This window comes from Metabacillus schmidteae (genome assembly GCF_903166545.1).
GTDB classification, from domain to species: Bacteria; Bacillota; Bacilli; order Bacillales; family Bacillaceae; genus Metabacillus; species Metabacillus schmidteae.
Window position 1 is genome coordinate 576,715 of the sequence record NZ_CAESCH010000002.1, and the last position, 115,343, is coordinate 692,057.

At 36.3% G+C, this 115,343-nt stretch carries 110 protein-coding genes and 4 riboswitches (2 of these 114 only partly in view); of the genes, 84 read left to right on the forward strand and 26 right to left on the reverse strand.

All coding sequences use genetic code 11. The annotated features are described in order from the left end of the window. The 10 genes from HWV59_RS23605 to HWV59_RS23650 form a co-directional block, all read left to right on the forward strand. Positions 1-1,074: the 3' portion of an ABC transporter permease gene (locus HWV59_RS23605; RefSeq protein WP_175640495.1), read on the forward strand. It extends 531 nt beyond the left edge of the window; only the last 1,074 of its 1,605 coding nucleotides appear in the window; its start codon lies off the left edge, out of view; the stop codon is at positions 1,072-1,074. A gap of 343 nt (positions 1,075-1,417) precedes the next feature. Beyond that, complete coding sequence (locus tag HWV59_RS23610; RefSeq protein ID WP_175640496.1) at positions 1,418-3,244, forward strand: assimilatory sulfite reductase (NADPH) flavoprotein subunit; 1,827 nt, start codon at positions 1,418-1,420, stop codon at positions 3,242-3,244. A 30-nt stretch (positions 3,245-3,274) separates the two neighbouring features. Next, positions 3,275-4,993 carry an assimilatory sulfite reductase (NADPH) hemoprotein subunit gene (cysI, locus tag HWV59_RS23615; RefSeq protein ID WP_175640497.1) on the forward strand — a complete coding sequence of 573 codons (1,719 nt, stop codon included), beginning with the start codon at positions 3,275-3,277 and terminating at the stop codon, positions 4,991-4,993. A gap of 249 nt (positions 4,994-5,242) precedes the next feature. Beyond that, on the forward strand, positions 5,243-6,220 hold the full coding sequence (locus tag HWV59_RS23620; RefSeq protein ID WP_175640498.1) for a ring-cleaving dioxygenase: 978 nt from the start codon (positions 5,243-5,245) through the stop codon (positions 6,218-6,220). A gap of 92 nt (positions 6,221-6,312) precedes the next feature. Further along, positions 6,313-7,149, forward strand: a complete 837-nt coding sequence (locus tag HWV59_RS23625; protein ID WP_175640499.1) for an undecaprenyl-diphosphate phosphatase — start codon at positions 6,313-6,315, stop codon at positions 7,147-7,149. 128 nt (positions 7,150-7,277) lie between these two features. Then, entirely contained in the window at positions 7,278-8,486 is a 1,209-nt protein-coding gene (locus HWV59_RS23630) for an MFS transporter (RefSeq protein WP_175640500.1), read from the forward strand. A 65-nt stretch (positions 8,487-8,551) separates the two neighbouring features. Then, positions 8,552-9,946 (forward strand): aldehyde dehydrogenase, encoded by a 1,395-nt coding sequence (locus HWV59_RS23635; protein ID WP_175640501.1) that lies wholly within the window; start codon positions 8,552-8,554, stop codon positions 9,944-9,946. 556 nt (positions 9,947-10,502) lie between these two features. Further along, positions 10,503-11,126 carry a hypothetical protein gene (locus HWV59_RS23640; RefSeq protein WP_175640502.1) on the forward strand — a complete coding sequence of 208 codons (624 nt, stop codon included), beginning with the start codon at positions 10,503-10,505 and terminating at the stop codon, positions 11,124-11,126. Positions 11,127-11,247: 121 nt separating this feature from the next. Beyond that, on the forward strand, positions 11,248-11,661 hold the full coding sequence (locus tag HWV59_RS23645; RefSeq protein WP_175640503.1) for a hypothetical protein: 414 nt from the start codon (positions 11,248-11,250) through the stop codon (positions 11,659-11,661). A 36-nt stretch (positions 11,662-11,697) separates the two neighbouring features. Further along, positions 11,698-11,859: a Fur-regulated basic protein FbpA gene (locus tag HWV59_RS23650; RefSeq protein ID WP_175640504.1), complete on the forward strand. Its 162-nt coding sequence runs from the start codon at positions 11,698-11,700 to the stop codon at positions 11,857-11,859. Between the two features lie 97 nt (positions 11,860-11,956). On the opposite strand, the gene HWV59_RS23655 is transcribed toward HWV59_RS23650, so the two are convergent. From HWV59_RS23655 to HWV59_RS23675, 5 genes are read right to left on the reverse strand one after another with little or no spacing between them, the layout of a single operon-like run. Next, on the reverse strand, positions 11,957-13,042 hold the full coding sequence (locus HWV59_RS23655; RefSeq protein WP_175640505.1) for a GerAB/ArcD/ProY family transporter: 1,086 nt from the start codon (positions 13,040-13,042) through the stop codon (positions 11,957-11,959). A 6-nt stretch (positions 13,043-13,048) separates the two neighbouring features. Next, positions 13,049-14,158 carry a GerAB/ArcD/ProY family transporter gene (locus HWV59_RS23660; protein WP_102228521.1) on the reverse strand — a complete coding sequence of 370 codons (1,110 nt, stop codon included), beginning with the start codon at positions 14,156-14,158 and terminating at the stop codon, positions 13,049-13,051. A gap of 20 nt (positions 14,159-14,178) precedes the next feature. After that, on the reverse strand, positions 14,179-14,412 hold the full coding sequence (locus tag HWV59_RS23665) for a hypothetical protein (RefSeq protein WP_175640506.1): 234 nt from the start codon (positions 14,410-14,412) through the stop codon (positions 14,179-14,181). 6 nt (positions 14,413-14,418) lie between these two features. Then, entirely contained in the window at positions 14,419-15,603 is a 1,185-nt protein-coding gene (locus HWV59_RS23670) for a Ger(x)C family spore germination protein (protein WP_175640507.1), read from the reverse strand. Between the two features lie 11 nt (positions 15,604-15,614). Further along, on the reverse strand, positions 15,615-17,240 hold the full coding sequence (locus HWV59_RS23675) for a spore germination protein (RefSeq protein ID WP_407941653.1): 1,626 nt from the start codon (positions 17,238-17,240) through the stop codon (positions 15,615-15,617). A gap of 233 nt (positions 17,241-17,473) precedes the next feature. Here HWV59_RS23675 and HWV59_RS23680 point away from each other — a divergent pair, with 233 nt between their 5' ends. From HWV59_RS23680 to HWV59_RS23775, 20 genes are all read left to right on the forward strand, one after another. Further along, complete coding sequence (locus tag HWV59_RS23680; protein WP_175640508.1) at positions 17,474-18,016, forward strand: glycerol-3-phosphate responsive antiterminator; 543 nt, start codon at positions 17,474-17,476, stop codon at positions 18,014-18,016. A 38-nt stretch (positions 18,017-18,054) separates the two neighbouring features. Further along, positions 18,055-18,987, forward strand: coding sequence for an alpha/beta hydrolase (locus HWV59_RS23685; protein WP_175640509.1), 933 nt, complete (start codon positions 18,055-18,057; stop codon positions 18,985-18,987). Between the two features lie 319 nt (positions 18,988-19,306). Beyond that, entirely contained in the window at positions 19,307-19,759 is a 453-nt protein-coding gene (locus HWV59_RS23690) for a chemotaxis protein CheX (protein WP_175640510.1), read from the forward strand. Positions 19,760-19,986: 227 nt separating this feature from the next. Then, on the forward strand, positions 19,987-21,078 hold the full coding sequence (locus HWV59_RS23695; protein WP_175640511.1) for a hypothetical protein: 1,092 nt from the start codon (positions 19,987-19,989) through the stop codon (positions 21,076-21,078). Positions 21,079-21,142: 64 nt separating this feature from the next. Next, the gene (locus HWV59_RS23700; protein ID WP_175640512.1) at positions 21,143-21,766 is read left to right on the forward strand and encodes an SGNH/GDSL hydrolase family protein; all 624 of its coding nucleotides are present in this window, start codon (positions 21,143-21,145) and stop codon (positions 21,764-21,766) included. 1,007 nt (positions 21,767-22,773) lie between these two features. Next, positions 22,774-24,084, forward strand: a complete 1,311-nt coding sequence (locus HWV59_RS23705; protein ID WP_235991885.1) for a coiled-coil domain-containing protein — start codon at positions 22,774-22,776, stop codon at positions 24,082-24,084. A 380-nt stretch (positions 24,085-24,464) separates the two neighbouring features. Continuing rightward, the gene (locus tag HWV59_RS23710) at positions 24,465-25,655 is read left to right on the forward strand and encodes a GTP-binding protein (RefSeq protein WP_175640513.1); all 1,191 of its coding nucleotides are present in this window, start codon (positions 24,465-24,467) and stop codon (positions 25,653-25,655) included. A gap of 20 nt (positions 25,656-25,675) precedes the next feature. Further along, on the forward strand, positions 25,676-25,825 hold the full coding sequence (rpmG, locus tag HWV59_RS23715; protein WP_102228530.1) for a 50S ribosomal protein L33: 150 nt from the start codon (positions 25,676-25,678) through the stop codon (positions 25,823-25,825). 382 nt (positions 25,826-26,207) lie between these two features. Next, a riboswitch (cobalamin riboswitch) is annotated at positions 26,208-26,393 on the forward strand. A 135-nt stretch (positions 26,394-26,528) separates the two neighbouring features. Continuing rightward, positions 26,529-28,436 (forward strand): DUF4430 domain-containing protein, encoded by a 1,908-nt coding sequence (locus HWV59_RS23720; protein WP_175640514.1) that lies wholly within the window; start codon positions 26,529-26,531, stop codon positions 28,434-28,436. Positions 28,437-28,509: 73 nt separating this feature from the next. Then, on the forward strand, positions 28,510-29,394 hold the full coding sequence (locus HWV59_RS23725; protein ID WP_175640515.1) for a DUF4430 domain-containing protein: 885 nt from the start codon (positions 28,510-28,512) through the stop codon (positions 29,392-29,394). Positions 29,395-29,399: 5 nt separating this feature from the next. Further along, complete coding sequence (locus HWV59_RS23730) at positions 29,400-30,287, forward strand: energy-coupling factor transporter transmembrane component T (protein WP_175640516.1); 888 nt, start codon at positions 29,400-29,402, stop codon at positions 30,285-30,287. Next, positions 30,260-31,918, forward strand: coding sequence for an ABC transporter ATP-binding protein (locus tag HWV59_RS23735; protein WP_175640517.1), 1,659 nt, complete (start codon positions 30,260-30,262; stop codon positions 31,916-31,918). The genes HWV59_RS23730 and HWV59_RS23735 overlap by 28 nt, the downstream gene beginning before the upstream one ends. Positions 31,919-31,944: 26 nt before the next feature. Next, positions 31,945-32,571: an ECF transporter S component gene (locus HWV59_RS23740; protein WP_102228828.1), complete on the forward strand. Its 627-nt coding sequence runs from the start codon at positions 31,945-31,947 to the stop codon at positions 32,569-32,571. Positions 32,572-32,752: 181 nt separating this feature from the next. Then, positions 32,753-33,904 (forward strand): histidine kinase N-terminal domain-containing protein, encoded by a 1,152-nt coding sequence (locus HWV59_RS23745; RefSeq protein WP_102228535.1) that lies wholly within the window; start codon positions 32,753-32,755, stop codon positions 33,902-33,904. Positions 33,905-34,165: 261 nt separating this feature from the next. Next, positions 34,166-35,044, forward strand: coding sequence for a 6-phosphofructokinase (locus HWV59_RS23750; RefSeq protein ID WP_175640518.1), 879 nt, complete (start codon positions 34,166-34,168; stop codon positions 35,042-35,044). Further along, a complete protein-coding gene (gene tkt / locus HWV59_RS23755) occupies positions 35,044-37,056 on the forward strand; it encodes a transketolase (protein WP_175640519.1) in 2,013 nt (670 codons plus the stop codon). The genes HWV59_RS23750 and tkt overlap by 1 nt, the downstream gene beginning before the upstream one ends. Positions 37,057-37,133: 77 nt before the next feature. Then, positions 37,134-38,078, forward strand: a complete 945-nt coding sequence (locus tag HWV59_RS23760) for a sugar-binding transcriptional regulator (protein WP_102228538.1) — start codon at positions 37,134-37,136, stop codon at positions 38,076-38,078. A 50-nt stretch (positions 38,079-38,128) separates the two neighbouring features. After that, positions 38,129-38,653, forward strand: a complete 525-nt coding sequence (locus HWV59_RS23765; protein ID WP_102228539.1) for a type 1 glutamine amidotransferase domain-containing protein — start codon at positions 38,129-38,131, stop codon at positions 38,651-38,653. Between the two features lie 87 nt (positions 38,654-38,740). Next, positions 38,741-39,139, forward strand: coding sequence for a GNAT family N-acetyltransferase (locus HWV59_RS23770; protein WP_175640520.1), 399 nt, complete (start codon positions 38,741-38,743; stop codon positions 39,137-39,139). Positions 39,140-39,646: 507 nt separating this feature from the next. After that, positions 39,647-42,676 (forward strand): efflux RND transporter permease subunit, encoded by a 3,030-nt coding sequence (locus HWV59_RS23775; RefSeq protein WP_175640521.1) that lies wholly within the window; start codon positions 39,647-39,649, stop codon positions 42,674-42,676. A gap of 59 nt (positions 42,677-42,735) precedes the next feature. Here HWV59_RS23775 and HWV59_RS23780 read toward each other — a convergent pair whose 3' ends face one another. Next, positions 42,736-43,527 carry an SDR family oxidoreductase gene (locus HWV59_RS23780; protein ID WP_175640522.1) on the reverse strand — a complete coding sequence of 264 codons (792 nt, stop codon included), beginning with the start codon at positions 43,525-43,527 and terminating at the stop codon, positions 42,736-42,738. A 187-nt stretch (positions 43,528-43,714) separates the two neighbouring features. On the opposite strand from HWV59_RS23780, the gene HWV59_RS23785 reads away from it, so the two are divergent. Next, complete coding sequence (locus HWV59_RS23785; protein WP_175640523.1) at positions 43,715-45,142, forward strand: vWA domain-containing protein; 1,428 nt, start codon at positions 43,715-43,717, stop codon at positions 45,140-45,142. 163 nt (positions 45,143-45,305) lie between these two features. On the opposite strand, the gene HWV59_RS23790 is transcribed toward HWV59_RS23785, so the two are convergent. Together HWV59_RS23790 and HWV59_RS23795 are read right to left on the reverse strand one after the other, a co-directional pair. Then, positions 45,306-46,379 carry a sugar ABC transporter substrate-binding protein gene (locus tag HWV59_RS23790; RefSeq protein WP_407941654.1) on the reverse strand — a complete coding sequence of 358 codons (1,074 nt, stop codon included), beginning with the start codon at positions 46,377-46,379 and terminating at the stop codon, positions 45,306-45,308. A gap of 9 nt (positions 46,380-46,388) precedes the next feature. Continuing rightward, positions 46,389-48,098 carry a methyl-accepting chemotaxis protein gene (locus HWV59_RS23795; protein ID WP_235991887.1) on the reverse strand — a complete coding sequence of 570 codons (1,710 nt, stop codon included), beginning with the start codon at positions 48,096-48,098 and terminating at the stop codon, positions 46,389-46,391. A 296-nt stretch (positions 48,099-48,394) separates the two neighbouring features. On the opposite strand from HWV59_RS23795, the gene HWV59_RS23800 reads away from it, so the two are divergent. Further along, complete coding sequence (locus HWV59_RS23800; RefSeq protein ID WP_175640525.1) at positions 48,395-50,410, forward strand: methyl-accepting chemotaxis protein; 2,016 nt, start codon at positions 48,395-48,397, stop codon at positions 50,408-50,410. Between the two features lie 88 nt (positions 50,411-50,498). Continuing rightward, a complete protein-coding gene (locus HWV59_RS23805) occupies positions 50,499-50,642 on the forward strand; it encodes a YjcZ family sporulation protein (RefSeq protein ID WP_175640526.1) in 144 nt (47 codons plus the stop codon). Between the two features lie 49 nt (positions 50,643-50,691). Here the strand turns inward: HWV59_RS23805 and HWV59_RS23810 are convergent, their stop codons facing one another. Beyond that, entirely contained in the window at positions 50,692-50,919 is a 228-nt protein-coding gene (locus HWV59_RS23810; protein ID WP_102228547.1) for a hypothetical protein, read from the reverse strand. 148 nt (positions 50,920-51,067) lie between these two features. Here HWV59_RS23810 and HWV59_RS23815 point away from each other — a divergent pair, with 148 nt between their 5' ends. Continuing rightward, positions 51,068-51,358: a DUF3817 domain-containing protein gene (locus HWV59_RS23815; RefSeq protein WP_175640527.1), complete on the forward strand. Its 291-nt coding sequence runs from the start codon at positions 51,068-51,070 to the stop codon at positions 51,356-51,358. A 50-nt stretch (positions 51,359-51,408) separates the two neighbouring features. On the opposite strand, the gene HWV59_RS23820 is transcribed toward HWV59_RS23815, so the two are convergent. The 3 genes from HWV59_RS23820 to HWV59_RS23830 all read right to left on the reverse strand — a co-directional run bounded on the left by HWV59_RS23820 (position 51,409) and on the right by HWV59_RS23830 (position 54,154). Beyond that, positions 51,409-51,723: a hypothetical protein gene (locus tag HWV59_RS23820; RefSeq protein WP_175640528.1), complete on the reverse strand. Its 315-nt coding sequence runs from the start codon at positions 51,721-51,723 to the stop codon at positions 51,409-51,411. Positions 51,724-52,131: 408 nt separating this feature from the next. After that, a complete protein-coding gene (locus HWV59_RS23825; protein ID WP_175640529.1) occupies positions 52,132-53,490 on the reverse strand; it encodes a sensor histidine kinase in 1,359 nt (452 codons plus the stop codon). Next, on the reverse strand, positions 53,480-54,154 hold the full coding sequence (locus HWV59_RS23830; protein ID WP_102228553.1) for a response regulator transcription factor: 675 nt from the start codon (positions 54,152-54,154) through the stop codon (positions 53,480-53,482). Before HWV59_RS23830 ends, HWV59_RS23825 begins: the two co-directional genes overlap by 11 nt. 174 nt (positions 54,155-54,328) lie before the next feature. On the opposite strand from HWV59_RS23830, the gene HWV59_RS23835 reads away from it, so the two are divergent. From HWV59_RS23835 to fumC, 5 genes are all read left to right on the forward strand, one after another. Beyond that, complete coding sequence (locus HWV59_RS23835) at positions 54,329-55,111, forward strand: GNAT family N-acetyltransferase (protein WP_175640530.1); 783 nt, start codon at positions 54,329-54,331, stop codon at positions 55,109-55,111. 650 nt (positions 55,112-55,761) lie between these two features. Then, a complete protein-coding gene (locus HWV59_RS23840) occupies positions 55,762-57,657 on the forward strand; it encodes an endonuclease MutS2 (RefSeq protein WP_175640531.1) in 1,896 nt (631 codons plus the stop codon). A gap of 485 nt (positions 57,658-58,142) precedes the next feature. Beyond that, the gene (locus HWV59_RS23845) at positions 58,143-58,283 is read left to right on the forward strand and encodes a hypothetical protein (protein WP_175640130.1); all 141 of its coding nucleotides are present in this window, start codon (positions 58,143-58,145) and stop codon (positions 58,281-58,283) included. A gap of 296 nt (positions 58,284-58,579) precedes the next feature. Next, entirely contained in the window at positions 58,580-59,908 is a 1,329-nt protein-coding gene (locus HWV59_RS23850) for an FAD-dependent oxidoreductase (protein WP_175640532.1), read from the forward strand. Positions 59,909-60,669: 761 nt separating this feature from the next. Further along, positions 60,670-62,055 carry a class II fumarate hydratase gene (fumC, locus tag HWV59_RS23855; RefSeq protein WP_175640533.1) on the forward strand — a complete coding sequence of 462 codons (1,386 nt, stop codon included), beginning with the start codon at positions 60,670-60,672 and terminating at the stop codon, positions 62,053-62,055. Positions 62,056-62,082: 27 nt separating this feature from the next. Here fumC and HWV59_RS23860 read toward each other — a convergent pair whose 3' ends face one another. Both HWV59_RS23860 and HWV59_RS23865 read right to left on the reverse strand, forming a co-directional pair. Continuing rightward, positions 62,083-63,417 (reverse strand): sensor histidine kinase, encoded by a 1,335-nt coding sequence (locus HWV59_RS23860; protein WP_102228559.1) that lies wholly within the window; start codon positions 63,415-63,417, stop codon positions 62,083-62,085. After that, positions 63,414-64,088, reverse strand: a complete 675-nt coding sequence (locus HWV59_RS23865) for a response regulator transcription factor (protein ID WP_175640534.1) — start codon at positions 64,086-64,088, stop codon at positions 63,414-63,416. Before HWV59_RS23865 ends, HWV59_RS23860 begins: the two co-directional genes overlap by 4 nt. Before the next feature lie 286 nt (positions 64,089-64,374). On the opposite strand from HWV59_RS23865, the gene HWV59_RS23870 reads away from it, so the two are divergent. The 3 genes from HWV59_RS23870 (at position 64,375) to HWV59_RS23880 (ending at position 67,800) form a co-directional block, all read left to right on the forward strand. Further along, positions 64,375-65,619 (forward strand): S1C family serine protease, encoded by a 1,245-nt coding sequence (locus tag HWV59_RS23870; RefSeq protein ID WP_175640535.1) that lies wholly within the window; start codon positions 64,375-64,377, stop codon positions 65,617-65,619. Between the two features lie 254 nt (positions 65,620-65,873). Beyond that, positions 65,874-67,334, forward strand: a complete 1,461-nt coding sequence (locus HWV59_RS23875; protein WP_175640536.1) for a PAS domain S-box protein — start codon at positions 65,874-65,876, stop codon at positions 67,332-67,334. A gap of 25 nt (positions 67,335-67,359) precedes the next feature. Next, a complete protein-coding gene (locus HWV59_RS23880; RefSeq protein WP_102228563.1) occupies positions 67,360-67,800 on the forward strand; it encodes a GNAT family N-acetyltransferase in 441 nt (146 codons plus the stop codon). 64 nt (positions 67,801-67,864) lie between these two features. Here HWV59_RS23880 and HWV59_RS23885 read toward each other — a convergent pair whose 3' ends face one another. Then, positions 67,865-68,689 (reverse strand): manganese catalase family protein, encoded by an 825-nt coding sequence (locus HWV59_RS23885; RefSeq protein WP_175640537.1) that lies wholly within the window; start codon positions 68,687-68,689, stop codon positions 67,865-67,867. Between the two features lie 143 nt (positions 68,690-68,832). Here HWV59_RS23885 and HWV59_RS23890 point away from each other — a divergent pair, with 143 nt between their 5' ends. Continuing rightward, the gene (locus tag HWV59_RS23890; RefSeq protein WP_175640538.1) at positions 68,833-69,624 is read left to right on the forward strand and encodes a DUF2935 domain-containing protein; all 792 of its coding nucleotides are present in this window, start codon (positions 68,833-68,835) and stop codon (positions 69,622-69,624) included. Between the two features lie 54 nt (positions 69,625-69,678). On the opposite strand, the gene HWV59_RS23895 is transcribed toward HWV59_RS23890, so the two are convergent. The 3 genes from HWV59_RS23895 to HWV59_RS23905 are packed head-to-tail and all read right to left on the reverse strand — an operon-like array spanning position 69,679 to position 70,926. Further along, positions 69,679-69,996, reverse strand: a complete 318-nt coding sequence (locus HWV59_RS23895) for a DMT family transporter (RefSeq protein ID WP_102228566.1) — start codon at positions 69,994-69,996, stop codon at positions 69,679-69,681. Between the two features lies 1 nt (position 69,997). Then, positions 69,998-70,342 (reverse strand): DMT family transporter, encoded by a 345-nt coding sequence (locus HWV59_RS23900; RefSeq protein ID WP_175640539.1) that lies wholly within the window; start codon positions 70,340-70,342, stop codon positions 69,998-70,000. Between the two features lie 5 nt (positions 70,343-70,347). Beyond that, positions 70,348-70,926, reverse strand: a complete 579-nt coding sequence (locus HWV59_RS23905; protein ID WP_175640540.1) for a TetR/AcrR family transcriptional regulator — start codon at positions 70,924-70,926, stop codon at positions 70,348-70,350. A 184-nt stretch (positions 70,927-71,110) separates the two neighbouring features. Between HWV59_RS23905 and HWV59_RS23910 the strand changes: the two genes are divergently transcribed. From HWV59_RS23910 to HWV59_RS23925, 4 genes are all read left to right on the forward strand, one after another. After that, complete coding sequence (locus HWV59_RS23910) at positions 71,111-72,313, forward strand: D-alanyl-D-alanine carboxypeptidase family protein (RefSeq protein WP_175640541.1); 1,203 nt, start codon at positions 71,111-71,113, stop codon at positions 72,311-72,313. Positions 72,314-72,392: 79 nt separating this feature from the next. After that, positions 72,393-72,569: a twin-arginine translocase TatA/TatE family subunit gene (gene tatA, locus HWV59_RS23915; RefSeq protein WP_175640542.1), complete on the forward strand. Its 177-nt coding sequence runs from the start codon at positions 72,393-72,395 to the stop codon at positions 72,567-72,569. A gap of 282 nt (positions 72,570-72,851) precedes the next feature. Continuing rightward, a riboswitch (cyclic di-AMP (ydaO/yuaA leader) is annotated at positions 72,852-73,008 on the forward strand. Positions 73,009-73,143: 135 nt separating this feature from the next. Then, on the forward strand, positions 73,144-73,800 hold the full coding sequence (locus HWV59_RS23920; protein WP_175640543.1) for a potassium channel family protein: 657 nt from the start codon (positions 73,144-73,146) through the stop codon (positions 73,798-73,800). Between the two features lies 1 nt (position 73,801). Beyond that, on the forward strand, positions 73,802-75,121 hold the full coding sequence (locus HWV59_RS23925; RefSeq protein WP_175640544.1) for a TrkH family potassium uptake protein: 1,320 nt from the start codon (positions 73,802-73,804) through the stop codon (positions 75,119-75,121). A 116-nt stretch (positions 75,122-75,237) separates the two neighbouring features. On the opposite strand, the gene HWV59_RS23930 is transcribed toward HWV59_RS23925, so the two are convergent. Then, the gene (locus tag HWV59_RS23930) at positions 75,238-75,963 is read right to left on the reverse strand and encodes a ZIP family metal transporter (RefSeq protein ID WP_102228573.1); all 726 of its coding nucleotides are present in this window, start codon (positions 75,961-75,963) and stop codon (positions 75,238-75,240) included. Positions 75,964-76,095: 132 nt separating this feature from the next. Continuing rightward, on the reverse strand, positions 76,096-77,103 hold the full coding sequence (locus HWV59_RS23935; RefSeq protein WP_175640545.1) for an ABC transporter substrate-binding protein: 1,008 nt from the start codon (positions 77,101-77,103) through the stop codon (positions 76,096-76,098). A 152-nt stretch (positions 77,104-77,255) separates the two neighbouring features. Here HWV59_RS23935 and HWV59_RS23940 point away from each other — a divergent pair, with 152 nt between their 5' ends. The 6 genes from HWV59_RS23940 (at position 77,256) to HWV59_RS23965 (ending at position 82,287) form a co-directional block, all read left to right on the forward strand. Then, entirely contained in the window at positions 77,256-78,260 is a 1,005-nt protein-coding gene (locus tag HWV59_RS23940; protein ID WP_175640546.1) for a FecCD family ABC transporter permease, read from the forward strand. Beyond that, positions 78,257-79,312: a FecCD family ABC transporter permease gene (locus HWV59_RS23945; protein ID WP_175640547.1), complete on the forward strand. Its 1,056-nt coding sequence runs from the start codon at positions 78,257-78,259 to the stop codon at positions 79,310-79,312. Before HWV59_RS23940 ends, HWV59_RS23945 begins: the two co-directional genes overlap by 4 nt. Positions 79,313-79,342: 30 nt before the next feature. Further along, positions 79,343-80,161, forward strand: coding sequence for an ABC transporter ATP-binding protein (locus HWV59_RS23950; RefSeq protein ID WP_175640548.1), 819 nt, complete (start codon positions 79,343-79,345; stop codon positions 80,159-80,161). Continuing rightward, entirely contained in the window at positions 80,154-80,903 is a 750-nt protein-coding gene (locus HWV59_RS23955; protein WP_175640748.1) for an IucA/IucC family C-terminal-domain containing protein, read from the forward strand. Before HWV59_RS23950 ends, HWV59_RS23955 begins: the two co-directional genes overlap by 8 nt. Before the next feature lie 13 nt (positions 80,904-80,916). Beyond that, the gene (locus HWV59_RS23960; RefSeq protein WP_102228579.1) at positions 80,917-81,171 is read left to right on the forward strand and encodes a YusU family protein; all 255 of its coding nucleotides are present in this window, start codon (positions 80,917-80,919) and stop codon (positions 81,169-81,171) included. 198 nt (positions 81,172-81,369) lie between these two features. Continuing rightward, a complete protein-coding gene (locus HWV59_RS23965; RefSeq protein ID WP_175640549.1) occupies positions 81,370-82,287 on the forward strand; it encodes a proline dehydrogenase family protein in 918 nt (305 codons plus the stop codon). A 162-nt stretch (positions 82,288-82,449) separates the two neighbouring features. On the opposite strand, the gene HWV59_RS23970 is transcribed toward HWV59_RS23965, so the two are convergent. After that, positions 82,450-82,605, reverse strand: coding sequence for a YuzL family protein (locus tag HWV59_RS23970; protein ID WP_078431330.1), 156 nt, complete (start codon positions 82,603-82,605; stop codon positions 82,450-82,452). 187 nt (positions 82,606-82,792) lie between these two features. On the opposite strand from HWV59_RS23970, the gene HWV59_RS23975 reads away from it, so the two are divergent. The 26 genes from HWV59_RS23975 to HWV59_RS24100 all read left to right on the forward strand — a co-directional run bounded on the left by HWV59_RS23975 (position 82,793) and on the right by HWV59_RS24100 (position 108,064). After that, positions 82,793-85,177 carry a 3-hydroxyacyl-CoA dehydrogenase/enoyl-CoA hydratase family protein gene (locus tag HWV59_RS23975; RefSeq protein WP_175640550.1) on the forward strand — a complete coding sequence of 795 codons (2,385 nt, stop codon included), beginning with the start codon at positions 82,793-82,795 and terminating at the stop codon, positions 85,175-85,177. 18 nt (positions 85,178-85,195) lie between these two features. Continuing rightward, a complete protein-coding gene (locus HWV59_RS23980; RefSeq protein ID WP_175640551.1) occupies positions 85,196-86,371 on the forward strand; it encodes an acetyl-CoA C-acetyltransferase in 1,176 nt (391 codons plus the stop codon). A gap of 63 nt (positions 86,372-86,434) precedes the next feature. Beyond that, on the forward strand, positions 86,435-88,219 hold the full coding sequence (locus HWV59_RS23985; RefSeq protein ID WP_175640552.1) for an acyl-CoA dehydrogenase family protein: 1,785 nt from the start codon (positions 86,435-86,437) through the stop codon (positions 88,217-88,219). 151 nt (positions 88,220-88,370) lie between these two features. Continuing rightward, entirely contained in the window at positions 88,371-88,730 is a 360-nt protein-coding gene (locus HWV59_RS23990) for an arsenate reductase family protein (protein ID WP_102228584.1), read from the forward strand. 123 nt (positions 88,731-88,853) lie between these two features. Further along, a complete protein-coding gene (gcvH, locus tag HWV59_RS23995; RefSeq protein WP_102228585.1) occupies positions 88,854-89,237 on the forward strand; it encodes a glycine cleavage system protein GcvH in 384 nt (127 codons plus the stop codon). A gap of 58 nt (positions 89,238-89,295) precedes the next feature. Next, the gene (locus HWV59_RS24000; protein ID WP_175640553.1) at positions 89,296-89,532 is read left to right on the forward strand and encodes a YusG family protein; all 237 of its coding nucleotides are present in this window, start codon (positions 89,296-89,298) and stop codon (positions 89,530-89,532) included. A gap of 184 nt (positions 89,533-89,716) precedes the next feature. Next, the gene (locus HWV59_RS24005; protein WP_175640554.1) at positions 89,717-90,064 is read left to right on the forward strand and encodes a toprim domain-containing protein; all 348 of its coding nucleotides are present in this window, start codon (positions 89,717-89,719) and stop codon (positions 90,062-90,064) included. A 21-nt stretch (positions 90,065-90,085) separates the two neighbouring features. Continuing rightward, positions 90,086-90,415, forward strand: a complete 330-nt coding sequence (locus HWV59_RS24010; RefSeq protein WP_175640555.1) for a thioredoxin family protein — start codon at positions 90,086-90,088, stop codon at positions 90,413-90,415. 106 nt (positions 90,416-90,521) lie between these two features. Further along, the gene (locus HWV59_RS24015) at positions 90,522-90,839 is read left to right on the forward strand and encodes an SCP2 sterol-binding domain-containing protein (RefSeq protein WP_175640556.1); all 318 of its coding nucleotides are present in this window, start codon (positions 90,522-90,524) and stop codon (positions 90,837-90,839) included. A 257-nt stretch (positions 90,840-91,096) separates the two neighbouring features. Further along, positions 91,097-91,204, forward strand: a riboswitch (SAM riboswitch). A 237-nt stretch (positions 91,205-91,441) separates the two neighbouring features. Then, positions 91,442-92,467 (forward strand): methionine ABC transporter ATP-binding protein, encoded by a 1,026-nt coding sequence (locus HWV59_RS24020; RefSeq protein WP_175640557.1) that lies wholly within the window; start codon positions 91,442-91,444, stop codon positions 92,465-92,467. Continuing rightward, the gene (locus tag HWV59_RS24025) at positions 92,460-93,128 is read left to right on the forward strand and encodes a methionine ABC transporter permease (RefSeq protein ID WP_102228591.1); all 669 of its coding nucleotides are present in this window, start codon (positions 92,460-92,462) and stop codon (positions 93,126-93,128) included. Before HWV59_RS24020 ends, HWV59_RS24025 begins: the two co-directional genes overlap by 8 nt. A gap of 11 nt (positions 93,129-93,139) precedes the next feature. After that, positions 93,140-93,991 carry a MetQ/NlpA family ABC transporter substrate-binding protein gene (locus HWV59_RS24030; protein WP_175640558.1) on the forward strand — a complete coding sequence of 284 codons (852 nt, stop codon included), beginning with the start codon at positions 93,140-93,142 and terminating at the stop codon, positions 93,989-93,991. A gap of 133 nt (positions 93,992-94,124) precedes the next feature. Then, positions 94,125-94,496, forward strand: a complete 372-nt coding sequence (locus HWV59_RS24035; protein ID WP_102228593.1) for a carboxymuconolactone decarboxylase family protein — start codon at positions 94,125-94,127, stop codon at positions 94,494-94,496. 241 nt (positions 94,497-94,737) lie between these two features. Beyond that, positions 94,738-94,878, forward strand: a complete 141-nt coding sequence (locus HWV59_RS24040) for a hypothetical protein (RefSeq protein ID WP_175640559.1) — start codon at positions 94,738-94,740, stop codon at positions 94,876-94,878. 403 nt (positions 94,879-95,281) lie between these two features. Continuing rightward, positions 95,282-96,067, forward strand: a complete 786-nt coding sequence (gene sufC / locus HWV59_RS24045) for a Fe-S cluster assembly ATPase SufC (RefSeq protein WP_175640560.1) — start codon at positions 95,282-95,284, stop codon at positions 96,065-96,067. A gap of 14 nt (positions 96,068-96,081) precedes the next feature. Further along, positions 96,082-97,392, forward strand: coding sequence for a Fe-S cluster assembly protein SufD (gene sufD, locus HWV59_RS24050; protein ID WP_102228595.1), 1,311 nt, complete (start codon positions 96,082-96,084; stop codon positions 97,390-97,392). Next, positions 97,392-98,609, forward strand: a complete 1,218-nt coding sequence (locus HWV59_RS24055; protein ID WP_102228596.1) for a cysteine desulfurase — start codon at positions 97,392-97,394, stop codon at positions 98,607-98,609. The genes sufD and HWV59_RS24055 overlap by 1 nt, the downstream gene beginning before the upstream one ends. Beyond that, positions 98,602-99,039, forward strand: coding sequence for a Fe-S cluster assembly sulfur transfer protein SufU (gene sufU / locus HWV59_RS24060; protein ID WP_102228597.1), 438 nt, complete (start codon positions 98,602-98,604; stop codon positions 99,037-99,039). The genes HWV59_RS24055 and sufU overlap by 8 nt, the downstream gene beginning before the upstream one ends. 40 nt (positions 99,040-99,079) lie before the next feature. Further along, positions 99,080-100,477 (forward strand): Fe-S cluster assembly protein SufB, encoded by a 1,398-nt coding sequence (gene sufB / locus HWV59_RS24065; protein WP_102228598.1) that lies wholly within the window; start codon positions 99,080-99,082, stop codon positions 100,475-100,477. A gap of 114 nt (positions 100,478-100,591) precedes the next feature. Then, positions 100,592-101,455, forward strand: coding sequence for a DUF72 domain-containing protein (locus tag HWV59_RS24070; RefSeq protein ID WP_175640561.1), 864 nt, complete (start codon positions 100,592-100,594; stop codon positions 101,453-101,455). 54 nt (positions 101,456-101,509) lie between these two features. Continuing rightward, the gene (locus HWV59_RS24075) at positions 101,510-102,907 is read left to right on the forward strand and encodes a bifunctional metallophosphatase/5'-nucleotidase (protein WP_175640562.1); all 1,398 of its coding nucleotides are present in this window, start codon (positions 101,510-101,512) and stop codon (positions 102,905-102,907) included. Positions 102,908-102,978: 71 nt separating this feature from the next. Then, positions 102,979-103,281 carry a YunC family protein gene (locus tag HWV59_RS24080; RefSeq protein ID WP_102228601.1) on the forward strand — a complete coding sequence of 101 codons (303 nt, stop codon included), beginning with the start codon at positions 102,979-102,981 and terminating at the stop codon, positions 103,279-103,281. An 87-nt stretch (positions 103,282-103,368) separates the two neighbouring features. Beyond that, complete coding sequence (gene yunB, locus HWV59_RS24085) at positions 103,369-104,103, forward strand: sporulation protein YunB (RefSeq protein WP_102228602.1); 735 nt, start codon at positions 103,369-103,371, stop codon at positions 104,101-104,103. A 75-nt stretch (positions 104,104-104,178) separates the two neighbouring features. Next, positions 104,179-104,357, forward strand: a riboswitch (Lysine riboswitch). A gap of 118 nt (positions 104,358-104,475) precedes the next feature. After that, positions 104,476-106,041 (forward strand): Na+/H+ antiporter NhaC family protein, encoded by a 1,566-nt coding sequence (locus HWV59_RS24090; RefSeq protein ID WP_175640563.1) that lies wholly within the window; start codon positions 104,476-104,478, stop codon positions 106,039-106,041. Between the two features lie 404 nt (positions 106,042-106,445). Further along, entirely contained in the window at positions 106,446-107,963 is a 1,518-nt protein-coding gene (locus HWV59_RS24095) for a sodium-dependent transporter (protein WP_175640564.1), read from the forward strand. Beyond that, complete coding sequence (locus HWV59_RS24100) at positions 107,960-108,064, forward strand: methionine/alanine import family NSS transporter small subunit (protein WP_175640565.1); 105 nt, start codon at positions 107,960-107,962, stop codon at positions 108,062-108,064. Before HWV59_RS24095 ends, HWV59_RS24100 begins: the two co-directional genes overlap by 4 nt. A gap of 36 nt (positions 108,065-108,100) precedes the next feature. Here the strand turns inward: HWV59_RS24100 and HWV59_RS24105 are convergent, their stop codons facing one another. Continuing rightward, complete coding sequence (locus tag HWV59_RS24105; protein ID WP_235991905.1) at positions 108,101-109,045, reverse strand: M23 family metallopeptidase; 945 nt, start codon at positions 109,043-109,045, stop codon at positions 108,101-108,103. Positions 109,046-109,366: 321 nt separating this feature from the next. Here HWV59_RS24105 and lipA point away from each other — a divergent pair, with 321 nt between their 5' ends. Beyond that, positions 109,367-110,263, forward strand: a complete 897-nt coding sequence (gene lipA / locus HWV59_RS24110; protein ID WP_175640566.1) for a lipoyl synthase — start codon at positions 109,367-109,369, stop codon at positions 110,261-110,263. A 149-nt stretch (positions 110,264-110,412) separates the two neighbouring features. Here lipA and HWV59_RS24115 read toward each other — a convergent pair whose 3' ends face one another. Further along, positions 110,413-111,108 (reverse strand): YhcN/YlaJ family sporulation lipoprotein, encoded by a 696-nt coding sequence (locus HWV59_RS24115; RefSeq protein WP_407941656.1) that lies wholly within the window; start codon positions 111,106-111,108, stop codon positions 110,413-110,415. Between the two features lie 106 nt (positions 111,109-111,214). Here HWV59_RS24115 and HWV59_RS24120 point away from each other — a divergent pair, with 106 nt between their 5' ends. Beyond that, positions 111,215-111,490, forward strand: a complete 276-nt coding sequence (locus HWV59_RS24120; RefSeq protein ID WP_175640567.1) for a YutD family protein — start codon at positions 111,215-111,217, stop codon at positions 111,488-111,490. 15 nt (positions 111,491-111,505) lie between these two features. On the opposite strand, the gene HWV59_RS24125 is transcribed toward HWV59_RS24120, so the two are convergent. Further along, positions 111,506-111,793, reverse strand: a complete 288-nt coding sequence (locus HWV59_RS24125) for a cytosolic protein (RefSeq protein WP_175640568.1) — start codon at positions 111,791-111,793, stop codon at positions 111,506-111,508. Between the two features lie 54 nt (positions 111,794-111,847). After that, on the reverse strand, positions 111,848-112,114 hold the full coding sequence (locus HWV59_RS24130; protein WP_102228610.1) for a DUF3055 domain-containing protein: 267 nt from the start codon (positions 112,112-112,114) through the stop codon (positions 111,848-111,850). Between the two features lie 189 nt (positions 112,115-112,303). Between HWV59_RS24130 and HWV59_RS24135 the strand changes: the two genes are divergently transcribed. The 3 genes from HWV59_RS24135 to HWV59_RS24145 all read left to right on the forward strand — a co-directional run bounded on the left by HWV59_RS24135 (position 112,304) and on the right by HWV59_RS24145 (position 114,910). Beyond that, positions 112,304-113,611, forward strand: a complete 1,308-nt coding sequence (locus tag HWV59_RS24135; RefSeq protein ID WP_175640569.1) for an EAL domain-containing protein — start codon at positions 112,304-112,306, stop codon at positions 113,609-113,611. A 12-nt stretch (positions 113,612-113,623) separates the two neighbouring features. After that, positions 113,624-114,070 (forward strand): DUF86 domain-containing protein, encoded by a 447-nt coding sequence (locus HWV59_RS24140; protein WP_175640570.1) that lies wholly within the window; start codon positions 113,624-113,626, stop codon positions 114,068-114,070. 63 nt (positions 114,071-114,133) lie between these two features. Next, positions 114,134-114,910, forward strand: coding sequence for a TIGR01457 family HAD-type hydrolase (locus HWV59_RS24145; protein ID WP_175640571.1), 777 nt, complete (start codon positions 114,134-114,136; stop codon positions 114,908-114,910). A gap of 44 nt (positions 114,911-114,954) precedes the next feature. On the opposite strand, the gene HWV59_RS24150 is transcribed toward HWV59_RS24145, so the two are convergent. Then, positions 114,955-115,343, reverse strand: the 3' portion of a protein-coding gene (locus HWV59_RS24150; RefSeq protein ID WP_175640572.1) for a phosphatidylglycerophosphatase A family protein. The gene runs 112 nt beyond the window's last position; the window shows 389 of its 501 coding nt (coding positions 113-501); its start codon lies beyond the right edge, outside the window; it ends in the stop codon at positions 114,955-114,957.

Consider the following 115,343-nt stretch of genomic DNA (forward strand, 5'->3'; position numbering starts at 1 on the left):
TTTTTCAGCTCTGTCACAGCCCTTTTTGCTCAAGTGTCATCAAATGCTAGAGGGACAATTGGCTTTTCCTTTGCAGTGCTGGGAATCTCCTATTTATTACGGGCAATCGGTGATGTGAGTAATGAAACAATTTCCTGGTTTTCACCATTAGGCTGGGGATTGAAAACCGAAGTATATGTGAACAATTATTGGTGGCCGATTGGATTAACCATCTTTCTTTCTATTGTTCTTATAATTATTGCTTATTATTTAAATACAATTCGTGACTTGGACGCAGGGTTTATTTCATCAAGACCTGGACGAAAGCATGCAACACGATTTTTGCAAAGTCCGTTTGGGCTGGCACTTAGAATCCAACGTACATCTATCATCACATGGGCAATCGGAATGTTCATTTTAGGTGTATCATACGGATCAGTGTTTGGAGATTTAGAATCGTTTTTTTCAAATAATGAGATGATAAGTCAAATGCTATCTCCAGTTGAGGGCTTAACATTAACTGAACAATTTGTTTCCATGTTAATGTCTGTTATTTCAATGATCTGTACTGTACCCGCATTAATGATTCTCCTTAAACTTAAGGGTGAAGAAAAACGAAATCGGACAGAGAATTTACTGACTCGTGCTGTATCCCGGTTTAAACTACTGGGGGGATACTTACTTCTTTCCATTTTACTAGGATTTGTGATGGTATGTTTAGCGACACTTGGACTTTGGGCTGCAGCAGCAAGTGTCATGCAAGACCCTATTTCTTTTAGTCTCTTATTTAAAGCTGCGGCCGTTTATTTACCGGCGATATGGACGATGACAGGTTTAGCTGCATTGGTTATTGGTGTTATCCCTAAATTTTCCGGATTTGCTTGGTTGTATTTAGGATATTCCTTCTTCGTTGTTTATTTAGGAAAAATGCTTCAATTTCCGGAATGGATGGGGAATCTGTCACCATACGGTCATGTTCCACAGCTTCCTGTTGAGGAAATAAACTATGTTTCTCTTACTATATTAACTAGTATTGCTGTTGTTCTTATGTTCAGCGGGTTTATCGGATATAGAAGGCGGGACATAGAAGGGTAGGATTGGAGTCCTCTACTAGCATAGCAGGCGGCTAGTAGGGGCTTTTTGGATTGGCACGGTTTGTTTCGGTTTCGCCGATGTAATTTACTACTAATGCCTCCGAATTTCACCTTATGTAGGAGAAAATAAAGAGAGGAAATATAGATCTCGCTTTTAAAAATTAAGCAAAATATGACAAAAAACTTTTTAATTCTTCACACAATTAATTCCAACTTTATTGATAGGAATAATGAGTTGTGGTAAAATGAATTATATTTTTTACTTGTATGTGAGCAAAAAATGATGGAAACTAGGAATTATGAAATAATTTGTACAAGTATATTTCTTTGTGAGGTGGATTTTGTTGCAACTTCAGGTAATGAACAGTCCGTTTAATCAGGAGCAAGCAGAGCTCCTCAATCGTCTTCTGCCAACTTTGACAGAATCTCAAAAAGTCTGGTTGAGCGGATATCTAGCTGCTACTCAGTCTGGTTCTGCTGGTGTTCCTGCTGCTACTGAGGCACCTGTAGTAGAAGCAGTTGCTCAAGCTAACGTAAAGCCGGTATCAAAAGATATTACAATTCTTTATGGTTCACAAACAGGTAATGCCCAAAGCCTTGCTGAAAAGTCAGGCAAAACACTTGAAGAACGCGGATACAAAGTGACTGTATCATCGATGAGTGATTTCAAACCGAATAATTTGAAAAAGTTGGAGAATCTCCTTATTGTTGTGAGTACACATGGAGAGGGAGATCCGCCGGATAATGCTCTATCATTCCATGAGTTTCTACATGGAAAACGTGCTCCAAAGCTGGATGACCTTCGCTTCTCAGTGCTATCACTTGGTGATAGCTCATATGAATTTTTCTGTCAAACAGGAAAAGAATTTGATCAACGGTTGGAGGATCTTGGGGGAACTCGTTTATACCCGCGTATTGACTGTGATCTTGACTTTGATGAGCCTGCTGCAGAATGGATTGAAGGTGTGTATGCAGGATTAAGTGAAGCAGCCTCAACAGAAGCAGAATCTGCTCAAACTGTTGCTGCTACTCCAGCTGCTGTGGAATCAGCTTATTCTCGTACAAACCCATTTAAAGCAGAGGTCCTTGAAAACCTTAATTTAAATGGTCGTGGTTCAAATAAAGAAACACGTCATGTAGAGTTGTCTCTTGAAGGTTCCGGTCTAATTTATGAGCCAGGGGATAGTCTTGGCGTGTACCCTGAGAACGATCCTGAGCTTGTTGGATTAATTCTAGAAACAACAAAATGGGATGAAAATCAAAAGGTTACAGTGAATAAAGAGGAAGTATCACTGAAAGAAGCTTTAAGCAAAAAGCTTGAAATTACTGTTCTTACAAAGCCTCTTATTGAAAAAGCAGCACAGCTTTCTTCAAATGGGGATTTAAAAGCTCTTGTTGCTCCGGAGAAAATCAATGAATTAAAAGCATATATTGATGGTCGTGATTTATTAGATTTACTTCGTGACTTTGGACCATGGGATGTTTCGGCACAGGATTTTGTTGCGATATTACGTAAAATGCCGTCCCGTCTCTATTCTATTTCTAGCAGTCTATCAGCAAATCCGGAAGAAGTTCACTTAACCATTGGCGCAGTTCGTTATGAAACACATGGACGTAAACGCAATGGCGTTGCTTCAATTTTAACAGCAGAACGTCTTCAGCCTGGTGATACGTTACCAGTCTATGTTCAAAATAACCAAAACTTTAAACTTCCAGAAAATCCGGACACACCGATCATTATGGTAGGACCTGGTACAGGTGTAGCACCTTTCCGTTCCTTTATGCAAGAGCGTGAAGAAACTGGTGCAGAAGGTAAGTCCTGGATGTTCTTTGGAGATCAGCATTTTGTAACAGATTTCCTATATCAAACAGAATGGCAAAAATGGATAAAAGACGGTGTCTTAACAAAAATGGATGTTGCGTTCTCACGCGATACTGAAGAAAAAGTCTATGTACAACACCGGATGCTTGCACACAGCAAAGAATTATTTGAATGGCTTGAAGAAGGTGCTGTTGTTTACATCTGCGGTGATGAGAAGCATATGGCACATGATGTGCATAATACTCTTATCGATATTATTGAAAAAGAAGGCGGGTTAAGCCGTGAAAAAGCGGAAAGCTACCTTGCCGACATGCAGCAAACGAAACGCTATCAGCGTGATGTATATTGATCTTTGATTGAAAGGAGATTTTAAAAGAACATGGCGAACCAAATATTAAAAGCACCAGAAGGCGCTCCAAGTGATGTTGAACGTATTAAAGAAGAAAGTGACTACTTGCGCGGTACGCTAAAAGAATCCATGCTTGAGCGACTAAGCGCCGGGATCTCTGATGATGATAACCGCCTGATGAAGCACCACGGAAGCTATTTGCAGGATGATCGTGACCTTCGCAATGAACGTCAGAAGCAAAAATTAGAGCCAGCTTATCAATTTATGCTGCGTGTTCGATTACCTGGCGGTGTGGCAACACCTGACCAATGGCTAGTAATGGATGATCTTGCAAATAAATACGGAAATGGAACATTAAAGCTTACAACACGTATGACATTCCAACTGCACGGTATATTAAAGTGGGATATGAAGCCGACAATTCAAGGTATTCATGCCTCCATGATGGATACGATTGCTGCATGTGGGGACGTTAACCGTAATGTAATGTGTGTGGCAAATCCGTATCAATCTAACGTCCATGAAGAGGTGTACGAATGGTCTAAAAAACTAAGTGATGATTTACTACCACGTACAAGAGCTTATCACGAGATCTGGCTTGATGAAGAAAGAGTTGCAGGTACACCTGATACTGAAGAAGTTGAGCCAATGTATGGCCCGCTATATTTACCACGTAAATTTAAAATCGGGATTGCAGTACCACCGTCAAATGATGTAGATATTTTTTCTCAAGACTTAGGCTTCATCGCGATTGTTGAAAACGACAAGCTAGTTGGTTTTAACGTAGCGATTGGTGGTGGAATGGGTATGTCACATGGTGACAAAGCAACATATCCACAGCTTGCAAAAGTAATCGGCTTCTGTAAACCAGAACAAATTTACGATGTTGCTGAAAAAATCATTACGATTCAACGTGATTACGGAAATCGTTCTGCACGTAAAAATGCACGTTTCAAATATACTGTTGATCGTTTAGGATTAGAAAATGTAGTAGAAGAACTTCATAACCGTCTTGGCTGGAGCCTTGATGATGCTAAGCCATTCAACTTTGACCATAACGGAGACCGCTATGGCTGGGTAAAAGGTGTGAAAGGAAAATGGAACTTCACATTATTCGTTGAAGGCGGCCGTGTAACAGATTATGAAGACTACAAGCTGATGACAGGAATAAGAGAAATCGCAAAAGTTCACAAAGGCGACTTCCGATTAACAGCGAACCAAAACCTAATCATTGGAAATGTATCAACTCAAAAGAAGAAAAAAATTACCGAAATTATTGAAAAATACGGCTTAACTGATGGTAAGCATTATTCTGCATTACGTCGCAGTGCACTTGCATGTGTTGCGTTACCAACATGTGGTTTAGCGATGGCTGAAGCAGAACGCTACCTGCCAACACTAATTGATAAAATCGATGAAATCGTAGATCAAAACGGACTTAATGATAAAGAGATCACGATCCGTATGACAGGCTGTCCAAACGGATGTGCACGCCATGCATTAGGTGAAATCGGCTTTATTGGAAAAGCTCCTGGTAAATACAATATGTACTTAGGTGCTGCACATGACGGAACGCGTCTAAGCAAAATGTACCGTGAAAACATCGGAGAAGCAGAAATCCTGAAAGAGCTTGGAACAATTCTTCCACGCTATGCAAAAGAGCGCCAAGAAAACGAGCACTTCGGTGATTTCGTCATCCGTGCAGGTATTATTACAGCAACAACAGATGGTACTAATTTTCATGATTGATAACTGAGAGACAAGGAGAAATCCTTGTCTTTTGTTTTTAAGAAATGTCCGTTTTCATTCCTTCTATGCAAATTTATTTGCAGTAAAGAACTTTATTTTGTAAATAAAATTTTTGTCTAAGTTCCATGACTTGCAACGATGGTTATTTCATGATATATTATCTTTAAATCGAGATATTTTAATTAAGTGCATTGAAGAATAATAAGAATAACATATAAATGAAACAATAAAGCTTATGGAGGGAATAAGATGAACCATTTAAAAGGTATACACCATGTAACAGCGATTACGAGTAGTGCGGAAAAAAACTATGAATTTTTCACATATGTGCTGGGAATGCGTTTAGTGAAGAAAACAGTTAACCAGGATGATATTCAAACATACCATTTATTTTTTGCCGATGATGTAGGCAGTGCAGGTACAGACATGACATTTTTCGATTTCCCTGGAATTCCTAAAGGAGTTCATGGAACAAATGAAATTTCAAAAACATCTTTCCGAGTTCCAACAGATGCTTCACTGGATTATTGGATCAACCGTTTTGATCGCTTAGGGGTTAAGCACACAGGAATTAAAGAGCAATTTGGAAAGAAAACATTGTCATTTGTTGATTTTGATGATCAACACTATCAGTTAATTTCTGATGAGAAGAATAAAGGTGTTGCTTCAGGTACACCTTGGCAAAAGGGACCAATCCCATTAGAGCATGCCATTACAGGTTTGGGTCCAATTCATATAAGAATCTCAAATTTTGACCAATTAAAAGAAGTATTAGAAGAGGCTCTATTGTTTAAAGAAATTGCCCAAGAAGGATCCTTCCACTTATTCGAAGTAGGTGAAGGTGGGAATGGCGCACAGGTTATTGTCGAGCATAATGTCATGCTTCCACAAGGAATGCAAGGCTTTGGTACAGTTCACCACGTAGCCTTCCGTGTAGAGGATCGAAATGTGTTAGAAGAGTGGATTTCCAGAATGGAAAACATTGGGTTCCACACATCCGGCTATGTAAACAGACATTTCTTTGAATCATTATATGCAAGGGTAGCGCCTCACATTTTATTTGAATTTGCAACAGATGGTCCTGGATTTATGGGAGATGAGCCTTATGAAACATTAGGTGAAAAATTATCACTACCACCGTTTCTGGAACCAAAACGCGAGCAAATTGAAAAAATGGTTCGCCAGATTGACACAGTAAGAAGCACAAAAGAATTTGTAAAAGAATAATCTTAAGAAAAAATTAAGTTCCATCTCAGATGCTTTGAAGGTATACTTACATTTGTGGGTTTACCGAATAAAGAATGATAGGAGCTTAAAAGATGGATTTTATTACAATCTTAAAAGCTGTTATATTAGGCTTAGTAGAAGGATTAACAGAATTTGCACCCGTTTCTTCAACAGGTCATATGATTATTGTTGATGATATGTGGTTACAATCAGAAGAATTTTTAACAAAATATGTTGCAAATACATTTAAAATTGTCATTCAACTAGGATCTATTTTAGCAGTTGTCGTAGTATTTAAAGATCGATTTATTCAAATGCTTGGATTAAGCAGGTTAAGCAAAAATGCGCCAAAAACAACTACACAAAATCGTTTAAAGCTCACACAAGTGATTGTTGGGTTAATTCCTGCAGGTGTGTTGGGAGTTTTGTTTGAAGATTATATCGATGAGCATTTATTCTCCATTGAGACAGTGCTAATTGGATTAATTGTAGGTGCTGTCTTAATGATCGCAGCTGATATCTTCGGTCCAAAAGAACCGAAGATTGACACGGTTGACCAAATTACGTACAAGCAGGCACTCTCAGTTGGGCTTATTCAGTGTCTTTCATTATGGCCGGGTTTTTCACGTTCAGGCTCGACGATTTCGGGTGGTGTGTTATTAGGAATGAGCCACCGTGCAGCAGCTGATTTTACTTTTATCATGGCTGTTCCAATTATGGCGGGGGCAAGTTTTCTTTCCCTTCTTAAAAACTGGCAATATTTCACTCTAGATGCCATGCCTTTTTTTATTGCCGGATTTATTAGTGCTTTTGTTTTTGCGCTAATCTCGATTCGCTTTTTCCTAAAATTGATTAATAAAATTAAATTAATGCCATTTGCGATCTACCGTATTGTTCTCGTTATTGTGATTTGGGTCGTGTATTTCTAAACATGTTCATTTAAGAGAAGAAGATTAACGTAAAGTTGATTTTCTTCTCTTTTTTCATTTAAAAGATGCATAAAAGGAGATAAGATAAACTAAATACATAAATAAATCAATCTACTGGGGGCTATATTTTGACTAGTGATACAGGTGTTCAAAAGCTTTCATTCTATGATCATATGTTGTTTATTGTGATTACCTTTATTTATTGGTTTACACTTTATATTTATGTGCCAGTTTTTGTTTCATATCTGGACTATCTAGGTGGAACGTATACATTGGTGGGATTTATTGTCGGGAGCTATGGTATTATGCAGATTTTATTAAGATTGCCGGTAGGCGTTGTATCAGATCGCCTGCAAATTCGTAAGCCGTTTGTGATCATAGGTCTTGTGACAGGAGTGATTAGTTGCCTTGGTTTTGCCTTAACTGAAAGTATAGAATTTGCCCTTGTATCAAGGTTTATATCCGGCATTACGGCATCTATGTGGGTTGCATTTACTGTTTTATATGCGAGCTATTTTAAACAGGAAGATACAACAAGAGCGATGGGGAATGTACAGTTTATTACAGTTGCGTCCCAACTGGTAAGTATGGGCTTAAGTGGATACCTTGTAACACATTTTGGATGGAAATCACCCTTTTGGTTAGGGGGGCTGATTGGGCTTTTCGGGATTTTGTTAGCGTTTCAAATAAAAGAATCAAAAAAGAAAACAGAGATAAATAAGATTGAATTGAAAGAGATAAATGATGTATTGAAGGAGCCTGCCGTATTAAAGGCAGCAACCTTATCTGCAATTGCTCATGCCGTATTATTTATTACGATGTTTGGCTTTTTACCTAATTATGCACTTGAAATTGGTGCTTCTAAAGAGAATCTGATTTATTTGGTGTTTAGTTTTATGATCCCTCATGCCATTGCACCAATTATAACGGGTAGATACTTAGCTGGACGTTTTCAAAAGTGGTCGATATTAGTTGTAGGATTTTTAGGTACATTTCTATTTTCAGCCATTATTCCGTTTGTGAAAAGTCTGGAAGTACTTTTCCTGACACAGGCTTTAAATGGATTTGCCCAAGGAATGACCATTCCGTTGTTAATGGGAATGGCGATTCAAACTATTCCGAATAGAAAACGTGCCACTGCAATGGGATTGTTTCAGGCAGTGTATGCAATTGGTATCTTTTTAGGACCATTTATATCGGGATTATTTACTGAAAAAGGTACATTTTTCCCCGTATTTATGACTGCAGGTGCTGTAGGATTTATCGGCTTACTACTATCGTTAAAATGGGGGTTTCAAAAAGCATCTATTCAAAAAGGGCAAACAAAACCCATGTAGGAAAGGGGAATACTTTGACATTGTCATCTAAGGAGGGCTATAGTGGGCTCTAAGGAGGAATTGTCATGGTACAACAGAGCGAACATACTAGTGAATCTGTGACAGCTGCTGTACAGCTGCAAAAGAACTTTTTTAGGACAGGACAAACTAAGTCAATAGATTACCGAAAAAGAATGCTTCAAGCACTTGCCGATCAGGTTCGAAAAAATGAAAAAGAAATCTGTTATGCACTTAAGCTGGATTTAAATAAATCAGAAACAGAAGCATTTGTCACTGAAATTGGCTTTCTATTAGAAGAAATTAAATTTACGTTAAAGCATTTAGATAAATGGATGAAGCCTGAGAAGGTAAAAACAGTAAAAACACATATTGGTTCCAAAGGAATAAGAGTCGCTGAGCCATATGGTGTCACGCTTATTATCGCACCTTGGAATTATCCGTTTCAGCTTCAGCTTGCTCCTTTAATTGGAGCCATAGCAGCAGGAAATACAGCTATACTTAAGCCTTCGGAATTAACACCGCATACATCTGCTTTACTATCTCAGTTAATTCAAGATACCTTTGATCCAGCCTATGTTAGTGTGCTGGAAGGCGGAGTACAGACAACAAGCATTTTATTAGATCAACCATTCGATTATATCTTTTTTACTGGAAGTGTCCCTGTGGGGAAAATTGTGATGGAGGCTGCTGCAAAAAGATTAATCCCAATAACGTTAGAGCTGGGTGGGAAAAGTCCTTGTATCGTAGATAAAACAGCCAATATGGAGCTTGCTGCAAAGAGAATTGTGTTTGGAAAGCTAATAAATGCCGGTCAAACATGTATTGCTCCAGATTATCTTTTTCTCCATACAAAGATTAAAGAAACATTTATTGAAGAACTAAAAAAGGTCATTGTTGATTTTTATGGGGATAATGCAGTTGAAAATGAGGAGTTTACAAAAATTGTGAATGCTCGTCACTTTCATCGATTAAAGGAATACTTATCAGATGGAACGGTATTGTTCGGCGGCCAATCAGATGAAAACAAGCTGAAGATAAATCCAACTCTTATTATACCGCAAGATCTTTCATCACCTCTGATGACAGAAGAGATATTTGGACCAATACTTCCGATTTTGGAGTATGATCACATACAAGAAGTGATTGATTTTATTAATAGCCGACCAAAGCCGTTAGCATTGTACCTTTTTACAAATCGTGATGAAGTGGAAAAACAAGTCACAGAGTCGACTTCATTTGGCGGAGGATGTATTAACGATACACTTATGCATATTGCCACTCCATACCTGCCTTTTGGAGGAGTTGGAGAAAGCGGAATAGGAACCTATCACGGTGAAGCAAGCTTTCAAACATTTTCCCATTTTAAAAGTGTACTCAAACAAACCAATCGTTTTGATTTCAGCTTTCGGTACCCGAATGCTGAAAACGGCTTGAAAATGATGAAAAAATTGATGAAGTAATGTAAGGATCAGTTTTGTAACTGGTCTCAGCCTGTTGACAAACGCTCGCTTTCTTCGTTACTCACCTTGCTGCGGTGCTCATTACCACCCCCGGTAACTCCGCTCCTCACAAGGTTTCGTGCCTCGAAAGGCAAACGTTAGCAATCAGTCTGAAGGGCTAGCAATTCTACTTTGTCCACTCTGGGATCAGTTGGTGTAACTGGTCTTTTTTATGTCCATATTATTAAGGTGGGTTTTAAATAGCTTCTTGTTTATGATTACTATTTTAACTCTATAGTGGAATGGAGCGGAAGACACTCGACTCCTGCGGGAGGTAGAGGAAAGGCTGAGACCCCGCAGGCGAAGCCGAGGAGGCTCAGCTTCCTCCCCGCGGAAAGCGAGTGTCTGTAGCGCAATGGAACGAACTAATTTCAACCTATCCCTTCATTAAACAACAACAATGTATGCGAAAACGGTTTTTATTTACAACATGTAACCTTGACATTGAGAACACTTTTCAATTAGAATAATAGATAATGATAATCATTATCACTAAATGGAAGGAAGTGTTCTCTAAATGATGAATGAAAACAACCAAATAGTAGAGAAATATATGATACAAGATCATTTAGAGTCTTTTATTATGTGTCCGTATCAAGTTTACTATCCTCAACTCCTGCATGAAAAAGAGCGGATGTGGAGACAAAATATCCAATCAGTTATCAATACAATTGTTCATACATACTATCAGCTTCCATTACAAGATCAAACTAAGCTATCAGCTTTAAAGTTAATATACCAGCACTGGAACCATGTCAGGTTTGACTTTTTTTCGTCCGGGGAAGAGTATTATATGGTTTTAGCCAAGATAACAGATCATTTGCTTCAGTTTCTTTCAACAAAAAGTAAGCAACCGCCGGTTTTCTTATATGAAAAGCTATACACCTATGTAAAGGGAATAGAATCGCAGCTTTGCATTACAATTGAATTAGCGGAATGGTCGACCAAATCATTTTCAGTAAAAAAATTTCTTTTAGAAGCAGATCAGCATTTGATGGAAAGATATCACCATCTAGTCTCGGTGTTCTCTCATGAAGCTTTGGGCATCCTACCAGAAAAGGTTGAAATTGTTTCATTATTAGATGGAAGGAAGTCTATTTTTTATCCGATAGATCAAGATATTCCAAAAGGAGTACAATAACTTGACTATATAAAACATCTTGTTAGCGAATCTAATCAAGGATGTTATGAATGTCCTTTGACAAAACAATGTAAAGATATGGGTAACTATCAAAATAATCATTAAGAGAGGAGTTTTGACTTTGCATCATTATTTTATTGTAACCAAACAGTTTAAGCACTTTGTAGAGTGTTTTTGTCCGGATGGAGAGCATGAAGATATGTTGACAATTAAACGTGGAGAATTTATAGAGGTAACAAATGAGCGTACATACGTCCTTGATCAGGGATGGTATAACATGGTTATTCTTAATTCTGAAAAATCGTTTTATATGGCATTGGACGACATAGAAAAGTACTTCCTAAAAGGGTATATCCTTTCTTTAATGGACCTTGAACTAAACATTAACCATTTGAAATTTCAGGTGGATCAATCTCTTGGCCATGGAGATGAGGACTCCTTTTTAGAAGCGACAAATGGATTGAAAAAGTCCGAAGAGCTAAAAACAAAGTTAGAAGCACATGTAAATAAGATAACGGAAAACCAACTAATGTAGGGTTTTTCACAAGATGTGAAGGAAATGGGTGGGAATATGAAAAAAGAAGCCATTGTCTTTCAGAAGGACCACATTATTCAACAACTATTAAAGTTAAATTGTTTTAAGTCCTCAGATGATCGCCAATTATATGAATTAACATTGCATGAACTTAAAAGTGAATATAAACTAATAACGAAAAAGCATCATTCAATTTAAAAAAAGAACATGAATCTAGGGAGAAAGTCTCTTTTTCATGTTCTTTTGATTTATGTTTAAATTTAAAAATGAGGTCAGAATTGCACTCCACTTTTCCTTACTTCTTACTCTTCTTCCTAATAAATACAACAATACATAAAAGAAAAGGGATGCCCAGGGCAAAAATAGGATAGATATATGCAAGGGCAAAGTCACCTTGAGCCATATGAGTAATGTAACTATCTGCAAAAAATATTGAGGTGAAAAAAACAATTGCTCCAAATGGTAAAATTAATACATTCTTAGATACTTTAAATAAGGTTGCTCCGCCAATTACCGCTGCATACATAAAAATGGCGACTTTAAAAAAATCATTTACGAGTAACCAAATCATAAAAAGTGCATCAAGTCTTTGAATAATTTCAGCTACCTCAATTTTTTGTACCATTCTTAGAAAAGGAGATATGGATGTGCCTCTACTGTCAGCTCCTAATACTGCGATCGTTAAAAAATGAAAGAATGTTAAAGACAAACCACCTATAATATATCCCATAAAAGAAGCTTTCAATTGAAGCTTTGGTTTATTTAAATAAGCAAAAATCATCGTAAAACAAACGACTTCTCCAAAAGGTGCCATCCAAGTTTGTTTTAGTGCAGTACCAACAATCTTTTTCCAACCAGGCTCTAAAACAGGAAGTAAATTTTCATATTGAAAAATATCAGAAATAAAAATAAAGAAAATCATTAAAATGCCTGTTGAGACAATATAAACAATAAAGATTTCACCCGTTCTTAACAGGACTTCTATTCCTAAAAATAATCCATAGAGTATAGGAAGTAAAAACATAATCCCTATAACTGATACGGGCGTTCCGTGTAAAAAAAGTGGGGCTAAATCCATCGCATCTCGCACATCACGTGCTGCACCGTATAAAAAATATACAACATAGAGAATGCCGACTGCGGTTCCTAAGTACTTTCCTAAAATTTCCTTACTATATTCTGTTAATACAAGATTAGGATACATTTTGTATAAAAAATGATAAATCAAAAGCAAGGGAAGCCCCAAAACCATACCAAGTAAAATTGAAATCCAAGCAGCTTGGTCAGCATCAGCAGCTAATGGGAAAATTACGGTTGTACCCAAAATAAAAATGTACAAAATAACTACCAACTGAATTGCAGAAATCTTTGCCTTCTCCATAGGACCTTACCTTCCGCTTTCTTTGTTCATTTTGGTTTTTTTAACCTTAGTTGCAATTAAGAGACAGCATGGAATGAAAAAACAAATAGTTAAGGAATAAGGTGTCCATGTTTTAACTAGGAAATCCTTAAAGTACACTGTATCCGGATATAAGATGAGAGCGGAGGTAACCTGTAAAAAAGCTAATGGAGAAACCAGGATTTTATAGCTATTTAATTTAAACAATTGAGCTATGCCAAGAGTGATTCCGTAATAACAAATTGTCAGCTTAAAATACATAGAAAAAAACCAAATGATGGCAACAATGACTTCTAACCTTTCTATTACCGTTCCAAGACTTATTTGTTTCCCTAATATATAGGAAGGGTAAGCATGCCTTGTTGTAAAATCTGCTCCTAATACTAAGATAGTAAATATAATGAGGATTGACATAATAACTCCCCCAATAATTGTCCCTTTATAAAAGGCTTTCTTAGAGCCATGTTTGTCTGTTACAAATGGAGTAATCATCAAAAAAATGAACAATTCTAAGTAAGGGAGTCCTAAACTTCTGTAGGTAGCATTTGCAATAGCCTGAAATCCTTCACCAAAGATAGGTTGAATATTAGAAATTTCCACTTCAGGAATAAGAAATACAAATAATAATATAAGCATCAAAATCATCCAGGGGAAAAAGATGATCGCTGTTCGGCTGATGACCTCAATTCCTAATTTGACACCTATCATACTAATGATAATAAATGCAATCATGATCATCTGAATAGGTGTTTCAACGATGATTTGAGTTGTTAAGAAGTCTCCAATCTCCCGAAGTAAACCTGCAGAAATAATCAAAAAGTAAAACAAGAAGAGAAAGGAAACAGCACTTCCAACCCATTTTCCTAATATCTTTTCAGTTATTTCTACAAACGTCATTTTAGGGTAATTGGATGAAAGCTGATTATATAGAAAAATAAAGAATAGACCAATAAACAGGGAGAGAAAGGAGGCAATCCAAGCATCCTGTTTTGCATATGCGGCAAGTAAAGACGGCCCTATTAAAATGGAACTCCCTAGAGTAAAAATAATGACAATAATTTCAAATTCACCAGCATTAATCTTCCCTTTTTCAAGCATGTTTACCTACCACCTTACCTCTATGACAAAAAACGTTCGATCAATGAACTAACAGGACTATAAATATAATTTAGAAAATCTAAAGGAGTTGGAATTGTTATGTTAAGTACTAAAAGAATACTTAATGTTAATCCAATGATCACTATGAAACTATAGACGAAAATCACTCTATAGTTTTTACTTTTAAATAAAGGCTTAACTTCAATAAGCCAAACAATTATACCTATAAGAAGTATTCCAACAGTTGACCACATGTATGCTTACTCCTCTATCTTTTTCTGGAATGACTCAGTGATTGTCCCTAGTCTCCGAATATCTGCTTTGACATGAACTTGAACGTCTAAATTTGTGAAATGTTCATCCCAATTTTTCTCTAGTGTTTTCCAAGCCTTTGGATCGGCTCGATGAATGGCTTCTCCAAACCCGAAAATATCACTTTGGAATTCAGTTTGGACCTTTTGAATAGAGGTTTGTACTTTTTCTTTCACATTCTCACTATACCCTTTTTCTAATTTTTCGATATTTTCAGGTTTTGATAAATCGATATTACTTTCCACATCAGCGATATTTCCTTCAGGTGAAATAGAAATATCGATAACGGGTTTACCTTTTACCACTTTTCCCTTTACTTTGGTTTTAGAACGCAATGTTTCAATTGTTACTTTGCCACCTTCTGATTCAGTGGTTACCACTGTATTTTTAATATTATCTGTTATATAGTTAAATCCTTTGCTTTCATCCATATTTAACCAACCAATTAGTTTATCTTTCTTAAAAACAGCAAGATAATCAAGTCTTAGTCCTGTTTCGGGTGAAACATTATGTACATTTTCGATACTGCTTCCGACTTCTGCATTTCCATAATGATAAATACCGGTTAAAACAGGTTCTTTTCCTTTACTAACAACACTGTTAATTAATTCATCCAACTTAACTGTCTTTGCTGCTGCCCAAACATTCTCAGAGTTTTCTAGTGCGTTAAACAATTTATTTGCCGGTACCTTTTCAATTGCTGTTTGGATATTTAGGATATCTGCAGCAGTGGAACCTTTTGCAACAGTGATATAAAAGTCAGTTCTCATTTCATGATCTCTTGAAAGAAAATCGAGTGCTTTACCTATTCCGTCTCTAGCTAGTTCTTCTCCAAAAACAACCTCACGAAGATGTGCTAAATAAATACGTCTTGGAGTATCGGTTGTAAGCTTACGTAATGCTTCCATTACGGTTTCACCTGATTTAATAAATCTGACAACTTCCGTTCGACCAGAGCTTGTATTACCAGCAAGTTCTGACGGATTTAATACTTGAATCGAAACCGAATAACCATCTTCTGATTTATCTATACCTATGGCTGTAACAATAGCAAGTTCGTTTAAATCTTTTTTACTCCAGCAACCGGAAGTGAAAAGAAGCATGCAAATGATAATGAGTAACTTCTTGTACATTCATTAAACTCCTAACTAGTAGGTGGTTTCGGAGAAGGTGTATCCTCTCGATCCGTATCCGTTTGATTTATTAATCGTGGACGCGAAAATAATGCCCAATGTGGAAATCGTAAAAAATTATCTTTTTGATCATCTAATATAAATGGTGCATTCGGAGATAAATATGGAATCCCGAAAGACCTCAAACTGCTAAGATGAAGGACCATGGCAATTAAACCTAAAATAATGCCAAATAGCCCGAATGTTCCAGCAAGAATCATAAATCCAAAACGAAGTATACGCACAGCAATACCCATATTAAAGGTTGGAGAAACAAAGCTGCTCATTGCTGTTAAGGAAACAACAATAACCATTGTAGCGGTGACAATGCCAGCTTCAACAGCTGCCTGCCCAATAACAAGTGCTCCAACAATTGAGATTGCAGAACCAACAGCTCTAGGCATTCGCACTCCGGCTTCACGTAATATTTCAAATGTCATCTCCATAAGGATCGCCTCAACAATCGCAGGAAATGGTACTCCATCTCTCTGTGCTGCCAGACTTATGAGTAAAGGAGTAGGCAGCATTTCCTGATGAAAGGTTGTTACCGCAATATAAGCTGAAGGTGTAAGTAACGCAAGAAAAAAGGCAAGATATCGAAGTAATCGAATAAGTGTCGCAATGTCAGCTCTCTGATAATAATCCTCACTTGCTTGGAAAAAATTGATTAATAGAGCAGGAACAATTAAAACGAATGGAGTTCCGTCAACAATAATAGCTATTCTTCCTTCCAAGATGGCTGCTGCAACAGTATCAGGACGTTCTGTATTAAAGACTGTTGGAAAGGGAGTAAACGTACTATCTTGTATCAGTTCTTCTATATATCCACTCTCAAGGATGGCATCTATTTTAATCTTATCTAAACGGATATGAACTTCTTTTACACTCTTGTCGTTAGCCACACCTTTTAGATACATAATGGCCACATCTGTTTTTGTTTTTTTGCCAAGCTGTTTCGTCTCAAGCCAAAGATTTGGATCCTTAATCCGACGTCTTATTAATGCTGTATTCGTTCTTAATGTTTCAGAAAAACCATCCTTTGGGCCCCTAACAACTGTTTGAGAAGAGGGTTCCTGTACTCCGCGATCAACCCAGCCTCTAGAGCCGATTGCTAAGCATTTAGGGAATCCGTCAATTATTAAAATAGTATCGCCAGATAAAAAGTGGAAAAAAAGAGTTTCAAAATGAATGACTTCTTTGATTTCCCCGGTCGGAAGAGATTGACTCTTGATAAATTCAAACAAATCTGAATGAATAGGATGATCAACATCTGCACTTCTAATTTGAACCATAAGTGTGTCTAAAACAAAATCTTGAACAAATGTCTTGTCAGCTAAACCATCAGTAAAAATAACACCGATTTCCACTTGTCCACTTTGTCCAGCCTTAAAATGTCTAATAACAATATCAGAGCTGTTTCCAATTGTTTTCTTTATATACTCTAAGTTCCATTTAAGGTTGGGTGAGATAAATTCTACATTCTTTTGATCTTGAGATCTCGGATTTATCTCTTGGATGGCAGACAATCTTTCATCAAATCTTTTATTTTGTTTTTCTTTTATTAAATTAGATAATGGTTTAGGAATTCGAGTTCTCAAGAAAAACCTCCTAGCAAAAAAGGGTTCTAACAGGTATTGTTAACAAATTAGGTTGAATTATCCAAATGATTAAAAATAAAGTACCGGGAAAGAAATTTGTAGAAAAGGGTGACATTTTTATAGGAAGGATTTATGATGAAAAAAATATAATAAGAAAAACTCATCAGGACTTTGGGAAACAAGCAAAGTCATTCTAATAAAAAGGCAACATAAAGATAAAGTGAGGCGATCACATGCAAAAAATTTTACCGGCTTTCTCATCTATCAAACAATTCGAACGATTTCTGGTCAGTGACTATCAGATTGGTGTTTTTTTAGAAACGCATATTTCACAATTGGCCAATCTTCATAAGTTGGCAGATCAGCACAATAAAAAAATCATTTATCATGTGGACTTAATTCATGGATTGAAAAGTGATGACTTTGCGGCAGAGTACCTTTGTCAGGAGTATAGACCTTACGGGCTTATCTCCACAAAATCAAATGTCATTTTAAAGGCAAAGCAAAAAGGTGTGGTTGCCATTCAAAGGATGTTTCTAATCGATTCACATGCCCTGGAACGAAGCTATCGCTTAGTGGAGAAAACAAAACCGGATTTTATTGAAGTATTACCAGGTGCGATGCCGTGGATGATCAAAGAGGTAAAGGAACGTACACAGACAAAAATACTGGCAGGCGGGTTAATTCGGACTGCTGAAGAAGTAGAAAAAGCACTTGAAGCGGGAGCAGATGCAATTACAACATCAAAAAAAGAGCTTTGGAACTTCGAAAAGTAGAAGTGGCTGGCTTTCAGGCAATTGACAGGGGGAAGGGTATGAGAAGTGAAAGCTGGTTATCTATGTCTGATGCACATCAAGTGTTTGTGTGTAAATGGGAAGAGAAGTCGGTTGAGCCAAAAGCGGTCGTACAGGTTGCTCATGGAATGGCAGAGCATATTAAACGGTATGAATCTTTTGCTATGTTTCTCAATTCCAACGGTATTATTGTAATAGGACATGATCATCGAGGTCATGGACAGACAGGTGAAAAAAATGGTGTCTATGGTTTTTTTGCCGAAAGTGACGGATTTGAAAGAGCAGTTGATGACATGAAGGAGGTTTATGATCACATAAAAGGTCAGTATCCTGAGTTACCTGTTTTCCTTATGGGACACAGTATGGGTTCTTTTTTAGTTCGACGATTTGTACAGCGTTTCCAGGTTAAACTTGCGGGGGTTATTTTATCTGGTACTGGTGGGAATCCAGGCTTTATCTTGAAGATTGCAAAGAAATTAGCAAAAATCCAGGTCAAAAAGTGGGGAAATCGTGCAGAAAGCCCTTTTCTTCAAAAATTAACAACTGGAAGCTATAATAAAAAATTCAAAAATGCCAATACAAAGTATGAATGGCTGACACGTGATTCTGAACAAGTAACAACATATTTAAATGATCCGTATTGTGGAAAAGTAGGCACAACAGGCTTTTTCCAAGATTTATACTATGGGCTTGATATGATTCACAGGGATGAAGAAATAGCTAAGATAGACAAAAACCTGCCATTTTTTCTGTTTAGTGGAGATATGGATCCTGTAGGGAGTTATACAAAAGGTGTAAACGAAATGATAAAGCAATTAAGAAAACATGATATAAAGCATATCGATTTTAAGTTTTATGAAAATGGTCGTCATGAAATGTTAAATGAAGTGAACCGTGAGGCAGTATGTGAAGATATCTATCAATGGATGAAAAAAAACGTAAATTTGCACTAATAATGATGGCCAGTTTGTCTGAATGACAGGCAGGCTTTTTTTGTATAAGAAAATAAAGCTTTCGTCATTAGGACCGGAGCAATAAATGGAAGTTTTTGGAGCTAAACAAATGGCAGAAGCTTGTCGATATATCTAGTAAATCCGAGTGTGTTTTGAAATTACTAGGAACTCAGGCAAGTAGTAAATATCCTAATTGTGATGTCATTAGAAATGATTTACTATATAATAAGAAAAAAGTCTTAGGGTTAATTCTAGTAAATAAGTACGGGGTGAAACTTTCATTCTATGACATTATCTAATAGAGCAGGGGGTGTTGGTATTGAGTACGACTGTATCAAACGCATTAGAAGATCTGAATGGATCAACGATAGAGTCCGTAAAACAGATTCTTCCGATTACATATGAAAATATAACAGCGCCTGTCATTTGTTCAGAGTTAACATGTCACTTTGGTGTCCTGGTTGGGATAACGGGCTCAATAAAAGGTAAGGTACTCTATAAGTCTGATGTTGATTTTTTCAGTTTTGTCGGAGAATTAATGTTTGGCATGGCACTAGAAGGTGATATGTTAAAATCATTTGCTGGTGAACTTGGCAATATGATTTCAGGTGGACTATGTACAAATATTTTTTCAAAGGGAATGACAATTGATATTACAGCACCAACGATTATAGAGGGTAAAATGACACTTTCCGGTTTTAAAGAAGCAATTGAAATAGAAATGACATTTCAGAACGGTAAAAAACTGGAGATCGGATTAATGATTGACTAATTAATTATGATTGTGCGTGTTTTTTTGGAGAGAGGTACAATTGGTGAAACCTTTTTCTCCGGATCGAATCGTAGATGCACTTCTAAAACATTGTTCATATATATGTTCATGAACAATGTGTTGAATAGAAAAAGGTGACGAGTAGAGTTTGCTCTTGTCACCTTTTTTGGGTTGGGGTTAGAAGTGATATAATAATATCTATTAAACACTAAGTTAGGGGAGAACATATGGCTGAGGAACTTCGAAACATATTCAATCAAGCTTTTATTAATGATCTGTCATCGAAATTGAAGAGTGCTTATCCTTCGTTTGATTCAGAAAAGTTTCATACAGTCATTTATGAAGGAGATTGGGCTGACTTTACGTTAAAGCAACGAGTCCGCAGAATTACTGAGTGTTTTCATACTACTATTAATCTTGAGTTTCCAGACGTTGTTGATATATTGAAAAAGGTAGCCCCACATTTTAAAGGGAGTTTAACCGGGATTATTTTTCCGGATTACATAGAAGTATACGGATTAAATAATTGGGATGTGTCGATTGATGCCCTCGAGTTTTTTACGCAATATTCAACATCTGAGTTTGCCGTTCGCCCTTTTGTGGTAAAAGACCAAGAAAAAATGATGAGGCAATTTTTAACCTGGAGCAGTCATTCAAATGAGCATATTAGAAGGCTTGCTAGTGAAGGCTCTCGGCCAAGGCTTCCATGGGGAATGGTATTAACAGATTTAAAGAATGACCCTGCACCAATTCTTCCAATTTTAGAAAACTTGAAGGAAGATCCTTCTTTATATGTAAGGAAAAGTGTTGCCAATAACATAAATGATATTTCGAAAGATCATCCAGCAATCGTTCTTTCACTAGCGAAAAGATGGAATGGAGAATATGAATTAACAAATTGGATTTTAAAAAAAGGATTACGGACCTTACTGAAAAAGGGAAACTTAGAAGCTCTTGAATTGTTTGGATTAGGCCCACTAAATACAATGACGATATTAGATATGGAAATAACTCAAAATGTAATCATTGGAGATACAATATCTTTTTCATTCAAATTAGCTTCGGAAGATACAAAAATACGGAAAGTAAGAGTTGAATATTCCATCGATTTTATTAAAGCAAATGGCAAGCCTTCGATTAAACAATTCCAGCTTTCGGAAGTCATGATAAAGCCGGGGGAAAAAAAGCAATATGTGAAAAAACACTCCTTTAAGGATTTAACAACAAGGAAGCATTATCCAGGTAAGCATGTTTTATCTATTCTTGTGAATGGAGAAGTAAAAGAAATGAGCACATTTAATGTCTATAAAAATGATTAAAAGGAAAATCCGAACGTTTCTTGAACAGCTTTATAGTCGTTTTTTTGGAGATGGAGGAGAGAAGATGAAGCAACAGAAAATACTTTTTATTGGTGACAGTATTACGGCATCTGGAAAGCGAGAGGATCCGGAAAAAATTGGCGTAAGTTATGTAAGAATCATTCACGATTACCTGCTCACAACGTATCCAGAGAAAGTATATAACATTGTAAACAAGGGAATCAGCGGGAACCGCATAACAGACTTGGCCGCAAGATGGCAAAAAGATGTCATTGAACATAACCCTGACTATCTCTCCATTTCAATTGGAATTAATGATGTTTGGAGACAACTAGATCGCCCTGAAATTGAACAGATAACTGTGGAGAAATTTGAACAAGTTTACAAAGAACTACTAACCAAGGTAAAAGAACATACAAACGCACACATTATTATAATGGAACCAACAGTAATTGAAGAAAAGTTACAGGCTCCTGGAAATCAACTGCTAAAAGAATATGTTAAAGTTGTTAATGATATGTCAAAACAATTCGAAGCAACACTCGTCCCAACTCATCAAGCCTTTGTAAAGTATTTAGAAGGAAATAAAGGCTACAACTTAACAACAGACGGAGTACATATGAACTCTGCAGGTAACATGCTGATGGCCACAACATGGTTAAAAGCAGTCGAAGAGCAGTTGAAGTAATTGAATAGTATAGGTAAGAGACCTTCCATTTTGTTTAGGAGGTTTTTTTGAGGGGAAGGAGGATGAATAACGATGGGAAGTTGGTGAAAGAACGGGCACTTACAAATTAAAGGATTCTTTTTTGAGGTGCTTTTCTTAAAATACGGGCCGCTATGACAGTGGAATTGCCATCGTTATTATTCTTTATTAGGAGTATAAAATCCTTATTTATATAAAGACTCACTTACTTTTAATAGGATGTCTTGTCCTGAACCGAGTAACCAGCAAAAGGAAAATAAGCGGAGATTTTCCGGTTAGATGAAGAATGGAGCTCGTTTCGTGATAAATAAGGGGAGGTTTTCCGATTATGCAATACAAAAATCTCCTTTTTCGCCTTTTTCGAGTCAATAGGCGGAATCTCTCCGTCTATTTATGCTTTTTTAAATAATTATTATTAAATAAGCGAAATTACTCCGTCTATTTATTCAAATCAGGTGCTTCACCTTATCCCCGAACCGATAATGCGGACCTTCTCCCCCTCATTAAAATTGATACTCAAAACGGCACTGCAATGACAGGAGAATTGACCATCTTTTTTTATTGTACAATACTCATTGTCTATCATAATAAAAATGATGCACCCGAAAACGGAACCCTTTACTGACTGGTTATAAGTTCCTCATCTCAGATAATATAAGCAATCAGGAATTCTACTTATAAAATCCCCTTCAAGTGCCAAAAGGATCCTACAGAAACTACAATATCTATTTACAGGGAATACAAGAAATCGAAACTACCTCATCCAAGACAATCAATCTAATAAATAGTAACAAAGAAACCGAAACGATTCCATTTATAGATTGATGGTGGAATTGAAATGGTATCTATGTTACAGTGTAACATGTGCCAATTTTAGTAGAATAAAAAGGGCTTTTGTTATATTTGAAATATAATTGTAATATTATAAACATTGTTTTGTCATTTTTTGATGATATACTACTAATTGTGGCAAATATGAGTATAAAGTAATGAATTATAATAGATACATAGGAAAAAATACTGATTGTACGAGAGAAACGAAAGTAGGGAAGAGAATGTCGAAAAAGAAACTAGTTATCATGAATTTAGTAGTCATGATCGGATTAGGAAGTTCATTTGCTATTCCTTCGGCTAACGCTGAAACGGAAGAACGTACAGAAATTCAGGAAAATATAAAAAGTACTACTCAGGGAGTAGAGCAAATCCAACAAGAGTTAGCAGAGCTGAAAAAGAAAAGTGAACGTGTTGATGCGGCAATAAATGATAACTCAAATAAAATAAAAGAAACTGAATCAAAAATAAAAACAACTCAAGATGAAGTTTCAGCAATGGAAGATGAAATAGCAGAACTAGAAGAATCTATTAAAGAGAGAACAGAAGTTTTAAAACAACGCGCAATTTCTTACCAACACAGTGGTGGTAATGTAGAATATATTGATGTATTACTAGGTTCTTCTAGTTTTAGTGATTTTGTTAATCGCGCAATGGCAGTTGGAAAGATTGTGGAAGCTGACCGTGCAATGATTCAACAACAAGAAGCTGACGAACAGGAATTAAATGAAAAGAAGGTTTCAAAAGTTGAAGCGCTTTCTGATTTAGAAGCGATGAAATCAGAATTACACGGTATGCAGGAACACATTCTTTCTCAAAAACAGGAAAATGATACATTAAGAGAGCAGCTGAAGAATGAAGAATCAGCCAAGCTTGCTGCACTCAATAGCCTTAAGCAAAAAGAAGCTAACATAGCTGCTCAAGAGGCTGCATCTGCAGCAATCGCCCAAGGATCTTCAAATGATGATTCCTCTTCAGAATCTGTTCAATTAGCAAAAGGAAGTTCTTCAAAAACTGTTGATACTTCTAAAACTGCCGATTCTTCAAAAACTGTTGAATCAACTCCTGTAAATCCGAATGGAACAGTGAATGATTTAATTCGTGCCGGCTATAAGTATATTGGTAACTCAGTATATGTATTTGGTGGCGGAAGAAATTCTTATGATGTAGCAAACGGCCGTTTCGATTGCTCCGGGTTTGTACATTGGGCATTCTCTACTATCGGTGTAAGCGTAGGTGCAAGCACTGACTCACTTAAATATGCAGGTAAACAGGTTTCAACGAGTAATATGCAACCTGGTGACTTAGTATTCTTTAACACTTACAAAACAGATGGACATGTCGGCATCTATGTAGGTGGAGGCAAATTTATCGGATCCCAAAGCTCAACTGGTGTTGCAATTGCAAATATGTCTAGCGGTTATTGGGCAGAAAAATTTAACGGACGTGTAGTACGCGTAAGCATGTAATATTCTTAAAGAGCTGGCACAAAGTTGTCAGCTTTTTTGTGCGTTAAAATGTTTAAATTAGAAGCAAGGAAGATTATTCCATGTAGAGTCTGCTTTTAAGTATAGAATTTAGCACAACTACACACATGTTTCATCTTTTTTGCTCGCTAGTATGCGAGTAGCTTCAGTTGCGAAAAATAATCTTTAGTTCATAAATTCCCGATTAAACGAATTCTAAACATATATGCAATAAAAAATGTAAAAAAACTTGCGTTTTAAAGGGATATATAATACTATTTAAAACGTAAACATTACGTTTTATGTTCGTAGGTAGGGATTGTTGATATATAGATCTAAAATTTAAATCGTAATAATAACGGTTTGTATAAGGAGAATTTTAAATGATTAAAAGAAAAGTTCCTGTAACTGTGTTAAGCGGATATTTAGGTGCAGGGAAAACAACATTATTAAATCATATTTTAATGAACAGGGAAAATAGGCGAATCGCTGTTATTGTTAATGATATGAGTGAAGTTAATATTGATGCCTCACTTATTAAACAAGGTGGTTTTACGAGGGCGGAAGAAAAGCTTGTAGAACTTCAAAATGGATGTATATGTTGCACACTTCGAGAAGATCTCATTGTTGAAGTGAAAAAGCTTGTAAACCAAGGTGATATTGATTATTTAGTTATAGAATCTACTGGTATATCAGAACCAATACCAGTGGCACAAACTTTTTCTTATATTGATGAGGGGCTTGGTATTAATTTAACTGATATTTGTATACTTGATGCAATGATTACGGTTGTAGATGCAAACAGGTTTTGGCATGATTTTGCTTCAGGTGAGACATTGCTGGATCGCAAAGAAGCGACAGATGAATCTGATACGAGAGAAGTTGTTGATTTGCTCATTGACCAAGTGGAATTTGCTAACATTTTACTATTAAATAAAACCGATTTGGTAAATAAAGAAGATGTTGAAGAATTACGTGCAGTAATCCATAAATTGAACCCAACAGCAAAAATAATTGAAACTAGTTTTTCGAAGGTAGCTATGTCTGAAATTTTAGAAACAAATCTCTTTGATTTTGAAGAAGCAAGTCAAGCTGCTGGATGGATCCAAGAGCTTGTAAATGAACATATACCTGAAACAGAGGAGTATGGGATTTCTTCATTTGTATATAAGAAGAAGCGTCCATTTCATCCAGTAAGATTGATGACATGGCTGGAAAACTGGCCAGTAGATGTTGTTCGGGCAAAAGGATTTTTTTGGCTCGCATCTAGAAACGATGTGACAGGTCTTCTTTCACAGGCTGGACCTTCCATTACAATTCAAGGTGCAGGTGAATGGATTGCGTCTTATCCAAAGGATGAACAAGAGGAAATGTTGAAAGAGGAACCAGAATTACATGAAAAATGGGACAATCAATACGGTGATCGCATGACGGAATTAGTGATGATTGGGATTGATATGAACCATGATGAAATTGTAGCATCTCTTAATCAATGCATATTAACAGATGAAGAAATGCAACAAGACTGGTCTCAGTTTACTGACCCTCTACCAGCCTTTACAGAGGTAAATTAAATCTTAGGAGGAAAAAAATAATGAGAGTAAAAATTACATTGGCATGCACAGAAACAGGAGATCGTAATTACATCACAACAAAAAATAAGCGGAACAATCCTGATCGAATTGAATTGAAAAAATATTCTCCGAGGTTAAAAAGATATACATTACATCGTGAAACAAAATAGAGATGTGCCATGACTAACTCTTTAGTCATGGTTTTTTGTATTACCAAATAGCATAAGGTTTTGTAGAGTGTAGGTGTCTAGCTCCGAAGCACATGAAGTCAAGTGCAGTCGTGGAGATTGACGTCGCGTTTTTAGACTGCCAGCGCCTAGTCCCGAAGCACAGAATGTGTAAGTGCAGTTAGTGCGACAGGACGTCCCGTTATTGACTACCTCGGGGTCATAAGCCACTCAGGAATTGAAGACAAAGAACGTCTTCTATTCCTGAGCGTCTTATGCCTGTCGGGGCTCACCAAGGCGTTTGCGTTTTTCTAATATTAAGCGATTCTGTCATACATATATTGACACTCTTTTCATACTAGACTATGATTAAAAAAGCAAAAATGAATAGGATACAAAAATAGGTTGATAGATTCATAGAATCTATCATGAAAAGGGAAGTCGGTGCAAATCCGGCGCGGTCCCGCCACTGTAAATGGGAGCTTTTTACTATATGCCACTGTCATTGATGGGAAGGCGGTTTAAAGTGTTGATCATGAGCCAGGAGACCTGCCTATTTTTTACCTGCCTACGCGGATAGGAGAAGGTTAAGATAGGGAAAGGTTTAATGCACACTTTGTCTAAATATCTTAACGTTTCTTATCCTCCTTTGTAGAGGATTTTTTTAATGCTTAAAATTTTGATATTTAGATTGGAGAGAGTCTATATGGTACTAAATAAGGCTAGAAATCTATTTCTATCTTTATTACTTGTGTTTACGTATGTTGTAAGTGTGTCCCCTACTAATGCTTTTGCTGAAGAATTAGTAGAACAAAATGAAATCATTTCGGTTATTGGTAAGGACAATGAAGTCTTGCTTGATGACACAAACTATACATATTCTGAGAATACTACTGCTTTTGACGTACTATTGCAAACGGTAGGAGAAGAAAATGTAGAATATAGTGAATCTCAATATGGAGTATATATTGAGGGGATAAACGGTGTAAAACCCGGCGAAAAAGAACCATATTATTGGGCATTTTATATAAACGGCGTCTCATCACAAGTAGGTGCAGGGAGTTATGTTGTTCAAGAAGGAGATCGTCTAAGTTTTGTTTACACAAACTGGGAAGAGACTCCGGAAAATAGTGCATCTATAAGTATTATTGGAGAACAAGAAAGTGAAATATTGCTAGAGCCAATGAGTGTTTCTTTTATTCACGAACCAACAGCCTTTGACCTATTAAAGACAGCTTATGGTGTAGAGAATATCGAATATACCACCTCTGAATATGGTGTAATGGTTACTGGTCTTGGAGGAGTTCCTCAAGAAGATCCTTATTACTGGATGTTGTATGTAAATGACGAGTTAGCTTCAGTAGGAATTGACAGCTACAAGCTTCAAAATGGTGATCAAATTTCATTAAGATACGAATCATGGGAAACTCCATCTGAGGATCCAGTAGAGGAAGAACATGAACAAAGTGAACAGAATGAAGAAACAGAAAAACCGGTTGAAGAAGAAAACAAGCTTGAACCATTTAATAAAGAAGTATTTAATAACAGTGTTAATTTAGCAAGTGAGTATGTATTAGAAAATGAAATTGGTGACTGGCAAGCAATTGCTCTTAAGAAAGCAGGTAAAACGATACCAAACACGTATCTTACCAATCTAAAAAAACAGGTTAATGATAGCCAAGGTAGTTTTGCCAGAATAACAGATTATGAAAGATTGACATTAGGTATTTTAGCTGCCGGTGAAGATCCAACAAATTTCGAAGGCTATAATCTAGTAGAGTCCATTTATAATGGAAATGTTACAAAGCAGGGACTAAATGGTGTAGCATATGCCCTTATCGCTCTGGATAGTGCTGATTTTTCAATTCCATCTTCAGCAAAGTGGAATCAAGAAAAACTGGTAAATGAATTAATAAAAAATCAAAATAGTGATGGAGGCTGGTCTTGGAGCGGAGATGCAGCAAGTGATGTTGATACAACTGCAATGGTTTTAACTGCTCTAGCACCTTATCAAACCAAAGTTAAAGAATCTATAGATAAAGCGGTATTATACTTGTCAAATCAGTATCAGTCATCAAAAATCGATAATAGTTCAACCGCAGCTCAAGTGGTGATTGCCTTATCAGCACTCTCAATTGATGCTCATAGTGATGATTTTACAAATGAAGGTATCAGTTTAATTAATTATCTCTTATCATTCCAAAACAAAGATGGCGGATTTGATTGGCAAGGTGGGGATGAGAGTGATTCATTCTCAACAGATCAAGCATATAGAGGTTTAGTAGCTTATCAGTTATTAGGTGATAGTTCTCTATATCATTTCTCACTTAATAAGGGAAATTCACCTGAACCAATAGATGAAAACGAAGAGACTCCTCAAAGTAGTGAACAGCCAGATAGTAAAGAAGAGGCACCTAAAAGTGCGGATGATGAAGAGTCAATTGAGACAATAAATCAGCCAAACCCAGTGGAAAAAGTAGATTCACCAAGTAAAGGTAATCCTCTTCCTAATACAGCGACATCAAACTATAATCTGATAATTGTAGGTATGATTCTCGTTGCAATTGGAGCTATTGTGCTTGTTTATCGTAAGCAGCAAATGAATAAAGGATAGTGTAAATGCCCTCTATATTTGAGGGCGTTTGCTCTTTCTAGTAAAATAATATGAAAAATAGGAGGACTATTAATTGAAACAATATAAAACACTCCTTATGATCCTATTTACTACTATTCTCTTATTTCTATCAGGATGTGCGAAAGATGAGGTGACTCCGGCACTTGAGCAAAAACCTGCTGAAGAGATAGCAAATGGGGAAAATGCAGTTAAGCAAACGTTAGATACAGAATCGAAATCAACAGAATCTGAAAAAACTGAGGTAACGAATGAAGACACAGAAAAAAATGATGAAACAACAGAAAAAGTAAAACCGATTGAACAAGATGCTGGGCATGCGGAAGACTTAAATTCCCAAAGTACAGAGGAAAAGCAAACTGCAACTACATCAAAAAGTTCACAAGCTAAGGAATCCGAGCGTACAACAACAACTACTAGTAAAACAGAGTCAACAGAAAAAAAACAAGTAGAGGCTGCGACAAAACCTGAACAAAATACAGAGAAAACTACGATACAGAATACTGAAAACAAAAATAAGAATCAATCTGAACCAGTAAAAGATAAAACAACCACTACACCCCCTGTTAAGGTAGAACAAAAAAAGGAAGAACCCAAAAAACAAGAACCAAAACCAACTGTAACCATCTCAGTAGTCGGCGATAGCGAAAAAGGTACGATTCTTTCTGCTACTAAGGTAGAAATGAGTGAAGGAAACACAGTATTAGATGTAACATTAAAAATACTTAAGTCAAAGGGCATTCCAATTAGTATGACAGGTGGCGGTTCTACAGCGTATGTGCAGGGAATTGGTAACTTGTTTGAATTTGATCGAGGACCACTTAGTGGATGGACAGTGAAGCAAAATGGATCAACTTTATCAAGAAGTGCAGGTGTGACGAAGGTTTCGAATGGTGACAAGATTCAATGGATTTACACAACAAATTATAAAGAGGATTGATTACTATGAAAAGAGGTGTTCATTCTTTTCACCCCTTCGTGAGTTTTACTTATTATATTGGCGCAACAGCACTGGTCATGCTATATAAGCATCCGGTGTTTTTGTTTGTTGCGGCCATATTGTTTATTTTATTTAATCTTCAATTAGATAGAGGAAAAACACTGAAAAATTGGTTTGGTATGCTCCTATATCTATCTGTATTTTTTCTTATACTCAATCCATTAGTTAATCGAAGAGGAACGCATATTTTATTTTATCTTCACGATAATCCTGTTTTACTTGAAGCAGTGATCCAAGGAATTATTTTGGCTTTATCTATATTTACTTTATTAGTCCTATTTTCTACTTTTCATCTTGTTGTGACAGCGGAGAAGTTTCTATTTTTATTTTCAAGAGTTTTGCCGCAATGGGCGTTGCTCACCATGCTTTCCATGCGGTTTGTACCTTTGCTAAGAAGGAGATTACGTGAAATTGAGACTGTTCAGAAAGGAAAGGGACTTTCGGTCAAAGAAGGGAAAGTCCGTGAACGGGCAAAAAATGGCATCTTGCTTGTACAGATATTATTAACTTGGTCACTTGAAGAGGCTATTCAGACAGCTGATTCCATGGCAGCTCGCGGTTATGGAGTGAAAAAGAGAAGCAAATATACGCCTTATAAGATGAGACAAAGTGATTGGTTGTTCCTTTCTATTTTAACTATAGTAATGTGTACGGCAATAACTGGTTGGTGGCTTGGTGATGGTGTATTAAGTATCTATCCAGTGCTGGAGTCCCCTATTATACAAGGCAGGGAGTGGTTTTATCTCACTGTTTTTGTTCTATATCTTTCAGCACCACAGCTTATTGAAGGGAAGGAGGCGTTACAATGGCATTATTGGAAGCGAAGAATATAAGTTTTAAATACCCTGATGAGTCACAACCTGTTTTAAAAAACGTTTCTTTTTCAGTTGAACCTGGCGAATTTATCGTTCTTTGTGGATCATCAGGTAGTGGAAAAACAACATTGCTAAGGTTAATAAAACGTGAAATTGCTCCTCATGGAATGAAATCAGGAGAGTTTTATTTAGAAAACCAATCAATTGCTAAAGCAAACTCTGAGCAAATGGCTAAACAAATTGGAATGGTATTTCAAGATCCGGAGAACCAAATTGTCATGGATAAAGTTTTAGAGGAACTTGTTTTTGGAATGGAAAATATGGGGATATCAACGGAAGAAATGAGAAAGAAAGTAGCGGAGATCGTTCATTTCTTTGGATTAGAACATTTATTAGAACGAAAAACATACGAACTTTCCGGTGGACAAAAGCAATTGATCAACTTAGCAGCTGTTTTATTAATGGAGCCTAAAATATTGCTGTTGGATGAGCCCACATCTCAGCTGGATCCGGTGGCTGCAAGAGAATTTATTGGGATGCTTCAAACAATGAACGAGGAATTCGGTATCACGGTGATTATTGCTGAGCACAGGTTGGAGGAACTGTTTGGCATTGCAGATCGTGCACTCGTTTTAGATAAGGGGGAAGTATTGGACTTTGATACACCTCGCAAAGTAATTGAAAAACTGGGTTCAACAATCAATCATCCTTTGTATCACTATTTACCAAGTCCTGCCCGTCTATTTTTAGAATATACTTCTCTAAAGCAGGATGAGATGATACCTCTGTCAGTTAAGGAAGGGAAGCAGTGGTTGAGGAGGCTTCACGTTACAGAAAATAAGCCTAATGATGTAGTGCAGGTGTATCAAAACGAATTGTTATCATTGAAAAAGGTGGATTTTCAATATGCAAAAGACACAGAGAAGGTTTTAGATGCATTATCATTAACTGTTTATGAAGGTGAATGGCTGACAATTGTTGGAGCGAATGGAACAGGAAAATCGACTTTATTAAAAGTTATGGCAGGTCTAGATAAAGTACAGCGAGGGACCATGATCTATAAAGGGAAAAAGGTTAAAAAGCAAGTATCTGAGGAAATTGGCTATTTACCACAAAATCCGAAATTGTTTTTTTTGCACGACACAATAGAGATTGAGTTAGAAGAAATCATAAAAAAACATCAAGTAACATCTGGTGAAATGAAGATGGAACAGCTCCTTAAAATGTTTAATCTTTCTTCTTTAAAAAAGCGTCATCCTTATGATGTAAGTGGCGGAGAGATGCAGAAAGCTGCATTAGCAGGTGTATTATTAAGAAGCCCAACGTTATTATTAGTTGACGAACCTACAAAAGGTCTTGATCCTGAAGCGAAGCAAAGCTTTGGGAAGCTCCTAAAGCAATTACAACAACAGGGGCTAACGATTGTCATGGTCACACATGATATTGAATTTGCTGCAAAGTTCTCAACCAGGTGTGCCATGATGTTTCAAGGCTCTATCACAACCGAAGCACAAGTTCGATCTTTTTTCCAAGGCAATGCGTTTTATACAACCGTAATGAATCGAATGACAAGAGGTAGTCATGTGCCAAATGCTTTAACAGTTGAGGAGGCGTGTTCATCTTGGTCCGTTCAAGAAAAGCTCTATTAATATCAATTGTTTTGGCGATTAGCGTCATGCTTGTTCTTTTATCAACAAAAAATTATATGCTCGTTAGTGTTTTCGTTATGTTTGGTACATTTCTGCCTTTTATGATCAGATTTGAACGGAAAAAGGTGCAGGGAAGAGAACTTGTCATATTGGCGATCTTAGCTGCAGTTGCGGCTGTTAGTCGTGTGCCTTTTGCGTCAATCCCGAGTGTTCAGCCTACTACATTTGTTATTATTATGACAGGCTTTGTTTTTGGAGCTGAAAGTGGCTTCGTTGTAGGAACTCTTGCAGCATTAGTATCTAATTTATTTTTAGGGCAAGGACCTTGGACACCCTGGCAAATGTATACATGGGGGATGATCGGATTATGTGCAGGACTATTAAGGGGAACATGGATAAAAACAACCGTGATCGGAAGAGTCATTTTTGGGTTTATCACAGGTATTCTATTTGGTTGGGTCATGAACCTATGGTCCTTTATAAGTGTTGGAAAAGAAATAACCTATGTGGAAGTACTCGCCTATTATGGAGCCAGCATTTATTTTGACCTGGCCCATGCATTGTCAAATGTCTTTTTCCTGCTTCTCTTTGCAAAAAGTTGGCTAAAAATATTACAACGATTTAAGACAAAATACGGATTATTAGATCAATAAGATAAGGCTGTTCCTAGGAGCAGTCTTTTTACATATAATGGATGGGTTTAATTGACAATATGTAAAAAAAAGAGAGCGGATTTTTCAAATTGTAACATATTTTATAGAAATTTGAATAAAGTGATAAAAAAGAAGGATATTTATCAGTTTTTGTCTAATTTACATTAAGGACATTCACACAATGAAAGTGGTGAAAAAAGTGAATTCGGTATCTGGATCAAAGCATTCTGTTGAAGAGAGGGTAATCAAGTTTTTGGAGGAATCAGAGGAAGATTTTTTAGCATTGTGGCTGGAAAATGTTATTCTTGATGATGATGATATCTTTAAGGATCGAGTCAGGAAAAATGGATTCCAAATGTATCAATTGGCGAAAAAATCACTGCTGCAGACAATAAGTGATGAAGAATTGATAGAACTTGCTCATAAGGTTGCAAAAGAACGGGTTTTAAGCAAAAGCAATATTGGCGAGTTTGTATTCAATATGAATATTGGAAGAAGTACACTCATTAAATATGTAAACAAGTCCGGTGTATCCATCCAGGACCTTCAGCCAATCATTGATAGAATCAATGATCATTTTGACAGATATTGTTTTCTAGCCGTTACACGATATACGGAGTTAAAAGATATTGAAATAAATGAAAAAATGCTTTTTGTTAATCAATCTCACAATGATCGATTATCACTACTTGGTCAAATGTCCTCAAGCTTCGTCCATGAATTTAGAAACCCTTTAACATCTGTAATGGGATTTATGAAGCTGTTAAAAAATGAATACCCAAACCTTAAATATATGGATACAATTGAGCATGAATTAGATCAGCTGAAGTTTAGAATCACTCAGTTCTTACATGCCTCCAGGTTAGAATCAGCAGAGAAAAATCAGGAAGAGATTCACGTAGAAAGTCTCTTTGATGATATTATTTCCTTTTTATACCCAAGCATTGTTGATGGAGATGTAAATGTATCAACTAAGATTGAGCCTAACTGTAAAATCATAGCCGTAAGGGATGAAATAAAACAAGTATTGGTTAATATCATTTTAAATTCCATTGATGCATTAAAACAAAAAAATTCAAGGGAAAGAAATCTATGGATATGCTGTGTAAAAACAGATCATACGATCTCCTTTACGATTACAAACAATGGTCCTAAAATTCCTGAAGAAATAAGGGAAACTATCTTTGAACCTTTTTACACAACAAAAAGCTTTGGTACGGGGATAGGGTTATTTGTTTGTAAATCAATTATTGAAAAACATCGGGGAACAATTTATTGCGAGTCAGATCAGCATCAAACCTCTTTTGTGATTAGATTACCGGAAAACGCATAATGAACCGACCTTAACCTGACGTTGAGGTCGGTTTTTATATTTCTATCAGTAAGTATTATGGATGATAGATGAATATTTAAGAAAAACTAAGCTATCAACATTAAGACTTGAAGTTTTTAATCAGGTGTTTTATACATTGAGAAATTTCTCGAAATTTCAGTTTTTACCTATTTATCTTTATAAGTACTTCGTGGTATACTATACAACGTAACAAATGTTCATATGTGTATGAACGAAATTTCGTATAAAGGGGTTACGATAATGAAAATAGGTGTAGTTCATTTTGGTTGTGCTTCAGCAGGTACAGCACAGATCGTTCGTACCCTAGTAGAAGAACTTTCCAGTCAAGGTCATAAAGTTATTGGGATTGAATGGGACGATACAGAGAAGCAGTTAGTTCGTAAGGAACTTAATGGGAATACATATCGTTCGTTTGGTTCGGGTTCTTATGTATTGAATGCTTTTCCGATTACCATCTGGAACAATCAATTATCCGCGCTTGCAGGTGAATTAACAGAGCTTGATCAGGTTATTTTATTAGGGGATACAAAAGTCAATGTGATCAATTTATCAGGGAAAATATTGCGGGTACCGGTTAGTATCTTTAATAACATAGAGGAGTCAGACCTGACATTAGGTTATGATACTGCACTAAATTCTATTGTAGAAAATATTGAAAGAGTCAGAGATACTGCCAGCTCTCTAGATTATGGAAAGGTACGTGTTTTTAACGTGCAAATTCCTGGTGCAGAGAAATCGAGATTGTTACATGATACTGCAATAGCAGTTGAAGCTGAAGTAGTTGAGCAAGTTGATTCTTCCCAAGTGGCTCGTTTAAAACAACATATTAAACAAAAAGAAATGAACAATGAAGGATACACCTTTTTCATCATGGATCAAGATGTTGATCCTGTTGCATTAGGAGAACATTTTGGAGAATTTGATCTTGATTGGAAGGTCGTTGTTATTGATGAATCACAATGCAGTGGTCCATATCCGACTGCATTAGATCGCCTTATTACAAATCAATTTAAGAAAGCGATTATTGAGTGGTCCATATCTGATCAACCATCAGGTCAATTGATCATAAAAGATAAAAAAGTAGAATTAAAAGAAATATCATATTCGGAGGGAATATAATGAGCGAATTAACGAATTTAGAAAAATTATCAATTGAAACAATCCGTACATTGTCAATTGATGCTATTGAAAAAGCAAACTCTGGTCACCCGGGTATGCCGATGGGTGCAGCACCTATGGCGTATACATTATGGACAAAATTCATGAATGTTAATCCTACTAATCCGGAATGGTTTAACAGAGACCGTTTTGTCCTATCTGCTGGACATGGTTCTATGCTTTTATACAGCCTTCTGCACCTTACAGGTTATGATGTTTCAATGGATGATTTAAAATCTTTTAGACAATGGGGAAGTAAAACTCCAGGACATCCTGAATTCGGTCATACACCAGGTGTAGACGCAACAACTGGTCCACTTGGACAAGGAATTGCGATGGCAGTTGGAATGGCTATGGCTGAACGTCATTTAGCTGAAACATACAACAAACCATCTTTCAATGTTGTGGATCATTTCACATATGCAATCTGTGGTGATGGAGACTTAATGGAAGGTATTTCTTCTGAGGCAGCATCATTAGCAGCTCATTTAAAACTTGGTCGTTTAGTTGTTCTTTATGATTCAAACGATATTTCATTAGACGGAGATCTTGATCGTTCTTTCTCAGAAAATGTTGAACAACGTTTTACAGCACAAGGCTGGCAAGTTATCCGTGTTGAAGACGGAAATGATTTGAACGAAATTTCAAATGCAATTGAACAAGCGAAACAAGATTTAAACCGTCCTACATTAATTGAAGTAAAAACAACAATTGGTTTCGGTTCACCAAATAAATCCGGTAAATCTGCTTCACACGGTTCACCGCTTGGTGCTGATGAAATTAAATTAACAAAAGAAGCGTATGAGTGGACTTTTGAACAAGATTTCCACGTTCCAAATGAAGTATATGACCACTTTAACAAAACAGTGAAAGAAGCTGGAAGTGCAAAAGAAAATGAGTGGAATGAATTAGTAGCAGGATATGAAAAAGAATATCCAGAGCTGGCAAAACAATTCAAAGTTGCGGTCAATGGTGAGCTTCCAGAAGGTTGGGATAAGGATATTCCAGTTTACGAAGAGGGATCAAGCCTTGCATCACGTGCTTCTTCAGGAGAAGTATTAAATGGAATTGCGAAAAACCTTCCATCATTCTTTGGTGGTTCAGCAGATTTAGCTGGTTCTAATAAAACAACAATTAGCGGTAGCGGTGATTTCACAAGTGAAGATTACAGTGGCCGTAACATTTGGTTCGGTGTACGTGAATTCGCAATGGGTGCAGCATTAAACGGTATGGCGCTTCACGGTGGCTTAAATGTATTCGGTGGAACATTCTTTGTATTCTCTGATTACTTACGCCCTGCAATCCGTCTAGCGGCACTTATGAATTTACCAGTAACATATGTATTCACACATGACAGTATTGCTGTTGGTGAAGACGGTCCAACACATGAGCCTGTAGAACAACTTGCATCATTACGTGCAATGCCGAATCTTTCAGTGGTTCGCCCTGCAGACGGTAACGAAACAGCAGCAGCTTGGAAAACAGCTATCGAATCTAAATCAACTCCAACTGCACTTGTTTTAACTCGTCAAAACTTACCTACAATTAAAGGAACAAAAGATACGGCTTATGAAGGTGTTCAAAAAGGTGCTTATGTCGTTTCACCTGCTGGAAAAGAAACAGCAGATGTTCTTTTACTAGCATCAGGTTCTGAAGTAGGATTAGCAGTAGAAGCACAACAAGCTCTTGCTCAAGAAGGCATTGAGGCAGCTGTTGTAAGTATGCCTGCATGGGATCGCTTCGAAAAGCAATCTGTTGAATACAAGCGTTCTGTTCTTCCAAAAGAAGTGAAAAAGCGTCTTGCAATTGAAATGGGATCTCCACTAGGTTGGGATCGTTATTCAGGAGATGAAGGTGATATCTTAGCTATCAATACATTTGGTGCATCTGCTCCGGCAAATCGTATTCTAGCTGAATATGGCTTCACTGTTGAAAATGTAGTAGCTCGTGTAAAAAAATTACTTGCTGAATAATAACTAACAACAGAGGCTGACGACTTACGATGTCAGCCTCTCGTTTGTCATATAAAAAAGATAATTAGGTGCTGTAAATGGAAAAAGAAAAACTCAATAAAATTGTTGAAGCGGCCAGACTTTATTATCAATTAGATTATAGTCAGCAGGAAATTGCGAAAAAATTAGATGTTTCAAGACCAACTGTTTCCAGATTGCTTAAACAAGCAAAGGATTTAGGAATTGTGGAGATTAAAATTAATAATCCAACGGAAGCAGACAAATTATTAACAGAGCGCCTTAAAGAAAAATTTGGATTAAAGGAAGTTGTCGTTGCTTCTTTATCTGAGTACGATAATCGTTATATTAAACAACAGCTTGGTGAAGTAGCTGCAAACTACCTTCATAAAAATGTTAAAGATCATGATGTTATTGCTACATCATGGGGTACAACGATTTATGAGGTAGCAATGAGGCTGAAACAAAGACCATTAAGTCATACTACCATCGTTCAATTAAATGGTGGTGTAAGTCATTCAGAAACAAAAACCTATGCATCTGAAATTATTCATTTGTTCGGAGAGGCATTTCATACCCAAACGTTTTTGTTACCGTTACCAGCCATTGTAGATCATATCGTTGTGAAACAAGCGATTGAGGCTGATCGACATATTCATAAAATCCTTGAGCTAGGGAAAGAAGCAAATATCGCGATCTTTAGTCTTGGAACTCCTGTGGTAGATTCAGTTCTTTTACAAGCAGAATATTTATCAAAGGAAGATCAACATCTAATCCAGTCCAAAGCAGCAGGAGAGATTTGTTCACGCTTTTTCGATAAAAATGGAGAAATTTGTGTAGAGAGTTTAAATAATCGCACAATTGGTATTGAGTTACATGAACTGGCTAAAAAGGAAAAATCAATCTTGGTTGCCGGCGGTCCCAAAAAGGTTGAGGCAATATATGGTGCACTTAAAGGTAAGTATGCAAATGTATTAATTACAGATCAACATACGGCAAATATTTTAGCAGATATGGGATCATAGTTGTCTACTCTAGAAAATTACGTTATCGTCAAATAGAAGGAGGGAAAGTTATGAGATTATCTGATAAAAAGATCCTTAGTTTTGTTCATGAAGATTTTGAAGATTTGGAGCTGTGGTATCCAATTCATCGTTTGCGTGAGGAAGGAGCCACTGTTCATCTTGCTGGTGAAGAAGCAAATTTCACGTATAAAGGGAAATATGGTGTTCCCGCAACATCAGATCTTGATTTTAAACAAGTCAATCCTGATGACTATGACGCACTGTTAGTTCCTGGTGGTTGGGCTCCAGATAAGCTTCGCCGTTTTAAGGAAGTAATTGACATTACCCAGCATATGGAGGAACAGAAAAAGCCTATCGGTCAGATCTGTCATGCTGGCTGGGTGTTGATATCTGCAAAGATTTTACAAGGAAAAAATGTAACAAGTACACCTGGAATCCGCGATGATATGGAAAATGCAGGGGCAACTTGGTTGGATGAAGCGGTCGTAGTTGATGGCCATCTCGTCTCAAGCAGACGCCCACCGGATTTACCTGATTATATGAGAGAGTTTATTAAAGTATTAGAAAATAAATAACATTTAGTAAGACCCATTTCTATGTATTGAGAAATGGGTCTTATCCAATTATACTAGGTGAAAAAAGGAAGAGGAGACGATCTCAAAATGGAATATACATATAAAGTCCATGATCAAATCAGTGCATTAGAATTATCTCATGTGTTTAAAGCCTCAGGAATTAAAAGACCTGTAGATGATTTGCCACGATTACAGCGAATGATTGAAAAAGCAGATATTATCATTACTGCCAGATGTGATGGGAAAGTGATAGGAGTCGCTCGTGCAATTACTGACTTTAATTATTGCTGTTATTTATCCGACTTAGCCATTGATAAAGAACACCAAAAACAAGGAATTGGAAAAGAGCTTGTTCGGTTGCTGCAAGAAGAAATAGATGAAGAAGTATCCCTTTTATTACTTGCTTCTCAGCAGGCAATGGAGTATTACCCGAAAATAGGCTTTACACCTATTAATAACGGATTTAGTATTCCTAGAAAGCGCTGAATATTGGTACAAGGGCAGACGTTAAGTCTGTTTTTTTTTATAGATCGATGTAACAATCCTAGAAAAGTGCAACCTTTCAAAATAATGACGCGACAAGACCCCATTTTGATGCAACCCCTTCCGCATTTGACGCAACCCAAAGGAAAAACGACGCAACCCGGCCTGAAAAAGCTGCAACCACACTAAAAAAATGCAAAGAGCACGAGAAAAGGTGCAACCCTCCTTAATAATGACGCAACAAAGACCCATTTTGACGCATAATCCCTTCCACATTCGGCGAACTCCCCTAATCATTGCTACTACTCTTTATCACCTCCCAATACAAGATACGTCTCAAGCCTTAGAAGATTTTACACCTTAAGTCAATTATCGTTTCCACATTTTGTTATTAAAATAAGGTCTGTAGTAACGAACTGATTATAAATCTTGAGACCTAATCGGGAAAGGAGTTATCCAGCTCTATTAACAACAAAAAATTCAATGGATTTTGAAAGGAGAAAATAGCAAATGTCATGGTTTACAAAATGGTCATTTAAAAACAAAGCAGCCGTTTTCTTAATGTCTGCACTTATTCTTGTGATGGGAGTTTTTAGTTATTTCCGACTTCCAATGGAGTTTTTGCCTTCGGCAGATCAGCCGTTTATTTCGGTGGTGACGATGGGGAACGGAGTCGATGCGAGCACGATGGAAGAGCAAGTGACAACCCCTATTGAAGAGGCGGTTGAGAGTATAAATGGAAAGATAAATGTGTTTTCGACAACTGGTGATGGATATTCTTCCGTTGATATTCACCTTGAATCCAGTGTTGATAAAAAAGAAGCAAAACGGGAAATTGAAGAGGCACTCTCAAATGTAACACTTCCGGAAAATGTTATGAAGCCAAATATTGTTCAGTTAAATACCTCAATGATTCCAGTTTCCTATATCGCCTTAACTTTTGATAAAGGAATTACCCCTGAGACAGTTAAGTATGCACAGGATGAAATTGTTCCACAATTCAAGGATATTAAAGGTGTAGCAGAAATTCAAACAAACGGTATTATTCCTTCATTTGTTTCTGTCGAATTAGATGAAAAAAAGATGGCTGAAAAAAATGTTTCAATTGAACATATTATGACGATGCTTCAAGGTCAAAATACCGCTGCGGCTGTTTCGGAAAACACAGTTGATGGTAAAGCCGCGAACATAAAAGTGATTGGAAATATAAATACGATTAAAGATCTCGAATATACAGAAGTGGTACCAAGTGTTTCACTAAATCAAGTAGCTTCCATATCAATGGAAAAGCAAGAAGGCAATTTAACAAAAGTAAATGGTGCTGATGCTCTTACCTTCGTCGTTACAAAAGACAGTCAATCAAATGCAGTTACAATTAGTAAAGAAGCAGAAAAGGTGTCCGAAGAGCTAAACGAAAAATACGATAATTTGGAAACAACTGTCATTTTAGCATCTGCTGATATGGTTGAATCTTCTGTTCACAGTATGATTAAGGAAGTACTACTTGGTGCTTTATTTGCAACAATTGTGATTATGCTATTTTTACGTAACTTACGCTCAACATTGATTACAATCGTATCCATCCCATTGTCACTAGGCTTGACGTTGTTCTTACTAGCTCAATCTGGTGTCACATTAAATATTTTAACACTTGGTGGAGTAGCTGTGGCGGTTGGCCGACTTGTTGATGATAGTATTGTTGTTATTGAAAATATCTTTAGAAAAGCACAAACAGAGAAATTTTCAGTTAACATGGTCACAGAGGCGACAAAGGAGGTTGGCTCTGCAATAACATCCTCAACATTAACGACAGTAGCTGTCTTCTTACCGATGGGATTACTTAATGGGGGACTACAGGATTTCCTTTTACCGTTTGCCTTAACGATTACGTATTCACTGTTAGCATCTCTAATTGTGGCGTTAACAATTGTTCCTGTAATGAGTGCAGGATTACTTAAAAATGCCAATATTAAGGAACATAAACCATCCGTCCGTTTTTCAGCCTTTTTAACATGGTCCTTGAATCATAAATGGGTTGTCTTTTTAACAGCATTCGTTCTATTTGCAGGTTCTATAGGAGCATATTTTGCACTTCCTAAAGGATCGGTGAATAAAACTCAAGCTGACTATGTTTTTGTATCATTAGCGTATCCGAATGATACACCAATTGAGAAAGTAAAAGAAGAGTCTGTTAAGCTTGAAAACTATATCCTCGAACAAAAAGAATTAGACAATATATATCTTCAGTTAGGAAACTCAGCTGATGCAGCAAAATATGGGGCAGTTGGAAATCCGACAGAAACTCAGATTATGGCCATATTAAAAGAAGATGCAGATATGGGTGGATTTATTGAAAAAGTTCTTGAGCAAAAGGATGAATATAAGGATGCTACCTTAGAAGCAACTGAAGCTTCCATGATGGGTGGAGGAAGTACCTCTATTACAATTGATATAATGGGTGATCGTCTAAATGACCTTGTTGCAGTTTCTGAGAATATCCAACAAAAGGTCAAGGAAATTGATGGAGTTGAAGAGGTCACTACAAACCAGGAAGAAACAAAAACAGTCTATTCATTTGTCGTTGATCCAAGTATGGCAAAGGCTGATCAAATTGCCCAACAAGCTGCTGTTATGCTGAATCAAACACCTATTGGTTCAATAGAGGTAAATGATCAGCAAACAATGGTGATGCTGGAGCCAGTTTACACACCGGAAACGAAAAAGGACCTTTCAGAAGTACCAATTATGACTCAGTCAGGAATGACACCTATTTCAGAGGTAGCTGAATTAACAGAGACTGAAGAACCAACGAGTTCATTTCATAAAGATGGAAAACAATATGTAAGAGTGACGGTGAATGTTGATCCTGAAAAACTATCAATCATTTCAACAGAAATAAATAGTGAAATTTTTGGAAGTGAAGATGTAGAGGGAATTGATCTGCCGGACGATGTTGACGTATTTGTTGGTGGTGCAAGTGCAGATCAAGCGAGTGATTTTAATGATTTGTTTATGACGATGTTAGCGTCGATAGGAATTGTTTTTCTTATCATGGTCATTACGTTTAAAACGATACGTGCACCGATTGCCATTCTCTTTTCATTACCCCTTGCGGCAATTGGAGCGATCCTTGGAATTATTATCAGTGGAATTACCGTTGATATTACCGCGTTATTAGGAGCATTAATGCTAATTGGAATCGTAGTGACGAATGCCATTGTGTTATTAGATCGAGTTAAGCAAAATGAACAAACGATGATTATCCGTGATGCTATTGTCGAAGCGGCAACCATTCGAATGAGACCAATTATCATGACAGCTGTTGCCACAATTTCTGCCATGCTGCCTCTTTTATTTAAGGAAGCTGAAGCAGGTAACTTAGTTTCTGCAAGTTTAGCAGTTGTAGTTATTGGCGGGTTAAGTGCTGCGACATTATTAACACTTGTTGTGATTCCTGTTGTGTATGAATTATTATACTTTAGGAAGTCAAAAAAACAACGTAAATTAGCAGAAGAACAACAGAAGACAATGGCAGTTTGATAGAGAAACAAATTAAACGCCGAGTACGGTATACTCGGCGTTTTTTAATATGCTGATGTTTATCTCAATAACGATTCTGCACCATCAATATAAATTTCTGTTCCGGTTATATGTGAAGATAAATCAGATGCTAAAAATGTAACCAAATCAGCTACCTGTTCGGATTTCCCTGGTTTATGGTCGAGAGGCTGGTCTCCCTCAGGGAAAACGATAGGGATTTCAATCTTTTTTAGGTCAGAGGATTGATGAATTGACTCTTGAATATTTGTTTCAATCGCACCGGGACAAACCGCATTAACACGGATTTTATATTTGGCAAGTTCTAATGCAGACATTTTCATAAACGCAATCTGCCCGGCTTTTGATGTACTATAAGCGGTAAAACCAGTTTGTGAGAAAATGCGGTTACCACTAACAGAGCTTGTAATAATAATGCTGCCTCCATCATCTTTCATAAACGGAATCGCATGTTTAACTGTTAGGAAAGTTCCTGTTAAATTAGTATTAATGGTACGATTCCAATCTTCTTCATTCATCGTTTCAATCGGTGCCATTTCTCCAGCTATACCGGCATTAGCGAATAAAATATCCACACGTTCCCACTCATCCACTGCAGCTTTTATTCCATCCTCTATTTCCTGTGATGAATTGATGTCACATGTTTTAGCAATCGCCTTGCCACCAGCTTCTTCAATTTGTTTTTTAACGTGATTCGCATCCTCAAAATGAATATCTAACAAACATACTTTTGCACCTTCATTTGCTAAACGAAAAGCAGTGGCACGTCCTATCCCGGAACCACCGCCGGTGATAACAGCTACTTTCCCCTTAAGGTTATGATTAGTTAACATGATTAATAGCCCTTTCTTATTTAGATATTTCTTATATATTTAACAGAAATCAGTTATCGTAAACCATATAACCATTGGTATGATGATAAGAGGAGGAAAAGATGAAACTTTCATTCTATCTATTCGTACTATGTAAGGGAGTATAATGATGGAAAAATTATGAATAGGCAAAATAGAGGTGATAAATATGATTAATAAATATTGGCTTATCTCGTTTTTCTCAATCCTACTTATTTGTGGAGGATGTGCAAATACTGATGATAAACAAGTATCAACAGCAAATGAGAAGAAAAATGAACAGGCTGCGGTAAACCAGGAAGAAAAGAGTCAAGGGGAGCTATCTAAAATAAATGAGCTTTCCACATCTGTAACAGTGGAGTCCTTAATGGAATTTAAGGCAGGAGAATTAACAAAAGATATTACATATGAAGAAGATACAGAGCAAGTTTTGTGGGGACTTGAAGAACTCGAACCTCAGTATATAAATAACATGAAAGAAGTATTAGAACCATTAACGGAGGAGGCGGATGATCCGGAAACTCTTATGAAAGCACTGGTGTATTATGCAGGGAGTCCGAGCTATGATGAAATTGTCCGGGATTTAGATTCATTTACTCCGGGATTTAATGAGCCGTTGCTTCCTCGTCCCGAACAGGTTACGAAAAGTGAAAGTACTGGTAAGGAAAACTATTCTTATATTTTACTTGATGCAAGTTCAAGTATGTTACTAGACTCAGAGGGAAAGCTGCGCATGGATATTGCAAAAAATGCTGTTGAAAGCTTTGCGGAGGCCATAAGTGATTCAAGTCAGGTTTCACTTGTTGCATTTGGTCATAGAGGTGACGATTCTGATAATGGAAAGGGAGAATCATGCTCGAAAATTGAAGAAGTCTATCAAATGGGAGCTTATGATGCTAAAGCTATGAATGAAGCTCTTACTGCCATTGAGGCAAAAGGATGGACCCCTTTAGCAACTGCAATAGAAAAGACTAGTGAATTTAGTAAGAATCTTGATGGTCAAATCACAATTTATATTGTTAGCGATGGTGTTGAAACATGTGATGGAAATCCAACTAAAGCGGCAGAGCAATTTGTTAAGCAAAAAGGAGAGGACAATATTTCTGTTAATATTATAGGATTTCAAGTTGACAATGAAGCAGAAAACCAGCTAAAAGCTGTTGCAAATGCAGGTAATGGAGAATATTTTGCTGCTAATGGTGAAGAGGAGCTATTGTCCACAATTGAGTACGAATGGCTTCCTTCCATGCTAGAGCTCACTTGGGCTCCAGTTAATTATGTTCCAGATGGTTGGGAGATTTTCCGCGAAACTGAAAGAGTCACAGACTTAACACAGGGGTGGACTGCTTCAACTACGAGAGAAAATCAAAGATTCCAGGAAGGATTAAAGATCTGGAAAGAACAAGGAAGTTTAACAGATGAAACGTTAGCGGAAGTCGAAGAATTACTCACCAAACGTGAAGAGGAATTAAAAAAACTTAAAGATGAATTACAGGAAAGAAACAAGGAAAAAATTGATACAAAAGTAAACGAGATAAAAGGAAATGTTGATAAATGGGTTGAGGAAATGAAGAGTTTAAAGGAACAGGCTCAATAGTTCAAAGAAAAAGATGAACACTGTACTAAACAGTGTTCATCTTTTTCTTTATATATTTTGAAATTGAAAATGTGCTATGTCATGTATAGGTTCTACTATAGAAGGTAGACAATTAAGATTGAATATGGCATAAATTTTTTAAGGTTTTGCCGCTTTTTATAAGTTAATTCCTATAAATCTCTTCCTCTGATAAATAACCATCCTTTACAATTGTAGAATTAATCGTTTCCTTCATGACAGTGGTAGGTTCGAGAAGGATTGTAGGTACATCGATTTTATGATTATTAATGGTTGTATCCGTGGAGATGGCTTCATCTTTTGCGACCTTAAAAGCCATTTCTGCTGCTTGGGTGGCAATAACAGGAATAGGCTTATATACAGTCATAGTTTGTGTGCCTGTTACCAGTCGTTTAACGCCGTCAAGCTCGGCATCTTGTCCAGACACAGGGACCTTACCTGCTAATCCAACGTCAGAAAGTGCGCTAATTGCTCCACCCGCAGTTCCATCATTAGCTGCAACGACTGCATTGACTTTGTTATTAGCTTTTTTAAGAATAGCTTTCATATTGTTCTTTGCATTCTCTGGATTCCATTCCTCTGTGTATTGTTCTGCAATTAAGGTAATGTCTCCTTTATCAATCAATGGTTGAAGAACACTCATAGCTCCTTCTCTAAACAAAAGTGCATTATTGTCAGTTTCTGCTCCACCAATATAGACAAAGTTTCCTCTAGGTGTATGTTTTACGATTTCAGTTGCTTGCAGGACACCGACCTTTTTATTATCAAATGAAATATAGTAATCTAACTCACTTTTTGTGATAAGACGATCATAAGAAATAACTTTGACCTTATTATTATGAGCCATTTCTACGATCTTTGCTCCTTCTTCGGCATTGTGCGGAACTACAACAAGAACGTCCACACCCTCTTCGATCAACAATTGTGCTTGTTTAAGCTGAACAGCATCAGAGCCATTAGCAGCTAAAGTCTTGACTTGGCCGCCTAAAGATTTTACATGATCTTCAAACAATTGCTTATCTTTGTACCACCTTTCTTCTTCAAGTGTATCTAATAAAAATCCAATGTATGGAACAGATTCATCTTTAATTAATTTTTCTGATGCTTGTTTACTCATCGTTTCTTTCGTAGAACAAGCGCCGCCTACAAGAGCTACTATTGTAAGCATTAAACCTATGATTACTTTTTTGAAAAATAAAGTCACTAGTCTTTCCTCCATCTCTATGTCTTACACTTTGAATTTTCTGATCATCTTGTTCATACGCTCAACCATTTGAGATAGCGTATTTGCGCTTGTTGAGATCGAGTCAATTGATTGAGTTTGTTCATAAACAGCAGCAGAGATTTCTTCTGAACCTGCTGCTGTTTCTTCAGAAATGGCAGCAATTTGCTCAACAGATTGATTAATTTCTTGGCTCGTTTGTTCAAAGTATTGGAAGGCAGATGAGATATTTTTTACACGATTTGTCATATCGGTTACTTTATTTTTAATATCAGAAAAATACTGACCTGATAATTGGATTTGCTGTGTTCCTTCATTCACTTTTTGGAAGCCATTATTTAGCTCATTTGACATTGAGCTAGTTTCTTCTTTGATGCTTGTTACGATATTTGTAATGTTTTCAATAGAAGACGTCACTTCATTAGCAAGCTTCTTTACTTCTGATGCTACAACCGCAAATCCTTTCCCGCTTTCCCCTGCTCTTGCAGCTTCTATAGATGCGTTTAAAGCAAGGAGATTTGTTTGGTCTGCGATCGTTTTAATAACAGTAACTAGTTCTGTAATCGATTGTGTTTTTGTTTCAAGACTTTTTACTTTTTCAACAGAGAGTTCAACTATTTTGTATATCATGTCCATCTGTTCTAAAGACCTTTTCATTTGGTTATCACCGTTTATGGATACGACAAGAACTTCATCAGAAAATTGAACTAATTTCTGACCGTCATGATTAACATCAATCAATTTCTGACTGAAATCTTTGATATGCTCTGAGATATCTGATACTTCATCTGCCTGGCTATTCACACCTGTAGATAATTCTTCAATGGTGTTGGCAACCTGTGTGCTACCTTGTTTTAATTCTGTTGAAGATTCTGCAAATGCAGAACTTTGTTGATCAACATCTGTTGCAATGTGTGAAACCTCTACGATCATTTCTCGTAAGCGAGTACCCATATGATTAATAGATTTAGATAATTGACCAATCTCATCGCTACCATTGCTGGTTAAAGGCTCAAAAGTAAGATTACCACTTGCAATTTCCTCACTCATTATCACGAGCTGATTCAAATTAGCAGAAATTTTTCTGCTAATGATCATAAGAAGAACTGTTGAAACAATGAGCGCTACAACCACAGAAATGATAAGAAGAGTGATAGTTTGCCCAATATTTTTTTGTGATTCTGTTAAAGCTGCGCGATTTGAATCTGTCGCCATTGTTTTTAATTGTTCACTTAATTGACTTGTTTCCACCTTTAACGTACCAGCTTCTTCTTGTAATCTCTTAAACTCTTTTGTATTAATTTGTTGGACATTTGGAACAATTGTGCTAAAGAAGTATTCATCGAGCTTATGGTTATTTTCCATGATTTTATTGAAAATTTTAATTTGCTCTTCATTTTCTAGTTGGCTTTTTAAGTTCTTTGCAATTTTTATAAACCTGTGACTATCATCTAAATACTCTAGAAGCTTTTCATCTTCAGCCAATAATAAATATTCTGGTATTTGATTGTATTTTTCATGATATAAGGAGACTAAGTCTGCAGAATGAAGCGCTACTTCATTTTTTATCAATGAATTTTTAATCGTTTGATTCGTTTGCATGAGCAAACTATACGTAATAATAATGGAAACTAAAAAAGTAATGGTAACAACGAGAAATACATAGAAGTATTTACCACCAATCTTTGTGTTTTTCCATCGCAACTGATTTAACAAATAAATCCCCCCATAAAAACATGTATCTTTTATATTCAGTTTCATTTTATTATCGACAAAATTCGAATATTATTCAGTGGAGAATTTAGGTATATTTTACCAAAACAGATGGTAGTTTATTTGATGATTTCAAGTGAAATTTATACTATGTTTTTTTGAAAATATTATAATTACATGAAGAATTTAGTCGAATATATTGTATAATTGAAAACGGATACATTAGAGGCGACAAGACAACTGAGAAATTAAAGATAGAGAACTAATCTTTGGTAGTTTATAAGAAGGGGGATGGAAAAATGAAAAAACGAGTACCAATTAAAGAGGGAGCTCAAAAGAAAAAGGGGGGATTTAGGTTAAAAGTACCAAGGTATATAGAAGCGATGACACTGAAGTCAAAGATTATTTTGTTTTTGCTATTATTTACTCTTATCCCAAGTTTGATCATTGGAAATGTCGTGTATTTTGTTTCGAAAAATACAATTGAAAATAAAGTTGCGACAATGAACGAAGATATAAATGTTCAAGTAACAAAAAATGTAAATAATGCTCTAAGAGAGTTAGATAATCTATCATTAGTCCCTTTTTCAAATATGGAACTGATGGAAACGCTACAATCAAATGATGGTTTATCTGAATTTGAAAAGTTAACGAAGGAGCGAAATGCTTCAGAGTTCTTATCCAGTATCACATTCTCTAACAAAAATGCCAAAGCAATTTTCTTCGTAAATAGAGAAGATACGGTGTATGGGGAACAAAACATTGAAGATTTTTCCTTAGAAAATTATAACGATTCTCCCTATGCAAAGGAGGTTGAAAACGCTAAAGGTGTGATCTCCTGGAAGGCAGGGATCGAAAACAATTATGAAAATATTTATTTGTTCCGGAAGTTTGACCGAATTGGTACGATCATCCTTGTTGCAAATGGAGATGTATTTCAAGAGGTATATGAAAATGGACAGGACCATTCAGTAAGAGAAATTTCAGTCTATAATGAAGATGGAGTAATCATTTCCAGTAACAAACCGGATTTAGTAGGATCCAGTTTTGATAATCAAAAAAATACAGAGGATAACCTGGTTTCTGTCAAAGAAACTGAGAATGGATGGAATGTGGCTGTTTCAACTTCAAAATCCTATTTAATGAAGGAAATTCAAAACGTTATCTATTTCGTTTATTTGATTATTCTAGGCTTTGTCTTGCTATCAGTTGTTGTAAGTATTTTCCTGGCGAGAAGTATGACAAGGCCAATTAATAAAATTGTGGCCATTATGAAAAAAGCAGAAAAAGGCGATTTAACCCACAGAGCGGATTATCTATATAAAAATGAAGTCGGACAATTAGGAAACAGCTTTAATCATATGATTGATAATATGACCCTAATGATTCGGGAAAATAAAAAGGCTTCAACACATGCAGTAAACAGTGCGAATGATCTTAAGCGAATATCTGTAGAATCTGCTAGTGCTACAGAGCAAATTGCAATTGCTATTGATGAGGTGGCAAAGGGTGCTGTTAGTCAGGTTAATTATTCTGAAAAAACGAACCTCGAAATGAAAGAGCTATCAAGTGAAATCAATGAGGTAGCTGACAATATGATCAAGGTATCAACTATAACGGAAACAACGAAAAAGTTAAGTAGTCAATCGATCGTGACAATAGAGGAATTAACCGAAAAGAACAAAAAGATGGGGACAAACATCAGTCAAGTTGATGAAACAATGGACCAATTAAATGAAGAAATTGAACAAATAAAAGAAATCGTTAAAATGATTAAAAGTGTAAGTGATGAGACGAATTTGTTATCCCTGAATGCAAGTATTGAAGCAGCAAGAGCAGGGGTTGCAGGCAGAGGATTTGCTGTCGTTGCAAAAGAAATACGGAAGCTTGCCGACCAAACGAAGAACTCATCGCTGAGAATTGAAACGGTCATTTCAAGTATCCTGTCACAAACAAAAAAATCAGTAGAGCTTGTCAAAACGACAATAACTCTTTTTAAGGAACAATCAGTATCCATTCATGATACTCAACAAGCATTTGAAAATATATTAGCAGGAACAAATTCAATTATCTATGAAATTGATTATATTGAAGCCTCAATCGATAAGATAAATGTAAATAAAGAAAAAGTTGAGCATGCCATTAATGAGATGGTAGATGTGGCAGAAGTGTCTTCCGCTACAGCTCAGGAAGTAACCGCAACAACAGAGGAGCAGTCAGCTGCAGCGGAAGAACTTGGTGATCTTGCATCATCTCTTTCTCAAACGATTGTAGAATTAGAGAATACGATAAATAAATTTAAGGTAACAGAATAAATAAGGATTTTATTATGTAAAAGTCCTATATCACTTTTTTAAAGGTTTTACATACTGTATTAAGGTATTGACCTTGGAGGTGATTGTAATGAGTGAAAAATATGGTGGAGCTGGATACGGTAGCGGCTTTGCTTTAATCGTTGTATTGTTCATCCTATTAATTATTGTTGGAGCGGGTGCTTTCTCAGGTGGCTATGGACCTGGTTATGGTTCTGGATATGGCTGGTACTAAATATGCGGAAGGGGCGTTTTCGCCCCTTTTATTTCGGTTGTGCAAACGTCTAATATTCACATAACCCCATCATTATCCCTCCACAAACAATCTTCACAGCTTTAATGTTTAAATGGGGAAATCGATTAGTAGCATATTCGCAGACAGACTCTTGATGAGAAGAAGACATTTCTGATCCTAATTCATTGGCAAACTCAGTGTCAAAATCTGATACATACAGAGTAAGAATGATTCCATCCTTTTGACGTTCAACTCCATATTTATGTAAAAACTCCATAGAAGATACACCTCCCTTTATAGTATGGAAAATAGTTGAATCCTTTATCCAAAAAGTAACAGTGTTATGAAATTGTCAAAGTTAATCGTTTTCAAGTAAGAGACAGTTAGTATAATAGAAGTATTGATATTGAAAATGGAGTGAGAAGATGTTCAATACATCGGTAGGAATACTTCGGTTCACAGGAAATTTAGAGGGAATTTCATACCTGGTTTTATTGCTGATTGCCATGCCGTTAAAGTATTTTTTAGATTTTCCTTTTGCTGTCACCATGACTGGTGGAATACATGGCTTTCTTTTTGTGGCCTACGTGATTATGGTTGCCTTTGTGTTTTTTAAAAAACGCTGGTCTTTCTTTTTTGTAATATGGGCAGTGTTTTTAGCTTTTATTCCATTCGGAACGTTTTTACTAGACAAGCAGTTGAAAACAAAGAATTAAAGGAAAAGAGGACCGATTCATTTGTTTGGAAGCGGATCCTCTTTTTATTGTTATTCATTTATTTCCACATGCTCTAAAATATTCTGAGAGGTGCTTTTTTGAACAGAGTAAGTGATGGTAATAGGTGTATTTGTCGGCAAAGACTCTAATGTTTTGTAGTGTTCTTCAGATAGTTGTATGGCAGTTGGAGTTTGGTCGATGATGACCTCAATTGAATGAGAGTCTATTAATCCAATATAAATGGCCTTTACGTGTATAGAATCCTCAACTGTTGCTGCAGTGTCTTTAGGATGTTCAGTGCTGGCACATCCTATTAAAATGAAAAAATAGATAAAAACAGAAAAACAGTGAATTATGTTACGCATTCGTTTACACTCTCCTATAAATATCAGTACTACTTCATGTATAAGCAACAGGAGAGAGAGTCATGCTTGATTTATTCTTTATAAATAAAATAAATCAAGGGGTATGTTGTTATTGTGTAATTGCTTAAAAGGGCCTTTCCGTTGGAAGGCCCTTTTAAACTAGTTATTTCCATATGCTTCTTTTGCTTTCTGATTGAGTGGGAAATGTGTCTGCCATTTTATTTGTTGTTCCTGCAACATGTGCTCTTGAAACAAGAAGTGATTTGCGGTTTTGTAAGTCTGCATGATTTTAGAAAATGGGTGTTGCGGCGTCAAGAGGGACAAATAATGTGAACTATATTGAAGTGAAACTATATGGATATTCATCACAAAAACAAAAACTTGTAGAGCGATTTGCCCTACAAGTTATCATTTTTTTTGAGGTAATTTAACAACAAATGTCGTGCCTGCATCTAATTTGCTTTCTACACTTATTTGCCCGCCGTGGAGATCAACGATCCATTTTGCAATGGAAAGGCCTAGACCATGACCTCCGTTTTGTCGCGTTCGTGCACGATCCACACGGTAAAATCGTTCAAATATATATGAAAGGTCTTTTTCGTCAATTCCAATACCTGTATCAGATACAGAAATAAAAGCATCGTCTTTTTCTTTCCATACGGTTAGTTTTACATGATCGTTTTCAGACGAGTATTTTATCGCATTATCTAGAAGAATGTATAGCAGCTGGATTAATCGTTCTCTTTGACCATATACAGTTATAGAGTGCTGCACGTCCAGATTAAGCTGTATATTCTTTTCTAATGCATGTGGTTCGAACGAGTGAACAGTTTTTTCAGATATAGGCTGTAGATCAATGTTCTCAAAACTAATTTGTTTTGGATCATCTGTATCAGACCTTGCGAGAGTGAGCAGATCTCCAACTAACTCAGTCATACGTCTTACTTCTTCTTTTACATTATCAACCATTCTTGCCGGCATATTGCTTAATTGATCTTTTTCCATCTCAAGAATTTCAATGGAAGACAGCATCACACTTAAAGGAGTCCTGAGTTCATGGGAAGCATCTGCTACAAAATCCTGCTGTCGTTTAAAAGCGTGGCGAATTGGAACCATGGCACGCTTTGACATGACAGAGCTAAAGTAAAAGGCAATACATGAAAAAAAGACAATCATTATAACGAGAAGGATAAAAAGTCCCCGTAAGAGCTCTGATAAATCTGTTATATCCTCTCCTAAGTAAAGGTAGCCGACAAGCTGATTTCGTTCATATATTGGTTCGGCAATCATCATTACTTTTAGTTTTTCACCTTTAGGGATATACGTAGAGAATTGATCTTCTTTTTTATGTTTAAGAATTTTATCATGATTGATCTCTATAACTTCTGTTTTGATTTGTTCTCTAGCGGGCGTCCAATCATCAATCATATTTAAAAATTCACCTTTAAAGAGTGACAATTGTTCATTTTGTAAGACGAGTTCACCTTTAGTGTTGAACACATAATAAAATAATTGATTACTGTTCACAGTTAAAAATTGTGGCTCTCGTATAAAATCACGAGGCTCCTCTAAAAGCTTTTCCACAGATTCTGCCTCATATAAGGCCATTTCTCTTAGTTCATTTTTTTCTGCAGTTGTAAACCAGAAATAAGCAATAGCGTAAAGAAGAGTGATAAATAGAAATAAAAACAAAAGAATTAGTAAGCTATATTTAACAGTTAAGCTTTGTTGTGTTTTTATAAAAAGATCCTTGTTTCTACGTTTCAAGCTTGTATCCAACCCCCCTTACACTATGAAGCCAATTTTCTTTGTCGAACTTGGCAAGTTTTTTACGAAGTAACTTAACAGTAGCATCAATTGTTTTATAAGAAACATCTGTTTCAGTTCCCCAGATACGATCATATATAATGTCCCGTGTTAGGACCTGACCCTTATTTTGAACAAGCAAATCAAGCAATTGATATTCTCTTGGAGTTAATTGTATAAGCTGTTGATTCATTTCAATTGTTTGGCTTGTACGGTTGATGGTTAAACCCTCTATTTTAAGAACATCCTCACGAATAGGTGAAAAGTTTCGGCGTCCCAGCGCTCTTAAGCGTGCTAAAAGTTCATCAATTTCAAATGGCTTAACAAGATAATCATCTGCACCAGCATCAAGTCCAACAACCCGGTCGGCAATTGCATCCTTAGCTGTTAGCATTAAGATTGCACCACCATAGCGTTCATTTCGTAATTTTTTACATGTTTGAATTCCGTCACCATCAGGCATCATCCAATCCATAATGATCACATCATAATGAGAGGCAATCGCATATTCATAAGCATCTTCACCAGTTGGTACCCAATCCACATGATAGTTTGCCTTTTGTTCTAACATATATGTGATAAGCTCACCAAGCTTTATATCATCCTCAGCTAACAAGATATTCACCCCGTTAACTCCCTTCTATACAGTAGTTTATCGTATTTTACCATGGGTAAGTGAAAAAATAGAGAAAATAAAAAAGGGAGGACGCACGGTATAAGATCAATATTTTAGTAGATTCAAAGGCCTGAACCTTGTATGATTGGAATGAAAATATAAAACGAACGCGGGGAAACGGTCATGATTGAGAACTATATTGAAGCTTTAGACATTGCATATGTTTCATCCTTTGCTACAAAACTTGAAAGAAGCTGGGGATATCTTTTTTATAATGAAAATCAACCGAATTATTATGATGCAAATCACGCACACATCTCTACATACAATGGTCATTATGAAGAGATCATTAATGAAGTAATTGCCTTTTATAAAGAAAAAAATATTATACCACGCTTTTATCTCTCAAACTATGAAGGACAAGCGGAATTTCTTGAACTGCTAAAGAATAAGGGTTTTAGCTTTGAAGAATTTGAAAGCCCGGTTCAATTATGGAAACGGAAAATAGACATTGAACCGAATTCAATTGTTACGATTGAAGAGGTAACAAGCGATAATATGCAAGACGCCATTCATATTGAGTGTCAAATTCCGGAGCTCGGCGGTTCAATTCGAGAAAAAGCATTTAAAGAAGAATTCTCGCAAGACTGTTATATCCATTATTTATTAAAATACAATGGAACCGCTTGTTCTACAGCATGCATATTTTTATATGAACAAGATGCACGATTAGAAAGTGTAGCAACCATTAAGGAATATAGAGGAAATGGTTTAATTGGCCAGCTTATCCATTACATACAGGAAGATATGCTGAAGAAGCAGGTTGACCGGTTATGGGTGCACCCAATTAATGAGCGAGTGGAAAAGGTTTACCAAAAGTCTGGATTTGACACAATTTTAAATGTAAAGTCGGGTCATGCGTTTCTGGGAGGAAAAAGTATAAAGGACATTCAAAATGGGCTATAACAATTTAATTCCATCTTGACTTTTTATTCCATTCTCTGGTATTTTAAAAGTAATTACAGTTTAGGAGATGTGTTTTGTGAGGGTTTCTGTTCTTAACTAACGAAGTCAATACTTCATCTACATGAATATAGTTGAAAAAACTTACCTATATCGGAGGTTTATTTAAGTATGTACATGTGGACGGTTAAGAACAAAAACGGTTATCGTACACAATTTGCGATCTTCTTGCATAGTGCCCGTGTGAAAAATCCGTGCTTGTTTAAGTACGGATTTTTTGTATCCACACATTAAAAACAAATAACCCTTTTTAAAGGGGGAATTTGTCTATTTGTGCACACGTAAAGCCTATGTAATCATGATCTAAAAGAGGTGCTGAACAACCATTGTTCAGCACCTCTTTTTATTGTCTTTTTTCTAAAAACAAGGTTCTTTGAAAAAAGACTATTTGGGTTGATTTGAGCGGAAGGTGTGAGACTCCTGTGGGAGTAGCGGGACAGGTGAGATCCCACAGGCGCATGCGCCGAGGAAGCTCACCGCCCGCCCCACGGAAAGCGAGCATCCTGGAGCTCAAATCAACCATCTCAACACTAATTACCAAGCAGCAAAGGTTTAAAACAGCCTTTTTTAAAAAAACACAGGAGGTTCTACCATTGAACAAAAAAACAATTGAAAGTCTTGAATACAATAAAGTCTTAGCATTACTTAGTGAATACGCAATGAGCGAGGCAGCAAAACAAAGAGCTCTAAACCTTTTACCTATCACTGATGAAAGAAAAATAAAAAGATGGCAAAACGAAACAACAGAAGCATGCAAAATCATTGAGAAATCATCAAGTATCCCTGTTCACTCATTACACGGAGTAGAGCAAATCGTTACACTAGTTGATAAAGGCTACTTGCCTACACCAGAACAATTCGAGTTTTTAGGAGCCTTTTTAGATAGTGTGAAAAAAATTAAACGATTTATGATGAAACAAGACTATCACGCTCCGACAGTTAGTTCATATGCATACTCTTTATATGAGTTACAAGATCTTGCAGATGAAATAACAAGGTGTATAAGGAATAATCAGGTAGATGATTATGCAAGTAGAGCACTATCAAAAATTAGAAACAAGCTAGTCACTCTTGATGAGAAAATAAAAACAAAGATCGCCCAAATTATGAAGGCATCTTCCTCGTACCTCCAAGAACAGGTCATTAGCATTCGAAACGGACGATATGTTGTACCTGTGAAAAGTGAATATAAACGGAAATTTTCCGGTACAATTGTTGATCAATCCTCAAGTGGGCAAACCGTTTTTATGGAACCGAGTGATTTAAATAAACTGCAAGACGAACTGACCTACCTAAAAGTAGAAGAGGAATTAGAGATCCAAAAGGTCTTAGGACAACTAACAGATATGACAGCAGTTTATAAACAGGAATTACTCATTAATATTGAAGGAATGGTTTCGTATGACTTTATTTTTGCGAAAGCAAAGTTAAGTAAACATATGAATGGATATGAGGTGAACATCCAATCCGATGAAGGGTTTGAAATACTGAATGCAAGACATCCATTACTTGGTGCAAGTGCGGTTCCACTATCAGTGACTTTAGGAAAAGATTACATGGCCTTAGTTATAACTGGTCCCAATACAGGTGGTAAAACCGTTACAATAAAAACGATAGGTCTACTCACCATGATGGTGCAATCAGGACTTCATATTCCAGCAGATCCTACCAGCTGTTTTAGTATTGTGAAAAATATTTATGTGGATATCGGTGACCAACAAAGCATTGAGCACTCCTTAAGCACGTTTTCGTCTCATATTACAAATGTCATCGAGATATTAAATCATTCACGTGAAAACACTCTCGTCATTCTTGATGAAATCGGCTCGGGGACAGATCCGCGAGAAGGGATGGGATTAGCCATTTCAATCCTTGAAGCACTATATCATTCAGGAGCCCTGCTTGTTGCTACTACACATTATAGTGAAATTAAGGATTTTGCAGAGAAAGCAAGCGGATTCCAAAATGGCTCAATGGATTTTGATATTGAAACTCTGCAACCTCTATATAAATTAATTGTTGGTAAGGGAGGAGATAGTCAAGCGTTCTCAATTGCCCAAAAGCTAGGGATGCCGATGAAGATTATCCAAAGGGCAAAGGAGATTTGCGATCGTCACTCAACAGAAGAGATAACAATCATTCCTGCCACAAAGGATAGAGTAAGAACACCTAAAAAGGATGAACATAGAGTGATGAATAAGCAAATTCACACCTATCAAGTAGGAGACGCGGTTTGGATTCCACATCTTCAAACTAAGGGAATTATAGAAAAAACAATAAATCCGATGGGAGAACTAAAGTTGATTGTGAAAGGAGAAAAAATAACACTCAATCATAAACGGGTAAAACCTTTTATACAGTCTGAAGAATTATATCCCGAAGAATATGACTTGAACCAGGTTTTTGAAGAAAAAGATGTTCGTAAGAAGAAAAAGTTAATGAAAAGAAAGCATGTCGATGGCGTTGTCATTGAATATATGGAAGAATAAATAAAAAGAAAATGATAAGATGTGACCCACAGAAATGAGGGCTCACATCTTATTTTTAAGCCATGTTAAATGATGTTTAATTTGGTCTAAAAATTGAAACCAGCTATAAATAATGGTCGAGGTATTTCGTTGCCGCGCCATTAATTCCTTTATAATTTTAAACTCCACCTTTAATCCCTTTACTTTTGTAAGCGTTATCATTTATAATTAAATTAGATGGGATGGCACGAGTTGTCATCATAACATTTGGCGAAGGTGGGGCGATATATACATTGATCTTATTCTGAAGGAATTAAACCTTGTGAATGTGTTAAGGTCTATGATTTAAATGCACTATATTCTGAAAAATTAACATGTTAATACTGTACTGAGTGGATAGATGTGAAAAAGATTGCTTGTTTTCAAGAAACGTTATTTTTAGTTGTATAAGATTTTAATAGTTTGGGAATAATAGAATTAATGAAAATCAAAGGAGGAAAATGATAATGGAAAAAAAGCATGTCTTATCTGATTTTGTTAATGGAGATCGATTTGAATTAAATTCTTACTTAACTTATTTATTTGATAAATTTAATGCGGATAGTGATCATACAGAGGATAAACTTATAAAACAATCTATTAACTAATTGAAGGGATAATAAAGTGATGAGAAATAAAATTATATAAGCGAGCTTGTCTATTCTAATCTGAATAACAAGGTCGCTTTTTGTTTGTCTTAATTTTATATACATAGAGACCGTTGACCAAACGTTCAAATAAACAGTAACAAAGCCTATCTTTAAAATATATTGTGAAAAACTTCACAAAATGTATTGTATTTTCGAAAAGGGTGCATTATAATAAAGTCATCAAATGAATGTGAAACATTTCACAAATATTATGTGAAATACTTCACAATAAAAACTCTTAGGAGGAATTTTAAATGAAAATAGCTGTTATTGGATGTACACATGCAGGAACTGCTGCAGTTTCAAATATGGTAAAACTTTACCCGGAGGCAGAAATTACAGTTTACGAAAAAAATGATAATATATCTTTTTTATCTTGTGGTATTGCTTTACATGTTAGTGGAGTGGTAAGAGATCCAAATGGTTTATTTTATTGTACTCCTGAAGAATTAACTGATCTCGGTGTGAACATGCGTATGAAGCATGAAGTGAATGATATTAATATTGAAGAAAAAACGATTATGGCAAAAGACCTTACAACGAATAGGATTGTACACGATACATTTGACAAACTTGTTCTAACAACAGGATCTTGGCCGGTAATTCCAAAAATTGAAGGTATAGATATGGAAAATGTACTTTTATGCAAAAACTTTCATCATGCTAATACAATTATTGAAAAAGCAAAGGATGCACAAAACATCGTTGTAGTTGGTGCAGGTTATATAGGCATCGAATTAGTAGAAGCCTTTGAAATGAGTGGTAAGAACGTGACACTTATTGATGGGGAAGAAAGAATTTTAAGCAAGTATTTAGACGAATCATTTACAAACGTAGTTGAACAAGATTTTCAAGAACGTGGTGTGAAGCTTGCTTTAGGAGAGACAGTCACACGTTTTGCTGGTGTAGATGGTAAAGTAACAGGTGTAGAAACAACGAAAGGAACATATGAAGCAGAGCTTGTGATCCTTTGTATTGGTTTCCAACCGAATACACAATTAGTAAAAGGACAAATTGAGATGCTTGGTAATGGAGCAATTAAAGTTGATGATTACATGAGAACAAGTAATAAGGATGTATTTGCTGCAGGTGATAGCTGTGCCATCCGCTACAATCCAACAGGTAAATATGCCTATATCCCTTTAGCAACAAATGCAGTAAGAATGGGGACATTAGTAGCGAAAAACTTGATGAAACCCACCATTCGCTATATGGGAACACAAGGTACTTCAGGTATAAAAATTTATGACCAAAACATTGCAACAACTGGATTAACCGAAACTTCAGCACTTCGTATGGGAATGAATGTGAAAAGTATCACAATCTTGGAGCATGACCGTCCTGAATTCATGCCGACTTTTGAAGATATTTCTTTAAAAGTAGTTTATGAAGAGGACACAAAACGAATCGTAGGTGCTCAAGTTATGTCTAAAGTTGACGTTACCCAATCTATTAATACATTGTCTGTATGTATCCAAAATAATATGACAATGGATGAGCTTGGCTTTGTGGATTTCTTCTTCCAGCCACATTACAATAAGCCATGGAATTTCTTAAATCAGGCAGGATTACAAACTATTTAGTAAAGATGAAAAGCGTTGGTATTCCAACGCTTTTTTAGTGTTTCATTGTCATGATTAAAGTTCAAAAGCAATGAAAGTAAATCACTAACGATATTTGATGTAACATGAATATTGTTATAACTAAAAATGAATCCTAATAAAAAAGAGGGGGTTCTTACTATGTCCGTAAAAAATCAAAAGGTATTTAATATTATAATGGTGCTGTTATCATGGTCATCAGTATCTCTTTTAGGAATTCATCATTTAAAAAAATTTTTCCCCGCAACAATTCTAATTGTAATCCTCGAAATGCTACATGCGCGAATTGGAAAGAAACGCAAATACTGGGTTTTTTACAACAAACCAAACTCCTTCTTATTTAATGAGTTACCTTATAGTACAGGTCCATTTATTTTCATCTCATTGTGGACGTTAAAAATTGCCTACGGGGATTTTAAGAAGTTTATTTTGCTCAACGGATTAGTACATGCTTTTTTTGCATTTCCAATCACATACTTAGCCAAAAAATTTCGATATTATAGGTTAGTTCGTATTAATAATGTTCAATTTTTTCTCTATTTCTTTTCTAAGTCATTTATACTATATTTGTTTCAGTATATTTTTGAAAATAACAAAGTTTTAACTAAAGAGCGTTGAACAGAACCTCTTGACAGGTTTTTTCGATTAGTAATTGGATGTAGCCCAATCACATTCCTTTTAAAATGAAAGGAAAAAATATACACTAAAGAAGTGGAATCATTCAATCTCGGAGGTGTGTAGGTTTGAATTATCGTGTAGAGAAAGACACAATGGGTGAAATTCAAGTACCAGCTGAAAAGTATTGGGGAGCACAGACACAACGAAGCAAGCAGAATTTTAAAATTGGTAGAGAAAAAATGCCGAATGAGGTGATTATCGGCTTTGCCATCTTAAAGCGAAGTGCTGCAATTGTTAATGATTCACTAGGAAAGTTACATACATCAAAAGCTGCTGCAATTGTTAAGGCATGTGATGAGATAATTGAGGGGAAATTAAATGATCATTTCCCACTGGTTGTATGGCAAACAGGAAGCGGTACGCAAAGTAATATGAATGTTAATGAGGTTGTCGCAAGAAGAGGAAATGAACTGTTAAAGGAAGCAGGTATTGATGAAGTCATCCATCCAAATGATGATGTCAATATGAGTCAAAGCTCAAATGATACGTTTCCAACAGCCATGCATATTGCAGGTGTGTTAGCTGTAGAAACACAACTAATTCCGGCTATCGAACAGCTTTATGCTATTTTAAATCAGAAAGTAGATCAATTTAAAGATGTAGTGAAAATTGGTCGTACACATTTACAGGATGCAACACCGTTAACCTTAGGTCAGGAAATCAGCGGCTGGACTCATATGCTATCACAAACGAAGGAAATGATTGGGAATGCTCTTCCGTACATGAAAAATTTGGCAATTGGAGGGACTGCGGTAGGAACGGGTATTAATGCACATCCTGAGTTTGGTGATCGAGTGGCAGAGGAAATTAGTAAATTTACAGGAAAGAAATTTCATTCGTCCAGTAATAAATTCCATGCACTAACAAGCCATGATGAAACTGTATATGCTCACGGAGCGTTGAAAGCATTAGCTGCCAATTTAATGAAAATTGCAAATGATGTTCGTTGGCTTGCAAGTGGACCGCGATGTGGAATTGGTGAAATTACTATACCTGAAAATGAGCCGGGGAGCTCAATTATGCCTGGAAAAGTCAATCCAACACAAAGCGAGGCATTAACGATGGTTGCTGTTCAAGTAATGGGAAATGATGCAACAATTGGCTTTGCTGCAAGTCAAGGAAACTTTGAATTAAACGTATTTAAGCCGGTCATTATTTATAATTTTCTACAATCAGTTCAACTTTTATCAGATGGCATGAATTCTTTCCATGATAATTGTGCTGTAGGTATTGAAGCAAACATACCGGTTATTGAAAAGTATGTGAAAGATTCTTTGATGCTTGTGACAGCACTTAATCCACATATAGGCTATGAAAATGCTGCGAAAATTGCCAAGCTTGCACATAAAAAAGGGTTAACCTTAAAGGAAGCAGCTCTTCAGCTTCAATTACTAACAGCAGAGCAGTTTGATCAATATGTAAAACCGGAAGAAATGACTTATCCAAAATAATAAAGGCCTGGCAACTAGTTTGCCAGGCTATTTACTGTAAGGAACCTCTATATAAAATGCAGCGCCATTTCGTTCATTAGAGGCCCAAACCTTGGCATCATGTAAATCAGCAATACGTTTTACAATGCTTAGTCCAATTCCAAACTCCCCTTTTTGCCCCTTTTGAAATGGCTCAAATAAGTGGTCCATCATATTTTCATCAATTGATGGGCCATCGTTCCAAACGGACAAGAGAAGCTTAGTAGGATTTTTCTTGATGGAAACCGAAATGACTTGGTCTGCATATCGTAAGGAATTTTCAAGGAGGTTTTCAATAAGCTTTTCCCATTGTTCAGAATCGCCAACAATTATTCCTTCTTCTAACTCGAGAGTCCAATTTAAACCTTTTTTTGCCCATTTTATTCGTTCAATTTCTTCTCGTATAAGAGCATCAATGCGAAATTCACTTTTTCTAGGCTTTCGAGTGGATAAAAAATCGAGCTTCGTTAAATAAAGCAAATCCTTTATTTTTTTCTCAAGCTTTTCTGATTCATCTTCTATAACATCCATCGTGCTTGATAAATCACCTTTTGGAAAGATTCCATCATTAACAGACCTTGCGTAACCCCTAATGACCATGACAGGTGTTTTTAGATCGTGTGAGATATTTTGTAAGAGAGTCTGTTGAGCTTCATCCTTTCTTACCAGATGTTGCCGCATTTTTTCGATAGTTTGTCCCAGTTTGCCAATTTCATCATTTCGATCAACTTCAACAGGTTCATGCCATTCTTGATCAGCGATTTTTTTTACGTGCTTTTCAAGCTTTACAATCGGCTTTGATAGATAGCGTGCTAACCATATAGAGGGAATCCAGCTAAATAAAAAGACGACGCCCATTACAATCATTAATCGTCTGAATAGTGTAAAGACAAGATCATTTCGATAGGAATCCCAAGAGTAAGAAAGGAGGTAACTAGGTTCTCCATTTACAGTAATTTTGCGTATGACATAAAACAAAGTTTGGTTTTTTAAGTTTTTCTCGTACTGGTATGTTGATTGTTTTTGATTAGCTGCCAATTCCTGTGTTTGCCTTAGAAAATCAACCGGTAATTCAATTTCATTAGAATTAAAGTAAAAAGACCGTTGAATAGGAAGCATTAAATGGGTAACGGTACGATCGTTTTGTTTTTCAATTCCCATATTATTTCCTAGATTTCCATACTCCAGTAACACAAGCTGTTCATTCTCAATCGTTTTATATATTTCTTTTGTGAAAAATCCCCGTAAAGTTGTGGGAAATAAAATAACCAATAAAAGTGATATAACAAGGAGAATACCTGAGAAAACAATCCAAATTTGAAAGGCTAACGGTTTGTTTCTCATCCTTTTAACATCCTATAGCCAAAACCATAGATTGTTTCTAATTTAAGTTCCGGCATTTTTTTCCGTAATCTTCTTACCAAATCATCAACGACTCGATCTGTTCCAAAGTAATCTTCGCCCCACAGGTTTGTTAGTATTTGTTCTCTGGAAAAAGCCTGGCCTTTGTTGTGAAGAAAAAGCTGAAGAAGATCAAATTCTTTTGAAGTTAGATTGACTTCTTCTCCATTAAAATAAACGATACGCACTTGTTCATCTATTTCATATGGATCAAGTTGTATTAAGTGGCTTGTTGCACTTGATTGCTCTACATACATTCTTGAAAGCAGTTTTTGAGCACGAATCACAAGTTCTCTCGGAAGAAATGGTTTTGAGATGTAATCATCACTTCCAAGCTCCAACCCTAAAACCCTATCTATATCTGCATCCCTTGCTGAAATAAAGATAACAGGTACTTCAGGTGTAACAGCTTTAATCTCTCTAATCAATTGATAACCATCAACATCAGGCAGCATGATATCTAAAATCCACAAATGTGGTGGAGTGTTTATTAAGTTTCTAGCTTCTGAACCAGTCTGACAAGACGTAACAGACCAACTTTCATTTTTTAAGTACATCGTCAATAATTCATTTAAATTTTGCTCATCTTCGACTAAATATACGTTGTAACTCATTGTTTCACTTCCTCTCAACGCTATTATACATCCTTCATTCTGTCTCTTTCACCATTTTCACAATTTCCCATAATTCTCTCATTATTATCCCAAACTCTTTTCATATACTTAAGCTATCAAAAATCAAGTAAATAAAGTGATTTCAAAAAGGAGATCTGAAAACGATGAGAGCTATTATTTTTGCAGGTATTTCTCTACTCTTACTATTAATTGTCATTGGTGGATTTGTAAGTTCACAAGGTGCTTAAATATAATATTGAAAAAAGAAAAACAGGAGGATGTTAACATGGGATATTATGATGAAACGGAAATAACACGCGAACAAAAAAAACCACGTAGAAGCTTTAAACCAATTCTTTCTTCATTAATAAGCGGTGTAGTTGGTGGAGCACTTGTGCTTGGTGTAACCACTTTTACAAATGATCAACAACCAAGCAGCACTGAAAATAACCAAGCTGTAGAAACAGCTGCGCAAAACGGAAATTCAACTTCTAAGGTTGATACACAAGCTATATCAACCAGTTCAAACTCTATTGCTGATATTGTAGACAGCCTTTCACCAGCAATTGTTGGAATTACAAACTTACAAGCTCAAACAAATGGAAATTTCTTTGGAAACTCCTCTGGAAACTCATCAGGGGAAAATATTGAAACCGGAACAGGTTCAGGAGTGATCTTTAAGAAAGAAGGAGACGCTGGTTATATTATTACAAATAACCATGTTATAGAAGGAGCTCAGTCAATCGAAGTCACACTTTATAGCGGAGATAAAGTTAAAGCCGAATTAGTAGGAACAGATGCATTAACAGACATTGCTGTTCTAAAAATAAATGCCGAGCATGTGACAGTCGTCGCTGAAATGGGTGACTCTTCACAGCTTCGTACAGGAGAAGATGTTATTGCGATAGGAAATCCATTGGGCGAAGAGTTTACAAGAACAGTAACACAAGGGATTGTTAGCGGAGTTGATCGAACAATTGATGTCACTACCTCTGAAGGAGATTGGGCATTAGATGTTCTGCAAACAGACGCAGCGATAAACCCTGGTAACAGTGGTGGTCCTTTAATCAATATGAGCGGACAGGTTATTGGAATCAACAGTTTAAAGATCTCTGAAAGTGGTGTCGAAGGTTTAGGATTTGCAATTCCGAGTAATGATGTGCTACCTATTGCAGAAGAGTTAATGAATAACGGAAAAATTCAACGACCATTCCTGGGAGTAGGTTTAGTAGAGATGAGTGAAATTCCTCAGTATTATTTGCAGGAACAAATAAACCTACCTGAAGATGTAACAGAAGGAGTAATCGTTGGAAATGTCTCACCAAACTCCCCGGCAGATGAGGCAGGCTTAAAGCAACAAGATGTGATTGTTTCTATGAACGATCAAGCTATTACGAATGCGAGTGACCTAAGAAAGTTTCTTTATACTGAAACAGAAATAGGTGAAGAAGTAGATGTTACGCTATATCGTGCAGGTGAAAAAGTAACACTTAAAATCAAACTAACAAACCGTGATGCAACAAACGCATAGTTCTAACATCTTGCAATAGGAAAAGTCATTACTCTTCATATAAATAATGAAGCTGACATGCTAAATGATCTATCTCCCCCTTTTAGGTCATTTACAACTGTCAGCTTTTTTATTTTAGGTAATACGTATGAAACAGTTGTAAAAAAAGGGAAGAGATTGAAAACTATATAGTGTACAATAAAAATGGGGACTAGTTCATAATGCACACATATCTATTTATCTAGATTCTTATGTAAACTAGGAAGGGGACCACCATGAATAGCTTAAATATAGAGAAAAAGAGAAAAAAGCTAGAAATGTTTATAAAAGAGAGTTTATTTGTTGAACAGATCTTTAAAGACACAAAGCCTGAGGCTTATTATGCTATGGATGTAGAGGGGAAATTTGTAATAGCAAATAGAGCTTGTGAATTAATATCTGGGTATAGTCAGGAAGAATTAAACCAATTCTCTTATAGTGATTTAATTATTGAATCTCACCTTCAAAATGTACAAACAAAGTTTCATTATTCTTTAACAGGGGCCATTCAGCAATACCAATGTACAATATTGTCTAAAAGTAACGAAAGAGTCGATTTAGAAGTAACAAATTCTCCTATTATTGTTGATAATGAGATTATCGGTGTTTATGGAATAGCAAAGAATATTACTTATTTTAACGAACAAAGAAAGAAGCTAAAGGAAAGTGAGCGGCTCCATCGAAGCCTGATTGAGCACTCTCCTGATGGAGTAATCATTACCCAAGAGCAACGGGTTGTATTTGCGAACAAAAAAGCTTCTGAGTTACTCGGTGGAAATAAGGTTGAGGATGTCTTGGGAAAAGATGTAAGCACTTTTTTAAAAAGATATTCAAGTATGCTTATCAATAATTTTAGCATGGCTGAAAAAGGACTGGCTTCAGAACTACATGAAGTAAAAATAGTCCAGCTTAACAATAAAGAAATAGATGTTGAAATTAAGACCATTCCTACAATATTTCAAGAAGATCATGCAGTTTATTTCATTATTAGAGATATTACTGAGCGTAAATTAGCACACGAAATGATGATTAACTCGGAAAAGTTAACGGTTGCCGGACAACTAGCAGCAGGGATCGCTCATGAAATACGCAACCCGATTACTGCGATAAAAGGATTTATGCAATTGATGGAGAGCGGTAAAAACTATAAACAAGAATTTTTTTCAGTTATCTCTGCTGAAATCAATCGTATGGAAATTATTTTGAGTGAGTTATTAGCTTTAGCTAAGCCTCAATTAGAACGGTATCGACATAGAGACATTCAAAGTATTTTAAAGCATGTTGTTACACTTACAAAAACTCAAGCAATATTACATAATGTTAATTTAAAAACTACGTTTCATCCAGAGCCTGTATTTGTATTATGTGATGAAAATAAACTCAAACAGGTGTTTATAAATTTCATTAAAAATGCAATAGAAGCAATGAAAAATGAGGGGACCATCACACTAATAGTCGAAAAATACGATGATTCCTCTGTTGTGGTAAACATAAAAGATCAAGGGTCAGGAATTCCGAAGAAAATCCTAGATAGAATAGGCGAACCCTTTTTTACAACAAAGGAAAATGGGACAGGTCTCGGGGTTATGGTTAGCCTTGAAATTATGAAACATCATAATGGAGCTGTTACTATTGAAAGTGATTCAAATGGAACAACAGTTTCAATTCAACTCCCTATTTCAAAACCAGAAGATTAAATAGTAAAAAAGAGTGAGGGAAACAATGGAGATTAAGACGAAACGATTAATTATTAAGCCTTGTACAGGAGAATTAATAGAAGAAGATGAAGATATAAAGCCTCATATTCACCACTATCTAGAAGAACTTGAAATAGATCAAGATCTTCTTGGCTGGGGAGTTTGGCTTGTATTCTCACAAACAGATGAAAAAATAGTTGGTGATATAGGTTTCAAAGGAAAGCCTGTTAACGGTATTGTAGAGGTTGGATACGGAATATCCCCTGATGCACAAAACGAAGGGTATGCAACTGAAGCAGTAGAGGCATTAGTTAACTGGGCCTTTCAAACAGGTAAAGTAAATAAAATTATAGCGGAATGCAAAAAAACGAACCATGCCTCCATTCGTGTATTAGAAAAGTTGTTCATGGATATAGTGGAACAAGACGAACATATGGTGTATTGGGAGAAACATATTTTTCATTAATTAAATGACGGCCCTTACTCTGCACAAGTGAGAACCGTCATTTTTTTGAACCTTTACCTTGTTCTTAACAGCTACTTGGCGGTGTATCATGATATTCAGGTGGTGCTGGACGTGGGACGGGTTTTGGAGCATGTGGCTGTGGATGCTGTACATATTCAAAAACACCCTGCCCATCCATGCTTGGTCCACTTGCCCAACGGCCCCGTGCGCTTTCTTCTCCTCTTGATAGATTCATAAATTTATAAGAGAATTCCTGAGCTTCCAAATGAATTGGGAATGTACTTGGTACTGTTCTTCCTTCCTTGGCTTCAAGCTCAGCAATGGCTGCTAACCACTGATTTTGGTGCATCCGATCTCTGGCAATTAAGAATGACAGCATATCCTTAACACCGCGATCATCAGTTGCTTCATATAAACGAACCGCTTGTAATCTTCCTTGTGACTCCGCATTTAAATTCGCTCTAAAGTCAGCCAGTAAATTACCACTTGCAATAATATAGCTTCCCATCCATGGTACACCTGTACTATTAACAGGCAGTGCACCGAGCCCTGATACAATCGCATGCTGTGGATTCATTCCCCCAAGTACAGCTTCGATAACAGGGTTTTTGGCAGCTTCCTCTTGGTCTTTTAAAGGAGCATTATCTAGCAATCTGCCAATCATGACCGAGAGCATTTCAATGTGGGCAAGCTCCTCAGTTCCGATATCTAATAACATGTCTTTATATTTCCCTGGACATCTTGTTGCCCAGCCTTGAAATAAGTATTGTAGGGCAACTGATATTTCCCCAAATTGACCACCTAAAATTTCCTGAAGCTTCTTGGCATAAACAGCATCCGGCCGATCGGGTTTCGCGTTGTATTGAAGCTCCTTGATGTGAAAAAACATGAAGAAACCCTCCTTGTTTGGATTGGTGAACAAGGATATATATATTCTTTGATGAAATGTCCTATTCCTCATTTACTCATCCTTTTACTAAAACAAGCTTCACAAACATACATATTAATGAAGATGGTATAAGGAGGGAAAGTATGAAAACATTTGAACAAGCTGCAGCATTTGAACATCAATTTTGGTTACAGGTGCTCGGTGACCATGCAAGATTTATTCTGGAATCACTGGCAGTAATGGAATCGAAGGATATTGAAAAAGCAAAGCGATATAGAGATGTTTTTGATACCTTACTAAAAAAATCTAGAGAACAATCTAACCTGACAACTTTAACCTTAGAAGCAGAAGAATATGTGAAGGAGTTTCGTGAGTTTAAGCTATCTATTATTAGAAGACATGTTTCAGGGGAAATAAAGATTCATCTTACTCCTACTTTCATCAATCATATGGTAAATGAGCTTGAAGAGTATTTACTCGTTCTTTCATATTTAAAAAGAAAGGAGGCGCCACCGATCTTTCATGAGTTGCACCATCACTTATTATGGCTATTAGATGCGGCAGGTCATGCAGGAGCTATTTCTGATGAATTAGATGCAACAGAAAAAAAGCTTAAACGTAAAAGCGATGAATATGTAAAGGAATTTGAAGAGTTTTATTTAAAAGCAGTTGAATTATCAGGATATTTACGAGCTAATATCGATTCTTTTCCAGCGTTAACAAGAATGAATAAGGAGGTACAACTTGAAATTGAGTTATTTCGAGGGTTTTTAGCTGAAGTGGAAGAAATGGAGCTAAACAAGGAGATGCTTAGTACGTTTTCACCTCTAATGGCAGATCATATGATGAGAGAAGAATGTTATTACTTAATGAAGTTAGCAGAGTCAGCTCAGACTAAAATGCCATCTTGTAATCCGACAAAGCCAAGAATATAAAAAGAGTAGGAAGACAGTTGTAAGCTGTCTTCCTACTAATACTATTAATGAAATTTAAGACGGTAAAAACTTTAACCCAACCGTCGCGGATATGATCATAGCAATAAACAAGACACGTTTCCAATCTGCAGGTTCTTTTAAAAACAGGATACCAAACAGTGCACTGCCAGCTGTTCCAATCCCCGTCCAAACCGCATATGCTGTTCCCATTGAAATGGTTTCTAACGCTAAAGTTAACAACAAAAAACTCGTTCCAAATCCTAAGGCAAGGAATAATCCGTTTAAAAGATTCTTTTTCTCATTAAAACGGGCAATTGCAGCAACACCTGCTACTTCACAGAGTCCTGCTAAAATCAGCATAAACCAATCCATCTTAATTCTCTCCTTTCACAGGCTGGCCATTTTCAGTCGTGACCATTTTTAGACCAACAACACCTGCAATAAGAATCGCACACAATAAAAGTTTCAACCAGTTTACCTCATTCGAAAAAAGGACGAGTTCAACAATGACCGTGCCTGCAGCTCCCAAACCAGTAAATACTGCATATACAGTACTGATTGGAAGTTTCTTTGTTGCAGTAATTAATAAATAAAAACTCACAATAATACATATCACCGTACCAGCCCATTCCAATCCAGTTGATGCATGCTTCAACCCTGTTACCCAACTAACCTCGAAAAATGTCGATATATAAACAAGAAACCAATACTTATTCATTTCGTTTATTCCTCCTTAAAAGCTGAAATGCCTCTCCAAAAAATGTTCCATGAGGCATGAAGTCTCCGTTGAAATCGATCTGTTCCACTATAAAGAAGTTCAATCTGCAATGAATCAATAAGACCAATAAAGGAAATCACTACCTCTTCGAGCGGTACAGTAAAAAATGTTTGTTGCTTCTCTAAATACTGTAGAAAGAGTTGTTCGATATCATCTAAATAGTTGTATACCTTCTGCATCATCAGCTCATGCAAGTGCGAAGGAGGAAGAAACCCATTACGCAATAAAAACTTTGAGGAAGCATGTGTTTCACATCGCTCACTATATTCCGCTAAAAACTGATAGAGCCTATCGTGTATAGGTAATGTGGTTTGAGAGGAAACATAATCTTGTATATAGCGCCTTTCATCCATGATTACATCTTCTAATATACTTAAATACAGTTCATCTTTACCTTTAAAATGGGCATAGATGGATTGCTTTTTTATCCCCACATCATTGGCAATTGTAGCAAGAGATGTGCCATCATAACCATTTTGTGCAAATTGAATCAATGCAGCATGTTTAATGTTTGAAGCAGACATATTATCAACCTTCCTTACGTTCGTCAGTTTATAGTATAATTGCCTTCATTTATAGTGTCAATCCAGAGTTTTCTTGTAGTAAAAAAGTAGGGATAGTTTCAAAATACTGACATTGCTTTTTTCAGTAACCGCTTGTTATCCTATTCAAGAAAGAATAAGAACTATAAAGTATAGGAGCAGCATCATGAAAAAATTCTACCTTAAGTATGTTCTGATAGCTTTCGTCATATGCTCATTTATATTGCCGAAAACCATTAAAGCTGAGACAGAGACAACTGCTAACCTCGAGAAAGAACATCTACACCTTTATAGTGAGGCAGTTATATTGGTTGATGCAGAGTCAGGTCAAATACTATATGAAAAAAATAGTAAAGAAAAACTCCCGCCTGCAAGCATAACGAAAATTGCAACAGCTATTTATGCGATAGAAAAAGGGAATATAAATGATCTTGTGACTGTTAGTGAGAATGCAAGAAATGTGGATGGAACTCGAGTTTACTTAGAAGCAGGTGAAAAGGTTCCATTAAAAAAGTTAATTCAAGGCTTGATCATTAATTCCGGAAATGATGCAGGAGTTGCGATTGCTGAACACCTTAGTGGTTCTGTTGAACAATTTGCGGAAGATTTTAATGAATTTTTACAACAAGAAGTGGGGGTGCAAAATACTCATTTCTCAAATCCGCATGGGCTCTATGAAACAGAGCATTTGACTACAGCAGAGGACATGGCCAAAATCACGCAATATGCGATACAAAATCAAACGTTTAGAGACATTTTTCAAACGAGTGAATTAAAATGGGACGGTGAGACCTGGGATACAACTCTTATCAATCATCATGAAATGGTACGCGACAAGGAGTATGAAGGTATCACAGGTGGAAAAAACGGGTTTGTCCAGGAAGCGGGATTTACACTTGTCACAACGGCTGAACGAGAGAATATAAGTTTGATTGCTGTTACGTTAAACTCGATGTACAGTGAACAGTCCTATGAAGACACCACAGCCTTATTCAATTACGGCTTCGAACACTTTGAAACAGATCAGGTCCTAAGAAATGAAAAATATACTGATGGATTCGAACATTCGTACTTAGTAACAGAAGATACCTCATTTACGAAACGACAAGGAGAAACGATTGAAAAAGATGTAAGTCCATCAGGTGATCTTATTGTTAAGGGTGAGGATCAAAGGATTATAACGGAAGTAGAGCTTGATCAAGTTGAGAATAAAGAGAAAAATGAACAGATGAAAAGTGAGATTGTTACAAATGAAGATGTGGTGAACCAAAAGAGAGAGGAATATCATTTGTCTATCATCGTTCCAATAGCCGTGGTCACCGGACTTTTTGTTTCACTTTTATTTTATTTTCAAATTAGAAAAGTCTAATAACTAACTTTGATTCTTATCTAGATTGATTTATAATGGTAGTTAAAGTCTATCATTCTTATGAAAGAAGTGTGAACACATGAATTTGGGATTCGGAGAAATCTTACTTATTTTGTTTGTTGCGCTGTTATTATTTGGACCAAAAAAATTACCGGAACTGGGAAAAGCAGCAGGTAAAACGCTTAGAGAATTTAAAAATGCTACAAAGGGTCTTATGGATGATGAAGAGCCTGTGAATAAAAAAAATAATCCATAAACGATATATATAAGACACAGCGATATTGCTTGTGTCTTTTTTTATGGAGATAGGATAACAAGGAACCTAGAAAAAGTTCAAAATAAAAAGATTAACTAAGGAAATGATAGTTGAGAGCGATTAAATTAACGAATTTGACCATATATTATCAAAAAATGAATTTTTTCATCCTTTACGATTGAGTGTTGGGGGGAGTAAGATTACATTCGTAAATAATATGAATTAATTAGTTAGTTGACTATTTATTATGATTAATTTGTTTTTAAATAAAAAAGAATAGATGATCAAAGATCGCTTAATCCTATTATTAGGAGCGGGGGACCCATGAAAGTGTCTTAACAGACTTGGGGTGAATCAAACGTCTTTAAAGGTGTTTGTAGGGCTATTCTCTTTTGCCCGAATCCGACAGCTAACTCCGCAAGCGTTAAAGGGATGACCATGTGCTTCTTTTTAAAAGACACAGGGACTCACTACCCTTGTGTCTTTTTTTGTTGTTCAAAAAATGTATGAATGTGTACCTATAAAAGGAAATAAAAGTAACTAACAACATTAAGTATTGAAAGAAGGAATTTTTGTGAAGAAGCAATTTGCTGTATTTGGCTTAGGTCGTTTTGGCGGGAGTCTTGTTAAGGAATTCCATGAGCTTGGAATTGAAGTTCTGGCGATCGATAAAAGTGAGGAAAAAATCCAGCAATATGCTGCATATGCTACACATGCAGTAAGGGCAAATGCAATAGATGAAACAATCTTAAAGCAGCTGGGGGTTCGAAATGTCGATCATGCATTCGTTTCGTTTGGTGACGATATTGAAGCGAGCATCTTAACATCTCTCATTCTAAAAGAATTAGGCATTCCACAAGTATGGGCGAAAGCACAAAATGACTACCATCAAAAAGTGTTAGATAAAATTGGTGTGAACCGTGTTATTCACCCTGAGCGAGATATGGCAAAGCGCATCGCCCATCATATAATATCCGAAAAAATGATTGATTATATTGAGCTATCCAGAGAGTACAGTCTTGTGGAAGTTGTTGCAACAAAGAAGCTATGTAACAAGACAATTTGTGATTTAGATATACCTTCTAAATACGGCTGCAATATTGTCGGCATTCAAAGAGGTGAAGAGATTTGTGTATCACCATCGGAAAATGAACGAATTTCTATTGGAGATGTATTACTAATTATTGGTAAAAATAAAGATATTATAGATTTTGAAGAATTCGGTATGTAAAATGAAAAAATTCATTAAGTTGAATCCGTCGCAATTATTGGTTATTGTGTTCGTTGTGTCGATAACAGTTGGAACATGTATTTTAAAGCTACCTTTTTCTACTTATGAAGGAATTAAATGGATAGATGCTATCTTTATTAGCACCTCAGCGATGACGGTAACAGGACTTGCCACAGTTGATCCTGCTACTACCTTTACAACCTTTGGACAATTTATTATTGCAGTACTTATTCAAATTGGCGGTCTTGGGATCATGTCATTTGCGGTTTTAATTTATATTATGATAGGCAAGAAGATTGGACTTAAAGAAAGATTGCTTATGCAACATGCTTTAAATCAAACATCGGTTGGTGGAATTATTAAGCTTGTGAAATACCTATTTGTTTTTTCCATTACGATCGAGCTGATTGCGATGATTTTCCTTGCAATTCGATGGATACCACAATTCGGATGGGCTCAAGGATTGTTTTTTAGCTTTTTTCATTCGATCTCCGCATTTAATAATGCAGGGTTTGCACTTTGGTCAGATAATCTTATCCAATATGTAGGCGATCCTCTGGTGAATATTGTGATTTCTATTTTGTTTATCATTGGTGGAATTGGATTTACCGTTTTAGTTGATGTGTGGAAAAAGAGAAAGTTTAAAAAACTATCTCTTCATACAAAGTTAATGATTATTGGTACTTTTATTATAAATACTGTGGCTATGCTATTTATCTTTTGTTTGGAATATAGTAACCCAAATACAATTGGTGATCTTACATTAGGGGATAAGCTCTGGGCCTCTTATTTCCAAGCTGTTTCACCAAGAACAGCCGGATTTAATACGATTGATATTGGAAGTATGGATGAAACTACATTGTTTTTTATGATTATCCTTATGTTTATCGGAGCAGGAAGTGGATCTACCGGCGGGGGGATTAAATTAACAACTGCCTTAATTATTGGACTCGCAACAATCAGCTTTTTAAGAGGGAAAACTAATATTGTTATATTAAGAAGAACAATTAACTCAGTTTTTCTTCTTAAAGCACTCGCGATCTCAATGATCAGTATTGTATTTGTCATTATTGGTATCTTTCTTTTAAATATAACAGAAAAAGATGCTTCATTTATTGATATTATGTTTGAAGTGGTATCTGCTTTTGGTACTGTTGGTCTGTCTGCAGGACTAACTGGAACACTAACATCTGTTGGAAAACAGCTTATTATTTTTATTATGATCTTAGGAAAACTTGGTCCATTGACCTTGATGTTTTCTTTAGCAACACCTTCAAAAGAGAAAATTCGCTATCCGGAAGAAGATATTTTAACTGGATAAATCTAATAGGGCTTCCTTCAAATAGGGAGCCCTTTTTTATAGGATAAAAAGTATTAAATTTTGTACTTAGTGTTGGTGTCTAGCTCGAGCCGATAGGCGGGCGCCTTACGCTTTTCTTAGATATTAGCTAAGAACAAAGAAGCCAAAAGTCCTAAAGAAGCAATAAATCCTACTACTGCACCGCCTTCTTCAAATGCTTCCGGCATCATGGTCGAGGATACCATAGCAAAAATTCCGCCAGCTGCAAAAGCAGAAATGATTGAAACGATATGTACAGGTGCATTCTGAAGTACAACATAACCTAATAACGAGCTAATTGATGAAAGTGCTACAACAATTAGCCACATCAGCAATATTTTCTTTCGTTTATACCCGTCTTGTTTTAATCCAACAGTACTGGAAAGACCCTCAGGAAAATTACTAATTAAAACAGCAATAACCATTAAGTAGCTAACCGTTCCTTGTTCTAGTAAACTCACTCCAATAATGATCGACTCAGGAACAGCGTCAATGATTGTTCCAATAAAGATTGATAAACCGGAATGATTTTCAGAGCTTTTTTTTGAGCGCTTTCGCTCACTTCCACCTTTTTTTGAAATAATGGCTTCAGAAAAGGTGAAAACTAAAGCTCCTGAAAGAAATCCAAGGGATGTTGCCCATAAACCGCCTTCATTAACTGCTTCTGCAAGTAATTCAAATGCGGCAGCTCCTATTAAAACACCGGTTCCAAATGACATGATTAGTCCTGTTATCTTCTTAGGAAGATTTGTGAAAATCCCTACCAACGCTCCTAAGAGGATAGGTGATCCGGCAAAAGCTCCCCAAAACGCTGCCTGAAGCAAGATAGCTCATCTCCTGTAAATAGTTATATTGCTATTTTTCCCTTAATTAGTGAGATAAAACGGAAAAGTTGATAGGTAAAAAGTTGGAGTGGAAAAATAATAAGGCGGCCAACAGTGTTGGCCGCCAGTATCTTATTCAGAACCTAATTTGTTTTCGATATCATCTAATAGTAAGTTAGCTGCAATTACGCCACCGGCGGTATTCCAGATCGCATCATCAACTTTATATGCTTTATTAGCTTTTACTACCTCCAGGTTTTTCCAGAGAGGATCGTTTGTCCAATCTTCTTCAGTTTTAGTTGCTTCTGTATCACCCGGTGGTGCGTATGTGAAGTAAAATAAAATATCAGCATCTAATTGCGGAATGATTTCTTTTCCAACTTCACGTACGAATAAATCATCCGGGTTATCTTTAAATAACTCTTGAACGGAATTGGAATGTTTTAACCCCAGCTTGTCAAAAATGACACCAGAGAATGTATCAGTATAATAAACTCTTGTCAAACCTGCCATAAAACGTACAACAGAAACTTCCTGATTAGCTTTATCGCCAAGTGAATCCTTCAATGATGTAATACGTGATTCAAAATCAGCAATGACCTTTTTGCCCTCTTCTTCACGATTTAATGCTTTTGCATATAAATTAAAGTTTTCCTGCCAGTCACCTCTTAATGTCTCAGAGAAAACGGTCGGTGCAATCGCCTTTAATTGTTCATAGACCTTTTCTTGTCGCATTTTGTTTCCAATAATTAAGTCTGGTTTTAGTGCAGCAATGGCTTCTACATTTACTTCACTCTCAGTACCAACGACTTGAACATCTGTCATTTCTTCAGAGATATGATCATACCATGGCTCTCCAAGCCATGATTGAACAGCTCCAACCGGTGTTACTCCCATTGCAAGCAGAGCTTCAGTTCCTTCATTTGTTAAAATAACAACTTTTTCTGGAGTTCCAGTAATTTCAGTTGTTCCCATAGCATGTTCAACTGTATATGTTTCTTCTGATGGTGTATCATTTTTTTCTTTCGCACCTTCAGATTCAGTTGTTTCTTCATTTGTATTCCCACATGCCCCAAGAATAAGAATTGTAATGCTTAGTAAAAATAATGATAACCAAGACTTTCTGTAAGTACTGCTCATGTTATGTCCTCCATTAATGATAATGATTTTCATTTATAAGAGAATGATAAGATGTTGTCGAAATATTGTCAACACTTAAATGAAAATGATTTTCAAGATCAATCAAATTTGATAAGATGAAGTTGAAGTAAGGAAAGTCGCAGGGAGAAAATATGATATTAAAAACAAATTATCAAAAATCAATTGGTCTTATTCTAGGGTTTATATTACTTTTACTATTATTTTGTGGGAGCCTTGTCTTTGGTTACGCAAATACAAACTTAAAAACTGTGTATGACGCATTTATGAGTTTTAATGGTTCAAATGAACATATTATTGTCTACGAGGTCAGGTTACCAAGAGCATTAATTGGTGCTACTGTTGGGGCAAGTTTGGCTTTGGCTGGGGCAATTATGCAGGCATTGACGAAGAATCCTCTCGCATCACCGAGTGTGTTTGGTATTAACGCTGGTGCTGGTTTCTTTATCGTTGTTGCTGTTACGTTTTTTTATGTTAACTCTTATCAAGGATTTACGTTTGTTGCCTTTGCAGGTGCAGCTTTTTCAGCATTTATCGTTTATTTTGTAGGTTCTTTTGGACGTCAGGGGTTAACACCAATGAAGCTGACATTAGCAGGTGCAGCAATGGCAGCATTGTTTTCTTCTTTAACACAAGGATTATTAGTGGTGAATGAAGCTGCATTAGATCAAGTTCTCTTTTGGTTGGCAGGTTCGATTCAAGGGAGAAGTCTGGAAAGTTTATTTGCTGTTCTACCATATATTTTACCTGCAATCATGATCAGCTTGATTCTTTCCCAGAAAATAAATGTATTAATAATGGGGGAAGATGTCGCAAAAGGCTTAGGACAAAGAACCGGTTTTGTAAAATTAACAGGTGCCCTACTCGTTATTCTTTTAGGCGGAGGGGCTGTAGCGGTAGCTGGACCAATTGCATTCATTGGGATCGTGATCCCACACTTTGCAAGGTTTATCGTAGGGAATGACTATCGTTGGATTTTTCCATATTGCGTTGTTCTCGGAGGCTCTCTCCTTGTTTTTGCTGATATTTTAGCAAGATATGTTGTTATGCCTGAAGAGGTACCGGTTGGTGTTATGACGGCATTTATAGGAACTCCCTTTTTTATTTATATTGCGCGCAGGGGGTTCAACCATTCATGAAAAAATATTATAAGCTACGCATTGGTACAGATAAACTGTCCTTTTTAATTGATAAAAAAGCAGTTACTATTTCTTTCATTCTACTTGCAGTTACATGTATTGTATTCTTGACGAGTACGGGAGTGGGTGAAGTTTTTATTAGTCCGCTTAATGTGCTAAAGACATTATTTGGATATGGCGATGACATGGAAAATTTATTTATCTATTCGTTTCGCCTGCCAAGAATTATGATTGCCTTATTAGTAGGAATTAGTTTAGCTGTTGCTGGAGCTATATTACAAGGATTAATTCGGAACCCGTTAGCATCACCTGATATCATAGGAATAACAGGTGGAGGATCTGTTGGTGTTGTCTTATTTCTTATGCTGTTCAGTGATCAAAACAATTCACTGTTTGTAAGTATTAAATGGTTGCCTGTGGCGGCATTCATTGGTGCAACGATTATTGGAATTCTCGTTTATTTGTTATCATGGAAAAATGGAGCATCTTCCATTAGGCTTGTGTTAATTGGGATTGGTTTATCCATGCTCACACAGTCTCTGACAACATTATTTATGGTGAAAGGTCCAATCTACCAGGCAGCACAAGCAAATGTTTGGATTACTGGAACTGTTTACGGGGCAACTTGGGAACAGGTATGGATTTTATTACCTGTTGTTGTCATCTTATTTTTGATTAGCATTATTTCAATTCGAAATGTCAATATACAAGAGCTCGGTGATGAGCTAGCAACGGGAGTAGGAAGTGCCGTTCAACGCAATCGTTTTTTACTCTTACTTTTAAGTACAGCTTTAACAGGTAGTGCTGTCGCTTTTGCAGGAGTTATTGGTTTTGTGGGATTAATGGCACCACATATAGGAAGAAGACTTGTAGGATCTTCATTTGGAGCGCTTTTGCCAGTATCTGCATTAATCGGGGCTATTCTGGTCATGATGGCAGATCTTTTAGGAAGGGTTCTATTCTCCCCTCTAGAGGTGCCGGCAGGAGTATTTACTGCAGCAATTGGAGCCCCATATTTTATTTATTTGTTATATAAAACAAGAAACAACTAATAAATGCTGTGTAAAAAGGAGCGATTTTAGATGTCAGCAATTGAAACAAGTGCGCTCACACTTTCCTATGGAGATACGATTATAATAAATGAGTTAGATGTGAAAATTCCTAAAGGTGAAATTACTGTTTTTATCGGAAGTAATGGATGTGGAAAATCTACCTTGCTCAGATCTATTGCAAGGCTATTAAAGCCGAAGGAAGGATCTGTTTTATTAGAGGGAAATGCCATTGCGAAATTATCAACAAAAGAAGTAGCCAAGCAGCTTGCGATTCTCCCCCAAGGTCCAGTGGCACCAGAAGGATTAACGGTCCTACAGCTAGTAAAACAAGGGCGCTATCCATATCAAAGCTGGTTGAAGCAATGGTCGCAAGAGGACGAGGAAGCGGTGAATAGTGCTTTAGCAGCAACAGGCTTACAGGAGTTAGCAGAGCGACCAGTTGATTCATTATCAGGAGGTCAAAGACAACGTGCATGGATTGCCATGACATTGGCACAAAAAACAGATATTATTTTGTTGGATGAACCAACAACTTATTTGGATATGACACACCAAATTGAAATTCTTGATTTATTATTTGAATTAAATGAGCGGGAAAATCGAACAATTGTTATGGTGCTACATGATCTAAATTTAGCATGCCGCTACGCTCATAATTTAATTGCATTAAAAGATAAGAAGGTGTATGCACAGGGGAAACCTGAAGAAGTGATTAATTGCAGCTTAATGCAAAATGTATTTCAAATGAACTGTGATGTAACCGTTGATCCAATTTTTGGAACTCCACTCTGTATCCCTCATGGAAGAGGAAGATGTATTCTAAAGGAAGTTGGCGCTTTAAATGGCTGAATTAACGAAAGAAGAAAAGCAAATATTAGAGAAATATCGATTATGTTTACACGAGATTTCACCAAATGTTATGGTCAAAGGTTCTGAATTATTGAAAGAAGACCAGTTGATAAGATTATTTAATGAAGACCTGCAAATAAAATACAATACAGATAAACATCAGGTCTTAGGTTCGATGCTTCTAAAGAGTTATGCCTTTTTAGGTGCTCTTGTTTTATATAGTATGAGTATATTTAATAAAGGTATAAATAGTTCCATAGAAAACCTTTCTTTATATACAAAGGAAGATGACCCGTTTTGGTTACCGAGTTTCCGTTTTACAAACATGGAAGTCACCACTCCAGCTTCGAATCGAAATGAATGGCGTGATGAGGTATTAGGTGCTCTATTTAAACAGAATATAGCCCGTATGATTACAACCATTTCAAAAATATCTCGTGTTGCTAAGGTTATTTTATGGGAAAATGTAGCTGTTTATATTTTTTGGATGTATGAATCGACATTAGAAGATCCGGACTTAGCAGAAGAAACGAAAGCTAGAATACAAGATGACTTTTTGTATGTTGTATTTGAGGCAGCACCACATCTTTTTGGAGTAAAAGCTAAAAATCCACTTACACCATTCTTAAATGAAAAGCAAAATAATGTACGAAAAAGATCAACTTGTTGTTTGTTTTACCTTACATCCAAAAATAATGATCGATGTAGTACATGTCCGATTGAATGCAAAAGTCCGAATTAGGAGGTGTTCATGAATGGATCAAAAGCTAAAAGATCAATTTGATGGGCTCGTTGAGAAGTATAGCGAATTATTAGTAGGAGATTCTTCTGATGAAGTGAAGGAAAAAGTAAAAATGTGGGCACTTTATACTCATATATCGAAATCAATGCCACCGCTTGCTAAGCATTGGAATGCCACATATCCTGATGCAAAGGACAACCTAAAAGCCATTATTAATGATATAAAGGTTTTAAATGAGAAGCACAGAGAATCAAAAAATCAAGGTTAAGACAAAGGGCTGTTTTAAAAACAGTCCTTTTCTGATTGTCGTTATTTGAACAGTTTTCCGTAAGAAACATATAGTAACAATAAGACGAATACAGATTTTATAAGGGATTTTAATAAAATCTGAAATGCGTCTTCGCCCCTTTATAGAGAGATCTCTTGTGCTTTTTCGGTATAAGAACCTAAGAGGAGGCTGTTTTATATGGAAAAATTACTGCGGAACTCTTTTATGTTTTTATCCAAAAATAAGATGATGACAAAGCTTGCGAAGAAATATGGCTTGCGTTTTGGAGCGGCAAGGTTTGTTGCAGGAAATACGATAGATGTAGCAAAAGATGTGATTAAACAATTAAATAATAAAGGACTTGACGTAACATTAGATTATTTAGGTGAGTTTAATACAGATGCAAATGAAGCTGCTGAAGCAGCCGATCATTGTATAAAAGCGATTGAGGTAATTGGTAGGGAACGGTTAAAATCTCAAATATCCATCAAATTAACGTCAATGGGGTTAGACATATCAGATGATGTCGTATTAGAAAATATGCGCAGAATCCTGGCAAAGGCAAAAGACCTTCGAGTTTTCATTACGATTGATATGGAAGATTATTCAAGGTGTGAAAGAACATTAAAAATTTATAAACAACTTAAATCTGAGTATGACAATGTAGGAACAGTCCTGCAAGCATACTTATATCGAACGGTAAAAGATGTGGAAGACTTAGGTGCTTATCAAGCAAATTTACGACTTGTTAAAGGGGCTTATAAGGAATCGGCGAATGTTGCATATCCAGATAAAAAAGATGTAGATCAGAATTTTAAAAAGATTATTAAAATGCATTTGCTTAATGGTCATTATACAGCTATTGCCACACATGACGATCAAATCATTGAATATACAAAACAAATTGTGAACAAATATAAGATACCTAAGACTCAATTTGAATTTCAAATGCTTTACGGAATACGACCTGAAAAGCAATTGGATATTGTTCATGAAGGATATAAAATGAGGGTGTATGTTCCCTATGGTACGGATTGGTTCGGATATTTTATGAGAAGATTGGCGGAAAGGCCAGCAAATGTTGCATTTGTTTTAAAAGGATTGATCAAGCGCTAATGATAGAGTTTAAAAGTTTTGTACTTAGTTGTTGTGTCTAGCTCCAGCGCCTAGCCCCTCGGGGTCATAAGCCGCTCAGGAATTGAAGACAAAGAACGTCTTCTATTCCTGAGCGTCTTATGCCTGCCTTAGGCTGATCGAGGCGCTTCCGCTTTTCTAATATTACATATCGTCACTACCCATATTATGCTGTTTGTACTGTTGGTTTTGACTAGTGCGTTTTCCGCCACCAGCTTTTTCGTTAGTAGGACCCGCATTCCCCTTGACGCTTGCAGCACTAACACCTGCTTTTGAAGGAGATTTTTTTAATCTTGCCATTATATATCACCTCCTAAAGATTAACTTGTCCAATGTAGGGCGTGATTATTTAGGAAAAAATGTGATAAATCTATTGAAGTAGTGATTCAAATCTTTTATATTAATAATAAAGAACCTCATTCATATGAAGTCATTTTTTTTCAGAATAAAATGAATGAGTATTCATTCAAAAAGAGGGGGAGAATGTATGGTCCACCGTATAAAGAGAGCGGCAGTATTAGGCTCTGGGGTAATGGGCTCAGGAATCGCAGCACATTTAGCAAATATCGGCATCCCTGTTTTATTACTAGATATTGTACCTCGTGAATTAAATGAAGATGAGGTAAAAAAAGGTCTAACCATTGAAGATAAGGCAGTTAGAAACCGATTAGGGCAAACAGCTGTACAAAAACTTCTAAAACAAAAACCGGCACCTTTAACAGACAAGAGCCATTTAGAGCGTATTGAGGTAGGTAATTTTGAAGACGACATGCATCGCCTTGGTGAAGTAGATTGGATTATTGAGGTTGTAGTCGAAAATCTTGTTGTAAAGAAGAAGATCTTTACTCTTGTAGATCAATATAGAAAAAAAGGTAGCATCGTTAGTTCAAATACCTCTGGAATTTCTGTAGAGGCCATGTCAGAAGGACGCTCAGATGACTTCCGAAAGCACTTTTTAGGAACGCATTTCTTTAACCCCCCAAGATACTTAAAGCTGTTAGAAGTGATACCAACAAAAGACACCGATCAAGAAATCCTATCATTCATGAAAGCATTTGGAGAGAATGTACTAGGTAAAGGTGTTGTTGAAGCGAAAGATACACCAAACTTTATTGCCAACCGAATCGGTACTTATGGATTATTAGTAACTGTTCAAGAAATGTTAAAGGGCGGTTATCGTGTTGGAGAGGTTGATTCGATTACAGGTCCACTAATTGGAAGACCGAAGAGTGCAACTTTTCGCACACTTGACGTCGTAGGTCTTGATACATTTGCACATGTCGCAAAAAATGTATATGAACAGGTAGATGGACAAGAAAAGGAAATATTTGATATCCCTGAATTTATGCAAAAAATGCTTGATAATAAGTGGCTTGGCAGTAAAATCGGCCAAGGATTTTATAAAAAAATAGGGAAAGACATTCTTGAATTGAATCCTGAAACATTTCAATATGAGGAACGAAAAAAATTACTGGCACCATCGGTTGAACAGGCAAAGCAAGCAAAGGGATTAGAAAATAAATTGAAAGCGCTTATATATGCGGAAGATCGTGCAGGAGCATTACTAAGAGGGATTACAATTCCTACACTTATTTATTCAGCAGAGCTTTTAGGTGATATTGCTGATGATGTTACAGCGATTGACCAGGCAATGAAATGGGGCTTCGGTTGGGAATTAGGCCCGTTTGAATTATGGGATGCTATAGGCATTGAAAAATCAGTAGAACTAATGGAACATCAGGGCTATAAGGTGCCAGCTTGGATTAAGGAAATGCTTGGGAATGGCTATGGTACATTTTATAGAAAAGAAAACGGTGTACTGTTTTATTATACTGATGGTGATTATCGACAAGTAAAGCAAAATCCAAACGTGATAAATCTAAAACATCATAAAGAAATCCATGGAGTAATTAAGAAAAACAGTGGTGCAAGCCTGGTTGACTTAGGAGATGGTGTGGCATTATTAGAGTTTCATTCACCAAATAATGCGATCGGACTTGATATTATTCAGATGATTAATTTTTCAATTGCTGAAGTAGAGAGAAACTTTAAAGGACTTGTGATTGGAAATCAAGGTAAGAACTTTTGTGTCGGCGCCAATCTTGGCATGATTTTAATGGAGGCACAGGACGATAATCTGTTTGAAATTGAAATGGTAATCAGGCAGTTTCAACAAGCGATGATGAAAATCAAATATAGCCAAAAACCGGTTGTTGCAGCACCGTTCGGGATGACATTAGGTGGTGGAGCTGAAATTTGTCTTCCGGCAAGCAGCATCCAAGCTTCAAGTGAAACATATATGGGGTTAGTGGAAGTTGGAGTTGGATTAATTCCTGGCGGAGGAGGAAATAAAGAACTCTATATTAAACAACTAAACAACATGCCAAAAGGTGTGGACTTTGATTTACAATCTGTTGCCAATAAAGTATTTGAAACAATTGCAATGGCAAAAGTATCCTCATCTGCAGCTGAAGCGAAGCGAAACCAATTTTTAAATAAACATGATCATATAAGTATAAACAGTGACCACCTCATTCATGATGCAAAGCAACGTGTCATCTCTCTATATGATGCAGGATATCGACCTCCAATGAGAAAGAAAATTCCCGTTGTAGGTGAAACAGGTTATGCAACGCTATTACTCGGAGCCCAGTCTATGTACCTTTCAGGTTATATATCAGATCATGATTTAAAAATTGCGAAGAAGTTGGCGTTTGTAATAGCAGGAGGAAAAGTTCCATTTGGAACAGAGGTTGATGAGCAATACCTATTAAATTTAGAAAAAGAGGCATTCTTAAGTTTAGTTGCTGAAAGAAAATCTCAAGCAAGAATGCAGCACATGCTCGTAAAAGGAAAGCCGCTTAGAAACTAATAAAAGGAGGTTGGGTAAATGCGGGAAGCAGTCATTGTAGCTGGTGCTAGAACACCTGTTGGTAGAGCGAAAAAAGGGACGTTAGCTAATATGCGACCGGATGATCTAGGTGCTTTAGTTGTAAAGGAAACGTTAAAAAGAGCTGGTCAATATGAAGGAAATATTGATGATTTAATTATAGGATGTGCTATGCCTGAAGCTGAGCAAGGCTTAAATATGGCGAGAAATATAGGAGCTTTAGCCGGACTTCCTTATGCGGTTCCTGCCATTACAATTAATCGATATTGCTCTTCAGGCCTACAATCAATAGCATATGGTGCAGAAAAGATTATGCTCGGTCATTCGGATACCACTATAGCTGGAGGAGCTGAATCTATGAGCCTTGTGCCAATGATGGGGCATGTGGTTCGACCAAATGCAAAACTAGCTGAAGAAGCACCTGAATACTATATGGGAATGGGGCACACTGCAGAACAAGTAGCAACAAAATATGGGATATCTCGTGAAGAACAAGATGCTTTTGCTGTAAGAAGCCATCAGCGGGCAGCAAAAGCCATTCAAGAAGGAAAATTTGTTGATGAAATTGTCCCTGTGGAAGTTAATGTTCGAACGGTAGGAGCTGATCACAAGCTTCAGGAAAGTGTTATTCATTTTAGTCAAGATGAAGGGGTTCGCGCGAATACAACATCAGAAGTTTTAGCTACCTTAAAGCCGGCCTTTTCTGTAAAAGGATCTGTTACAGCCGGAAATTCATCACAAACAAGTGATGGTGCTGCGGCTGTCATGTTAATGGATCGGGAAAAGGCTGAATCTCATGGATTCGAGCCAATGGCAAAATTTAGATCATTTGCAGTTGCAGGTGTTCCACCTGAGGTAATGGGTATTGGTCCGGTTGCTGCTGTTCCATTGGCACTAAAATATGCAGGGCTTGAGCTTTCGGATATTGGTTTATTTGAGTTAAATGAAGCTTTCGCCTCTCAATCCATTCAGGTTATTCGTGAACTGGGACTTGATGAGGAGAAGGTAAATGTGAATGGTGGAGCGATTGCATTGGGACATCCACTTGGCTGCTCTGGTACGAAGCTCACCCTTTCACTTATTCATGAAATGAAGCGAAGAAATCAGCAATTTGGCGTTGTCACAATGTGTATCGGCGGAGGAATGGGGGCTGCCGGAGTATTTGAATTAGTCTAATTGGGAGTTTGTTAGATTAAAAGATCATGGATTTACGATAACGAAAAGGTGGGGGAATTTTTCATGTCAAAAGCAACGAATTCAGTGATTAAAGGTGGCAGCTTCTTAATTGAAGATATTTCATATGATCGTATGTTTACTCCAGAGGACTTCACAGATGAACAGAAACTGATTGCAAAAACAACAGAAGATTTCACAGTAAACGAGGTTTTACCACATTTAGATGATATTGAAAACCACCAATTTGAAAAATCAGTAAACCTGTTAAAGCAGGCTGGAGAACTTGGCTTATTAGGGGCAGATGTTCCCGAAGAATACGGTGGATTCGGTTTAGATAAAATAAGCTCTGCTCTTATTACAGAGAAGATTTCAAGAGCAGGAAGCTTCTCCCTTTCCTTTGGTGCACATGTAGGTATTGGTTCATTACCGATCGTTTTATTTGGAAATGATCAGCAAAAAAAGAAGTACCTACCTGAACTTGCAACAGGTGAAAAAATTGCAGCATATGCCCTAACAGAACCTAGTTCAGGATCTGATGCATTAGGAGCAAAAACGACGGCAAGATTAAACGCGGAAGGCACACATTATGTGTTAAATGGTGAAAAGCAATGGATCACAAACTCAGGTTTTGCTGATGTCATTATCGTATATGCGAAAGTCGATGGAGAGCACTTCTCAGCCTTTATCGTTGAAAGAGACTTTCCGGGAGTGTCCACCGGACCTGAAGAAAAGAAAATGGGGATAAAAGGCTCATCAACAAGAACAGTTATTTTAGAGGATGCGCTTGTGCCAAAAGAAAACTTACTAGGAGAGCTGGGGAAAGGGCATGTAATTGCATTTAACATATTAAACATTGGTCGATATAAACTTGCAGTTGGAACAATTGGCGGTTCAAAAAGAATGGTCGATGTTGCTGTTCAATATGCGAATCAACGCCAGCAATTCAAAACACCAATATCAAGCTTCTCCCTTATTCAAGAAAAACTAGCTAATATGGCTGTTAAAACATATGCAATGGAAAGCTCTGTTTACCGCACAGTTGGTCTTTTTGAAGACCGTATGAGCCGCCTGACAGATGAGGAAATTAAGGATGGAAAAGAAGTAGCTAAGTCTATCGCTGAATATGCAATCGAGTGTTCGTTAAATAAAGTATTTGGCTCAGAAACACTTGATTATGTTGTCGATGAAGCGGTACAAATTCATGGTGGATACGGCTTTATGGCGGAATATGAAGTGGAGCGTGTTTACCGGGATTCACGTATAAATCGTATTTTTGAAGGAACAAATGAAATTAACCGTCTTTTAGTACCAGGAACTTATTTACGAAAAGCACTTAAAGGAGAATTACCTTTATTCCAGAAAGCACAAAGCTTACAAGAAGAGTTAATGATGCTAATGCCTGAGGAAGTTGGAGATGGAACACTGGAACAAGAAAAATATCTTTTGAAAAATGCAAAAAAAATAGGCGTATTAATTGCTGGTCTTGCAGCTCAAAAATATGGAAAAGAACTACAAAAGGAACAGGAAGTATTAGTGAATATAGCAGACATAGTGAGCAATGTGTATGCAATGGAATCAGCGATCCTTCGGACAGAAAAGGCGATTGCAAAAACTGGTGAAGAAAAAAATAAGCAAAAGCTTCTTTACACTCAAGTATACTGTCAGGAAGCATTTAATGAAATTGAGGCTCATGCAAAAGAATCACTAATTGCAGTTGAAACAGGTGATTCCTTGCGTATGATGTTATCAGCTTTACGTAAATTCACTAGATACACACCGATTAATGTTATCGGAAAGAAAAGAGAAATCGCAGCAACGATTATTGATAAAAATGCTTATTTAGCATAAAAAGTAAGGGGGCAATCAGTGTGATTGTCCCTTTTATTGTAAAAAAATTTATTAAACCAAAATAGGATATTCCTAATTATGCTTCGACAAAAATCTGTGATAAGATAAATTCAATAAGAGTGTATTTATAGGGGAGTCGGAGGTGATACAAATGGCATTAGATTTTTATTGGTACCCTAAATGCGGGACATGTCGAAAAGCTAAAAAGTGGTTAGAAGAACATAACATTGATTTTAATGAAATACATATTGTGGAAAACCCGCCTTCCAAAGAAGAACTAATAAGTATCTATCAAAAGAGCGGGGTAGAACTTAAGAAATTCTTTAACACAAGTGGTCAGAAATATCGAGAGCTTGGGCTCAAAGATAAATTAACAGCAATGTCAGAAATGGATATGCTTGACCTATTATCATCTAATGGGATGTTAGTGAAACGACCGCTTACAGTTGGAGATCAAAAGGTAACAATAGGTTTTAAGGAAGAACAATTTGCTGAAACTTGGGGGAATTAACAGATATCCCTTGCAACAGTATTAAAAAACTGCTAAAACAGAAGTAATTAACTAGGTTAGAAATTAAAGTAATATAACGATTTCATGACATGAAAAAGAAAAGAATCCTGGAGGTATGAGAACATGAACACACCTAAAGAACTTCGTTATTCAGAAGAGCATGAGTGGGTAAAAGTTGAGGGAGATAAAGTTCGAATTGGCATCACTGATTTTGCCCAATCAGAACTAGGTGATATCGTTTTCGTCGAACTGCCACAAGTTGGAGACGATATTAAAGCGGACGAGCCATTTGGAAGTGTTGAATCAGTTAAGACAGTTTCTGAACTTTATGCACCTATCAGTGGTAAGATTGTTGAAATCAATGAAGATCTTGATGATAGCCCTGAGTTTGTAAATGAATCACCATATGAAAAAGCATGGATGGTTGTCATTGAACCTTCAGATATTGCTGATGTTGAAAAGTTAATGACTGCTGAACAGTACGAAGAAAAGACAAATCAAGACTAATAAGCATGATGTAATAAAATATGGACACCCTATAAGTAAGGTAAAGGAGGGTGTCCATATGTCTATTCAAAAAAAAAGGTTAGATATAACTGATCGAGTTGTCGGTAAATTTGGTGATGGGCAGTTGAATCTTTATCTGGAAAAAGAAAAAATCGGCCAAATGGTCTCAGAAAATAATTATGATTTGAAAGCAGGTTACGAATTTAATGATAGCCGCTTTTACCAAATTGCAGATGTAGTATCTGAACCAGATCAAAAATATGTCGACTGTGACGATGAAAATGGCTGGTGTTAATGCTAAAGCAAAAGCAGTGGCTAGCACCACTGCTTTTTTGAACTTATTTCTTTATATAAATTGGTCGTTTTCTTTTCATGTTTTTGATACTGATTAAGAAAAAACATGAAATTAAAGGGAAACAACCTCGACAAATCGAATACGTTATAGAAAAGACTTTTTACTTTAGAATTAGGTGATGGTTATGTCGTTAGTTGAGGTTGAAAAAGTATTAATTGTTGAAGGTAAATCAGATAAAAAGAAAGTGTTAAATGTAATATGTGAACCAATAGAAATCATTTGCACAAATGGTACCATCAGTATAACAAAAATGGATGAATTAATTGACGAGTTATTCCTTAAAGATGTGTATATTTTAGTGGATTCAGATGATGCAGGAGACCGTTTGCGTAAACAATTTAAAAGAGAATTTCCTGAAGCATCCCACATCTATATTGACAGGGCTTATCGTGAGGTAGCAACAGCGCCTGATCATCATGTTGCATCAGTCCTGCTTAGTGCTAATATAGATGTAAATGCTAAATTTCTTTAGAAGGGTGCATAAAGTTAGGTTATGATTGAGTGGAAGGAAAAACAGCTTACAATATTAAACGAAGGTATTTATATAATGTATTTATATACTCCAATGTGTGGTACATGTCAGGTTGCTAAAAAAATGCTCACTGTTGTAGATGAATTACTTCCAGATTTAGATATTCATTCTATTAATTTAAATTATTATCCAGAAGAAGCGAAAGAATTGGGAATTGAAAGTGTACCATGCTTGCTTATATTTAAAGATGGAAAAATAATGGAAAGAGTATATGCGTTTCAGTCAGTGGGATATCTTTATGATCTTATAAAACAATATAATAGAAAAGATGACATATTTCTTGGGAAATAGAGTGGTTTCCACAGGAAAGGCAGAAACTGTCGAGATATATTTAAAGGATTCTCCCGATTAAAAATGAAATTAGTTAAGTAACTAATTGATATCGGGAGGTTTTTTTATGTTTATCACTGACTTTATTATAAGTATAAATAAAGCGGATTTTATAAAACCAATCTTAACGAATAGAAACCTAATAGTTGAAATTAAAGCTACTAATAAGTCCAGCTACTTTCTTGAACTTTCTTCAAAAAATTCAAATGTATTAGCTTCCCGACCGTCTAATGTGGATTTTTATATTGAAGGAGAAGAACAAGATATTAAGGAGATGTTGGAAAATAAAATTAGCTTAAAGCAATTAATTTCACTTGGGTGTATAAAGATTAAAGGATCCTACCGCGATTTTCTAAAACTTGATGCGTTAATTAAATTAAAATAAATCAAAGCATTACTTGAATTATTAACTCGAAATTTAGACCAATTGTTAAATAAAAAATAGAAGCTGAAAAAGGATGATATTCTTGTCGTCCTTTTTTATGTTAAATAAAACTTTTTTTTAAAGGGTGAATACATCGCAAGATACTGAATTTTTTAAATTTTATAACAAAACATTTTTAATTGACATAAATTTTTATCACATGATACAATCACACTCGTATTTAAAAATCGCTATTTAATTAAATTTATATATTGATGCTCTTATCAAGAGAGGTGGAGGGAAGTGCCCGACGAAGCCCGGCAACCATCAACACAATGTTGAAATGGTGCCAATTCACACAAAGCAGTTGCTTTGAGAGATGAGAGAAAGGATTTAACAGTGCCTTTCTGCTCATTAGTAGAAAGGTTTTTTATTTTAGTATCAGACTTTTTTTGTTTTGTACTTAGTTTAGGTGTCTAGCTCCAGCGCCTAGCCCCTCTAGGGTCTAGTCAATTTGGAATTGAAGGCAAAGAACGCCTTCTATTCCAAATCGCCTTATGCTTGTCGGGTCTGATCAAGGCGCTTGCGCTTTTCTTAAGAGTAATGAGAAAGAAGGTGACAGGATGATTACATTAGCAAATGTCAATAAAATATATAAAACAAAAGCAGGTCAGGTTCAGGCTGTTAACAATGTAAATTTAGAAATAGAAAAAGGCGAGATTTTTGGAATTATTGGTTACAGTGGAGCTGGTAAGAGTTCTTTGATTCGTCTTTTAAATGGGCTGGAAAGACCAACTAGTGGTCAAGTAAATGTTGCTGGAAGTCAAATTGACTCAATTTCTGGAGCAAAATTACGTAAAGCTCGATTAGAAATAAGCATGATTTTTCAACACTTCAATCTGTTATGGTCAAGAACAGTTCGAGAGAATATCGCATTTCCATTAGAAATTGCAGGTGTAAAAAAATCTGAACGACTAAAGCGTGTTGATGAGCTTATTAAGCTTGTAGGTTTAGAAGGCCGGGAAAATGCATATCCGTCACAATTAAGTGGTGGGCAAAAACAACGTGTGGGAATTGCAAGAGCACTAGCAAATAATCCAAAAGTATTATTATGTGATGAAGCTACATCTGCATTAGATCCTCAAACAACTGATTCTATCTTAGACTTATTAGTTGATATTAATAAGCGTTTAGGGTTAACAATTGTTCTCATTACGCATGAAATGCATGTCATTCGTAAGATATGCCATCGCGTTGCGGTAATGGAGAATGGGGAAGTTGTGGAACAGGGTGAAGTTCTGGATGTATTTAAAAACCCGCAAAAGGAAATAACAAAGCGCTTTGTTAAGCAGGTAACAGAACCTGAAGAGACAAATGAAGTTGTAGCTCATTTATTAGAGTTATATCCAAAAGGAAAAGTTATTCAACTTACCTTTGTTGGAGAAGCGGCTGAGCAGCCGTTGATCTCTAATTTAATTCGACAATTTGATTTAGAAGTAAATATTCTTCAAGGAAAAATTGCACAGACTCAAAGCGGTTCTTATGGTAACTTATTTATTCACCTTGATGGTGATGAGCAGGAAATTAACAAAGCATTGGAGTTTATTTACGGACAGCATGTAGAAGTAGAGGTGATTGCACATGCTTGAACAGCTTTTACCTGAAGTGAACTGGGAAAAGGTTTGGGAATCAACCTATGAAACAATCTATATGACGACTTGGTCAGTCCTGGCTACATTTATTTTGGGACTTCTTCTTGGATTATTATTATTTTTAACGGCTAAGGGAAACATATGGGAAAACAAGTTAATTAATAATCTGGTTGCAGCAATCGTTAATATTTTTCGATCAATTCCATTTATCATCTTAATTATCTTATTATTACCTTTTACGAAAGCAATTGTGGGGACGATATTAGGAGTTAATGCAGCATTGCCGGCACTAATTATTGGTGCAGCTCCATTTTATGGTCGTATGGTAGAGATTGCCCTAAGAGAAATTGATAAAGGCGTAATTGAGGCTGCTAAATCAATGGGCGCAAAAACAAGTACAATCATTTTCAAAGTGCTATTACCTGAATCAATGCCTGCTTTAGTATCAGGAATTACAGTTACAGCTATCGCATTAATTGGTTATACAGCAATGGCTGGTGCTATTGGTGCAGGTGGACTTGGAAATCTTGCCTTTATGGAAGGATTTAATAGAGGAAATAACCAAGTGACGTTAGTAGCAACTATTATTATTTTAATTTTTGTGTTTATTATCCAATTTATTGGAGATATCATAACTAAATCAATCGATAAACGATAGGAGGAAAAAGAATGAAAAAGACATTATTAGCTATGATTTTAACCATCCTAACGGCTGCACTTGTTGCTTGCGGTGGAGCAGATCAAGGGGAAGGCGCAACAGAAGGTGCCGAAGGTGAAACAAAATCATTAACAGTGGGTGCTTCACCAGTTCCACACGTTGAAATTTTAGAGGAAGCTATACCACTTTTAGAGGAAAAAGGTATTGAATTAAAAATTGAAGAATTTACAGACTATGTATTACCTAATAAATCTTTAGAATCTGAAGATTTAGATGCTAACTACTTCCAACATGAGCCATACTTAAAATCTCAAATTGCAGATAATGGTTACAAATTTGTAAGTGCTGGCGGCGTTCATATTGAGCCAATCGGTGTATATTCAAAACGTCATAAATCATTAGATGATCTTCCTGATGGTGCTAAAATTATTATGAGTAACTCTGTAGCAGACCATGGTCGTATGCTTTCAATGTTAGAAGAAAAAGGGTTAATTACGTTAAAAGAGGGCGTTGATAAAACAGCAGCAACTCTTGAAGATATTGCAGAGAATCCTAAAAACTTAGAATTTGAAGCAGACATCGAAGCGCCTATGTTAACAAAAGCATATGAAAATGATGAAGCAGATGCGTTTCTAATCAATGGTAACTTCGCTCTTCAAGCCGATTTAAACCCTGCGGAAGATTCAATCGCACTTGAGTCACCTGAAAACAATCCATATGTGAACTTACTTGTTGTTCGCGAAGGTGATGAAGATAGAGAAGAAATTAAAGCTCTAGTTGAAGTTCTTCAATCAGATGAAATCAAAGAGTTTATTGAAACTAAATACAAAGGTTCTGTTATCTCTGCTACACAAGGAGAGTAATGTCTATAAAAATGCTGACAACGATCATTCGTTGTCAGCATTTTTTCTTTATTACCCATATCTTTAACTTGAATACATTTTTCATGTAATAAGCATACTAACCGTGAAAAAAGGTGAAATGGAGCTGTGAAAAATGGAACAAAATGAAGAACTTATGACCTCTACTGAAGCTGCTTTACATGAATATAAAATGGGTTTAGGTATGTTCACTCAAAAAATGCCGGACATTGCAACACATTATAATGCATTTACAGAGGCATGTTTTAAAGAAGGGAAACTTTCTAAAAAAGAAAAGCATTTAATTGCTTTGGGAATTGCGATCAATACCCAAGACGAATACTGTATTATTTACCATGCTAAAGGATGTCTTGATAATGGAGCAGGTGAAGATGAAATTTTAGAAGCAGTTGGTGTTACAGCAGCTTTCGGCGGAGGAGCTGCGATGAGCCAGGCCGTTACACTTGTGCAGGAATGTATTCAGGAGCTTAACCAACTAAAACAATAATCAAGAATCTTGAGGAAACTAGAGAATCGATGAGGAAAAAAGTGAATAGTGAATATAATCTAACAAAACAAGTGATAATCGGACTGGATGTTTTGTCAGATTATCTTACGAACTTTGAGTAGTATGAAAATTATTGTTATGCTTATTTACGTAAACAATAATTAGCTGAAAGGATTGATTCACTATTCACTCGAATCACGCTTCAATCGACCTGAATTATACGTCGGAAATGGAAAAAGCGATGCATCAATCTCACGGAATGGGATATGCAGAATATGCTAGAAAGCATGATAAGCGCATGGATGTTGAAATGAGTCGTGAAGAAGATTACCGGAAAAGTCAATTGATTTATGCTGATATTGAAAGAAAAATGAAAAAGTAGGTTTTATAGATAGAAGAATCAGTGGTTGCTACTGATTCTTCTTTTTATATGAATAAAGCAAGGTTATTCGAAAGGACCTGGATAAACAACTGAATTCGTTCTGTCTATTTATTTTAATTGTAATAAAAATCAACACTAAGAGAATGTTTTTTTATATAAAGGAAGAAAATAAACAAGGTATCTAAAGGGTAGATTCACAGAGAAATGTGTTATATAGTAGAAACTGGCTAATTTCTCTATCTACATATCATGGAGTGCAAAATAAAAGAATGACAAGCAAATTTTACACGACATTTTTCGACGAGATTTCATAAAGGTTGTGTTCACTTTTCATTTGTTATAATATTAGAATGAGAATAAATTGAGAATTAGTAAACTTTATATAACATGGAGGGTTTTCAATATGGCAGGTTCTACATTAATCATTAAGGATTTACACGTAGAAATTGATGGGAAAGAAATTCTTAAAGGTGTAAATCTTGAAATAAAAGGCGGAGAGTTCCACGCAATCATGGGACCAAACGGAACAGGTAAATCTACTTTATCTTCAGCAATTATGGGTCACCCAAAATATGAAGTCACACAAGGCAGCATCACATTAGACGGTGAAGATGTATTGGAAATGGAAGTAGACGAGCGTGCTCGTGCGGGTCTATTCCTTGCTATGCAATATCCTAGTGAAATCAGTGGTGTAACAAATGCTGACTTCTTACGTTCTTCTATTAACGCACGTCGAGAAGAAGGTGATGAAATTTCTCTAATGAAGTTCATCCGTAAAATGGATGCTAACATGGAAGATCTTGAAATGGATCAAGATATGGCTCAACGTTACTTAAATGAAGGATTCTCTGGCGGAGAGAAAAAGCGTAACGAAATTCTTCAGTTAATGATGATTGAACCGAAAATTGCAATCTTAGATGAGATCGATTCTGGTCTTGATATTGATGCATTAAAGATCGTTGCAAAAGGAATTAACAAAATGCGTAATGAAGAGTTCGGCTGCTTAATGATCACTCACTACCAACGTTTATTAAACTACATTACTCCTGATAAAGTACATGTCATGATGCAGGGACGTGTAGTAAAATCAGGTGGTCCTGAGCTAGCACAACGCTTAGAAGCAGAAGGATATGACTGGATTAAGCAAGAACTAGGTATTGAAGACGAAACTGTTGGGCAAGAAGCATAATTGTAAGGGGGAGTATGAGACGTATGGAAACATTAACGATCAATCAGGATTATGTCACAAGCTTTTCTAGTAAGCTTGGTGAACCAGATTGGCTAAAAGATCTTCGCTTACAAGCTCTTGCAAAACTAGAGGATCTTCCAATGCCAAAACCAGATAAAACAAAAATTGATAAATGGAATTTCACAAACTTTAAAGAACATACGGTTGAAAGTCAAAAACTGGATTCTCTTAATGATTTACATGAAGATGTAAAATCTTTAATCGATTTGGAATCAACGAACAAAAACCTATATATTCAAGTTAACAATACAGCTGCATTTACTTCATTATCAACTGAATTAAAAGATCAAGGTGTGATCTTAACTGACATTCACACAGCAGCAAAAGAACATTCTGATTTAATGCAAAAATATTTTATGAAAGATGGCGTTAAAGTTGACGAGCATCGCTTAACAGCTTTACATGCTGCTCTTGTTAATGGTGGAGTATTTGTTTATGTACCTAAGAACGTAGAAGTTGCAGAACCAATTCAAGCGGTGTTCGTACATGATAACCCGAATACAACATTATTCAACCATGTGATCGTTGTAGCAGATGATAACAGTTCAGTTACTTATGTTGAAAACTATATTTCAACAGTAGAAAAGGTTGAAGGTGTATTTAACATTATTTCAGAAGTGTTTGCTAATACGAATGCTCGTGTTACTTACGGGGCAGTAGACACATTAGCAAATGGTGTGACAACATATGTTAACCGCCGTGGAGTTGCTGGTCGTGATTCACGCATTGAATGGGCTTTAGGCTTAATGAATGATGGAAACACAATTTCTGAGAATGTGACAAACCTAATGGGTGACGGGTCTTTCGGTGATACAAAAACAGTTGTTGTTGGTCGTGGCGAGCAAAAGCAAAACTTTACAACAAAGGTAGTTCATTTTGGTAAGCACTCAGAAGGCTATATTTTAAAGCATGGTGTGATGAAGGATAGTGCTTCTTCAATATTCAATGGTATCGGTAAAATTGAACATGGTGCAACAAAATCTAACGCAGAACAAGAGTCACGTGTTCTAATGCTTAGTGAAAAAGCACGTGGGGATGCAAACCCAATTTTATTAATTGATGAAGATGATGTAACAGCAGGTCATGCCGCTTCTGTTGGTCGTGTTGATCCGATTCAGCTTTATTATTTAATGAGTCGTGGTATTCCTCAAGTAGAAGCTGAGCGCTTAGTCATTCATGGTTTCTTAGCACCGGTTGTTAAAGAGCTTCCAATAGAAGGCGTGAAGAAGCAGTTAGTTGAGGTTATTGAAAGGAAAGTTAAGTAATGAATATCCATGATATTCGTGCCCATTTTCCGATCCTAAATCAACAAGTAAACGGCAACGATCTTGTCTACTTAGATAGTGCCGCAACATCTCAGAAGCCAATTGCTGTTATTGAAGCTTTATCAACTTACTATAAAGAGTACAATTCCAATGTTCACCGTGGAGTTCATACGTTAGGTACGAAAGCGACTGACGGATATGAAGGAGCACGTGAAAAGGTAAGACGATTCATTAATGCTAAGTCAATGCAGGAAATCATTTTTACTCGTGGTGCAACTACAGCGTTAAACATTGTTGCGCAAAGCTATGGGCTTACTAACGTAAAAGAAGGTGACGAAATCGTCATTACGTATATGGAGCACCACGCAAATGTAATTCCTTGGCAACAAGTAGCAAAAATTACTGGAGCCACATTGAAATACATTCCTTTACAAGAAGATGGAACAATTGATCTTAAGGATGTTGAAGAAACGGTTACAGCTAATACAAAAATTGTTTCAGTTATGCTTGTTTCAAATGTACTCGGAACAATTAATCCGATTAAGGAAATCACTGAAATTGCCCATAAAAATGGGGCTGTAATGGTTGTTGATGGTGCTCAAAGTACTCCTCACATGAAAATTGATGTACGCGATTTAGATTGTGATTTTTATGCCTTTTCAGGACATAAAATGTGTGGTCCAACAGGAATCGGGGTACTTTATGGTAAAAGGGCGCTACTGGAAAATATGGAACCAGTTGAATTTGGCGGAGAAATGATTGACTTTGTTGGATTACAAGAGTCAACATGGAAAGAGCTTCCTTGGAAGTTTGAAGCTGGGACGCCAATTATTGCTGGTGCTATTGGACTCAGTGCTGCGATTGATTTTCTAGAGGATATCGGATTAGAAGCAATTGAAGCACATGAGCATAAACTAGCTCAGTATGCTCTGGAACAATTAAGTCAGATTGACGGAATGACCATCTACGGACCTAAACATCGTGCGGGGTTAGTAACATTTAATATTGACGATGTTCATCCCCATGATGTTGCAACGGTTTTAGATGCTGAGGGAATTGCTGTACGTGCAGGTCACCATTGTGCACAGCCTTTAATGAAATGGCTAAAGGTTTCTGCAACAGCAAGAGCTAGTTTTTACCTGTACAACACAGAAGAAGAAGTGGATAAATTAGTTGCAGGTATTAAAAAGACAAAGGAGTACTTCAGTAATGTCTAACCACGTAAACCTAGATACACTTTATCGTCAAGTGATTATGGATCATTATAAAAATCCTCGTAACAAAGGGATTCTAGATAATAGCCTAACGGTCGATATGAACAATCCTACTTGTGGAGATCGCATTCGTTTAACACTTGATCTTGAGGATGATGTGGTAAAAAATGCAAAATTCGAAGGAGAAGGATGTTCTATCTCAATGTCATCAGCATCTATGATGACACAAGCCATTAAAGGGAAAAAATTAGAGGAAGCATTAAAGCTTTCTGAAATCTTTTCGAATATGATGCTTGGTAAAGAATATGATGATGATATCGACTTAGGTGATATTGAAGCATTACAGGGAGTTGCAAAATTCCCTGCTCGTATTAAATGTGCGACACTTGCATGGAAAGCAATGGAAAAAGGCGTAAAAGAAGGCAACGAATAATTTTGCGCTACTAAATCTAAATGGATTGGAGTGAATGTAGATGGCAAAAAAGGCACCTGAAATCGGCGATTACAAGTATGGTTTTGCTGACAAGGATGTTTCCATCTTCCGTTCTGAACGAGGATTAACGAAAGAGATCGTAGAAGAAATTTCTCGTATGAAAAATGAGCCACAATGGATGCTTGATTTCCGTTTGAAATCATTAGAGCATTTTTATAATATGCCAATGCCACAATGGGGCGGAGATATGGCGTCATTAAATTTCGATGAAATTACGTATTATGTAAAACCTTCTGAGAAATCGGAACGCTCTTGGGATGAGGTACCTGAAGAAATCAAAGCTACATTTGATAAATTAGGTATTCCAGAAGCTGAACAAAAGTATTTAGCTGGTGTATCAGCTCAATATGAATCAGAGGTTGTTTATCACAACATGAAGGAAGATCTTGAAGAGCTTGGAATAGTTTTTAAAGATACGGATACAGCTCTAAAAGAAAACGAAGATATTTTCCGCGAGCATTTCGGAAAAGTTATTCCACCGGCAGATAATAAGTTCTCTGCATTAAACTCAGCAGTATGGTCTGGTGGATCATTCATCTATGTACCAAAAGGTGTAAAAGTAGATACTCCATTACAAGCTTACTTCCGTATTAACTCAGAAAACATGGGGCAATTTGAGCGTACATTAATCATTGTTGATGAAGGCGCACATGTTCACTATGTTGAAGGATGTACAGCTCCAGTTTACACAACAAACTCACTTCACAGTGCAGTTGTTGAAATCATTGTAAAAGATGGTGGATACTGCCGTTATACGACAATCCAAAACTGGGCAAACAACGTATTTAACCTTGTTACAAAGCGCGCTGTTTGTGATGCGAATGCAACAATGGAATGGATTGATGGTAACATCGGTTCAAAATTAACAATGAAATATCCTGCTGTTATCCTTAGAGGTGAAGGTGCAAGAGGTATGACATTATCAATTGCCCTAGCTGGTAAAGGACAACACCAGGATGCAGGAGCTAAAATGATACACCTTGCTCCAAACACATCATCAACAATCGTATCTAAATCCATCTCAAAACAAGGTGGTAAAGTAACATACCGTGGTATTGTTCACTTCGGACGTAAAGCTGAAGGAGCAAGATCAAATATTGAATGTGATACACTTATCATGGATAACCAATCAACATCTGATACAATTCCATACAACGAGATCTTAAACGACAATATCTCACTTGAGCACGAAGCAAAAGTATCGAAAGTATCAGAAGAGCAATTATTCTATCTAATGAGCCGTGGTATTTCAGAAGAAGAAGCAACTGAAATGATCGTAATGGGCTTCATTGAGCCATTTACAAAAGAGCTTCCAATGGAATATGCAGTTGAAATGAACCGCCTGATTAAGTTTGAAATGGAAGGTTCTATCGGTTAATATCAAATAAATAAAACGGGACTGACAATTGTGTCGGTCCCGTTTTTCTATCTTTTCCAGTCATGGTATAGTATGAGTAGGTAATCTAAAACTTTATCCCAGGGTGATTTTAGAATGTCAACCATTCAAATAGGATTAACTGGCTGGGGAGATCACGATTCTCTCTACGTTAACTCAAATACAACAACAAAATTACAGGAATATGCTGCTCATTTTCCAACGGTCGAAATTGATTCTACATTTTATGCTATTCAACCTGAGCGTAATATGGAAAAATGGGTCAGAGATACACCAGAAGGTTTTCAATTTATTGCAAAAGCCTATCAAGGGATGACTGGGCATCTTCGTGGTGAGATTCCTTTTGATCATAAAATCGACATGTTCAATGCTTATCTAAAGTCATTAGAGCCATTAAAAGCATCTAAAAAGCTTGCAATGGTACTTTTTCAATTTCCACCATGGTTTTCATGTACAAAAGAGAATGTAGAATATTTAAAATGGTGCAGAGAAAAAATGGGGGATACAGAGGTTGCGCTTGAATTTCGAAATCGATCCTGGTTTTCACCAACGTACTATGAAAAAACCTTGCAATTTATGGAGATGGAGGACTGGATTCATAGCATCGTCGATGAACCGCAAGCTGGTGAAAGATCCATACCCACCGTATTACATCCTACAAATCCTCATAAAACCTTAATAAGACTTCATGGTCGTAATGTTTATGGCTGGAATAAGCCTGCAAACGGTGATGATTGGCGGGATGTACGATATTTATACAAATATAATGAACAGGAATTACAAGAATGGCAAGAGCATCTATCAAAAATCAAAAGCCATACAGAGACGATCTTTATGCTTTTTAATAATAACTCTGGTGGTGACGCTGCAGAGAATGCAAAGATGATGATTTCACTACTTGGAATACATTACTCAGGACTTGCTGAAAAACAATTAAGCTTGTTTTCAGATGAAGACTAAGATAATCTTTGTGTGGCCTCGTGTAGCTGGCATATGAAATAAGGAGAGAGGAATATGTTAGAGACAGTCCACCTATATCATACGAACGATTTACATAGTCATTTTGAAAACTGGCCTTCTATTGTTCAGTTTCTTAAGACAAAAAAGAACGATCACAAAGAGCAGCAGGAACAAATGATTTTACTCGACATTGGCGATCATGCAGATCGATTTCATCCAATTACCGAGGCAACAAAAGGCAAGGCGAATGTTCACTTATTAAACCATTTAGAGTATGATGCTGTGACAATTGGAAACAACGAAGGAATTACGTTTTCACATGATGATCTTGACACACTTTATGAGCAAGCACAGTTTCCGGTCATTCTTTCAAATTTGTATACTGAGTTAGGAGAAAGACCGAAATGGGTAGTCCCATATCATATAGTAACTTTACATAATGGTATGAAAATGGCTTTATTAGGTGTAACTGTCTTTTATGAGAAGTTTTATGAATTATTAGGCTGGAAAATAAAAGATCCTTTTCAAAGTTTAACAGAAACGATTCAGCAGGTTAGGGATCAAGTAGATATCATTATTCTACTTTCCCATTTAGGAATTAGTGATGATGAAATCATTGCAAATGAGTTTCCGGACATTGATGTCATCATAGGTGGACATACTCATCATGTGCTCCCAGAGGGAAAAGAAATTAACCAAACTCTTATAGCGGGAGCTGGAAAATACGGTCAATATATTGGTCATATATCCTTAACTATTAATACAGAAGAAAAAAAGATCCAGACTCATAAAGCAACTCTTTATCCTATGGAACACGAAAAGAAGGTATGTAAAGAGACTGTCCAGTGGTTACAGCAAATGAGTATGAGTAGTGATCAAATTCTTTCAGAAGTTGTCGGTATATCTAGCGAAAATTTATCTCTTGATTGGTTTCATGACTCTACTTTTCCAAAGCTTCTTGTACAAGCCATTAAGGAGTGGTGTGATGGTGAAGTAGCGATGGTGAATTCGGGAATCATTTTAGAACCTCTGCAAGTAGGACCTGTGACAAGAAAGGATCTTCATCGTATTTGTCCGCATCCTATTAATCCTTGCAAAGTTTTCCTAAAAGGAGATGTATTGAAAGAAGTAATTGTCCAATCTAGAGATGAAAAGATGGAACAATTAAAGTTAAAGGGATTAGGATTTAGAGGAAAAGTAATGGGACGAATGGTATTTGAAGGGATTGACGTCCGTATGAAAGTGTTACTGGATGGAAAAGAGCATGTAACAGATATCTTCATAAACGGTGAACCGATCCAAGAAGATCGCATTTATGGAGTCGCAACAATTGACATGTTCACACTTGGTCCATTATTTCCCGAAATCAGTCATGCTGAAAAGAAAATCTTCTATATGCCTGAACTTCTGCGAGATTTATTAGCCTGGAAATTAGGCAGGAAATCCAACTAAAGTATAGGCAATTATCTACACGTATCCTTTCTTAGTTCATAAAAATATAACAAGAAAGGAGTGTAGAGAAGATGGTGACTATGACACCAATTGTCATTGATGGAAACCAATTTACTGCTATTACGGTTGCATTGCCAAAGACAAATTTTATGGCAATAACAAACGAAAAGGGATATATTATGTGCGGCGCACTTGATGTCGCTTTATTAAATGAAAAGCTTAAAGATAGGGGAATTATTGCAGGGCGTGCTGTAGGGGTTCGCACAATTGAACAGCTTCTTGAGGCACCTTTAGAATCAGTCACATATGAGGCTGAAACACGTGGAATTACCGTTGGAACAAAAGGAAAAGATGCTTTACTTAAGATGATATAGGGCAACTTCGAGAGAAAAATAAAATAAAAAATTAGCGTACATCCCTCCATACATGCATAAACATAGCTTGTAAAGGAGGGATTTGTTTTGGCTAAATTTCGCGGACGACGCCCGCGTAGAGGGCCTTTACCTTTTCGATATGTTGTATTATTAACATGTGTTATTTTTATATTACTAACCTCTGTCAGCTTTTGGATTGTAAATGTCCAGATTGAATCCACGATGATGAAAATTGCAAAGTTAGAGGCGAATAAAGTAGCAACCACAATCATTCATGATGCGGTTGAAGAAGAAATTATGACGAATGAGGAACAAGAGAATTTAGTTAAGATTGATAAGGACTCTGAAGGAAATGTAAATTCATTTACATTTAATCAACGAGCTGTTGCAATGGTTAAGAAAAGAGTAACCGATAATGTCACAAAAAAGCTCGGTGAAATAGAGAGGAATAATTTCCATGGAATGACACCTAACACAGACGGAGATAATGGAATCATTTATGAAATTCCTTTAGGTAAGATCACAGGAAACTCTATATTAAGTACACTCGGACCTGGAATACCAATTGAGTACTATTTAATAGGAGATGTATTTACTGATATTAAAACATCGACAAAGGAATATGGAATTAATAATGCCGTTCATGAGATCGGTATATTTGTAGAGGTAAGTGTACAGGTAGTCATTCCGTTTGCTACAGATGTGGTAAAAGCAGTAAATACGATTCCGGTTGTGATTCAAACCGAGCAAGGAGAAGTACCTGAATATTATAACAGTGGTGACGAAGGTGCAGACCATTCCATAGAATTACCAAAAAAATAATAGTTGTACTTATTAAACTATTCTAGTAGAATGATTTATGTTAAATAAATATTGACCTTTCATCACCTTATCTCATGATGAGGTAGAGGCGCAAAAAACAAGAGTACAATATGTGAGTATGACATCGAAGATCATATTGGAAAGGGTTTTTTGCCGAAGTAAATGTTTGCTAGTCAGGTTGCATTTGCTGGTATTACTTTAAATAAAGGTAATACTGTCATTATAGAAATCTATAATGGAGGGCTACTGATCGAGATGGAGGATAACATAGCATTATTCTAAAAACAAGAGTAATGATCGTTATTTTCTATTATTACTCAACTATCAACGTCAGAGCCTTCCATAATAAAATACGGGAGGCTTTTTTGCATCATGTCAGGCACTATTTTTTCTATTATTCCACCTATTATTGCCATATTAATGGTCGTTATAACGAGAAGAGTTTTACTTTCTCTTGGAGTCGGAATTGTTTCCGCAGCTTTAATCCTTAAAGATTTTTCAATTACTGATTCAGGATTAGTAATCTTAGAGGCAATTAAGGCTATCTTTATTTCTGATGGTGAATTGAATACATGGAATGTTTACATTCTCCTATTTTTACTTCTTTTAGGAATCATTACAGCCCTTATTTCTATCTCAGGTGGAAGCCGTGCTTTTGGAGAGTGGGCTCAAAAACGTGTGAAGACCCGTGCTGGTGCACAATTAACAGCAGCGTTTCTTGGAATTTTAATCTTTATTGACGATTATTTTAATGCACTTGCAGTTGGACAAGTTAGTCGTCCAATTACAGATCGCCAAAAAGTTTCACGAGCAAAACTTGCTTATATTATTGATTCAACTTCTGCACCAGTTTGTGTAATTTCTCCTGTTTCTAGTTGGGGAGCCTATATTATCGCGATGATTGCGACAATTTTAACAACACATGGAGTAACAGAATATACTCCTCTTGGCGCTTTTATGATGCTGGTTCCGATGAATTATTATGTGTTTGCAGCGCTTATTTTAGTTTTTGCTGTTGCTATGTTTAACATAAATATCGGTGCAATGAAAGTCCACGAAAATCGAGCAATTGAGACAGGACAAGTTGTTGATCCATCGAAAGAGGTACTTGGTGATGTGAAAGAAGACTTACCATCAAGTGACAAAGGGACAGTTGGCAACCTTGTTTGGCCAATCATATCTCTCATTATTGGGACTGTTGCATCTATGTTGTATACAGGATATAGTGCGATTGAAGATAAAACAGATGTAACAATCTTCACCATTTTTGAGAACACTGATGTATCTGCTTCACTATTATATGGTGGTCTTTTTGGCTTAGTTGTTACCATTATCTTGTTTTTAGCGAGAGGAATTAAAGGTAATTATTTACCTTTAGCATTGAAAGAAGGAATTAAATCCATGCTGCCGGCCATTTATATTCTATTATTTGCATGGGTTATCGTAGATCTTATCGGTCAATTGAGTACTGGTGAATATCTGGCAGGACTTGTAGAAAAATCTAACTTAAATCTATCTTATTTACCGGTAGTTATGTTTGTTCTCGCTGCATTTATGGCATTTGCAACAGGAACATCTTGGGGTACATTTGGAATTATGCTACCAATTGCAGGAGAAATTACAGCTGCAACGGATATTAATATGCTACTTCCGGCAATGGCAGCAGTTCTTGCAGGTTCAGTACTCGGAGACCATTGTTCACCGATTTCCGATACAACTATCCTATCCTCGACAGGTGCAGGGAGTCACCACATCGATCACGTGATGACACAGTTGCCGTATGCAATAACTGGTGGTGGAATAGCTGCGATCGGTTATCTCGTTTTAGGATTAACAGGAAGCAGTATTATTGGGTTTATAAGTATTATTCTATTGTTGGGCGCATTCATTACCATACTAGCAAGAAAACAAAAACAAGTGGTTAAAGAGAGGGCTTAGCTCTCTCTTTTTGTTGGTTTCCAGAAGAGTATCCAATTTCTTCTAATGATTTATTATGAATTCAATAGTAATTTAGCTGTAAGAAAAAAAAGTATTATGATAAAAATGGTAAATAGTAAAAGTATTTTTTAAGTGAAAAATTCCTTCTACACTTTTATGAGCTAAATAAATAAAGAAAATGATTAAAAATTAATATGGTGTATAAACTATTTCCATATTTCTTTTGAACTATTTAAAATTTCTGAAAATATCATCTTAAAATAGTATTTTTTCAAAATTTTTTATAGACATAGGAATAAAGTCCATTTATACTATGTATAGATTAAAATAAATAATCAGAAAATTAATTAATTTCTAATTGTTTCCACTTTTTAAAAAAGAGAAACAAAAGAGGAGGAAAAACTATGGAAAATCGCCCACAGTGGGGGACAAGGGCAGGATTTATTTTAGCGGCCGTTGGTTCTGCAGTAGGTTTAGGTAATATTTGGAGATTCCCGGCAACAGCTTATGAAAATGGAGGAGGAGCATTCTTCATTCCATACTTATTCGCACTTTTAACGGCTGGTATCCCATTACTTGTTATGGAGTTTACAATCGGTCATAAATATCGCGGTTCAGCTCCTATGTCTTTAGGAAGAATGAGCAAAGGTTCTGAGTGGATTGGTTGGTGGCAAGTTGCCATTTCATTTGTTATATCAACTTATTACGCAGTTATTATTGCGTGGGCCATGTCTTATTCAGTGTTCTCTTTCAATTTAAACTGGGGATCAGACACAGAAGGATTCTTATTTGGTGAATATTTACAATTGGCTGAAACACCTGGACAATTTGGAGGGTTAGTACCAGGAGTACTGATACCATTGGTCATTGTTTGGGTTGTTGCATTAGGTGTTCTTTTTGCAGGAGTTAAAAAAGGTATCGAAGTAGCGAACAAAATTTTCATTCCGGCACTAGTTATTTTATTTGGTATTATCGTTGTTCGTGCATTAACGCTAGAAGGAGCTGCAGCAGGGTTAGATGCTTTCTTTAAGCCTGACTGGAGCAAAATTGCTGATGGTAAAGTTTGGGTAGCAGCGTACGGTCAAATATTCTTTAGTTTATCAATCGCATTTGCTATTATGATTACTTATTCGAGCTACCTACCGAAAAAATCAGATATTACAAATAACGCATTTATTACAGGCTTCAGTAACTCAGCCTTTGAATTATTAGCGGGTATTGGAGTATTCAGTGCACTAGGATTTATGGCAGCACAACAGGGTGTTCCAGTTAGTGAAGTCGTGTCAGCTGGTGTAGGTTTAGCATTCGTTGTATTTCCGCAAATTATTAACGAGTTCCCAGCTCTTAATGGACTGTTTGGATTTTTATTCTTTGGCTCGTTAGTACTTGCAGGCTTATCATCTTTAATTTCAATTGTGGAAACATTTGTAGCAGGTGTGCAAGAAAAGTTCAATGTATCAAGAACAAAAGCTGTTGCATTTGGTGGAGGGTTATCAGCTTTAGTATCTTTAATTTTTGCAACCAAAGGCGGTTTATACTTCCTAGATTCAGTCGACTATTTTATTAATCAATTCGGTGTAGCAATGGCAGGTTTATTTGAAGTAATTGCAATTGCTTGGTTTGTTAAAGAACTTAAAAATCTTCAATCTCATGCAAACTCAATGTCTGATATTCAAATTGGAGCATGGTGGAGAATTTGCTTGGGTGTCATTACACCAATTGTGTTAGGCTATATGATGTTTGATAATCTGCGTAACAACTTAACAGCACCGTACGGAGACTACCCTTTAGGATTCTTATTTAGCTGGGGATGGACTGTAGCAATTGGCGCCATGCTAGTTGGTGTTCTATTCACAATTAAACGAAATAAAGTTGATCAATCACTTTCTACGTCAAAGAACAAGGGGGCATCACAGTCATGAGTGGAAGTGCAATTGCAATGATGATTATTGGTATGGTCATTATATGGGGCGGAATGGCAGCAAGTATTACGAATGCTGTGGTAAAATCGAAAAGAAAATAATAAGAAAAGAGGCTGATTGTTATAGAATTCAGCCTCTTATTTTTTTCTTCGTCTTTCAGCTCGATCAGCTCTTTCCCATGATTTAAGATGTGGAAAAGGATCAAATGACCATTCTGTTCGACCATTATCTTTATATAATCCATAATGTAAATGCGGTGGGAACTTTCCTGCTGTTCCTGGAGGACCATAGCCGGAGCTTCCTACAGATCCAATTAACTGACCAGGCTCTACAATCTGTCCTACTTTAAGGCCGTCTGCAAAACCATTTAGGTGAGCAAAATAATGATAAGTATTGTCGATATCACGAATTCCAACTCTCCAGCCTCCGAAGCGGTTCCACCCCTTCATTTCAATGACTCCATAACATGTGGACTTTACAGGAACACCATAGTTGGCAAAAATATCTGTTCCTTCATGAATTCTTCTGCCTCCCCAGCCGCGGGCATCACCCCATGTGTTTTTATAACTAAAATTATGACCAAGCGGAACAGGGAAGGTATGCTTGCCTAGATCTAAATGACCATATTGTTTATACAATTTTAAATGACCTAAAATAATCCCAACAGTTTGGTCGCGTTGGTAATAATCCCATAAGCCTATCTTTAAGTTTTCTAAGTCAGATCCATAAGATTGCAGGTAATGGGCAAATGAATATAAAACATCTTCATCATTTTTTGGATCGGCAAGTTTGTCTCCATTTCCATCTTCACCAATTCCACCAAAGAGTCCTATACTAGCAGGATTTTTATCATCTAAATTTGGATTTAAAGGACCCGCCCATACTTCCGGTTTAATATATATTTCAATTGATCCTTCTGCTTTGGGGATATCCTTCCTTGAGTGACGAACATTTCTTTCATATTGATCAACAGCAGCTAGTACATACCATGGGATAGATGTAACGGTTTCAACTTTTTTATATAAGCTCATTAGCTTTTCGTTTTCTTTTAGTTGATCTGTCTTTTCAGCTCCAAAGACCATCGTTTGAACTGAAAGTTGAATCACCATAAAGATGATAATGAGTGTTCCCACTTTTTTCACAGTAATGAGCTCCTTTCCTTATATTCTTTTGGTAACAGCCGATAGATTGTTTTACTCGGAATAAGGAAAACTAATGAATCAGTACCCATAAGTTTCTTTTTATAGTTTGGTTTTCAATAGCTATTTCATAAATAGAAAATGTTAGAAATTACATACACGTCTTTTCCTTGTCCCATACCAAACGTTGTGATAAAGTGGTAAACGTATATAGTAATGTTTTGTCAGTTAGTTTATATAGAATACATATTGGAGATGAATCTGATGGCGAAGAAAGAAGAATATTTACGTAAGCCAGAATGGTTAAAAATAAAACTTAATACGAATGAAAATTATACAGATTTAAAGAAATTAATGAGGGAGAAAAATCTTCACACTGTTTGTGAAGAAGCAAAATGCCCGAATATTCATGAATGTTGGGCAGTTCGTCGTACTGCAACATTTATGATATTAGGTGCGGTTTGTACACGTGCCTGCAGATTCTGTGCAGTTAAAACAGGTCTTCCAACAGAACTTGATTTAGCAGAACCGGAACGCGTAGCAGATTCTGTTGCGCTTATGAATCTGAAGCATGCAGTTGTAACAGCAGTAGCCCGTGATGATTTAAAAGATGGTGGGGCAAATGTGTTTGCTGAAACAGTGCGTGCTATTCGACGCAAAAGCCCATTTACTACGATTGAAGTGCTACCGTCTGATATGGGTGGAGTGTATGAAAACCTTAAAATTTTGATGGATGCAAAGCCTGACATTTTAAATCATAATATTGAAACAGTTCGCGAGCTTACTCCAAGGGTTCGTGCACGTGCAAAATATGACCGCTCATTGGAATTTTTAAAGCGTGCGAAAGAAATGCAGCCGCAAATTCCAACAAAATCGAGCCTAATGATCGGGTTAGGAGAAACAAAAGAGCAAATCATTGAAACAATGGATGATTTAAGAGCAAACGATGTTGACATTATGACAATTGGTCAATATTTGCAACCAACGAAAAAGCACTTAAAGGTTCAAAAGTACTATCATCCGGATGAATTTGCAGAACTAAGGGAAATTGCGCTAAGTAAAGGCTTCAGTCACTGTGAAGCAGGTCCACTTGTTCGATCTTCCTACCATGCAGATGAGCAAGTAAACGCAGCAGCTAAACAAAAACAAGCACAGGCTTAATTAAAAGGGTATAGAAACTTAATTTTGGTTTCTATACCTTTTTTTAATAGGTTAAATCTAAAGTATATCAGCGGATTTTGGGATTTATCAGCGTTTCTGGCGAAAAATAAAAAAAGTGAACCACCCTGAGGGCAGCCCACCTTTCAAAACTATTGCATTTTCTCTTTCTCATAACGGACACGTTCGTAATCATCTTTCATATCGTCATCGATATCCTCATTCATTTCACCATAACCCTCACCATTTGCATTTTCTCCTTTGTTGAGAGCACGTCCTTGTGGAGATTCAAGCATTTTGTGAATCGTATCGGTTAAGATTTCATCAATGTCACGGCTTGTAGAATCAAGTGGACTGTATGCTTGGATTTGTTGTATCATATTTGGATTATCTGACACGTACACGTGATAATAACGCGGAACAACAGATAATGCTGTCTTTTTCACTTGGTCAGCTGTGTCGTTACGATTTTTTGAGTCTGTTTCATAAGCGACTAATACCTCTTCATCTGTTACTAATGTGGCCACATCATTTACATTGGGCAACTGAACGCTCAGACTGCTAATCGTATTGGCTACTTGTTCACGGTCCATCCCGGGAGTAGGTGTGTAAGCCACATCTTGAGGAATTCCGCTTTTTTGGTGTCGAACAAAACCAAAGCTTGCACCTTTGTCATTTGCGTTTGGAGCTCCTTCTTCATTATACAAGTCAGTTCGATCACTAACATTAATGGTATTTCCATTTTCATGCATTAATGAAGTATCTTCCTCAGCACCATATTGACAGGCTGTTAATAATGATAAACCTAAAACAGTGGTTGCTAATTTAGTTTTTATCAACAGTAGCACCTCCTCGTTTTTATCGTTTCCAAAGTTAAGGGAAAATTTCATAGCAATTGATGGTTGAGATCGTTTCGATTATGATAAGAATAGAGAATATAGATGAGGTGAAAAAATGATAACCGTTCAAAATCAATTCTTCGAGTTAGTCAAAGAAGAAAAAAGTGGATTTAATGAAGAGGCATTCAAAGAGAGATATAGCGAAATTTTAAATAAATATGACTTTATTGTAGGGGACTGGGGATATAATCAACTAAGGTTAAAGGGATTTTTTGATGACCAAAACCAAAAAGCTACATACGATACAAAAATAAGTACCCTTGAGGAGTATATTTTTGAGTATTGTAATTTTGGCTGTGCTTATTTTGTACTGAAAAAAGTAAAGAAGTGATGATAAAAAACCCCTTTACTTTGAAGTATAAGGGGGTTCTTCATTTTTATTTGGATCATCATGTGTTGGGTGTGCAGGAGCATCATGTCTTTCTAAATTTTGGTGTAATGATTTGTTCTCATAATTAAATGCACTGTAATAGCGTTGGCCTTCCCTCCAAGGAGTGCTTTTGTTGCTAACAGGCTCATATTTATTTCTTGGTGCCCCGTAAGGTCCTTCCGGAAGCTGCTCAGGTGTTAAAAAATTTCTCATTGTTTCAACATTTGAGAAGTCAGTGTATGTTTCTTTTTCCTTATCAACCATTCGTAATCACCTACCCTTTTTAGGTAGTTTTTACGAGTAGGTTTTTTTCATTCATTAGACGATCTCAAATAAGAAATCACGAAGCTCCTCTGCATCTTCTTCATTTAAATTGAATGCATGCTCGATGTAACCCGGTTCTTTTAAATCATCTTCTCCAATAATGGCAAACCGGTTACTTTGTATATCTAATACAAGTTGCTTTCCGTAATAGCGATCACTTTGAATTATCGCTAAGTCAAATCGTTGGTTATCACCCATAAAACTGACGAAACGCACTCTTGTTTCAACAGTATCATCATATAGAAAAAAACGTTCAGACATTAATCTCTCTCCTTCTATTGTAAGCTAAGGCTCATATAGTAATACTGATATCATAACAAATCCTTTTGTTCCGATAAATGATAGCGGTAATAAATTTTTCTGAGAAATCAGTCGAAACATAGAAAAATATGATAAAATATGACATACGTATATGGTGAATGTTAATGTCAGAAGGGTTGAGTACATATGATGAGTGGGTTTTGTGAAAAACATATAAGTAGATTGAAAAAGTGGAGTAAACTTTTTGTTCGTCAAAATAAATTAAGATATTATCCACCGAAATTTGTACTAAGAGACCCTATTTTAGAAGGTGTCTATCAAGCAATGACACATGGTCATCAAGTAGTTGTTGTCGTGATCACCATTTCAAACCTACGTGAATTTTCCCAACAATTTGAACCAGCACAATTAAAGGATTATAAAAGAGAGTTAAGGGAAGGATTTAAAGAAGTTCTTGAGCATTCTCCATTCTCTGAGGATCTTCTTGTTGTTCATGATTATTATAGTGAAGGTCTTACCATCTTTTTTAAAATTAATGATGACAAACAAAGTGTTATACATATTGAAAAATTAATTAGAAACCTTTTGCCAAAATTAGAAAGATATATGTATATAAAATATCCATATTTTAAGCAATCTTTTGAAGTGGGATATATGTTTATTGAAAGAGCTCATTCAACTATACAAGAATCACTATATACAGCTCAACAACAAGCTGTTTCTATGGCAGAAAAACGTATACAATCCCGATATATTGAAACACTACTTGAAATGCGCGATATTATTCAAAACCGGAATATTACATTGCTTGCTCAACCTATCATTGATTTATCAACTAATCAGATTAAAGCATGGGAATTTTTAACAAGAGGTCCTAAGGAAACAACCCTTGAAAATCCATTGCAATTATTTTCCCTTGCGAGACAGTCAAATTTAATTTACGATCTAGAACTGTTAGTTCTGGAAAAGTCTTTTGATTTAATTGATACTGTTGGCTGTGTGGATGATGTGTTTCTTAATTTTACTCCAATCACACTTGGTAATAAACGATTCATTGCAGGCTTAGACAAGTTGTTAACACGTTATCCTGATGTTACTCCAAAGAAAATCATCTTTGAAGTAACAGAAAGAGATTCTATTGAGGGTTTAAACTTTTTCCATGATAATATTAAGCAATTACGAAAAAAAGGGTTTCGGATTGCTGTTGATGATACAGGTGCTGGTTATTCCAGCTTACATACAATAAGTGAGATTCTTCCGGATATTATTAAGATTGACCGCTCAGTTATTCAAGATATTGATACGAGCAGGGTGAAGGAATCTATGTTAAAAGGACTTATTTTAATAGCTCGAGAAACAGGCTCTCTTGTAGTAGCAGAAGGAATCGAAAAAAAGGAAGAAGCAGATGTTCTGAAAAGAAATCAGGTTGATTTGGCTCAAGGTTATTTCTATGCAAAGCCTGGGAGTATGGAAAAAGAACGTGTTGCTTTATTATAGGAAGGTGATATTTTGTATTTTGTTGATCGAGATCTAATAGAAGCAAAGCTAAACTTTCTGGACAAAAAGATTAAACAATTTGAACATCAAGCTTCATGGAGCAGTGAAATTGAAAAAGCAGCTTTAGAGCGAATTTGTCATATGTTTATTGAGACAATTATTGATGTTGGCAATGCCATGATCGATGGCTTTATAATGAGAGATCCGGGAAGCTATGAGGATATTATTGACATCCTGCTCGATGAAAAAGTAGTAAATGAAGAAAATTCCCAAGATTTGAAGCAGATTATTTCTCTTAGAAAAAAGCTTGTACAAGACTATATTCAGGTAGATCATCAGGATCTACTAACAACTATTTCTTCCCACAAACAAGGCTTGGTTACTTTTTCATCTGATATAAGAAATTACCTTAAAAATGAACTAGGGCCGGTTTCTGCCTTTAAACCAGTAAATAAATAATATAGAAGCATAGGGTGACTAAGTGTCATCCTCTTTCTATTGAGGAAACAGGAGGAAGGTCAATTGAAAACCTATGGAGGTTACTTAATAGATTTAGATGGTACGATGTATCGAGGTACAGAGAGAATTGAAGATGCGAGTAGGTTTGTCCGTTATTTAGCAGAAAAAAACATTCCCTATTTGTTTGTTACAAATAATTCATCACAACCACCCGAGCTTGTAGCAAAAAAGCTTAATGAATTTGATATTTTGGCGACAGAAGATCGTGTGTTTACAACTAGCCAAGCCACAGCAAACTTTATTGCTCAAAAAAAAGCAAATGCTTCTGTTTATATGATTGGAGAAGAAGGCTTAAAACAAGCTCTACAATCAAGCGGACTTCAGATTGTAGAAGAAAATCCTGACTTTGTTGTCACAGGAATAGATCGGGATATTTCCTATGAAAAGCTTGCAAAGGCATGTATAGCGGTTCGAGATGGAGCGACCTTTATCTCAACAAATGCAGATATTGCTCTTCCTACAGAAAGAGGACTTTTACCTGGAAATGGAGCGTTAACCTCAGTTGTATCGGTTTCAACCAACACAAAACCGATTTTCATTGGAAAACCTGAGAAAATCATTGTTGAACAAGCCATACAAGTTCTTGGAATTGACCCGGACCAAGTAATCATGGTTGGGGATAATTATGATACAGATATAAAGGCTGGCATGAACTGTGGATTGGATACATTGCTTGTTCATACAGGGGTGACGACAAAGGGACATTTAGAGAGATATGATCAAAAACCAACATATTCAGTTGACTCATTGACTGAATATTTACATTTACTTGATATGTAAATAAGGAAAAGCCATCTAGATTATCCTAAATGGCTTTTCTGATTTTATTCAGCATTCTTAGCTCGATGAGCAAGTCTGCTTGAAGCTGCTGCTGCAATCGCTCCGACAATATCATCTAAAAAAGTGTGGCATTTTCCTTTTGATTTATCATTTAAAGGTTGTAGAATACCGGGCTTCATCTTATCAATATATCCATAATTTGTGAAGCCGATTGATCCATATATATTAACGATCGAAAAGGCTAAAATTTCGTCTACACCGTATAAGCTTTCATCAGTTCCGATAATGGATTGTAACGGTTCCTCTAATTGGCCCTTTTCGGCTAATATGTCAAACTGTATTCCAGTAAGTATGGCGTTTTGGACTTCTCTTTTTGTAAGAACTCTGTCTACATTTTCAATGCAATCGTCCATTGATAAGTTAGGATGATACT

Excerpts from the sequence above, each read along its gene's own strand:
- HWV59_RS23850 (WP_175640532.1), top strand. The coding sequence starts at position 58,580 with ATGAAAATAGCTGTTATTGGATGTACACATGCAGGAACTGCTGCAGTT.
- HWV59_RS24015 (WP_175640556.1), top strand. The coding sequence starts at position 90,522 with ATGTTTATCACTGACTTTATTATAAGTATAAATAAAGCGGATTTTATA.
- HWV59_RS23770 (WP_175640520.1), top strand. The coding sequence starts at position 38,741 with ATGGAATATACATATAAAGTCCATGATCAAATCAGTGCATTAGAATTA.
- HWV59_RS24000 (WP_175640553.1), top strand. The coding sequence starts at position 89,296 with ATGTCTATTCAAAAAAAAAGGTTAGATATAACTGATCGAGTTGTCGGT.
- HWV59_RS23955 (WP_175640748.1), top strand. The coding sequence starts at position 80,154 with ATGGCTGAATTAACGAAAGAAGAAAAGCAAATATTAGAGAAATATCGA.
- HWV59_RS23660 (WP_102228521.1), bottom strand. The coding sequence starts at position 14,158 with ATGCTTGAAAAAGGGAAGATTAATGCTGGTGAATTTGAAATTATTGTC.
- HWV59_RS23925 (WP_175640544.1), top strand. The coding sequence starts at position 73,802 with ATGAAAAAATTCATTAAGTTGAATCCGTCGCAATTATTGGTTATTGTG.
- HWV59_RS23935 (WP_175640545.1), bottom strand. The coding sequence starts at position 77,103 with ATGAGCAGTACTTACAGAAAGTCTTGGTTATCATTATTTTTACTAAGC.
- HWV59_RS23965 (WP_175640549.1), top strand. The coding sequence starts at position 81,370 with ATGGAAAAATTACTGCGGAACTCTTTTATGTTTTTATCCAAAAATAAG.
- HWV59_RS23790 (WP_407941654.1), bottom strand. The coding sequence starts at position 46,379 with ATGGAGGAAAGACTAGTGACTTTATTTTTCAAAAAAGTAATCATAGGT.
- HWV59_RS24005 (WP_175640554.1), top strand. The coding sequence starts at position 89,717 with ATGTCGTTAGTTGAGGTTGAAAAAGTATTAATTGTTGAAGGTAAATCA.
- HWV59_RS24055 (WP_102228596.1), top strand. The coding sequence starts at position 97,392 with ATGAATATCCATGATATTCGTGCCCATTTTCCGATCCTAAATCAACAA.
- HWV59_RS23735 (WP_175640517.1), top strand. The coding sequence starts at position 30,260 with ATGGCATTATTGGAAGCGAAGAATATAAGTTTTAAATACCCTGATGAG.
- HWV59_RS23945 (WP_175640547.1), top strand. The coding sequence starts at position 78,257 with ATGAAAAAATATTATAAGCTACGCATTGGTACAGATAAACTGTCCTTT.
- HWV59_RS23620 (WP_175640498.1), top strand. The coding sequence starts at position 5,243 with ATGAACCATTTAAAAGGTATACACCATGTAACAGCGATTACGAGTAGT.
- tatA (WP_175640542.1), top strand. The coding sequence starts at position 72,393 with ATGAATTTGGGATTCGGAGAAATCTTACTTATTTTGTTTGTTGCGCTG.
- HWV59_RS24130 (WP_102228610.1), bottom strand. The coding sequence starts at position 112,114 with ATGTCTGAACGTTTTTTTCTATATGATGATACTGTTGAAACAAGAGTG.
- HWV59_RS23870 (WP_175640535.1), top strand. The coding sequence starts at position 64,375 with ATGGGATATTATGATGAAACGGAAATAACACGCGAACAAAAAAAACCA.
- cysI (WP_175640497.1), top strand. The coding sequence starts at position 3,275 with ATGGCGAACCAAATATTAAAAGCACCAGAAGGCGCTCCAAGTGATGTT.
- HWV59_RS23910 (WP_175640541.1), top strand. The coding sequence starts at position 71,111 with ATGAAAAAATTCTACCTTAAGTATGTTCTGATAGCTTTCGTCATATGC.
- HWV59_RS23730 (WP_175640516.1), top strand. The coding sequence starts at position 29,400 with ATGAAAAGAGGTGTTCATTCTTTTCACCCCTTCGTGAGTTTTACTTAT.
- HWV59_RS23765 (WP_102228539.1), top strand. The coding sequence starts at position 38,129 with ATGAGATTATCTGATAAAAAGATCCTTAGTTTTGTTCATGAAGATTTT.
- HWV59_RS23805 (WP_175640526.1), top strand. The coding sequence starts at position 50,499 with ATGAGTGAAAAATATGGTGGAGCTGGATACGGTAGCGGCTTTGCTTTA.
- HWV59_RS23745 (WP_102228535.1), top strand. The coding sequence starts at position 32,753 with ATGAAAGTGGTGAAAAAAGTGAATTCGGTATCTGGATCAAAGCATTCT.
- HWV59_RS24095 (WP_175640564.1), top strand. The coding sequence starts at position 106,446 with ATGGAAAATCGCCCACAGTGGGGGACAAGGGCAGGATTTATTTTAGCG.
- HWV59_RS23980 (WP_175640551.1), top strand. The coding sequence starts at position 85,196 with ATGCGGGAAGCAGTCATTGTAGCTGGTGCTAGAACACCTGTTGGTAGA.
- HWV59_RS23810 (WP_102228547.1), bottom strand. The coding sequence starts at position 50,919 with ATGGAGTTTTTACATAAATATGGAGTTGAACGTCAAAAGGATGGAATC.
- HWV59_RS24100 (WP_175640565.1), top strand. The coding sequence starts at position 107,960 with ATGAGTGGAAGTGCAATTGCAATGATGATTATTGGTATGGTCATTATA.
- HWV59_RS24135 (WP_175640569.1), top strand. The coding sequence starts at position 112,304 with ATGAGTGGGTTTTGTGAAAAACATATAAGTAGATTGAAAAAGTGGAGT.
- HWV59_RS24105 (WP_235991905.1), bottom strand. The coding sequence starts at position 109,045 with ATGGTCTTTGGAGCTGAAAAGACAGATCAACTAAAAGAAAACGAAAAG.
- HWV59_RS23940 (WP_175640546.1), top strand. The coding sequence starts at position 77,256 with ATGATATTAAAAACAAATTATCAAAAATCAATTGGTCTTATTCTAGGG.
- HWV59_RS23760 (WP_102228538.1), top strand. The coding sequence starts at position 37,134 with ATGGAAAAAGAAAAACTCAATAAAATTGTTGAAGCGGCCAGACTTTAT.
- sufU (WP_102228597.1), top strand. The coding sequence starts at position 98,602 with ATGTCTAACCACGTAAACCTAGATACACTTTATCGTCAAGTGATTATG.
- HWV59_RS24120 (WP_175640567.1), top strand. The coding sequence starts at position 111,215 with ATGATAACCGTTCAAAATCAATTCTTCGAGTTAGTCAAAGAAGAAAAA.
- HWV59_RS23990 (WP_102228584.1), top strand. The coding sequence starts at position 88,371 with ATGGCATTAGATTTTTATTGGTACCCTAAATGCGGGACATGTCGAAAA.
- HWV59_RS23890 (WP_175640538.1), top strand. The coding sequence starts at position 68,833 with ATGAAAACATTTGAACAAGCTGCAGCATTTGAACATCAATTTTGGTTA.
- HWV59_RS23875 (WP_175640536.1), top strand. The coding sequence starts at position 65,874 with ATGAATAGCTTAAATATAGAGAAAAAGAGAAAAAAGCTAGAAATGTTT.
- rpmG (WP_102228530.1), top strand. The coding sequence starts at position 25,676 with ATGAGAGTAAAAATTACATTGGCATGCACAGAAACAGGAGATCGTAAT.
- lipA (WP_175640566.1), top strand. The coding sequence starts at position 109,367 with ATGGCGAAGAAAGAAGAATATTTACGTAAGCCAGAATGGTTAAAAATA.
- HWV59_RS23820 (WP_175640528.1), bottom strand. The coding sequence starts at position 51,723 with ATGCGTAACATAATTCACTGTTTTTCTGTTTTTATCTATTTTTTCATT.
- HWV59_RS24020 (WP_175640557.1), top strand. The coding sequence starts at position 91,442 with ATGATTACATTAGCAAATGTCAATAAAATATATAAAACAAAAGCAGGT.
- HWV59_RS24080 (WP_102228601.1), top strand. The coding sequence starts at position 102,979 with ATGGTGACTATGACACCAATTGTCATTGATGGAAACCAATTTACTGCT.
- HWV59_RS23900 (WP_175640539.1), bottom strand. The coding sequence starts at position 70,342 with ATGAATAAGTATTGGTTTCTTGTTTATATATCGACATTTTTCGAGGTT.
- HWV59_RS23710 (WP_175640513.1), top strand. The coding sequence starts at position 24,465 with ATGATTAAAAGAAAAGTTCCTGTAACTGTGTTAAGCGGATATTTAGGT.
- HWV59_RS23720 (WP_175640514.1), top strand. The coding sequence starts at position 26,529 with ATGGTACTAAATAAGGCTAGAAATCTATTTCTATCTTTATTACTTGTG.
- HWV59_RS24010 (WP_175640555.1), top strand. The coding sequence starts at position 90,086 with ATGATTGAGTGGAAGGAAAAACAGCTTACAATATTAAACGAAGGTATT.
- sufC (WP_175640560.1), top strand. The coding sequence starts at position 95,282 with ATGGCAGGTTCTACATTAATCATTAAGGATTTACACGTAGAAATTGAT.
- HWV59_RS23665 (WP_175640506.1), bottom strand. The coding sequence starts at position 14,412 with ATGTGGTCAACTGTTGGAATACTTCTTATAGGTATAATTGTTTGGCTT.
- HWV59_RS23655 (WP_175640505.1), bottom strand. The coding sequence starts at position 13,042 with ATGGAGAAGGCAAAGATTTCTGCAATTCAGTTGGTAGTTATTTTGTAC.
- HWV59_RS24090 (WP_175640563.1), top strand. The coding sequence starts at position 104,476 with ATGTCAGGCACTATTTTTTCTATTATTCCACCTATTATTGCCATATTA.
- HWV59_RS23650 (WP_175640504.1), top strand. The coding sequence starts at position 11,698 with ATGAAAAAAGAAGCCATTGTCTTTCAGAAGGACCACATTATTCAACAA.
- HWV59_RS23635 (WP_175640501.1), top strand. The coding sequence starts at position 8,552 with ATGGTACAACAGAGCGAACATACTAGTGAATCTGTGACAGCTGCTGTA.
- HWV59_RS23895 (WP_102228566.1), bottom strand. The coding sequence starts at position 69,996 with ATGGATTGGTTTATGCTGATTTTAGCAGGACTCTGTGAAGTAGCAGGT.
- HWV59_RS23625 (WP_175640499.1), top strand. The coding sequence starts at position 6,313 with ATGGATTTTATTACAATCTTAAAAGCTGTTATATTAGGCTTAGTAGAA.
- HWV59_RS23880 (WP_102228563.1), top strand. The coding sequence starts at position 67,360 with ATGGAGATTAAGACGAAACGATTAATTATTAAGCCTTGTACAGGAGAA.
- HWV59_RS23785 (WP_175640523.1), top strand. The coding sequence starts at position 43,715 with ATGATTAATAAATATTGGCTTATCTCGTTTTTCTCAATCCTACTTATT.
- HWV59_RS23695 (WP_175640511.1), top strand. The coding sequence starts at position 19,987 with ATGGCTGAGGAACTTCGAAACATATTCAATCAAGCTTTTATTAATGAT.
- HWV59_RS23865 (WP_175640534.1), bottom strand. The coding sequence starts at position 64,088 with ATGAGTTACAACGTATATTTAGTCGAAGATGAGCAAAATTTAAATGAA.
- HWV59_RS23750 (WP_175640518.1), top strand. The coding sequence starts at position 34,166 with ATGAAAATAGGTGTAGTTCATTTTGGTTGTGCTTCAGCAGGTACAGCA.
- HWV59_RS23975 (WP_175640550.1), top strand. The coding sequence starts at position 82,793 with ATGGTCCACCGTATAAAGAGAGCGGCAGTATTAGGCTCTGGGGTAATG.
- HWV59_RS23685 (WP_175640509.1), top strand. The coding sequence starts at position 18,055 with ATGAGAAGTGAAAGCTGGTTATCTATGTCTGATGCACATCAAGTGTTT.
- HWV59_RS23705 (WP_235991885.1), top strand. The coding sequence starts at position 22,774 with ATGAATTATAATAGATACATAGGAAAAAATACTGATTGTACGAGAGAA.
- HWV59_RS24125 (WP_175640568.1), bottom strand. The coding sequence starts at position 111,793 with ATGGTTGATAAGGAAAAAGAAACATACACTGACTTCTCAAATGTTGAA.
- HWV59_RS24030 (WP_175640558.1), top strand. The coding sequence starts at position 93,140 with ATGAAAAAGACATTATTAGCTATGATTTTAACCATCCTAACGGCTGCA.
- HWV59_RS24040 (WP_175640559.1), top strand. The coding sequence starts at position 94,738 with ATGCATCAATCTCACGGAATGGGATATGCAGAATATGCTAGAAAGCAT.
- HWV59_RS23950 (WP_175640548.1), top strand. The coding sequence starts at position 79,343 with ATGTCAGCAATTGAAACAAGTGCGCTCACACTTTCCTATGGAGATACG.
- HWV59_RS23860 (WP_102228559.1), bottom strand. The coding sequence starts at position 63,417 with ATGAGAAACAAACCGTTAGCCTTTCAAATTTGGATTGTTTTCTCAGGT.
- HWV59_RS24035 (WP_102228593.1), top strand. The coding sequence starts at position 94,125 with ATGGAACAAAATGAAGAACTTATGACCTCTACTGAAGCTGCTTTACAT.
- HWV59_RS24025 (WP_102228591.1), top strand. The coding sequence starts at position 92,460 with ATGCTTGAACAGCTTTTACCTGAAGTGAACTGGGAAAAGGTTTGGGAA.
- HWV59_RS23815 (WP_175640527.1), top strand. The coding sequence starts at position 51,068 with ATGTTCAATACATCGGTAGGAATACTTCGGTTCACAGGAAATTTAGAG.
- sufD (WP_102228595.1), top strand. The coding sequence starts at position 96,082 with ATGAGACGTATGGAAACATTAACGATCAATCAGGATTATGTCACAAGC.
- HWV59_RS23780 (WP_175640522.1), bottom strand. The coding sequence starts at position 43,527 with ATGTTAACTAATCATAACCTTAAGGGGAAAGTAGCTGTTATCACCGGC.
- HWV59_RS23835 (WP_175640530.1), top strand. The coding sequence starts at position 54,329 with ATGATTGAGAACTATATTGAAGCTTTAGACATTGCATATGTTTCATCC.
- HWV59_RS23845 (WP_175640130.1), top strand. The coding sequence starts at position 58,143 with ATGGAAAAAAAGCATGTCTTATCTGATTTTGTTAATGGAGATCGATTT.
- HWV59_RS23680 (WP_175640508.1), top strand. The coding sequence starts at position 17,474 with ATGCAAAAAATTTTACCGGCTTTCTCATCTATCAAACAATTCGAACGA.
- sufB (WP_102228598.1), top strand. The coding sequence starts at position 99,080 with ATGGCAAAAAAGGCACCTGAAATCGGCGATTACAAGTATGGTTTTGCT.
- HWV59_RS23670 (WP_175640507.1), bottom strand. The coding sequence starts at position 15,603 with ATGTACAAGAAGTTACTCATTATCATTTGCATGCTTCTTTTCACTTCC.
- HWV59_RS23960 (WP_102228579.1), top strand. The coding sequence starts at position 80,917 with ATGGATCAAAAGCTAAAAGATCAATTTGATGGGCTCGTTGAGAAGTAT.
- HWV59_RS23640 (WP_175640502.1), top strand. The coding sequence starts at position 10,503 with ATGATGAATGAAAACAACCAAATAGTAGAGAAATATATGATACAAGAT.
- HWV59_RS23970 (WP_078431330.1), bottom strand. The coding sequence starts at position 82,605 with ATGGCAAGATTAAAAAAATCTCCTTCAAAAGCAGGTGTTAGTGCTGCA.
- HWV59_RS23885 (WP_175640537.1), bottom strand. The coding sequence starts at position 68,689 with ATGTTTTTTCACATCAAGGAGCTTCAATACAACGCGAAACCCGATCGG.
- HWV59_RS23905 (WP_175640540.1), bottom strand. The coding sequence starts at position 70,926 with ATGTCTGCTTCAAACATTAAACATGCTGCATTGATTCAATTTGCACAA.
- HWV59_RS24075 (WP_175640562.1), top strand. The coding sequence starts at position 101,510 with ATGTTAGAGACAGTCCACCTATATCATACGAACGATTTACATAGTCAT.
- HWV59_RS23800 (WP_175640525.1), top strand. The coding sequence starts at position 48,395 with ATGAAAAAACGAGTACCAATTAAAGAGGGAGCTCAAAAGAAAAAGGGG.
- HWV59_RS24070 (WP_175640561.1), top strand. The coding sequence starts at position 100,592 with ATGTCAACCATTCAAATAGGATTAACTGGCTGGGGAGATCACGATTCT.
- HWV59_RS23985 (WP_175640552.1), top strand. The coding sequence starts at position 86,435 with ATGTCAAAAGCAACGAATTCAGTGATTAAAGGTGGCAGCTTCTTAATT.
- HWV59_RS23740 (WP_102228828.1), top strand. The coding sequence starts at position 31,945 with ATGCTTGTTCTTTTATCAACAAAAAATTATATGCTCGTTAGTGTTTTC.
- HWV59_RS23700 (WP_175640512.1), top strand. The coding sequence starts at position 21,143 with ATGAAGCAACAGAAAATACTTTTTATTGGTGACAGTATTACGGCATCT.
- HWV59_RS23775 (WP_175640521.1), top strand. The coding sequence starts at position 39,647 with ATGTCATGGTTTACAAAATGGTCATTTAAAAACAAAGCAGCCGTTTTC.
- tkt (WP_175640519.1), top strand. The coding sequence starts at position 35,044 with ATGAGCGAATTAACGAATTTAGAAAAATTATCAATTGAAACAATCCGT.
- gcvH (WP_102228585.1), top strand. The coding sequence starts at position 88,854 with ATGAACACACCTAAAGAACTTCGTTATTCAGAAGAGCATGAGTGGGTA.